A 115,343-nucleotide genomic window follows, 5' to 3' on the forward strand; every position below is an offset into this window, starting at 1 on the left:
CTCCGCGCGGATCGGCAGCTCCCGGGCCATCACCCAGTTGATCCTCAACCTGGTGGAAGGCACGCCGATCCGCCTGTTTGACGGCGGCGAGCAGAAACGTTGTTTCACCGACATCGCCGACGGCATCGAAGCCCTGGCGCGGATCATCGACAACCGCAATGGCGCCTGCACCGGCCAGATCATCAACATCGGCAACCCGGACAACGAGGCCAGCATCCGCCAACTGGGCGAGGAACTGCTGCGCCAGTTCGAGGCGCATCCACTGCGCGGCAATTTCCCGCCGTTCGCCGGTTTCCGCGAGGTCGAGAGCAAGGCGTTCTACGGCAACGGCTACCAGGACGTCGCGCACCGCAAGCCGAGCATCAACAATGCCAAGCGCCTGCTGGACTGGACCCCGACCGTGCACATGCGCGAAACCATCGGCAATACGCTGGACTTCTTTCTGCGTGAAGCCATGCTCGAAATCGCGGACCAGCGTTGATGCAGGCGGGCCTTCGAATCGATGTCGATACGTACCGGGGCACCCGCGAAGGCGTGCCTCGGTTGTTGGACATGCTCGATGAGGCGCAGGTCAAGGCGACGTTTTTCTTCAGCGTTGGCCCGGACAACATGGGGCGCCACCTGTGGCGCCTGATCCGCCCGCAGTTCCTCTGGAAAATGTTGCGCTCCAATGCCGCCGGCCTGTACGGCTGGGACATTCTGCTGGCGGGCACCGCCTGGCCTGGCAAGCCCATCGGCCGCGATCTCGGGCACTTGATGCGCCGGGCCGCGGCCGCCGGCCATGAAATCGGCCTGCATGCCTGGGACCACCACGGCTGGCAGGCCAACGCCGGGCGCTGGAGCGATGCGCAGCTGAGCGAACAGATCCGCCGAGGCGTCGACTGTCTCAGCGATATTCTCGGCCAAACCGTGGACTGTTCGGCCGCCGCCGGTTGGCGCGCCGATGAGCGGGTGATCGGCGCCAAGCAAGCTTTTGCTTTTCGCTACAACAGTGACTGCCGCGGGCACAGCCTGTTTCGTCCGCGCCTGGCCGACGGCAGTCTCGGTACCCCACAGATTCCGGTGGACTTGCCGACTTTCGACGAAGTGGTCGGCCCGCTGGTGGCCGCCGACGGGTTCAACCCATTCATTCTGGATCGATTCAGCCCCTCGCAGCTGAACGTCTACACCGTACACGCAGAGGTAGAAGGGATTCTGATGGCTGAGCATTTCCGTCAATTGCTGGTGCAGGCGCGCGCGCGCGACATCCGCTTCCAGCCCTTGGGCAACTTGCTTCCCGAGACGCTCGACAGCCTGCCTGCGGGCCGGGTCTTACGTGGCACGCTGGCCGGCCGTGAAGGTTGGCTGGGGGTGCAAGGCGCATGAGCAGACGCTGGATATTGCCTTTATTGCTGCTGGCCTTCGGTCTGTTCTACCTGCTGCCAATGACCTCCCACGGCCTGTGGATTCCCGATGAAACCCGCTACGCGCAGATCAGCCAGGAAATGCTCCTGACCGGAAACTGGGCCTCACCGCACTTCATGGGCATCCGCTATTTCGAAAAACCGGTGGCTGGCTACTGGATGATCGCCCTGGGCCAGGCGCTGTTTGGCGACAACCTGTTTGGTGTGCGCGTGGCCTCGGCCCTGAGCACCGGCCTGAGCATCGTGCTGACCTACCTGATTGCCCGGCGCCTGTGGAACGACTCGCGCAAGAGCCTGACCTGCGCCCTGCTCTACATGAGTTTCTGCGTGGTGGTCGGCCAGGGCGGCTATGCCAACCTCGATCCGCAATTCACCTTCTGGGTCAACCTGAGCCTGGTGGGGCTGTGGCTGGCCTTTGACAGCCAGACGCCACGTGCCCGCCTGGGCTACTGGGCGCTGACTGGACTGGCCTGCGGCATGGGTTTCATGACCAAGGGTTTCCTCGCCTGGTTGCTGCCGGTGCTGATCGCCCTGCCCTACATGGCCTGGCAAAAGCGCCTTCGCGAACTGCTGACCTACGGCGGCGTGGCCGTGCTGGTCGCGGTGCTGGTGAGCCTGCCCTGGGCACTGGCGGTACATGCCCAGGAGCCGGACTTCTGGAATTTCTTCTTCTGGCACGAACACATCCGCCGGTTTGCCGGTGCCGATGCACAACACGCGGAGCCCTGGTGGTACTACCTGCCGCTGCTGCTGGCGTTCAGCCTGCCATGGGTTGCGTTGTTGCCGGTCGCCATCCGCCAGGCCTGGCAAAATCGGCGCCAGGCCAGCATCGGCTTCCTGCTGTTGTGGCTGCTGCTACCACTGGCCTTCTTCAGTTTGGCCAAGGGCAAGTTGCCGAGCTACATCTTTCCCTGCCTGTTGCCGCTGGCGCTGTTGATGGGCCATGCCCTGGTGGATCGCCTGAGAAACCGCCAGACCCGGGTCATCCGTCTCAACGCTGCATTCAACCTGGCCCTGGGTGGCCTGGTCTTGCTGGCGCTGGTGTATTTCCAGATCAAGAAGCCGCTGTACAACAACGAACCCGAGCACCTGGTGCTGGTTAGCGTTGCCGTGATCGGTTGGTTGCTGTGCAACACCCTGCAGGCCCTGCGCCCTTTGCAACTGTGGGCCGCCCCCGTGCTCGGCAGTTGGCTGTTCATCGCCCTGCTGCCGGCCGGCCTGCCAAACTCGGTGGTATACAACAAGACCCCGGACCAGTTCATCAATGACCATCTGCAGGAGCTCAGCCAGAGCACCCGGCTGTTGAGCAACGACCTGGGCGCCGCCTCGGCCCTGGCCTGGCGCCTCAACCGCGCGGACGTGGCGCTGTACAACACCGTAGGCGAAGTGAAATATGGTCTGGCGTATCCTGACACCCTGCATCGCCGGGTGGACTTCCTCAAGGTCCCGCAATGGATGAGCGCAGCCCGCCAGCAAGGCCAGGTGGGCGTCGTCATGCGGATCAATGGCGAGGAGCATTACGAAATCGACATGTTGCCCCAGGACTTCAAGCGTTATGACCAAGGCAATCTGGTGATCCTGATTTTCCCCAAGAGTCAGCCATGAGCCTGATACTCGTAGGGCTCGCCTGCCTCCTGACGTGCCTGGGCCAGGTGGCGCAGAAGTACGCGGTGGAAAGCTGGCGCGAACGGCCTTCGGCGCTGCTCGACAAACTGCGCTCGCCCTGGCTGTGGCTGGCGCTGGCGAGCCTGGGCCTGGGCCTGCTGGTGTGGTTGCTGGTGCTGCAACGGCTCGATGTCGGGGTGGCTTACCCGATGCTGAGCCTGAACTTTGTGCTGATCACCCTGGTGGCCCGCTTCGTGTTCCATGAAACGATCGACCGCCGGCACTGGATCGGCGTCGCCCTGGTGATCGCCGGGGTGATTCTGCTCGGGAGGCAGCTATGAGCGTGGGTCGTGGAATCGCTTTTGGCATGGCCAGCGTGGTGCTGGTCAGCACGGCCCAGTTGGGCATGCGCTGGAGCATGAGCCATCTGCCGCTGCCAGCGCAGTGGTGGACGGCCCTGCAGGACGGCACGGTCGACCCCTTCGCGGTGGCGGTGGTACTCAGCGCCATCCTTGCCTACGGGCTGTCGATGCTCTGCTGGCTGCTGGCCTTGCGTGATTTGCCCCTGGGTCGCGCCTATTCGCTGCTGAGTATCAGCTACGCCCTGGTCTACCTGCTGGCGGCGAGCCTGCCGCTGTTCAACGAAGACTTCAGCCTGTCCCGCTCCCTGGGGGTGGCCCTGGTCATCCTCGGAGTCATCACCATCAATTCGCGCAGCAACAGTACTTCAGACCTCAGGAATGCCTCATGAAAATCAGTGTAATCGGGAGTGGCTACGTGGGCCTGGTGCAGGCTGCCGTGCTGGCCGAAGTGGGCCACGATGTGGTCTGCATGGACATCGATGAGCAAAAGATTGCGCTGCTGCAGCAGGGGCATGTGAGCATTTTTGAACCTGGGTTGGCCAGCCTGGTACGTGAAGGCCTGGAGTCTGGACGGCTGCATTTCAGCTGCGACGAAAAGCTCGCCATCGAGCACTGCCAGGTGCTGTTCATCGCCGTGGGCACGCCGTCCGACGACGACGGTGCGGCCGATCTGCGCCATGTGTTGTCAGTCGGCGATGCAGTGGCCCGCCACCGCCAGCAGCCGCTGATCCTCGCCGAGAAATCCACCGTGCCGGTGGGCACTGGCGACACCCTGCGCGCGCACATTGAGCGCCAGTTGTTGGCCGCCGGGCGCAGCTTGAAATTCGATATCGTCTCCAACCCCGAGTTTCTCAAGGAAGGCTCAGCGGTCGCTGACTGCCGGCGTCCCGACCGGATCATTGTCGGTTGCGACAGCGACGAAGTCCGCGAGGTGATGCGCGACCTGTATGCGCCGTTCAACCGCAACCACGACCGCATCCTGTTCATGGACCTGCGCAGCGCCGAACTGACCAAGTACGCCGCCAACTGCATGCTTGCGACCAAGATCAGCTTCATCAACCAGATCGCCGAATTGGCCGAACACCTGGGGGCCGACATCGAGTCGGTGCGCCTGGGCATCGGCGCCGACCAACGCATCGGCTATCACTTCATCTACCCCGGCTGTGGTTATGGCGGTTCATGTTTTCCCAAGGACATGCGGGCCTTGATTCACAGCGCCGAGCAAGCCAATTGCTCCAGCGACCTGCTGCAAGCCGTGGAAGCCATCAACGAACGGCAAAAACACAAGCTGTTCGAGCGGATCAAGGCGTTCTACAACGGCAACCTGGCCGGCAAGACCTTTGCCCTCTGGGGCCTGGCGTTCAAGCCCAATACCGACGACATGCGTGACGCCCCGAGTCGCGTCTTGATGGAAGCGTTGTGGGCCGCCGGCGCATCGGTCAGCGCATTCGACCCCGAAGCCATGCAGGAAACCCAGAAGCTGTACCCGAACGAGACCCGGCTGATGTTGATGGGCACGCCAGAGTCAGTCCTCAAGGACGCCGACGCGCTGATCATCTGCACCGAATGGCAGCAGTTCAAGGCCCCCGACTTCGAGTTGATCCAGCAGCGTCTCAAGGCGCCGGTGATTTTCGACGGACGCAACCTATACGACGCAGAACGCCTGGCTCGCAATGGCTTCAAGTACTTCCCCATGGGGCGCGGCGAGTCCTGCCATCTGCCAATCCCGCAGCAGCAGTGGCCCGCTGCTGCCATCGCCTAAGCAGTGGGCATGACCTGTGTCTTGCGTCGAGCCCGAGTCGAGGATGCCGACGCCCTACCCGACATCGAGCGCTCGGCGGCCCGCCTGTTTGCCCAGGACCCCGACCTGGCCTGGCTGGTCGACGCAGCGGTGATCTGTGGCCCAGAGCATCGCCAGCGCATCGCAACTTGCCCGGTGTGGGTGGTCGAGGCGGCGGATAGGTGCATCGTCGGTTTTCTCAGCGCCGCTGTGACGGGCGGCCAGTTGCATATCGAGGAACTGTCGGTTGATCGTGAAGCTCAGGGCCAGGGTTTGGGTCGGCAGTTGTTGCAGGCGGCGATCGAGCACGCCCGGGACCAGCGGCTGCTGGCAGTGACCCTGACCACCTTCTGTGAATTGCCTTGGAACGAGCTGTTTTATCGGCGCAGTGGTTTTGTCACCCTGGATGCACAGCAGATCGATCCCCGCCTGCAGCAACTGCTGGATGAGGAAGCGGCCCACGGCCTGCCCCGCCATCGGCGCTGTGCCATGCGCCTGGACTTGCGTCCTTAGCGACAAACCGGGGTGCAGGGCTGCGCGCGGGTCGATTTAACTTCAACATTAATGAACTTAAAGATCATTAATATGAATTTGTCAGGCTGCGAGTTGGCCGGCACACTGTGCCGGTTCCTCCCCCAAATGTTGGAACGCTTAAAGGGCTTGCTGGAGAACCAGCCAAGCCCTTCTTTTTGCCTGCCCTTTGCAATTGGACCGTCCTACCCATGTTCGCTCGCTGGATTCCCGCTGCCATCAACACCCGCCCTACCGAATGGAGCCGCGCTGCCATCGGCATGTCGCTGGGCACCCTGCTGAGTGTCTGGGCCTGTGCCCAGGTCTTCGGCATGCAGATTGCCCTGCACTTGATCGGCCCCCTGGGAGCGTCGGCAGTGCTGCTGTTTGCCGTGTCATCCGGTGCGCTGGCCCAGCCCTGGTCAATCATCGGTGGCTACCTGTGTGCCACCGTGATGGCGTTGCTGGTAGCTCACGTGCTGGGACGCACGCTGGCCAGTGCCTGCCTCGCGGCCGGCCTGGGCTTGATCCTGATGTGCTGGCTGCGTTGCCTGCACCCACCGGCAGGGGCCCTGGCGCTGCTAATGGTGCTGGCGGATCCGGCGACCATCGCCCTCGACTGGCAGGCACTGGCCCCGGTGATGCTGGGCGCATCGACCCTGCTGCTGAGCGCCCTGGGGTACAACAACCTGACGCGCATTCGTTACCCCAAGCGCCCTGCCGAACCGGTGCCAATGATCCCCGCCGACCACCCGCCCACCGACAGCCAGGCCATCAACGCCGAGGACCTGAAGGCGGCGCTGGCCGAACTGGAGGCCTTCTTCGACGTCACCCCCGAAGACCTCGAACAGTTGATCCACGCCAGCGAGCGTCACGCCAAGCGTCGCAGCATCGGCCAGGTACTGAGCGGCCAAGGCTGATACAGCCCAGCGCTTGAGCGCTGATGCGTTTGTAGGAGCGAGCGCCCGCCTGCGGCTCGCTCCATCACAGAGCTCACATACAGCCACCAAAACCTGTAGGAGCGAGCCTGCTCGCGAGAAACCCGAGAGCGCCGCGTTGAATCAGGAGAGACGCGTCATCGTTGACGTCCATCGCGAGCAAGGCTCGCTCCTACAGTGCTGGCGGGCGGCATTCCGGCGTTTGCCAAAGTGACCCGCCGTTGGGCGGATATACCCACAAACCCAGGATCAAAAGACCACAACCTCAAGACGACGTCTTGACCATCGCCAGTTCGGGGTGGCTGACCAGTTTGTCGATGTGCAACTCCGGGTCGTCAAACCAGACTTCGGTCAGGACCCGATAGTGCTCCATGTCGCGACAACGCATGCGCAGGCTGTAGTCGAAGGCGCCGCTGATCAGTTGGCATTCCAGCACTTGCGGGCACGCCCTGACCTTGGCTTCAAAGGCCTTTTGCGCGGCGCGCCCACTCTGGTTCGACAGTGCTACCAGCACCAGCAATGACAAGCCAGGGGTCAGCTTTTTCTCGTCGAGAATCGCCCCATAGCCACGAATCACCCCCAGTTGTTCGAGCTTGCGCACCCGTTCAAGGCAGGGCCTGGGTGTCAGGTGCACGAGCTCGGAAAGCTTTTGATAAGTGATGCGCCCATCGTGGCGCAGCACCTCGATAATGGCCTGGTCGATACGATCAAGCACAATCGACAGATCGCGGATATCCGCCATGTACGTCTTGCCTCACTTCAACGGCCCGAGAGAAATTACTGCAAACGCTCGCTCTGACCGGCCGGTCGGGACCAGTTGCTGTCCCCTGCTCCTCGAGCCCGTTCCACGTCAAAACGTTTATCCAGATTTTCAACGCTGAACTTGTACAGGAAACACCCCTGGCCGCGCACCCCTGTCGACCTGAAACCTCTGATGCAGACGGTTGCAAATCGATGAGCAGAATGCCCACAGACGTAACCTTCGAGGTGTCGTTCAGGGCTGCGCAAACAGCATGGTTATGCTGACGTCGGCCGATTCACAGCCGATTCTGTCGTGAATGCCCTATTCAGTTAAAAATATCGTCGACGGCAGTTTCGATATTGCAAAAATGCACACCGAACCTGCATTCATCCGGGTTGTACTTGGCAAATTTGCACTGTTACGATCGACGATCGCCCGCGCCTGGGCATTTCCATAAAGAACAATAAAAGCAGGGAGTTACCGATGACTGCTGAGGTTTTATCTACGCAGGTAAAGGCCATGGATGCCACGCGCAACGAAGTCCTGGCCGAGGTGCGCAACCATATTGGCCACCTGACCCTCAATCGCCCCGCCGGCCTCAATGCCCTGACCCTGGACATGGTCCGCACCCTGCACCGCCAACTCGAGGCCTGGGCCCGGGATTCGCAGGTGCATGCCGTGGTGCTGCGCGGCGCCGGGGAAAAAGCCTTCTGTGCTGGCGGCGACATCCGTTCGCTGTATGACAGCTACCAAGCCGGCGACACCCTGCACGAAGATTTTTTCGTTGAGGAGTACGCCCTCGACCTGGCTATTCACCAATACCGCAAACCGGTCCTGGCACTGATGGACGGTTTTGTCCTGGGCGGCGGCATGGGCCTGGTGCAAGGCGCCGACCTGCGCCTGGTCACCGAACACAGCCGCCTGGCGATGCCGGAAGTCGGTATCGGTTATTTCCCGGATGTCGGCGGCAGTTATTTCCTGCCGCGCATCCCGGGCGAGCTGGGGATCTACCTGGGGGTCAGCGGGGTACAGATTCGCGCCGCCGATGCACTGTATTGCGGCCTGGCCGACTGGTACCTGGCAAGTGAGCAACTGAGCGAGCTGGACCAGCGCCTGGATAACCTGCAGTGGCACGATACGCCGCTCAAGGACCTGCAAGGGCTGTTGGCCCAACTGGCAGTGCAGCACCTGCCCGCCCCCCCGCTGCAAGCCCTGCGCCCAGCCATTGACCACTTTTTCGACCTGCCGGACGTGCCAAGCATCATCGAACAACTGCGCAGCGTGACCGTCGCCGACAGCCATCAGTGGGCCGTGGACACCGCCAACCTGCTGCAGACCCGCTCCCCGCTGGCGATGGCCGTGACCCTGGAAATGCTCCGCCGCGGCCGCGAACTGAGCCTGGAACGCTGCTTTGCCCTGGAACTGCACCTGGACCGTCAATGGTTCGCCCGTGGCGACCTGATCGAGGGAGTACGCGCCTTGCTGATCGATAAAGACAAGAATCCACGCTGGAACCCTGCCACCGTCCAGGCCCTGGACGCCGAGCACGTGGCCAGTTTCTTCACAGGCTTTGAGCAGAGCGGGAGCTGATTCTCATGCACGATATCGAACTGAGCGAAGAACAAGTGATGATCCGCGACATGGCCCGGGACTTTGCCCGCGGCGAGATCGCACCCCATGCCCAGGCTTGGGAAAAGGCTGGCTGGATCGACGACGCCCTGGTGGCGAAGATGGGTGAGCTAGGCCTGCTGGGCATGGTGGTGCCTGAGGAATGGGGCGGCACTTATGTCGACTACGTTGCCTATGCCCTGGCAGTGGAAGAGATTTCCGCCGGCGACGGTGCAACCGGCGCCTTGATGAGCATCCACAACTCGGTGGGTTGCGGGCCGGTGTTGAACTACGGCACCGAGGCACAAAAACAGACCTGGCTGGCGGACCTGGCCAGCGGCCAGACCATCGGTTGCTTCTGCCTGACCGAACCCCAAGCCGGTTCCGAGGCGCATAACCTGCGTACCCGCGCCGAACTGCGCGATGGCCAGTGGGTGATCAACGGCGCCAAGCAGTTTGTCAGCAACGGCAAGCGGGCCAAGCTGGCGATCGTGTTTGCGGTGACCGACCCGCAGTTGGGCAAGAAAGGCCTGTCGGCGTTCCTGGTGCCCACCGACAACCCGGGCTTCATCGTTGACCGCAGCGAGCACAAGATGGGCATTCGGGCGTCCGACACCTGCGCGGTAACGCTCAACAACTGCGTCATCCCCGAAGCCAACCTGCTGGGTGAACGTGGCAAGGGCCTGGCGATTGCGCTGTCCAACCTCGAAGGTGGGCGCATCGGCATCGCTGCCCAGGCACTGGGCATTGCCCGCGCAGCCTTTGAAGCGGCCCTGGCCTACGCCCGCGACCGGGTGCAGTTCGACAAGCCGATCATCGAGCACCAGAGCATCGCCAACCTGTTGGCCGACATGCACACCCGGCTGAACGCCGCCCGCTTGTTGATCCTCCACGCCGCACGCCTGCGCAGCGCAGGCAAACCCTGCCTGTCGGAGGCCTCGCAAGCCAAGCTGTTTGCCTCGGAAATGGCCGAAAAGGTCTGCTCCTCGGCCATCCAGATTCACGGTGGTTATGGGTATCTGGAAGATTATCCGGTGGAGCGCTATTACCGTGATGCGCGGATCACCCAGATCTACGAAGGCTCGAGCGAGATTCAGCGGATGGTGATTGCGCGGGAATTGAAGAACTACCTGCTGTGAAACCCTGAACGCATCGCGGGCAAGCCCGCTCCCACAAGCTCTTTAATGCTTTGTGGGAGCGGGCTTGCCCGCGATGGTGACCGTCAGAACCCAGGATTACTTACCGACAAACTCCGGCGCACGCTTGGCGATAAACGCCGCCATGCCTTCTTTCTGGTCCTGGGTGGCGAACGCCGCGTGAAATACCCGGCGTTCAAAACGCACGCCTTCGGACAGGCTGACTTCGAAGGCGCGGTTCACGCTCTCCTTGGTCATCATGGCAATCGGCAGCGACTTGCTGGCGATCAGGGTCGCGACTTTCAACGCTTCATCCAGCAGCTCATCCGACGGCACGATGCGCGCCACGATGCCACAACGCTCGGCTTCCACCGCGTCGATCAGGCGACCGCTGAGGCACATTTCCATGGCCTTGGCCTTGCCCACCGCGCGGGTCAGGCGCTGGGTGCCACCCATGCCCGGCAGGACGCCGAGGTTGATTTCCGGCTGACCGAATTTGGCGTTGTCGCCAGCCAGGATGAAGTCGCACATCAACGCCAGCTCACAACCGCCACCCAGGGCAAAACCGTTGACGGCGGCGATGATCGGCTTGCGGCGGTTGGCCACCCGATCACTGTCGCTGAACAGGTCGTCCAGGTAGATCTGCGGGTAGGTCAGCTCGGCCATTTCCTTGATGTCGGCACCGGCGGCGAAGGCTTTCTTCGAACCGGTCAGGACGATGCAGCCGATCTGCGGGTTGGCTTCCAGGCCGTCCAGCGCATGGTTCAGTTCACTGACAATCTGCGCGTTGAGGGCGTTCAATGCCTGGGGGCGATTGAGGGTGATCAGGCCCACGCGGCCCTGGATTTCCAACAAAATCGTTTCGTAACTCATGCAAGGTTTCCTTGTTCAAAGATTGCGCGAAATGACCATGCGCTGGATATCGCTGGTGCCTTCGTAGATCTGGCACACCCGCACATCGCGGTAGATACGCTCCAGCGGGAAGTCGCTCAGATAACCGTAACCGCCGAGGGTTTGCAAGGCGGACGAACAGACCTTCTCGGCCATTTCCGAGGCAAACAGCTTGGCCATCGACGCTTCCACCAGTGCGGTCTTGCCGCTGTCACGCAGGGCGGCGGCGTAGTGCACCATCTGCCGGGCGACGGCGATCTGCGTGGCCATGTCGGCCAGGCGGAAGGCCACGGCCTGATGCTCGATGATCGGCTTGCCGAAGCTTTCGCGCTCGCGGGCGTAATCACGGGCAGCTTCGAACGCGGCGCGAGCCATGCCCACCGCCTGCGAGGCGATCCCGACCCGGCCGCCTTCGAGGTTGGCCAGGGCAATACGGTAGCCTTCACCCTCCTCCCCCAACCGATTGGCCACGGGCACCTTGACGTCTTCGAACAGGATCTGGCAGGTGTCGGAGGCGTGCTGGCCGAGCTTGTCCTCGACCCGGGCAACCTTGTAGCCAGGCGAATCGGTGGGCACGATAAAGGCACTGATCCCACGCTTTCCGGCGCTCGGATCGGTCACCGCAAACACAATCACCACCCCGGCGTTCTGCCCGGAGGTAATGAACTGTTTGCAGCCGTTGAGCACATAGTGGTCGCCATTGAGTCGGGCGCGGGTTTTCAGGCCACTGGCATCGGAGCCGGCCTGGGGTTCGGTCAAGGCAAAGGCGCCGAGCATCGCCCCGCTGGCCAGTGGCGTGAGGAAGCGCGCCTTCTGCTCGTCGGTGCCGTACTTGAGGATGGGCACACAGCCTACCGAGTTGTGCACGCTCATGATGGTCGAGCAGGAACCATCGCCGGCAGCGATTTCTTCCAGGGCCATGGCGTACGCCAGGTAACCGGTGTCGCAGCCGCCCCACTGTTCGGGAACCAGCATGCCGAAGAAACCCAGCTCAGCCATTTGCGCAATGGCTTCCTTGGGGAAACGGTGTTCGCGATCCCACTCGGCGGCGAACGGTTTCAAGCGTTCCTGGGCAAACTGCCGGGCCGCGTCGCTGATCTGTAGTTGTTCGTCATTGGGCAGCATAGGGAATCCTTAATCCAGGCATTCAACGGCCATGGCCGTGGCTTCGCCGCCGCCGATGCAGATGGCCGCCACCCCGCGTTTCAGGCCTTTGCGGCGCAGGGCCGAGAGCAGCGTGACCAGGATCCGCGCGCCCGAAGCACCGATTGGATGACCCAGGGCGCAGGCGCCGCCGTGCACGTTGACCTTGCTGTGGGGAATTTCCAGCTTGGTCATGGTGACCAGGCTGACCACCGCAAAGGCTTCGTTGATTTCGAACAGATCGACTTCATTCAGCGACCAGCCGGTTTTTTTCATCAGCTTCTTGATCGCGCCCACCGGAGCTACTGGGAACAATCCCGGAGTATCGGCAAACGCGGCGTGGCCATGAATCACCGCCAGTGGCTTGAGACCGCGTTTTTGCGCCTCGCTGCGACGCATCAGGACCAAGGCCGCGGCGCCATCGGAAATCGAGCTGGAGTTGGCAGCGGTCACTGTACCGCCGGCGCGGAACGCCGGTTTAAGGCTGGCGATCTTGTCCAGCTTGGCCTTGGGCGGTTGCTCGTCGTCGGTGATGGTCTTTTGCTCTTTGCCGACTGTGACCTGCAGCGGGACGATTTCGGCGGTGAAGCTGCCGTCCAAGATGGCCTGCTGGGCGCGGGTGGTCGACGCGATGGCAAAGGCGTCCTGGGCCTCGCGGCTGAAGCCGTGTTCCTGCGCGCAATCCTCGGCAAAGGTGCCCATCAGGCGGCCCTTGTCGTAGGCGTCTTCCAGGCCGTCGAGGAACATATGATCGATCACGCTGCCGTGGCCCATGCGGTAGCCGCTACGGGCGCGGTCCAGCAGGTACGGAGCGTTGGACATGCTTTCCATGCCGCCGGCCACCACCACCTCGGCACTGCCGGCCAACAACATGTCGTGGGCCAGGATCGCCGCCTCCATGCCCGAACCGCACATTTTGTTCAGGGTGGTGCAACGGGTCGACTTGTCCAGGCCGGCGCCCAATGCTGCCTGGCGTGCCGGTGCCTGGCCGAGACCGGCAGGCAGTACACAGCCAAACAACACTTCTTCCACGGCATCGCTGGCCAGGCCCGCGCGCTCGACCGCCGCACGAATGGCAGCGGCGCCCAGTTGTGGCGCCGTCAGGTTCTTGAGGTCACCCTGGAAACCGCCCATGGGGGTGCGGACGGCGCTGACAATGACAATCGGATCGTTGTGAGTGGTCATGTTCATGACTCCTTATTTAGCGGCCATGCGCAAGGCACCGTCGAGACGGATCACCTCACCGTTGAGCATGCTGTTTTCTATGATATGCCTGACCAGCGCCGCGTACTCGCAAGGTTTGCCCAGGCGTGGCGGGAATGGCACGCCGGCGGCCAGCGAGTCGCGAACTTCCTGGGTCATGCCGGCCATCATCGGGGTTTCGAAGATGCCCGGGGCAATGGTCATCACACGGATGCCGAAGCGTGCCAGCTCACGGGCGGCCGGCAAGGTCAGGCTGGCAATCGCGCCTTTGGATGCGGCATAGGCGGCCTGGCCGATCTGGCCGTCGAAGGCGGCCGCCGAAGCGGTGTTGATGATCACTCCCCGCTCGCCGTCCGCGTCCGGGGTGGCCTGGGCAATCGCCTCGGCTGCCAGGCGCAGCATGTTGAAGCTGCCGATCAGGTTGACGTTGATCACCTGGCTGAAACTGCTCAGGGCGTGCGGACCGTTTTTGCCAAGGATCTTTTCGCCCCGCACGATCCCGGCACAATTGACCAGGCCGTTGAGCCCGCCAAACGCCGCAACCGTGGCCTGTACCGCAGCCTGTGCGGCGTCTTCGTTGCTGATGTCGGCGACCACGCTGTGGGCCCCGAGGCGCTCGGCCTGCGCCGCGACCGCCGCGGCGTTCATGTCCACCAGCATCACCTTGGCGCCAGCGGCGACCAGCAGTTCAGCGGTGGCCGCACCCAGCCCCGACGCACCGCCGGTGACGATAAAAACCTTGTTTTCGATCTGCATCGTTGTTTCCTTGAATTCAAGCCTTGTTGACCGCGGCCTCTTGAGCCTTGGCGATTTCCTGGTTGCGCAAGATAAAGCGCTGCAATTTGCCGCTTGGGGTTTTCGGCAAGTCGCTGACAAATTCGATTTCACGGGGATAGGAGTGCGCGGCCAGGCGCTTGCGCACATGTTGGCGCAACTCTTCGGCCAGTTCCGGCGACGCCAGGTACTGGCTAGCGAGCACGACGAAGGCCTTGACCAGTTCGGTGCGCTCCGGGTCGGGTTTGCCGACCACCGCCGCTTCGATCACCGCCGGGTGCTCGATCAGCGCGCTTTCGACATCGAACGGACCGACCCGGTAACCCGAGGTGGTGATTACGTCATCACTGCGACCGACGAAGCTGATGCTGCCGTCCGGGTTCAGCTCGACCGTGTCGCCGCTCAGGTAGTAGTCGCCGACAAAGGCCTTGGTCGGCGCACCGTCGTAGCCGGGGAACCAGCACATCGGCGACTGGCTGCGATCGATCGCCAGGATCCCTGGCTGGCCGACGGACAATTCGTTGTAGTTGTCGTCCAGCACCACAATGCGGTGGCCGGGCGATGCAAAACCGGCAGCACCGACATGCACCGGATGCTCGAGGCCGTGGTGATTGCACAGGACCATGCCCAGTTCGGTCTGGCCATAATGGTCGTGGATCACTACGCCGAGGTTATCGGCAAACCAGCGGATCACTTCCGGGTTCAGCGGTTCGCCGGCGCTGCTGACGATACGCAGCTTGCCTTTGATGCTGCGGGCGAACTCGTCGCCGCCGGCAATCAGCAGGCGGTAGGCGGTAGGCGAGCCGGTGAGGTTGGTGATCCCGTACTTGTTGATCACCCGGCAAGTGCTTTCCAGGGTAAACGGGCCGTCGTAGAACGTGATCGGGTGCCCCATGCCCAATGGGCCGGCCACACCAAAGTAGATGCCATAGGCCCAACCGGGATCGGCGACGTTCCAGAAGGCGTCTTCCGGGCGCAGGTCCACGGCGTCGCGGGTGTAGCTCTGGAAGGCGACAAGGGCCTTGAGCGGCACGTACAAGGCTTTCGACGGGCCAGTGGTGCCCGAGGTGAACATCAGCAGGAACGGATCTTCACCGCTGAGCAACACCGGTTCGCACTGGTTGGAATGATTGGCCAGTTCCGCCCAGAAACTGAAGTCGCCGCGGACCAGGCCCTGGCCCTTGGCACCGGTGACCGTGACGATGGTCGGGCAGTCGGGCACTTCGCTGAGTTTGGGCCGGTTCGCCGCATCGGTCACCACCACGGCCGCGCCGGAAGTGCCCAGGCGATGTTCCAGGGCCTTGGGGCCGAAGGCGGTGAACAATGGCTGATAGACCGCGCCAATGCGCCAGGTGGCGAGCACTACGATCAAGAGTTCGACGTTGCGCGGCAACAGGCCAGCGACTTTGTCGCCCTGCTTCACGCCCTGGGACTTGAGGAAGTTGGCGAAACGCGCGGCCTTGTCCTGCAGGTCGCTGAAGGTGTAGGTCGCGCTGGCGCCGTCGCGCCCCTCCCAGAACAAGGCAATGCGCCCCGGCAAGGCATGCCGGTCGCAGCACTCGACACAGGCGTTGAGGGCCGTCAGCGAACCATGAAGTGCCGCATCGACCGTGTGCTGATAGTTGAACTGTGAAGTCGCAGACAGGTAATCGCGCATTGCCAGAATCCCTTGGTGTTTTTATTCGGTTGGGGGAACCTACAAAATCCTCGAAATACTCGCTCCACGGGCGGCGCGGGACAATGGTCAAAGCCATCAAGTTGCTTGACTGCTTTGGCCAAGGGGGCGTACCTGTGAGCCGACCCTAATGTTGGATTAGGCCGAGTGCATATCCATTTCTTCGGTAACGGCCTCCTATGGTTCCGCTTTTACAGCGGCTCACTTTTGGAGGAGCCCAAAAGTAAGCAAAAGGCTCTTGCCCCACCACTTGGCACCTCGCTTGGGCTCGGTGTGCCCTCACTCCGGCTTGAATCCGTGGGCCGCCGCCACGCGCCATCCATGGCGCGGGGCGGCTAACCCGGCGTCCTGCCGGGTTACCCACGGCTTCAAGCCTGCGTTCGGCCAGCGTGGTTAACGGGGCGCCCAGGATCAAAAGCCAGAGCCAGATCAAAAGATGGCTGACTTCGTCAGCGTATTAGGAAGTAGAAGCTACACCGCGCATGCCCCAACGATTAGGTCGGCTCGAAGGCCGCCTCGCTTTGTTTTTGATCCTGGGCGCCCCGTTAACCACGCTGGCCGTACTTCGATATTGATTTGGGGGGTAAACCGGCAGGACGCCGGTTTAGCCGCACTGGGCCAGGGAGGGCCCATTGCGGCGGCCCCCCAAATCAATGTCGGAGTACGGGCATGCCGAGCCTAAGCGAGGCACCGAGTGGTGGGGTATGAGCGTTTTGCTTACTTTTGCGCTGTTCAAAAGTGAGCCGCCGTCAGGCGGAACCATAGGAGGCCGTTACCGCAAAAATGGATATGTACTCGGTCTAAGCCAACACCCTGGTACAACGTCGCACCACAGTTGTGTAGATACCTATGCCGCGATAGCCATATCAGCTCGCGCGCTAAAACCGACTCAATCGGCGTCGCTGAGAATCAGGCTGCGGTAATGCCCCGGGTTGGACCCCGACCACTTGCGAAACGCCTTGTAGAACGAGCTGGTATCGGCAAACCCCAGGCGGGCGGCGATGTCGCTGAAGCTGATGGCCGGTTCGGCCAGCCAGACAATCGCCAGCTCCTTGCGCACGCTGTCCTTCAAACCCTGGTAGGTCTGCCCCTCTTCCGCCAGGCGCCGGCGCAGGGTCGAGGCCGACATGCACAGCTGTTGCGCCAGGCTTTCGGTCTCCGGCCAGGTGTGCGCCGGCAGATGCCGCAAGTCGTGTTTGATGCGGCTGGCCAGGCTTTGCGGGTCACGGTATTTGACCAGGATGTTGGCCGGGGCATGGGCCAGGAAGCGCTGCAGCTCTTGCACACTGCGCTTGAGCGGCAGGTCGAGGCAGTCGGCCGCGAAGATCATCCGGGTCCGTGGCCGGTCGAATCGCAGGTTCTCGGAAAACATCACCTTGTAGTCGTCGCAGAACGGCGGCTCGGCGCAACGCAGTTCAATGGCCAGGATCGGAATCCGTCGCCCCGCCAGCCAGCAGGCCACGCCGTGGACGATCATCCAATAAGTGAAGTAGGTGAAGGCGCGACGCGGTTGCGGGTCGTCTTCCAGCAGGACGATCTCCGCCAGGCTCTGCTGGTGCACCAGTTGCGCTGGCAGGCGCTCGAGCATCAGCGACAGAAAGCCCAAGCCGCTGTTCAGACCTGCCGCCAACGTCGGCTGGGCCATGGCGCACTGGCAGAGAAAGGCCAGGCTGCCTGATTTCAGCTGGCGCGGGTCCATGCCGAAGAACTCATCGTCGCGCCGCCGCGCCAGCAGCCGCCACAGCCGGGCGTAGGCGGTAGCCGGCACCCGGGCGTCCGCCACCTCCAGTAACCGCGGCTCGATACCGACCTTAAGCAGCACTTCATGACTGGCGGCACCCGGCTCGCAGCTTTGTAACAGCGCTTCGCGCACCAGGTGAATGGAGATGCTGTCTTTTTCCGACATAAAGCGTGGCGACCCGGTTTTTATTTGAGGGCCATCTTAACGTACCGGCTGGCCAGTTGGCCCTCGATCAACGGCAAGGCGCTGACTCAATCGCGAAAATGCCCCTGATCAGCGCAACGACCCTTCCTTGGAATTGGTTCAGCCTTCGTTCAGGTAAATGTCAATCAGCCTCGACTGACAATGAGTATCATTATGTTACAACTTAGCTTGCTATCTATCTCGACGGTGCTGAATGCTGGTTCCTTTTCTGATCATGCTGCGCGAAGGCATTGAAGCGGCGTTAATCGTCGGCATCATTGCCAGTTACCTCAAGCAAACCGGGCGCGGGCACTGGCTGCCGGCGGTGTGGATCGGCGTGTTTCTCGCCGCCGCACTGGCCCTGCTGGTGGGCGCTGGCCTGGAATTGATGAGCGCGCAGTTCCCGCAGAAACAACAGGAGTTGTTCGAGGCAGTGATCGGCCTCGTGGCCGTGGCCATCCTCAGTTCCATGGTGTTCTGGATGCGCAAGGTCGCCCGCTCCATCAAGCACTCGCTGCAGTTGTCCCTGGAGCAGGCCATGAGCAGCTCCCGGCATCAGGTCGGCGCCTTGATCGCCATGGTGTTTTTCGCTGTGGCCCGCGAAGGCCTGGAAACCGTGTTCTTCCTGTTAGCCGTGTTCCAGCAGAGTAGCGGCCCGGCAGCGCCGATGGGCGCCCTGCTCGGCCTGGGCCTGGCGATTATCGTTGGCTGGCTGATCTATAGCGGCAGCATGCGCCTGAACCTCGCGGCGTTCTTGCGCTGGACCGGGCTGTTCATTGTGTGGGTGGCCGCCGGGATTCTCGCCAACTCGGTGCAGGCCCTGCATGAAGCCGGGGTGTGGAATCACCTGCAACAGGTGGTTTTTGACCTCAGCGCCAGCCTGCCAATGGACGGCCCACTGGGCTCGGTGCTGGCCGGCATGCTCGGCTACCAGGACGCGCCCACCGTCAGCACCCTCGGTGCCTACGGGATTTATCTGCTGGTGGCCCTGGTGCTGTTGTGCCTGCCGGTCAGCGCACCCGCGAAACCGCCAGCCAGCCCCTCCTCTTCCGCTTCCGCTTCCGCTTCCGCTTCCAGTCAGTAAGGGCATACATGTCAAGCCAGGTCCCCCTTTCATCCTTGCCACCCCGTACCTTGCACTGGGCGCTGGCCGGTTCGGTGCTGGTGATGATCGCCGCCGGTGGATTGTTCTACTACGCCGCGCACATGGCCGCCGCCAAGCGTCAGGCGCACCAGGGTGAAATCACCGTGACCATCCACCCCCACAGTTGCGAACCCAACGCCCTGACCGTGCCGGCAGGCCCCACCAGCTTTCGCATCGTCAACCGCTCCGAGCGTGCCGTGGAATGGGAAATCCTCGATGGCGTGCTGGTGCTCGAGGAACGGGAAAACATCGCCCCGGGCCTGAGCCAGGTGATCAACGCCGACCTGTTGTCAGGCGACTACAGCATCACCTGCGGATTGCTCAGCAATCCCCGCGGCACCTTGCACGTGACCCCGACCGCCGCGTCCGAAGCCGCCGCCAAGGCCCGGCCTTCGATGCTGGCGTTTGTCGGCCCGTTGTCGGAATTCCGGGTTTACCTCAGCACCCAGGGCACCGAGTTGATCAAGGCGGCAAGCGCTTTGCAGCAAGCCATCGATGCGAGAGACCTGGAGCAGGCCCAAGCCCTGTACATGCCTGCCCGCATTGCTTATCAACGCCTGGCCCCGGCGGCGCAACGCCTGGCCGAACTGGATAACGCGATCAATGCCCGCGCCGACTACTTCGAGCAGCGTGAGCAGGACCCGCAGTTTGTCGGCTTCCACCGGATTGAATACAGCTTGTTCGAGCAGCGCAGCACCGCGGGCCTGGGACCAATCGCTGCACGCCTGTTGGCTGATGTCGGCCAACTCAAGCAACAACTGCTGGCGCAATCGCTGCCGCCCGGACAACTGGTGAGCAGTGTCACGCGCAACCTGCGCAGCATCGCCCAGGTGCGCGCCAGCAGCGGTGAAGAGGAGCGCTACAGCCACAGCGACCTCAACGGATTCATCGCCAACCTGGCGGTCAGCCGCAAAGTGCTCGACTTGCTGCGCCCCTTGCTGGTCAAGAGTGCCAGCCCGCTGTTGGCGCAGATTGATCGTGCAGCCAGCGACTTCGAAACCGAGCTCAATGACCTGAACGCCCAGGCTGGCGACCGTGGCTATGAGCGCCTCAACGCCGACCAGCGCCAGCGCATCGCCGATCGGGCCAAGGCCCTGGCTGACGCGCTCGATGGCATCGATCCCGCCCTTGGCCTTTCCGGCCTGTAAGCAGAAGACCAACGACAGATGAACCATTCAGATCCATTCAGTGCCCAGCGTCGCCGTGTGTTACTGGGCATGGGGGCCGCTGGCGTAGCGCTGGCGGGAAGCGCCCTGAGCTGCCCGGCCATGGCCGCCAGCCCAGCACAAGTCACCCAGGCCCCAAGCAGCGACAAGACCGAGGACCGCCAGCGTTTCCACGGTCAGCACCAGGCCGGCATCGTCACCCCACGCCCGGCCGCCGGCATGCTGGTAGCCTTTGATGTGCTGGCCAGCGACCGCGACGAACTCGAGCGCCTGTTCCGCACCCTCAACAGCCGGATCGCCTTCCTGATGGCCGGCGGCCCGGTGGCTGAGCTGGACGCCAAGCTGCCGCCGCTGGACTCGGGGATTCTTGGCCCGCAGGTAACGCCGGACAACCTGACCATCACCGTGTCGGTGGGCGAATCGCTGTTCGACGAACGTTTTGGCCTGGCGCCCGTCAAGCCCCACCGGCTGATCCGCATGCACGAGTTTTCCAACGATGCACTGCAGCCGGATCTTTGCCACGGCGACCTGAGCCTGCAGTTCTGCGCCAACAGCGCCGACACCAACATTCATGCCCTGCGCGACATCGTCAAGAACCTGCCGGACCTGCTGCTGGTGCGCTGGAAACAGGAAGGCAGCGTACCGCCGCAGGCACCGACCAAGCCCGGGGTCGCGGCGCAAAGTGCGCGTAATTACCTGGGTTTTCGCGACGGCTCGGCCAACCCCGACTCCAACGACCCCGGCAGCATGCGCCAAGTGGTCTGGGTCCAGCTCGGCAGCACGGAGCCGGCCTGGGCCGCCCATGGCAGCTATCAGGTGGTGCGGATCATCCGCAACCTGGTGGAGCGATGGGACCGCACGCCACTGCAGGAACAGCAAAGCATCATCGGCCGGGTCAAGACCACAGGCGCGCCCCTGGACGGTACCCATGAGAACCAAGTGCCGAACTACACCAGGGACCCCCACGGTCAATTGACCCGGCTGGATGCCCATATCCGCCTGGCCAACCCGCGCACCGCCGCGACCCAGGGCAATCTGATCCTGCGCCGGCCGTTCAATTACTCCAATGGCGTGAGCAAGAATGGCCAGCTGGAAATGGGCCTGTTGTTCATCTGCTACCAGGCCGACCTGCTCAAGGGCTTCATCACCGTGCAAAACCGCCTCAACGGCGAACCGTTGGAGGAGTACCTCAAGCCCATTGGCGGTGGGTACTTCTTCAGCTTGCCGGGCGTCACCGACGACCAGGACTTCATCGGTCGCTCACTGCTTGGCGCTGCACCGGCCATGACCAGGGCCTGATTGCACCTCAAACCCCACCCACGGAACCGTCCCATGAACAAATCGCCTCTCGTTTTGCTGGCAGCCCTTGGTTTGCTCCACGCCCCTATCCCGGCTTTCGCTGTCACGGCGCCGCTGGACCTGGTGGGGCCGATCTCCGACTACAAGATTTACGTCACTGAACAGCTGGATGAACTGGCCAGCCACACCCAGGCGTTCACCGCCGCAGTGAAGCGCGGCGACCTGGCCACCGCGCAACGACTCTATGCGCCAACCCGGGTGTACTACGAGTCGATCGAGCCGATCGCCGAACTGTTCAGTGACCTCGACGCGTCCATCGACTCCCGGGTCGACGACCATGAACAAGGGGTCAAGGCGCCTGACTTCACGGGCTTCCACCGCATCGAATATTCACTGTTCGCCGAGCACACCACCGAGGGTCTCGCGACCCTGGCGGACGGCCTCGACAAGGACATCAAGGACCTGCAGGACCGGGTGGCTGGCCTGACCTTCCCGCCGGAAAAAGTGGTGGGTGGCGCGGCGGCCTTGCTCGAAGAAGTGGCGGCGACCAAGGTTTCCGGCGAAGAAGATCGCTACAGCCACACTGACTTGTATGACTTTCAGGGCAACATCGACGGCGCGAAAAAAATCGTCGACCTGTTCCGTGGCCAACTGACCCAGCAGGACCAGGCGTTCGTGGCCAAGGTCGACAAAAACTTCGCCAGCGTCAACAGCATCCTCGCCAAGTACCGGACCGCCGACGGTGGCTTCCAGACCTACGACAAGGTCAAGGACCGCGACCGCAAGGCCCTGATCGGACCGGTCAATACCCTGGCCGAGGACCTCTCGACGCTGCGCGGCAAGCTGGGATTGAACTGAAGTACGACCCGCACGCTTCCTGGTGAGCGTATGCAAAATCTGCGAGCAGCAACAAAACACAGTGCGAGCGAGTTCGCTCGTTATGGGGCCGGCCCCATCGCTAGCAGGCTAGCCCACAAGGGAAATTCGTACACCAGGAAAAGCCAGGCCGCCTCGCCTAATGCCGATCAGTTAAGCGATGCTGTCAATTGTAGGAGCGGGCGCCCGCTTGCGGCTTGCTCGCGAAAAACGTCAACGATAACGCGTGTATTCAGTATAAACGCGGCGCCGTTGAGTTCTTCGCGAGCAAGCTCGCTCCTACAAAAGGGCTTAACTGATCAGCATTAGGCCGCCTCGCCCGCTTTTATCACTCAGGCCGACTGCCAGGACACCGGCCCATGGTTACTACATATATCGTTAGCCTGCTTCCTTTTATCCCAACCGCACGCCATGATGCCGGGTACCGCCCGCCCGCGAACGAGCTCCCATGTCTGCGCAGCAAACACCCCCCGTCAGTTCCATGGCGATCACCCTGCAGATCGTCTCCATCGTGTTCTACACCTTTATTGCCTTTATCTGTATCGGCCTGCCGATTGCGGTGCTGCCGGGTTATGTCCACGAACACCTGGGGTTCAGTGCGGTGGTGGCCGGGTTGACCATTGGCTCGCAGTACCTGGCCACCCTGCTCAGCCGGCCCATGGCCGGGCGCATGTGTGACAGCGTCGGCACCAAGCGTGCAATTGTCTATGGACTGCTGGGGATCCTGCTCAGCGGCGTGCTGACCCTGGCCTCGACCCTGCTGCAGAGTCTGCCGCTGCTGAGCCTGGGCATCCTGATCTGCGGCCGGTTGTTATTGGGTGTTGCCCAGGGCCTGATCGGCGTCGGCACCATCAGTTGGTGCATGGGCCAGGTCGGCGCCGAACACACGGCGCGCTCGATTTCCTGGAACGGAATTGCCTCCTATGGCGCCATCGCCATTGGCGCGCCACTGGGGGTGGTGATGATCGACGCCTGGGGCTTCGCCAGCCTGGGGATTGCCCTGGCCGTGCTGGCAGCGGCCGCCTTGCTGCTGATTCGCAACAAACCCTCGGTGCCGGTGATCCGTGGCGAGCGCCTGCCCTTCTGGTCGGTGTTCGGGCGTATCGCGCCCTTTGGCGCCAGCCTGAGCCTGGCCTCGATCGGCTATGGCACCCTGACCACCTTCATCGCCCTGTTTTATGTCAGCCGTGGCTGGACCGGCGCGGCCTACTGCCTGACGGTATTTGGCCTGTGCTTCATTCTCGCGCGGCTGCTGTTCATCTCCTGCATCAACCGCTTCGGCGGGTACAGCTCGGCCATCGCCTGCATGAGCATCGAGACCCTGGGGCTGGCACTGTTGTGGCTGGCCCCCTCGACGACCGTGGCCCTGATTGGTGCCGGGCTCGCAGGCTTTGGCCTGTCCCTGGTGTATCCAGCCCTCGGCGTGGAAGCCATCAAGCAAGTCCCGAGCAGCAGTCGCGGCGCCGGCTTGAGCGCTTATGCGGTGTTCTTCGATCTGGCACTGGCGATTGCTGGTCCCTTGATGGGAGCCGTGGCGTTGAACCTGGGGTATTCGTGGATTTTCTTTGGCGCAGCGCTGTTGTCGATCAGCGGCTTGGGCCTGACCTTGCTGCTCAAGCGCAGGAGCCTGCGGGGCTAGTCACTGCGTCAGGACCCATGTTCCTCGCTGACAGTCTGCAGCCCGGCACGGCTGGGTTTGCCCAAGGTGCGTGAGAAAAACGCGGCAGCTTCGGTGATCAGGTTGCGGTGAATGTCCTCGCGGTCGACACCATCGGCATCGGTGCACAGGGCCGCCATGGCCAGCCGTTGTTCAGCGCTGCACGGCGCCATGAACACAAAGTGCCCGGCCCCGGCCAGCAGCTTGAAGTCCGGCGCGGTCGGTAGCTTGCGCGCCAGGGCCGCCGCGTTCTTGTCCACTGCCACCAGCTTGTCGCCATCGCCACTGTAGAGCAGCACCGGCACATGCACCCCCGCCAGGGTTTGCCGGCCAAATTTCAAGCTCAGGGGCGCCATCAGCATCAAGGCGTGGACCCGTGGATCGGCGACCGGTTGCAGGTCGTCACGGTCGACGATCAGTTCGCCCTGAGTGTTGCAGGCGTCGCGATCCTCCGGGCGCTCCAGGCAGTAGCGGCGCAAGCGGTCGAGGTCGGGAGTGGCGCCGGACAGAATCAATGCAGTTTCACCACCGGCTGAATAACCGATGACCCCGACCTGCTCGGGATTGACGAATGGCGCCAGCAGCGGATCAGCCAGGGTCGCGGTGATGGCCTCGGAAATCTGGATCGGCCGCCCGTACAGGTTGCTCAAGGTGCCGAGGCGGCTGTGGTCCTTGGAGTTGTCGCCGGGGTGAATCACCGCCACCACCACAAAACCCTTGCGGGCCAGCGCCGTGGCGAGGTCGTGCAGGGCCAGGGGCGTACCGGTGTTGCCGTGGGACAACATCAGCAGCGGGAAACGGCCGATGGCGACCCGGGCATCTTGCGTTGCCTGGATCTGATAGCCCTCCAGCATGCTGGGGTGCTCGATGCCAGTCGACGGATAAAACGCGATGGCGGACATTGGTTGCAGGTCCAGCGGGTCGAGAAAGCTCAGGGAGTGGTAACCGACGCTCCAATGTGGCGTCAATCGAGGTGCGGCGTGCACTGAATTCAGGCTGCCCAGCAGGCAGATCAGTAACAGTGCCCACAGACGCGACATGGCATGCCCTACCTTGTTAACCGATTGGTAGAAATATCGAGCTCAGCGCGAAGCTGGCAAACCTAAATTGCAGAATCCTATTGCAGAACCCCACTGCATAACTCAAGCCACTCTCACTCTGCGCGAGCGGCTTTTTTCAAGCGGACACAAAAAAACTGCGCGCCTTGATCGTTTTACTCTCGATCAAAGCGCGCAGTCCAGTGGTTGACGCAAGCTTTACGCAGCGGCGAACAGTTGCTCGCTGATGTGCGCCTGGGCATCGCTCATGGCTTTGTTGCGAACCTCATCACCGTAGGCCAGGCCATGGGCGGTCAATAACACCAACTCGGATACCTGGTTTCGCGACCTACCCACAGACTTACCAGGACTGATTTTTCACGGAGCAGCCGTCGGTTTCAGGTATGAAATATTTCGTATGGCTTTTCAGAAATGCCCTACCGCGCACCTGAAAACATTGCAATAGGATGTTTGGCTGACTAAAAGGAGTGTCACGTATGGCTAATCACGGTTATATGACCATCACCGGCAAGGCTCAAGGACTGATTTCGGCGGGTTGTTCAACCCAAGATTCTATTGGCAACAAGTGTCAGTCCGGGCATACCGACGAAATTATGGTGCTGTCTTACACCCACAACATGGTTAACATCGGAAATATTAATAAGCCAACACACAGTCCAATCATTATCACTAAAAACGTTGATAAAGCCTCGCCGCTACTCGCTCAAGCACTCTCAACTAGAGAAGAAATAAACTGTACAATTAGTTTTTATCGAGTGTCGCCTTTTGGCATGCAAGAAAAATTCTATTCAGTCTCGATCAATGGCGGGATCATTGCTGATCTGACACTTGAAATGCCTCATTCCATTTTGCAGAGCGATGCCGAAACTCAAGAGCATGTTGCTATTCGTTACCGAGATATCACGTGGACTCACCACGCTGCCGGCACCAGCGGATATAGCACATGGGGAAATAACGAATGAAACCAACAAACGAAAGTTGCATGCCTGGCAGTTGTGATTATTGGATGGTTAGCCAAGCCGCCGCAAAGCTGGGTAGTCAAGCGAGCACATTAGGCGCTAGACATATTAAAGATGGAACGCTGCGCCTGCAATTCAACAGAGAGGTTTCTTATTATGCCAGAGGCATTGTTAATGACGTTTCTCAGGGCAATAAAAGCGCTGAGCAGGGATTAAAAGAGCTAAAGGATGAGCAAAACAGTCTACTCAGTCAGGCAAGAGACGTTGCCTTACGAGGAGCAAGCGTTATCTCCGGAGCGCTTCAGTTTGCTGCGGGTGCTGGGATTTGCTACGCCTCCGTGGGCACACTTTGCCTTTTCGCGGGTGCGCCCATGATGCTCAACGGTGCTAATAACACCTATGAGAGCGGGCGCAACCTTTTCGAGAATCGTTCCGATACCGTAGGCCCACTGAGAACGGGTTATCGCGCCGTTTCTGGAATGCTGGGGAAAGGTAATTGTGAAGCCGATGTGGCCTATGGAATGGTTGACTTGAGTTCGTCAGCCTACGGCATAGGCAGAATGGTATTGAAACCCGATGCTTGGCGTTTGTTTAGGTACGTGAATACGGACTATGTTAGAGGGTATCAACAAGCTGCGCGAGGAGGCTTTATCTTCGATAGATTGATGGACAGTACGACTGTAAAAACCATGTATAGCGCGTGCCACCCGTCTAATGAGTAACTTTATTTTTTACCCCGTCTTCGTGCTGATAGCGGCGCTTCTGTACTGGCCATCCTACTGGGCATACTTCGCGTTTTCAGGTCGGAATTTTTCCCCATTTAAGTTTTGGGGAGTTGGCATCTATAACGTACTGTTCGGCTCTATTCACGTTTTTTTTGTGCAAGACAGCACGCTACCTTTTATGGGTCACGTAGATAACTCCGTAATGGGCTGGCTATCCCTTGCCATGATATTTGTCTATGCGTTTACCCTTCCAGCTAATTGGGAACGAAAACGCTGGTTTTCACGAAAGTAAACTCACACCGAATCAATACCCATCCAGGAGGGTGTTTCAAAGACGCGTCCTGGTTATCCTAACAGGTCATCGTCTGGATTAAGCAGCGGCGACAGCCGAGCCAGATCCTCGTCCTGCACCAGGTAGCCGGGCACCGTGATGGCATTCAGACCGGAGAACTGGTCTGAAATCAGGTTCTAGTCACGGAGATAGTTCTGGCTCACCGAGGACAGCCGGTCACGGCGCAGCGCTTGGTGATCATTGCGAATCAGTGGCTTCAGGCCGGTGTTGCAGGCTCACCCTAGGAGCACGGCACACAGGCTTGTCACTAGATTTCCGGATCATCGGCTTCAATCTCGATGGTCAAGCGCGCCAGCACCGTCGCCCGTTGCAGGTTATTGATCATTGCTCCCACTTTGGCAGGCTGCAGGATGGCATGAAGCTTGGAGTAACGACTGGCCCGACGAATCTCATCGAGCGGTGCACGTGAGGTCACTACCTCAAACCGAGCCGAACGCCAGGCTCGATAGATTGCATCGGGGGCCCCATGCGGTGAGATCAGCGTACTGAACAGTATGTTGGTGTCATCCAAGAGCACGCTGTACAGCTACCTGCACACCAAAAACTGCGCGCCTTGATCGTTTTACTCTCGATCAAAGCGCGCAGTCCAGTGGTTGACGCAAGCTTTACGCAGCGGCGAACAGTTGCTCGCTGATGTGCACCTGAGCATCGCTCATGGCTTTGTTGCGAACCTCATCACCGTAGGCCAGGCCATGGGCACGGACAAACTCGATGTCGGTGATGCCCATGAAACCGAGCATGACTTTCAAATACTCTTCATGGCCAACACCGGTCGGTTGACCGGCATGCAGGCCGCCGGAGGTCGACACCAGCACCACTTTCTTGTTGCCGCACAGGCCTTCAGGGCCGGCCTCGGTGTAGCGGAACGTCTGGCCGGCGACGGCGATGCGGTCGAACCAGGCCTTGAGTTGGGTGGGGATGGTGAAGTTGTACATCGGCGCGGCAATCACCACCGCATCAGCGGCGAGGAATTCGGCCAGGGTCGAAGCACTCAGTTCGGCTTCGTGCTGCTGCGCGGCGTTGCGCAGTTCGGCGGTGGTGCCGGCCGCAACCAGGGTCGCGGCAGAAAAGTGGCTAATGGCATCGCTGGCCAGGTCGCGGTAGGTCACCTGGGTGGCCGGGTCGGCGGCTAACCAGGCCTGGACCACACCCTGGCTCAACTGACGGGAAGCGGAGTTGTCACCGAGGATGCTCGAATCGATATGCAGAAGTTTCATGTGGGATCTCCAAGTGAGGATCGCCACCGGGCGATCAAGTTGAGACAATCCTACAGGTGAATCCAATGGACGATTAGTCGGCAACAATGTGATAGTTCGTCCCACTGATAGGACAATCGAGTGCGCCATGCAAGATCTCAATGACCTCTACTATTTCGCCAAGGTGGTCGAAGCCGGCGGTTTCGCTGCGGCCGGGCGGTTGCTGGGGATTCCCAAGTCGCGGTTGTCACGACGCATCGCCGAGCTGGAAGAACGCCTGGGTGCGCGCCTGCTGCAACGGACGACCCGGCAACTGAAGCTGACCGCAGTGGGTGAACGTTATTTGCGCCACTGCCAGGCCATGCTGCTGGAGGCGGAGATGGCCGACGAAGCGGTGGCCAGCATGACCAGCGAACCGCGGGGACGCTTGCGGGTGTCATGCCCGGTGGGCCTGGCCCATGAGTTCCTGCCGAGCGTGATCAGCACGTTTCTCGAACGCTTCCCCTTGGTACAACTGGAGATGCAACTGCTCAACCGCCGGGTCGACCTGGTCACCGAAGGCATCGACGTGGCCTTGCGGGTCCGCGATTTGGGCGACGAGGACCCCTTCCTGGTGACCCGCCGCCTGCGCCAGGCGCAAACAGTGCTCGTCGCGACCCCGGCGTTCCTGCGCGAGCGCCAGATCGACCACCCCGACGACCTGAAAAATGTGCCGGTACTCGCGGCCCTGGAAGCCGATCGCCTGGTGCATTTGCGCATGCTCGACGCGCAGGGGCACAGTTGCGACTTGAGCCTGGAGGCGCGCCTGGGCATCGATGACTTTGTCGTGCGCAAGGCCTGCACCCTGGCCGGGCTGGGTTTCACCATTTTGCCGATGCTGTATTGCGAACAGGAACTGGCCGACGGCACGCTGGTGCAACTGCTGCCCCAGTGGTCGCTGCCCGGTGGCTGGTTGCAGGCCGTCTATCCCCATCGACGCGGCGTGTTGCCGGCGGTGCGGGCGTGGATAGACCATCTGACTGAATCGTTCAAAGGCTGTGGAGATCGACTGCTATGAAAGCCAAGGTGATGAGCGAACAACAGGTCGCCGACTTCTGCCTGGCCCTGCCCGGGGCCCGGGAAGATTACAAATGGGGGGGCGTGCGGGTGTTTTCGGTGGCGGGAAACAAGATGTTCGCCCTGCAGAATCTGCGGGGCGACTCATTGGCGTTCAAGGTGGACAAGGAGTTGTTCCTCGGCCACGTCGACCGCCCGGGGATAGGGCCGGCGCCTTATCTGGCGCGCGCCCAGTGGATCATCATGCAGCCCCCCTACCCGCTGGGGGCCGCTGAGCTGCAGGGCTTATTGCAACGTTCCCACCAACTGGTGGTGAGCAAGTTGCCCAAGCGGGTGCAGGTCGGCTTGCTCCTTTAAAACAGGCTGAACAAGCCGGCACCGAGGAATAACTGGTCGATCCAGAACACCTGATGCAGCAGCACGATGATCCAGAACACGACCTGGAACGACACCTTGCGGGTCTTGTGGCGGAACACTTGCTGGGCCAGCAACGCGCCCGGCCAACCGCCGGCCAGCTCCACTGCGTGCAGGACGTTTTCCGGGGTGCGCCAGCGCTCGGTACGGGCCTTGCGCTTGTCACTCCAGTACAGCAGGAATGCCAGGACGCTGACCACGCCGTAGGCCGCCAGCGCCAGCGGCGAGCCCCCGCGCAGCCACAACAGGCTGGAACCGATCAGCGGCAAGGCACACAGGCCCAGGAAGATCAGGCCCTTGAGACGCGGATGCTGGATGGCAACACCGTTGCGAGGGGCGTTCACGCCTTGGCCGCCGTCCAGTCGATCCAGCCGAACTGCCAGGTCGCCAGGATCAACAGGCCGAAAGCTATCCGGTACCAGGCAAACGCCGCGTAGCTGTGGCTGGCGATGAACTTGAGCAGGCCTTTGACCGCGATCATCGCAAAAATGAACGCGGTGACAAAACCCACGGCAAATACCGGCAGGTCCGAGGCCTGGAACAGGTCACGGTACTTGTAGCCCGAGTACACCGCGGCACCGACCATGGTCGGCATTGCCAGGAAGAACGAGAACTCGGTGGCCGCCTTGCGCGACAGGCCGAACAGCAGGCCGCCGATAATCGTCGAGCCGGAGCGCGAGGTTCCCGGGATCATCGCCAGGCACTGGGTGAAGCCGATTTTCAGTGCATCTTTCCAGGTAATGTCATCGACCGTCTCGGCGCGCACGCTGTGCTGGCGACGCTCAGCCCACAGCATGACGACCCCGCCCACCACCAGGGCCGTGGCCACGGTGATCGGGTTGAACAGGTAATGGTGGATCAGGTCGGCGAAAATCACCCCCAGTACCACCGCTGGCAGGAAGGCAATCAGCAGGTTAGCGGTAAAGCGTTGCGCATTGCGCTGGGTCGGCAAGCCGATGACCACGTCGAGGATCTTGCGGCGAAACTCCCAGACCACCGCGAGAATCGCCCCGAGCTGGATGATGATGTTGAATGCCATCGCCCGCTCGCCACCAAAATCGAGCAAGTCCGCCACGATAATCTGGTGCCCGGTACTGGAAATCGGCAAGAACTCGGTCAGCCCTTCTACAACCCCAAGAATCAACGCCTGTATGGCCGTCCAAAGATCCATCAATCCCCCATGAAGCGATGCCCCTGGCATGCCACGTTATCTAGTTTTTTTGGTGTTCACTGCGCTCAGCGTAGCTGAATGGCAAGGCGTACAGGATCTACCGGAACCGGTAAAAATCCTGTGAAAAATCAGCACGGATTCAGGTTTTCCCGTGCGCGGCCGAAATCCTATCAGACATGCCCGGCCAGCGCTGCGCCGTCATGGGACTTCAGTCGTATTGGCGTAGTGGCAAAAGTCTGCCCTTATGCTGGCGCTGGTTGATGACAAGAATAAGAACCTGGAGTGACGCACTATGAACAGCTTGCGCAGTATGTCGATCAGCCGGCGGTTGTGGCTCATCCTGGTAGTGGCTGTGCTGATGCTCTTGACCCTGGGTTTGCTGATGCTCAAGCAGATTCATGACGACCTGTATCAAGCCAAGGCAGAAAAGACCCGCCATGTGGTTGAGGCGGCCAGCGGCGTGCTGGATTACTACCGGCAACTGGAAACCGCCGGCACCCTGACCCGCGAAGTCGCGCAACAGCAGGCCCTGAGCGTGGTCCGTGGATTGCGTTATGAGCAGAGCGACTACTTCTGGATCAACGACCTGACCCCGGTGATGGTCATGCACCCCACCAATCCCAAGCTGGATGGCCAGAACCTGTCGGCGATCAAGGACCCGGACGGCTTTGCCCTGTTCAACGAGATGGTTGCCATCGCCAAGGCCAAGGGTGCCGGCATGGTCGACTATCGCTGGCCCAAGCCGGGCGCCAGTACACCGGTGCAGAAAACCTCCTACGTCAAATTGTTCGAACCCTGGGGCTGGGTGATTGGCTCGGGGGTCTATATCGACGACATGCAACTCGAGTTCCGGAGCCAGGTGCGGGAAGCCTCGCTAGTGGGCCTGGGCATTGCGCTACTGATGGCCCTGCTGGTGATGCTGATCGCGCGCAGCATTGTGCGGCCCCTGCAGGAAACCGTGGACGCCATGGCCAACATCGCCAGCGGCGAAAGCGACCTGACCCGCAGCCTCGACACCCACGGCCAGGACGAAGTGACCGAACTGGCCAGGCATTTCAATGCCTTCACCGCCAAATTGCGCGGAGTGATCAGCCAACTGCAGGTATCGGCCAGTGCCTTGGGACAATCCTCCACGGACTTGGGCGATAACGCCGCGCAAGCCCAGTCCCGCAGCCAGCAGCAGTCGCAACAGATGGAGCTGGTGGCAACCGCCATCAATGAAGTGACCTACGGCGTACAGGATGTCGCCAAGAATGCCGAGCACGCCGCCAGCGAAATGCGCGATGCCCAGGCGCAGGCGCACCAGGGCCAGGTCAACATTGACGGCAGCCTGCAGCAGATCGATCAGTTGTCCGCCACCATTGAACAGGCGGTGCAAGTGATTCGCACCCTGGCCAGCGAAAGCACCCAGATCGGTAGCGTACTGGAGGTGATTCGCTCCATCGCCGAACAGACCAACCTGTTGGCCCTCAACGCTGCTATCGAAGCGGCCCGGGCCGGCGAACAGGGCCGCGGTTTTGCCGTGGTGGCCGACGAGGTGCGCCTGCTCGCGCAACGCACGCAGAAATCCACCGCGCAGATCCAGACGATGATCGAACGCCTGCAAAACCATTCGGAGGCTGCCGTGCAGGTGATCGGCGACAGCAGCCGCGCCTCCCAGTTGACCATCGAGCAAGCCGGACTGGCCGGTGCCAGCCTGCATGCCATCGGCCAGGCGCTGCACAACCTCAACGGCCTCAATGCGTCCATCGCCAGCGCCACCCTGCAGCAGGCCCACGTGGTCGAAGACATCAACCAGAACGTGACCCAGGCGGCCGGCCTGTCACACAGCACCGCCCTGGCAGCGCAGCAATCGAGTGCGGCGAGCGTGCACTTGAAGGAACTCAGCGAACAGCTCAATGGACTGCTGAGGCAGTTCCGGGTTTAGTGCGAGCTTCTAGCGATGTTCGTCAACGATGACGCGTATTGACTGAATGCACGCGGGCGCCCGCTCCTACAGGACCGCGCGTAACCCTTGTGGGAGCTGGCTTGCCAGCGATGGTCGTTAACGATTGCGCGCCAAGCCTGGCTCAACGCAACGTACTCGAGGTCTTCGCAAGCAGACGGAGCGCCGCCCGGCTCGCATACAAGGCCCGCTGGCGTTCACGCATGTGTTGGCATGCCCTCGATTTGCGGCGCTGCTGTACAATCGGCGCCCTCTTCGACTTCCCCAAGGAACCGCCATGTCCGGGCTTGAACTGTTTGCCGCCACGCTCGGCGTGATCGCCGTCTGGCTGACGGTCAAACAGAATCCCTGGTGCTGGCCGATCGGCCTGGTCATGGTGCTGCTCTACAGCTGGATTTTTTTCGAGGTCAAACTCTACTCGGACATGTTGCTGCAGGTGGTCTACGCCGGCTTGCAGCTGTATGGCTGGAGGCAGTGGACGCGCGGTGGCGAAACCCGCCACGGCCGGCAAGTGACGCGCCTGGGCAACGCAAGCATGCTGCGCGACCTGTCCTTGGGCGCAGTCGGAAGTCTGTTGCTGGGCGCCGCCATGGCCCATTGGACCGATGCCGCGCAGCCCTGGCTGGATGCCGCATTGACCGGCTTTAGCCTGGTTGCCCAGTGGTGGATGGCACAAAAGCGGGTGCAATGCTGGCCGTTGTGGATCGCCGTGGATGTGATCTTCGTCGGGCTGTTCCTCTATAAGGGCCTGTACCTGACGGCATCGCTCTATGCGGTGTTTACCCTGCTGGCGGTCCAGGGCCTGCGCGAATGGCGGGCCGACCCGGCGCTGCGCACATGAAGGTGGTAGTCCTCACCGGCCCGGAATCCAGTGGTAAGAGCTGGCTGTCGGCCGAACTGCACCAGCATTTCGGCGGGCTGCTGGTGGGTGAATACGTGCGCTACTTCATCGAGCAGAACCCGCGCGATACCTGCCTGGCCGATATCCCGCAGATTGCCCGGGGCCAACTGGCCTGGGAGGACAGCGCCCGGGTGCAACAGCCGGCGTTGTTGATTCTCGATACCCACTTGCTGAGCAACATACTCTGGAGCCAGACCCTGTTTGGCGACTGCCCGCCCTGGATCGAAGAACAACTGCTCGCCCGCCACTACGACCTGCACCTGCTGCTGTCCCCGGAAGCGGTGGAATGGACCGACGACGGCCAACGTTGCCAACCACAATTGGAGCAACGCCTGGCGTTCTTCGATGCCACCCGTGGCTGGTTGCAGCAGCACGGGCGGCAACTGCAGATTATCGAGGGTGACTGGGCCCAGCGGCGGTGTCTGGCGTTCACTGCGGTAGAGCAATTGCTCCAGGTTTAACCCCTCAAAGCGGCCTTCGAGCCGCACTTTTGCCCCGGTTCCGGGGCCCAAGTGTCCATTCCTGAAACACCTACATGCAGCGAAACCGCCGATACAAGCGGGTTCACCGCGTTGTCACGCGCACTGTTACACCACTGATACAGCCCCGCCAGAACCCTTGTTCCAGAGCTTTACCTCGACTGCTGCCACGTGCTGGCGGCGTGCCCTGTCTCATGCTTGATACAGTGCCAGCCGGTGATTACCCGGTTGAATCGCCAAGTCGTTGAATTCATGTGAAAAACAAAAAGCGGCACAGCTTCTGCTCTCTCCCTGACAACGCTGACAGGGCCAGCGCATAAAAGAGAAGGAGCGCCGACATGGAGAATAACGATAAAGGCTTTACCCGCTTGCTGATGTTCGGATGCGCATTGAGCTCCGTGCTCAGTATGCCGGTCCAGGCTGAGGGTAATGGCGTCATCGTGCTTCAACGTGACGTCCAGCCCCGCTCCATCGGCAGACAACCTTTCGACAAAGATCCCTACCCCACGACCGTCAACGCCAACCCGTCCGCACGGGTCGTGCAAGCCACCAACAACGAACTGAGTGACGGCGACTTTGCCGGCATCAACAGTGGCTATCGGGTGATCAATCAAAACGTTGTACCCAACCCCAAAAGCGGCGCCGGGATCAACGTACTGACCAATCCCAATGGTCTGCCCGGTATGTCGGCCGGACACGGCGGCGGCAGTGGCAACGCGATCTCCGGAACCATCACTCGCACCATCAATATCGGCCTGTCGCCTTTGACCAACATGGGGAAATGAGATGAAGCGCACCCTGATCTTCATTGCCCTGCTGGGCAGCACCTGCGCGATGGCCGACTCCGCTGTCAACGTCGTGAACAACTCGACCCTGAGCAACTCCGGGGCCAACTACAAAGGCAACATGATGATGAACCAGGCTGCCGGCGACCAGCAACAACAGGTCAACAGCCGCGCCATTGCGATCGGTACCGAGGCTTCGGCCAGCGGCAACCTGCGCCAGTCCATCACCACGCCTGCCGATCGCTCGATGAACGCAACCAGTGCCATCACGGGCAACGCGTTCAGTAATGGCAACGGCGCACTGGGTGTCAACCAGTCGGCCGGCGCCAACAACCAGATGATCAATGCCATGCGGATCAGCGTCAGCGCCGTACCGCAAAGCATCGACGACAGCGTCCTGTCCCAACAGAACGTGGCGCTGTTACCAGACTCAGGAGCAACTGGCACTTCGCAAGGCAGCCGCCAGGTCGTTACCAGCGACCAGGCCTTCACCGGCAGCCGAGGAGTGATACAGGTGAACCAGAGTGCAGGGGTGGGGAACCGAATGGCTAACACCCTGAGCATCCGGGTCGCTGACTGACCCAAACCGCAGTGCGATTAGAAAGTACCAACACTTAACCAACTAATAAGCACGGAGAAACACCATGAAACCTACAACAGCTCTGAAACCACTGGTTTTCGCTCTGGCAGCGGTCATGGCAATTGCGGCTCAGGCCGATGGCGGCAAACGTCATCATCCGACTAAACCACAAGGTCCAACCCTGGATCAGATCCTGTCCATCACCGCCGGTGCTGGCGCCGCGATCCTCGACGAACAGGACAGCAGCGACAACAGCGTGCTCAACCAAGGCACCCACAACAACGCCAAGGCTGATAACTCGCTCAATGGTTCCAACGGCAACATGGGCGCCAACGTTGCAGCCGGTGCTGGCAACCAGCAAGACAACGCTGCGGCGATCGCCACCGCCGATGAAAAATTCATCTTCGGCAGCGCCGTTGCGCTCTCCAGCGCCACTCAAACCAACACCGATAACTATGTGAAAAACCGCTCCACCCAAAACAACGCTACGCTTAACAACTCAGCCAACAACGGCTCCGGCAACATTGGTGTCAACGTGGCTGCTGGCGACTTCAACCAACAGAAAAACAACCTCGCCATTGCTGTTTCGGCAGGTCGCGTAGCCACGGCAGCCGCTGCGGCCAACCAGACTTCTACTGGTCTTGAAGTGGAAAACAAAGCGGATCGCGTAACCAAAGTGGTTGACCTCAAAGGCAGCTTCAAAGCCCACGGCAGCTACAAAGGCACCGGCTACGGCACCATTGACGGTGGCAAAAAAGGTCACGACGACGACGACAGATATGGCGGTGGCAACAACAAAGATCAGAAATTCACCTTCAAAGAACAAGGAAGTATCGAACTGGCTGGCTACTGGACTCAGCAAGTGCTGACCAAAGATGGCTGGAAAAACCCAGTGGTCAACAATGCTTCGATGACCGGCTCCATGAATGGCTTCTCGGGTAACGGCGGTGCCAACGTTGCAGCAGGCGTGGGCAACCAACAAAGCAACTCGCTGTCCATCGCTGCAGGCTGCAAAGCTTGCCCTGGCGGCAACAGCTTCTAACTGCGAAGACCAAGGAAGCCCCGGCAACGGGGCTTTTCTTCAGACCCTACAAGGCGTATCGACCATGCGTGTTGCTGCCCTCTCACTGATGCTTTGTCTGACTGGCCTGACTCAGGCTGCACAGATGCCAGTGGCCGCCCTTCCCGGCGGCGTCATGGTGTACAAAGAAGTGCAAAGCTTGCGCGAGCGCAAATTCGCTGACCTGGTCCAACAGAAAACCGATTTCAGTTGTGGCGCCGCCGCGCTGGCAACGGTGTTACGCCAGGCCTACTGGCTGGATGTCGATGAAGAGCACGTCATCAAAGGCATGTTGGTCAACGCTGACCAGGACCTGGTACGTACCCAGGGTTTTTCCATGCTGGACATGAAGCGCTACATAGAAAGTATCGGCATGCGTGCCCGGGGCTACCGGATCCCTCCGGAAAAACTGGAAGCGGTAACGATTCCCGTAGTGGTTCTGATGGATATTCGTGGTTACAAGCACTTCGTGGTGCTACAGCGGGCACAAAAAGACTGGGTGTACATCGGTGATCCGGTCCTGGGCCACAAACGTTATTCCCACGAAGACTTTGTCAAAGGTTGGAACGGTATTGTGTTTGCCATCATCGGCCCCGGTTACGACAAGGCCAACGCCTTGCTCGATCCACCGGCACCGCTGACTGCCAAGAACAAGCTGGACAATTTCAACCCTGTCAAAGATGCCGAGTTGATGGAGTTTGGATTTATTCAGAGCGATTTCTTCTAGGCGCTCAATAAATATAAAGGAGCAGTTGGACGCTCCAGGAGCCGAAGATGAAAACTTCACATTGGGTGGTCGCCGCATGCTTGGCTGCGAGCTTTCCGTCGCTCACCTACGCAGGTTTTACCCCGATAGAGATCAAAGACTCGGAACTGGCTCAGTTGCGCGGTCGTTACGTCATGCCCGGGCGGATCATCAGCTTTGGTGTGGTCATGAGCAGTACCTGGCGCAATGCCAGTGGCGACATCATCGGTGCCTCCACTTCCATGCAGATTCAGTCCTCAACGGTCAAACCGCAGTTTTACGTGTCTACCGTGAATGAGGCCGGCAACGGCGGCCCCACTACGCCACACCAAGGCAGCGGCAACGTGATAGGCGGCAACGCCTTGAGCACGACCCAGGGCATCACCCAGACCGTGCGTGCCGCGGGCGATGGTAACAGTGCCTACAACGATGTCGGTATCAACGTTAAAGAAGCTTCCAGCGCTCCGGCGCCGATCACTCCGCCCGCGGGCAGTCAGATATTGACCGCTGGCAACACCATCAATGCCAGCAACGGCGCCGGCTCGATCGCCGTGACAGCCACCAGTGGCGGCATTCAGATGGCCATCTCCGCCAACAATAATCAGGGTAATGCCCTGCAGCAAGTCGCCCAGGGTGGACTGCTGCAAAACACCCGCCTGCTGGGCAACAGCAACGTGGTGAATAACCTGACTCAACTCAACGTGGTACTCAATAACAATGGCCCAAGCGCCGGCGCGTTGGATTGCAACCTGAGCCAACTCACAGGACTACGCAACATGGGATATTGAACTACGCTGACTTTCGACCATTGGGCTCAAAGGGACGGCTTATTTCATGTATCGATCGGTGTCATTACGCGCGGTTGTATGTCTGAGTACTCTATTCCCCGCTGCACTGCTGCAAGCAGCGACTGACCCGGACGTAGAGTCCCTGAAACAAGAACTTCTGGAGTTGAAACAACGCTACGAAGTCCAGCAAAAAGCCCTGGCGGTGCTCGAGCAGCGAGTCCGCCAGGTTGAAGATCAACCGGCCGAACCGCCGCCAAAACGGCTGGCCAAATCGCCCGCCGACATGCGCGGCAATAATCAGGTCGCCGGTACAGGCGCCGGGGCAGCATCAGGTGGGGCCGCTGGGGGCGGAGGCGCCAAGGGCAGTTCCTACGGCCAGTCGCTGGCCGACGACACCCAACCGGCACAGAGTGTGTCGAACCTCTATGACGAAGCCAGTGGCTTCTTCGGTGGCGGCAAGTTCAGCGTCGAGACCGGCCTGACCTACGCCCGCTACGATTCCCGGCAACTGGTCCTCAACGGTTTCCTGGCCCTGGACTCGATCTTCCTCGGCAACATCAACCTGGACCGGATCAAGTCTGACACCTGGACCATGGACGTCACCGGACGCTACAACCTCAACAACCGCTGGCAGTTCGACCTCAACGTCCCCCTGGTCTACCGCGAGTCGACCTATCAGTCCGGCGGTGCATCTGGCGGTTCGGCAAGCGTCACCACGGAGGAGACGGTGACCCAGGACCCAACCATCGGCGACGTCAACTTCGGTGTCGCCTACAAGTTCATGGACGAGTCGGTCACCGCCCCGGATGCGGTACTGACCCTGCGCGTCAAGGCGCCGACCGGCAAGGAGCCGTTCGGCATCAAGTTGCGCCAGGTCAGCGACAATACCAACCTTTTCGTACCGGATGACCTGCCAACCGGTAACGGTGTCTGGTCGGTTACCCCAGGGATTTCCCTGGTCAAAACCTTCGACCCGGCCGTGCTGTTCGGCTCCCTGTCCTATACCCACAACCTGGAGGAGTCGTTTGACGACATCAGCGCTGACGTCAACCAGAAGACGCCGGGCAAAGTGCGCCTGGGCGACAGTTTCCAGATCGGCGCGGGCGTCGCGTTCGCCTTGAACGAGAAAATGAGTATGTCGTTCTCGGTCTCCGACCTGGTGCAAAAAAAGAGCAAGCTCAAGCCTGATGGCGGCGACTGGCAATCGGTGACGTCCAGCGATGCCAACGCCGGCTACTTCAACGTCGGCATGACCGTGGCGGCCAGTGACAACCTGACCATCGTCCCCAACCTGTCGATCGGCCTGACCGACGATGCGCCGGACTTCACCTTCAGCCTGAAATTCCCTTACTACTTCTGACCCGTGTCACACAGCAAAAGGCCCGCTGCGAGGTGATCGCAGCGGGCCTTTCACTTTCACCGCGCCCTAGCGGATCTGGTGCTTGTGCAGCAAGCGGTAGAACGTTGGCCGGGAAACCCCCAGCACCCGGGCGGCGACACTGAGGTTGTCGCTGTGCCGGTTCAGAACATCACACAAGGCCTGGCGTTCGGCCCGGGTCTTGTAGTCTTCCAGGGTGCCCATGGGCGTGGCGATCGCCTGATGGCTGATCAAGCCGAGGTCACGGGCCTCGATCTGCCGGCCTTCGGCCAACACCAGGCCGCGGCGCACCCGGTTCGCCAGTTCACGGACATTGCCCGGCCAATCGTGTTTGCCCATGGCCACCAGGGCATCCTCGCTGAAACTGCGGGGCCGGCGTCCGGTTTCCTGGCTATAGAAGTGGGAGAAATGGTTGGCCAGCATCGACAAGTCGCCATGTCGCTCGCGCAAAGGCGCGGTAATCACTTGCAGAACATTGAGCCGGTAATACAGGTCTTCGCGAAAGCGCTTGGCCTCGATGGCCGACTCGAGGTCAACGTGCGTGGCGGCCAGTACCCGCACATCCACCGCAATTGGCTGGCTGCCGCCTACCCGCTCGATATGTTTTTCCTGCAGGAAGCGCAACAGGTTGGCTTGCAATTCCAGCGGCAGGTCGCCGATTTCGTCGAGAAACAGCGTGCCGCCATGCGCGGCCTCGATGCGGCCGATCTTGCGCTGGTGGGCGCCGGTGAAGGCACCCTTCTCATGGCCAAACAATTCGGACTGGATCAGGTGTTCGGGGATCGCCCCGCAGTTGATCGCCACAAAGGGCTTGCTGTGGCGTTGCGACTGGCGGTGCAGGGTCCTGGCCACCAGTTCCTTGCCGGTGCCGCTTTCGCCACGGATCAACACCGGGGACTCGGTCGGCGCCAGCTTGCTGAGCAGTTTGCGCAGTTCGCGGATCGGTTTGCTGACGCCCAGCAGTTCGTGCGCCGGCTGGTCGACATGGATCGTACCCTGGCCGCGCAAGCGCGCCATGCCAAAGGCCCGGCCCAGGGTGACCTGGACCCTGGAGACGTCGAACGGCAAGGTATGAAAGTCGAAGAACCATTCGCAGACAAAGTCGCCGACGTTCTGCAGGCGCAACACTTCCTGATTCAATACGGCAATCCATTCGGTGCCGCTGCGGCTGATGAGGTCCTTGACCGCTTCGGGCCGCTCCAGGTGAAAAGGTTGCAGGCGCAGCAGGCCGACGTCGCAACTGCGGTCGCCGGCATTTTCCAGGCTGCAGCTGTCGACATCCCAGCCGATGGCGCGCAGACCGGGCAACAATTGGTGGCAATCGTCACAGGGATCCACCACCAACAGACGGCGTAGTGCAGGGACTTCGAGCATGACTGTTCCTTGGCGCCAAATAATGGAAAAGTTATTAGAAACAGTCGTTTGGCAGACCTGGGTGTAACATTAGCAAGAACTTGACAGGGTCTTGTATCGTTTAACTATAAGGTTAATGGCGTTTTAGTTATAAGAAGCAAGTTACTTAGCAAGCTATCGACTCCCAAGCTTTCATTCAGCTTTCAAAGTGTCCGCTAATCCCAAGTCTATGAAAGAAAGTTTAAATTTCTTTAGAAGATGTGTGACCTACCCGGTGGTTGCGCGCATCAGTACAAGTAACCAGCCGAACGGTAAGCCCAACCGACGGCGGATCACTTGATTGGGCACTACGAGAGAAGACCCCATGAACGCCCCGCTCCGTCTCAACGAAGCTCTTTTGATTGCCGACCACGCATTTACTCCTTTCCAATGCGTGGCCTGGGCCCCACAAGATGGCACTGGCGAACTGACGCTGACCGTGATCGACCGTACCAGCACCCCGATTGAACGCAAGCAAGTGCCGTCCAGCATCTACACCGACCCGGTACAGCTCGAGAGCCTGCTCAAGCAGGCGCGTGCCGAACTGAGCGAAGAAGGTTACCAGTTGCAATCCTGGACTATGCCGCAATAAAACAGCGCGCGGGTCACTGATCCAGGTGGCCCGCCTGTTTATCGAGATAACTTCCTGGCATCCTCTGCCGCAATCTCGGTGAGCCTTGGTTAGTTAGCCAGGAAAACTCCGGTTAATTGACGACAAGCGGTCGCTTTTCATGGCTAATCCGAACTTCAGCTCGCAAAGACACTGTTCTGGCACACAACGCCGCACCGCCTGTAATTTCTGACAGTTGTGCATTATTTGAATCAGCGCTTGAATGTTTTCTTCATTAAGTCCTCCTCCTCGATACCGGATCAGGTCGACTCGCAAGGAGAAGCGGCATGTCCATCCACGCCATTCACAGCGCCCTGGCTTACTGTGCCCCCACAGATACGGCAGGACAACTTGACAGCAGTTTTGCCTGCGCCGGCAAAGCCTGGGTCGATTTCCCCGGCAGCCAGTGGAGCCTGGCCAATGACGTTACGGTCGACCGCCAGGGCCGATTGCTGGTCGCGGCCAAAGTCGGCCTGGATCACGGCTGCCATTTCGGCCTGGCCCGCCTGCACACGGACGGTTCGCCGGACCTGAGCTTTGGCACTCAGGGCTGCGTGCTCGGACAATTCGCGCCAGGCCTGGAGTCCTCTGGCGGCAAGGTGCTGGCCTTGGCCGACGGGCGCATCCTGGTATCGGGTCTGATATATGAAAGCCCATACCGCACCCTCCCTGCCCTCGCCTTGTTCGACTCTCAGGGTCGCCCGGACTTCTCGTTCGGTGATGGCGGCGTACAGGTGGTCCGCCTGCCGGGCAACCTATCCCAGGGCCTGCGTGACGCCTGGCTGCCTCCCGGCGTACCCGGCGCCGAAGCCTGCGACGCTCAGGTTCAGGCCGATGGGCGGATCCTGCTATTGGCCAATCACCATTTCGAATTTGCCGATCATGTCGGCATCCTGATTCGCCTGGAGCCGGACGGCAGCCTCGACACGTCGTTCAATGGCCGGGGGTTTGTCATGGTCCGCCATTTACTCCTCAACACCTGGCTGTCCAGCATCCTGGTGCAGCGCGATGGCGCAATTGTGGTCGGCGGCTCGATCGACCTGCCCCAGGAAGGTTTGCTGGCACGCTTCGACAAGGATGGCCGTCTGGATAGCAGTTTTGCCGAACACGGCTTCCTGAGTTTCCGCGCCCAGGAGCGCAGTGCCCAGGTCAGTCGGGTGGTGCAACACGTGGATGGGCACCTGCAGTGTTTTGGCAGCAGTCGCGACCCAATGCATTGCCTGTCCCTGAACGTACGTTGCGATGGTCGTCCAGACATGACTAACAACGCAGGCCATGCCCACCTCACACAGATCGCCAAGGTTCCCAGCCAATGGACGGCTGCAACTACCTGCCCGGATGGTCGGGTGCTCAGCGTGGGTGCCACTATCGGCGGGGTCGAGGCAGACTTCCTGATCGCCCGGCACCTGGCCGACGGCCGCCCGGACCTGGATTTCGGCGAGGGTAACGGCTGGGTTCGCACCCGCCTGGGGCATAGCCTGGACACCGCGACCTCACTGGTGGTGCAGGCGGACGAAGGCATCGTGGTCGGCGGCTACTCGCTGGACGGTCACTATCGGGCCGTGCTGGTTCGCTATCGGGCTTAACCCCGGTCGTTCATGAACAACAATAAAACTCAAGAACTTGATCTTGTCCGAGTGTTACGGCAAGTTGCGCGCTTCTTAATCAAAGGAGCAGCCGATGTCCGGTTCAATGGCCCAGGCGTTTGCGCATAATTTCCTCGGGCATTCGCCGCGCTGGTACAAGGCGAGCATTCTCGCTTTCCTGATACTCAACCCCTTGCTGCTGTGGACCGCGGGCCCGGTGGTGGCTGGCTGGTTGCTGGTGGCCGAGTTCATCTTCTGCCTGGCCATGGCCCTCAAGTGCTACCCCTTGATGCCGGGTGGCTTGCTGATGGTCGAGGCGCTGCTGCTGGGCATGACCACGCCCCAGGCGCTGTATGACGAGTTGCTACACAACTTCCCGGTGATCCTGCTGCTGATGTTCATGGTGGCCGGGATTTATTTCATGAAGGACCTGCTGCTGTTCCTGTTTTCCCGGTTGTTGCTGGGGGTTCGCTCCAAGGCCGTACTGGCGTTGCTGTTCTGCTTTCTCTCAGCCTTTCTTTCGGCGTTTCTCGACGCCTTGACTGTGACGGCAGTAATTATCAGCGCGGCGGTGGGGTTTTACTCGGTCTATCACCGCGTCGCCTCGGGCAACGATCCGCGCCAGGACAGCGCGTTCAATGACGACCACGACTTGCCGGTGTTGCACCACGAAGACCTCGAACAGTTCCGCGCCTTCCTGCGCAGCCTGTTGATGCACGGCGCGGTGGGGACCGCCCTGGGTGGCGTGTGCACCCTGGTGGGTGAGCCGCAGAACCTGCTGATCGGCCATGAGATGGGCTGGCATTTTGCAGAATTCTTCCTCAAGGTCGCGCCGGTCTCGCTGCCGGTACTGGCCGCCGGCCTGGTGACCTGTGTGCTGCTGGAGAAACTGCGCTGGTTCGGGTATGGCACGCTGCTCCCAGACTCCGTACGTACGGTGCTGGCCGACTACGCGGCGCAGGATAACGCCGAACGCACCAACCGCCAGCGCGCAGCCTTGTTGGTGCAAGGCGCAGCGGCGGTGATCCTGATCATCTGCCTGGCGCTGCACGTGGCTGAAGTGGGCCTGATCGGGCTGATGGTGATTGTGTTGATCACTTCGCTGACCGGGATTACCGATGAGCATCGCCTCGGGAACGCCTTCAAGGACGCCATGCCCTTTACCGCGCTGCTGGTAGCTTTTTTTGCCGTGGTGGCAGTCATTCACGATCAACAACTGTTCACCCCGTTGATCCAGTGGGTGCTGGTCCTGCCAGTCGAGCAGCAACCGGGCATGCTGTTCATTGCCAATGGCCTGTTATCGGCGATCAGTGACAATGTGTTCGTAGCGACTATCTACATCACCGAGGTCAAGCAGGCGTTCCTCTCCGGCCACATGAGCCGGGAGCACTTCGAGACCCTGGCGATTGCCATCAACACCGGTACTAACCTGCCCAGCGTTGCCACTCCCAACGGTCAGGCGGCATTCCTGTTCCTGCTGACCTCGGCGATCGCGCCGCTGATTCGCCTGTCGTACGGGCGCATGGTGTGGATGGCGTTGCCCTATACCGTGGTGATGGGCGTATTGGGTTGGTATGCGGTGAGCTACTGGTTGTAGTGGTGTGCGAGCGAGCGCGCGCTCCAGGCTGAACGCGTAACCTTGTGGGAGCGAGCTTGCTCGCGATGGTCTGGGGCGCGCCGCGTTTATTCTGGATTTACGCGTCGTTCTTGAGTTCTTCGCGAGCAAGCTCGCTCCTACAAGGGGTAGCGTTCACATTGTGGCGCCCGCTTGCGGCGCCCGCTTGCTCGCGATGGTCTGGGGCGCGCCGCGGCCGCCAACGATAACGCGTCGGCCTGGCGTCGGGGTCAGCCCAGGCTGTGCCACTTGCGGCCGTCGCGGGCCAGCAGTTCGTCGGCGGCGCTGGGGCCGTCGGTGCCGGCGGCATAGGCCTGGACGCTGGCGTCTTCCTGCCAGGCATCGAGGAAGGGTTGCACCGCACGCCAGCCGTTTTCGATGTTGTCGGCGCGCTGGAACAGGGTCTGATCGCCGGTCAGGCAATCGTAGATCAAGGTTTCGTAGCCCGTGGAGGGCTGCATTTCGAAGAAATCCTTGTAGGCAAACCCGAGTTCGATGTTGGCCATGTCCAGCGCCGGGCCCGGACGTTTGGCCAGCAGGTCGAACCACATACCTTCATTGGGCTGGATCTGAATTCTGAGGTAAGTCGGTTGTAGCTCATCGACTTCCGTATCGCGAAACTGCGCGTAGGGCGCAGGCTTGAAGCAGATGGCAATTTCCGTGTCGCGCACGCTCATGCGCTTGCCGGTGCGCAGGTAGAACGGCACGCCGACCCAGCGCCAGTTGTCGATCATCACTTTGAGCGCCACGAAGGTTTCCGTGGTGCTGTCAGGCGCCACTTTGGGCTCCTCGCGATAACCGGCCACCGGCTGGCCGCCGCTGTCTCCCGCGCTGTACTGGCCACGTACCGAGTTGGCACGCGCCTCAGCCGTTGACCAGGGGCGGATCGCCCCCACCACCTTGGCCTTTTCACCGCGGACCGCATCGGCGCCAAACGCCGCCGGCGGTTCCATGGCAACCATGGCCAACAGCTGGAACAGGTGGTTGGGCACCATGTCGCGCAGGGCGCCAGTGTGCTCGTAAAAACTGCCACGGGTCTCGACGCCGACGGTTTCCGCGGCGGTGATCTGGACGTGGTCGATGTAATGGTTGTTCCAGAACGCTTCGAACAGGCTGTTGGAAAACCGGCTGACCAGAATGTTCTGCACGGTTTCCTTGCCCAGGTAGTGGTCGATCCGGTAGATCTGCTTTTCCGTCATCACCTTGAGCAGACACGCGTTCAAGGCTTCGGCGGTATGCAGGTCGGAACCAAAGGGCTTTTCAATCACCACCCGGCGAAAAGCCTCGGGGCCGTCCTCCAGCAGCCCGGCCGAGCCGAGCTGGCGCACCACTTCGCTGAAGAAACGCGGTGCGGTGGCCAGGTAGAACACCGCATTGCCTGTGCCGCTATCGGCGATTTTCGCCGCCAGCGCCTGGTAGGTGCTAGCGTCGAGAAAGTCACCCTGGACGTAGCTGATGCCCTTGGCCAGCTTGGCCCAGAGCGCCGGGTCCAGGGAGTCATGGCCGTTACCGACCTTGTTCGCCGCCTCGTTGCGGATGAAGTCTTCGAGTTTTTTCGCGAAGTCGAGATCGCTGATGGCGTTGTGATCCACCCCGATGATCCGCAAGTTGTCCCCCAACAAACCATCGCGACTGAGGTTGTACAGCGCCGGCATCAGCAAGCGCTTGACCAGGTCGCCATGGGCACCGAACAGAAACAGTGTGGTAGCCGGTGCTGGTTGTGCCTTGGACTTCTTGCGGATCGAGGTCATTTTTTCGGAGTCTCGACGTGGCCACCAAAACCGAAGCGCTGGGCCGAAAGGATCTTGTCACCGTAGACACCTTGCTGGCGCGAGCGATAACGGGAGAACAGCGAGCTGGACAACACCGGCACCGGTACTGCCTGTTCCATGGCCGCCTCGATGGTCCAGCGCCCTTCACCGCTGTCAGCCACGGAGCCGGAGTAACCCTCAAGCTTCGGATCGCTGGCCAGCGCATCGGCGGTCAGGTCCAGCAACCAGGACGAAACCACGCTGCCACGACGCCAGACCTCTGCGATATCGGCGACGTTCAGGTTAAAACGCTGGTCTTCCGGCAGCATTTCCGAGGATTTGGTCTTGAGGATGTCGAAGCCTTCGGCAAACGCCTGCATCATCCCGTATTCGATACCGTTGTGAATCATCTTCACGAAGTGCCCGGAACCGGCAGGGCCGGCGTGGATATAGCCGCGCTCGGCACGGTCATCTTCCGACACCCGGTCCTTGGTCCGCGGGATATCGCCCATGCCCGGGGCCAGCGCCTCGAACAACGGGTCCAAACGCTTCACTTCGTCGCAGTCGCCGCCGATCATCATGCAATAACCACGCTCGAGGCCCCACACGCCGCCGGAAGTGCCGACGTCGATGTACTTCAGGCCTTTTTGCGCCAAGGTCTTGGCACGACGGATATCGTCTTTATAGAAGGTGTTGCCGCCGTCGATGATCACGTCACCGGCTTCCAGCAGCTCGCTCAGGGTTTCGATGGTGTCTTCGGTCGGTGCGCCAGCGGGCAACATGACCCATACCGCGCGCGGCTTGGCCAGGCCAGCCACCAGTGCTGGCAGGTCGGCAACGCCGGTCGCGCCTTCTTGAGCCAGGGTATCAACGAACGCGGTGTTGCGGTCGTAGACCACAGTGCTATGCCCGTTGAGCATCAGGCGCCGTGCAATGTTGCCGCCCATGCGGCCCAGTCCAATGATCCCTAATTGCATGTGCTGATGCTCCTTACTGCGAAAAAATAGTGTGCCAAAAGTCGATAGCGCCACGAACCAAGTCAAGCTTAGTCCAGAGCGTTGCTACATAGTTTCCGGGCATTTTGCCTGAACTATAGGGATAACGTCCCAAACAATGGCGAAGACACAGGGACAACGTAAAATAAAAAAGTTCCCTTCAACGGCAAAAGAAATCAAAATCGCCGTCGAAAGTGGCTGCGCACACGCTTCTGCGTGCCGGACCACCGTTGTCAGACGCCATTTGCGAGGTGAGCAATGGGCACAGTAGTAACCGCACTCCCAGTACAAACCCTGTACGTCACCGTTCGTCGTGATGAACTGCGCCAACTCAAGGCCGAACGCGAGCAGTTGCTCAACGAAGTCGCGCACCTGCGTCAGCAGCTACAGGCGCAGCGCGGTGAAGGGTTGACTGCGCGCATGCCGATACGCTCACTGGATTGATCACCCCCGCCTGAAAGGTTGCGCCTGCTTCCCCGGCAAGCGCAACGCACTGATCAGGACACCAGGGCATGCTATGCCGTCGGTGGAACGGCATCGAAAAAGTACTTTTTCGCGAACGCCGCCTTCATTCCCCCCGGGTACACCACTTTTCCCGCGTTGAGTTCGGGGTGTTGCACCTGATCCTTGACCGTGACGAACCGCAGGCGCGCCAGTTTCAGGTGGGCTTCGGTCAGGGTCAGGACCGATTTGGCCGTACAGTGAAAGTGTGCGTACCACAGTACCTTTCTACCAATGCGGCTGGCGCTGTCGACGATGTCGTATTCCAGCAAATAGCTTGTTTGATTGGCAGTAGACTTGTCGGTCCAGGACGGATTCTCGACGCGGACCTCCCGCTCCCCTAGCAGGTACTCGAAGCTTCCGGCATTCGGTGGCAGCTGTTTGGTAATCTCGACGCGCAGCTTTTTCCCTTCGCGGATCAATTGTTCTCGAGCGCTGTTGAGATCCTGATATATCTTGACTGCCCTCCCCCGATCCGCACCTGTAACACCTTGCATTCCATGTTGGATTTGCGTAGCCAGCTCCGAGAGTTTTTGAGCCTGAGACAAAAACCGGTCTTCCACACTGGCAGGCTCGCGGTACCGGGAGACATCTTTTTTATAGTTTGCGATCAGCGGGGTTATCCCTTCGACCAGTTTCCTGCCTTTGTCCAGCAGCGATTGGAGCGCCAGGGCCGGCTTCGGTGGAGCTGCCACAGGTACTTCAGGCTCCTCCTCCCGCTGCCGGTAAAGATCTTGCCCTTCATCCTTGTAGAAAATGATCTGCTTGTCCGTTGCCGCGTCCTGGACCACCACCGTTTCGCCGGTTTCATCTGAACTTTGCTCGCGGACATCGCCCACTCGAAAACCATCCGCCGTCTGGATCAGGCGCTCGTTGGGGCGCTTGATTCTCCTTCTGGCCTTTTTCACCCGTTCTTCGGCAGGTTGCGCACCCTCTTGCCCTGCGGTCTCTTCCTGCACGTCTTCACTGATCGATTCGCTGAGCTCTGCTTCCGCGATAGCGCGCACCCGCCTCAGCGCCTCAAGGAACTTCTCGAGAAACTGCTGCGGTACGTAGCTTTGTCGATCGCCAACCTTGCGCAGGTTGGCCGCCATCAGTTCCGCATCGTTGTAAACATTGACCGCGTCCTGCAGCAGCTCGACACGCTGCCTGGGCTCAAACCCCTGCGTCGCGCTCAAGCGCAACACGTTGTCCGTCACCGCGCCCAGTTTCGCCTTGCCCAACCCTTCCAGTCCCGCGACTTCCGCCAGGCTGGGCTCAACAAGCCCAGGGTCACCCGCCAATGCCCCGCGCAAACACAACAACTCGTGCACGATCAGCCAGTCGGTGGTTTTCACCCGCTTGTCCAGTATGTCCTTGAGATGTTGTGTCTGCGCCGACAGATAGCCGGTTCTTTGCAGATAGCCTTTTCGGACACTGCTATCCAACACCTCCAACTCTGTCATCAGGCTCTCGAGCCGGGAGCTGATCCTGATGCGCTCCGCAAACCCATTGATGATGCGTTTCCTGGCTTCCAGCAACACACTGTACGGCACATCGGTGACCGCGGTGCGCAGCTCAAAGGCCAGTGGAAAAAGGGTGCGCAATGAAAGCCCCGACTCCTCCCATACCGCCGACACCCGAATCAGGTTTTCGTCGACAACGCCATAGCTGGCGACGAGCGCCTGCAGATTCTCCACAATGGCGTCACGCTGGTAGTCCTTGTCTTTTGCAAGCAGGATCGCGATCTCCTCATACACCTTGATCAGGTCCAGATGACCGTCAATGAAGGTCCTGGCTTTCTTCTTGTAATCGAGGTCGGCGGCGTGCAATTTCTTTCTCAGCGCCACATGCTCTTCCTGCCGCCGGCTGCGCTCTGCACCGATAGCGGCGTCAATGGCCTTGGTCTTGTCGACGATCTCATTGGCGATCGCCGTCGCTCTCTCCAGCGCCCCCTGCCCAACCTCCTGGGCCTGGGTGACACTGGCGTGCAGGCCCGGCAGGCGATCCTTGAGTCTTTTGACTTTCAGCGCATAGTCGGCACGTCGCGCCCGCAGCTGCGAATCAGCGAAGACATCCGAAAGGTAGCGACTCATGCCCGGCCCCCCCCCGCGCACACGAAACTCCGGCGCCACCTCCCAGAGATCCTGGCCATTGTTCTTCAGTTCCAGTCCTTTTATCGGCCTCCCAAGATGATCGAGGATGACCACATTACCGCCCTCGGCGGGCTCTACATTGGCCCATCCGTACCCACGCAGGCGAGCTGGCACTTTTGCATACCAGCGCCCCCCGACCACTACGATGCCTTGGGGCGCTGGCGTTGTGACCACCTGCCCGCGTCCGGCCTGCTCGGTGCTCAGGAAACGCTCCAGCAATCGACGCGAGTCACCCGATACCGGTGTAGAGAAATCCAGCACGCTGTCACTGATGGCGCTGGCCGCACCCGGCCCGATGGGTGGTTTGATCACTGCGCTGACTACAAGAGCACCCGGCCGGGAGACGATCGCATGGTGCTCGAAGGGTTTTACCGCTGTACCGGCGCCCGGTGAAAGACGCTGGATCAGCAAGGCCACTGCCAGATTGATGAGCAGGTTGTAGGTGAAGTCCTTGGCCGGCTCGCTGTCGCCGCTCGCCAGTGGCTCAAGGGCCTCCAGAACTGCGGTTTCCACCACTAACAACCAGCCAACGGCAGCTGCAGGTCCGCTGACAAAGGGTAATACCGTGTTAAGCACGCTATTGAAGATGATCAAGCCCATCTCTTTCAGCGTATTCCAGCGGTACTCGGCATTGGACAGCGTCTGTTCGTCAGCCAACTGGGCCAGGACGTTGGCGTTGGCTTCATACAAATGAGCCAGCACCTTGTCGTCGAGCTGCTGCAGATCGAATCGGGCGGGAGCCGATGGCCATAGCTGCGTTTCGAATATGATTCCCACCGGGTGGGGTTCCAGAAAACCGCCATTGTCATAGATTTTCCGTGCATCGGGCGCCAACCAGTCGAGGATGCTTTGCTGCAACGATGGATTGGACTTGCTTTGCGCGACCGACACCAGCGCAGGTCGAGGGTCGTTGCTGACGATCTCAGCCATCAAGGCATCGAGCGAAGCAAACTCGATCAATGGTTCGGGGTACAGCGGCCGATACAGCACATGGGGCCCGGCCGTCACATCAGCGGGGCCAAACACAAACATATCGGCAACCACATGCGTGTGGTTCGATACGTCGGTCTTGAAGGCCAGGGTCCTGGCCAGCATCACTTGCCCGCTCACACGCCGAGCTTGCGGATCCGGCTCCATGTTGGCCGCCACACAGCGATACCCGGCATCAGTGAACCCTGAACGCTTCCTGATCCTGTTCTCCAGTGCCAGCATCGGTAATTGAATGCGCAATTGGTCGCTGAACAGCTTTTCGCGCTCGGCTCGCTGTACCGGATCATCGAGCAGTAGCCTTTTGACTTCATCGGGGTAGTTATTGCCGATATCGGCATCGCGAATCAGTTCCCTGACGGTGTCGAGGGTCATCCAGGCCGGTGCCGCCGAACCGTCCTTGCGCTTGAACTCAGAGACCAGGAATGGCACGCCGGCAAGGTTGTTCAACGCTCGATGAGTCAGGCTGAGGGTTTCACTGGTAAACCGTCCGGTTCCTGGCCCTACGATCACCAACAAACCGTCTTCATTGCGATACTGAGTGATGTCGATCTGGTCTGGATCCACCGCCTCGCCGTACGCGGCCATCCCGTCCTGCAGGACTTCCCGGGCGAATTGCTCAGCCGTACGAATCCCGTGGCTGTACTCCTGCCCCTTGCTCGCCAACTGGAGGGCGGCCAGGCGAAACATGTAGCGACTGTACTCCTGGGTCTCGGCGGGCGTGGCCAGTTCTATCCAGTCAGGCAACTGGCTGCCGACTTCGCTGTACAGTACTTGCTCATACGCACCGGGGTTCTGCTTGAGCAAATGGGGAGCCAGATCCGTCAGACTCGCATAGCGCTCCTCCAGCACTTTCAGGTCCTGGCCTTCGAATACCCCGAAGAAGCTCAAGCTTTCAAGTTGATTATTGAGTAGCGCCTGGGCCTGAGTCACAAAGACATCGCCGAACGACTCATAGGGTTGCAACTCAAGCACACTGAGTTCCTGCCTGCGTCCCCATTTGTCGCCCTCTGAATCAGCGAAGGCCTGCCATGTGTCGTAAGTCTCGATAACGCCGCTGGTGCTGAACCCCATCACAATGTCCCGCGTCGATACCGTGCGCACGGCTACCAGATCAAACGCCAGGTGAGCTTTGTGAGTACGTCCGGTCCGGGCGTGATAGTCGATGAGGAAAACCCGCGTGCAGTCTGGCCCGTAACGAGCCACTCGGTCCTCCTTGATGGGGCAACGAATGACTTGCAGGACGGTATCGACCTGCCCGGCATCCAGAAACGCACCGCTGCCCGAAGGCCCCATGCTGACCAGCAATGCGCTTCTGAGGACATCGCCGAGCCATTGCCAGCGGCTGGTGCCGTCAACCGCCGGCTCATTCCAGTAATCCGTCAGCGCCTGCTGCAATGCAGCAACCATGACCTTGGGCAGTCGTCGCAAGAGGTCTTCGACTTCGCGCATTTCGACGGCGAGCCGCCTGTTTTGCCCGTCGCTCAGAAAGTGATCATGGGTGAACGTCAATTCGGCCCTTGCAGTAATGGCGTGAATCATCACCTCGAACAGCGGTGTTGTGGTGTAACCGTCGATCCACGGACCCTCGAGCGCGACAAAGTGACTGCTGTCGCCCTCCCCCTCAAGTGCAGCCCGGTTTGCGCTGACCCAGTTGGGTGAGTTGAGCGAGGTCGTCAACACGTCGATATTCAGCCCGGGGTACCGATTATTCAGTGCCGCGCCGAACTGTTTCAGGGCCGCCGTGACCACTATCGGTCGCCCCTTGAACTCTTCATATACCGCCTGCGCCAAGGTGTCGGAAACGTCCTCGGGTGTTGCGCGACTGTCTGTCATTTCAGCATCCTGTTGTCATGGAATGAGCAGCAGGCACCCTGGCCTGCCTCAACCGGATGTAATGCGGTTTCACTGAAGAACGTGCGGTAACTAAGTATCCTCACCCATAGCTTCACAAAACTTTCACATGAACTTACAGATACTTGTAAACACTGTTGACGCTCGATTTTCGAGCGTTTTTTTTGTCACTGGCGCTCAACACTTTCAGTGGTTGAAGTCATTAATCAGCTGGAGCGCTGAATGGCGATGTTTAAACGCAGCAGTACGCCTGCAAAAGGGTTTGATTGGGCAGGCTTGGGCTGGCTGTTCCTGTTCTTCTGGTATTTTTCCGGCATCACCCAACTATTGATCCTGTTGACCGGAACCTCCGGGTTCACCGGTTTCCGCCAGGCCTTCGTGATGTCCGCCATCTGGCTCGCGCCGATGCTGCTGTTCCCGGCCCGTACGCGCCTGCTCGCGGCGGTGATTGGCGTGGTGCTCTGGGCCTGTTCGATGGCTAGCCTGGGTTACTTCTTCATCTACCAGCAGGAGTTCTCGCAGAGCGTCATCTTCATCATGTTCGAGTCGAACGTCTCGGAAGCCGGCGAGTACATGACGCAGTACTTTGCCTGGTGGATGGTGGCCGCATTCCTCGCGCACACCGCCGTGGCCCTGTTCCTCTGGAGCCGCCTGCGCCCGGTTTACCTGCCGCGCGGCAAGGCCTTGCTGGCAGCCACGGCAATCCTGGTCGCGGTCATTGGCTACCCGCTGGTCAAGCAGACCGCGCGCACCGGCAGCCTGGCCGCCGGCTACGAAAAATTCGAAACCCGCATCGAACCGGCAGTGCCATGGCAGATGCTGGTTGCCTATCGCCGCTACGGCGAAACCCTGGCCAGCATGCAAGGCATGCTCGACAACGCCAGCCAGGTCCCGCCGCTGCACAATTTCAAGGACTCGATGGCCGGCCAGCCCGCGACCCTGGTCCTGGTGATCGGTGAATCGACCAACCGCCAGCGCATGAGCCTGTACGGCTATCCACGGCAAACCACGCCGGAGCTGGACAAGCTCAAGGACCAACTGGCGGTGTTCGACAACGTCATCACCCCGCGCCCCTACACCATTGAAGCGCTGCAACAGGTACTGACCTTCGCCGACGAAGAGAACCCGGACCTGTACCTCAAGACCCCATCGTTGGTCAGCGTGATGAAGCAGGCCGGCTACAAGACCTACTGGATCACCAACCAGCAGACCATGACCAAGCGCAACACCATGCTCACCACGTTCTCCGAGCAGGCGGATGAGCAGGTCTACCTGAACAACAATCGCAACCAGAACGCCCGCCAGTACGATGGTGACGTGCTGGAGCCCTTCACCAAGGCCCTGGCCGACAGTGCGCCGCGTAAATTCATCGTGGTGCATCTGCTGGGCACCCACATGAGCTACCAGTACCGCTATCCTGCGACCTACGACACCTTCAAGGACCGTCAGGGCGTGCCGCCTGGGGTCAGCGACGACCAGTTGCCAACCTACAACAGTTACGACAACGCGGTGCGTTACAACGACTTCGTGGTCTCGAGCCTGATCAAGGACTACGCCAAGACCGATCCAAACGGCTTCTTGTTGTACCTCTCCGACCACGGCGAAGACGTGTTCGACTCGGCGGGTCACAACACCCTGGGCCGTAACGAGTCCAAACCCACTGCCCCCATGTACACCATTCCGTTCATGGCCTGGGCTTCGCCGAAATGGCGGGCAAACCACGCCTGGGATTTTGCCGGCGACTTGCAGCGGCCCTACAGCAGTTCGCACCTGATCCACACCTGGGCGGACCTGGCCGGCTTGAGCTTCGACGAACTGGACCACAGCAAGAGCCTGGTCAGCGACAGCTTCAAGGCGCGCCCGCTGTTGATTGGCAACCCCTACGAACGTGAGCAGAAAGCGCTGATCGACTTCAGCCTGATGAAGCCCAAGGCGCCTACCGCGGCCGTCGTTACCCAATAAGTGAACCCTGCGGGGGCCGGTTCCGGCCCCCCGTTTTTGCTGGCCATGAGCCTTCGCGAAAGCCCCTCGAATAAAATAGATTAATAATTATTCGCATTTAAGCTAAATTTTTTGATTCACCTTCGTCTTTGAGCAAACGGAAATTTTCCATCGAAGACAAGGAGTCGGCTGCGATGTTCGCGCCTATTACCCGTTCCATGACCTTGACCCTGGGCCTGTGCAGTCTCGCCCTGTGCCCTTCCGCCCATGCGGACACCAAGCCGGATAAACAGCAGGAGCCTGCCGCCAAGGCGCTCGAGCTGGATACCACCAACGTCAATGCAGTGGGTCTGGGTACCACCACTGAAAACACCGACTCCTACACCACCGGTGCAATGAGTACGGCGACACGGCTCAATCTTTCCATCAAGGAAACCCCGCAGTCGGTCTCGGTGGTCACTCGCCAGCAGATGGACGACTTCAAGCTCACCACCCTGTCCGAGGCCATGAGCCAGACCACCGGCGTGGTGGTCCAGCACAACGACTCCGACCGGGTCAGCTATTCCTCGCGCGGCTACTCGATCAACAACTTCCAGATCGATGGCATGCTCAACACCTTCGGGCGCATGAAGTCCGACTCGGACACCATCATCTACGACCGCATCGAAGTGGTCCGCGGCGCCACCGGCCTGACCACCGGTGCGGGCGACCCTTCGGCCACCATCAACATGGTGCGCAAGCGTCCGACCGCTCAATGGGAAGCCAAGACCGGCGTCAGCGGCGGCAGCTATGACGATTACTACAGCTACGTCGATGTTGGTGGCCCGCTGGCGTTCGACGGCCGCCTGCGTGGCCGCAGCGTGCTGGCCTACCGTGACAGCAAATCGTTCCGTGACCATTACCAACTGCAACGGGAAGTCGGCTACGGGATCCTCGAAGCGGACCTCACCGATGACACCGTGCTGGCGGTGGGTTACGACTATCAGGACAAACAGGTCCAGGGCACGTCCTGGGGCACGGTGCCGTACTGGAAATCCAACGGCGACAAGGCCAACCTGTCGCGTTCGACCAACATGGCGACCAAATGGAGCTCCTGGCCCCTGAAGGACAAGACCGCCTTCGCCAACCTTGACCAGAACCTGGGCAATGGCTGGCACATGAAGGGCGCCTATACCTACCGTGAGAGTGACACCGACGGCAAGGTCTACTACGGCGGTGGCGGTTACCCCAACGACGACCGCAGCGGCATGGTCGCCTACCGCAGCCACATGAAGGGCGAGCAGAAGATGGAAGTCTATGACTTCAACTTCGCCGGCCCCTATCAGTTGCTCGGACGCGAACACGAGCTGATGATCGGCTACGGCGAAGCCGAGCGCAGCGCGTCCAACCCGTACCTGGTGTCTGCGCCGACGCCAGCGGGCTACGACAACATTGCCGACTGGAAGTACATGGGCAACATCGCCAAGTTCCGCGACACCGACACCGGTATCGAAGGCTCGAACGACAGCACCAAGCAAAAAGCCGGTTACCTGGCCACCCGCCTGAGCCTGGCCGAGCAGTGGCATGCGGTCCTGGGCAGCCGTTATGGCAGCTGGAAAACCGACAGCAACTCCTACAGCTTCAACGACCAGAACCAGCGCACCGGCAACGACCACAGCAGCCAGACCCAAAACGACGTCTTCACCCCGTACGCCGGCTTGCTGTACGACATTACCCCTGAGTACACGGCGTATGTCAGCTACACCGACATCTTCAAGCCGCAGACCGAGCGTGATTCCAGCCGTAAGTACCTGGACCCGATTGTCGGCCAGAACTACGAACTGGGGCTCAAGGGTAGCTTGCTCGATGAGCGCCTGAACGTCGCCACGGCGGTGTTCTGGAGCAAACAGGACAACGTCGCTGAATTGGATGACTCGGTGCGACCGGACCCAACCACCGGTGAAGACTTCTACAAGTCCGGCGGCAAGGGCAACAAGGTCAACGGTTTCGAGGCTGAAGTATCGGGCGAGGTGATGCAGGACTGGAACATGACGGCCGGCTACACCTACACCCATTCGAAAAACGGTGAAGGTGAGCGCAACAACACCAACCAGCCATTGAACATGCTGCGCATCTCGACGGCGTATCGCCTGCCGGGTGAATGGAATGCGCTGACGGTGGGGGGTGCAGTGAACTGGCAGAGCGATATCTACGAATTCGCCAGCCGCCCCGTTGGACGTGACGCCGATGGTGACATCGTGACCAAGGAAACCCGGATCAACCAGAACAGCTATTCGGTGGTCAAGCTGATGTCGCGCTACGAGTTCGACAAGCACCTCACCGCATCGTTGAACGTCGACAACCTGTTCGACGAGAAGTACTACGACAACGTCGGCTTCTACAACGGCGTGTTCTGGGGTGACCCGCGCACCGTCACCTTGAGCCTGGACTACAAGCTCTAACCCTCACGTACTGCAGGAGCGCCGTCCGGCGCTCCTGCACGTTACAGCGGCTTGGTCCAGAACAGCATCCGCCCGTGGTCCGGATCGAACATGCCGGGGGCGAAGCCAAATTTGTCATACGCCGCCTGTGCAACGGCGTTGCCTTCCAGTACTTCCAGGGTGATCTTGCAGCAGCCACGCTGACGGGCAATCTCCTCGACCTTGAGCAACATCTTCTGACTCAGCCCCAGACCGCGAAACTTGCCGACCACCGCAACGTCATGGACGTTGACCAGCGGGCGACAGGCAAAGGTCGAAAACCCTTCGAAACAATTCACCAAGCCGGCCGGCTCACCATTGACGAAAGCCAGGACGCTGAACGCATGGGGACGCTTGGCCAATTCACCGGGTAATTGCTGCAATACGTCGGCGGGCAACGGTGCGCCACTGCCCATCGGGTCTTGCGCATAGTGGTCCAGCACTACGCCTATGGCTTCGGCGTGAGTTGGGTTGCTGTAGCTGGCCTGGAGTACCAGGATGTCTGCGGATTCCATTTCCTTCCTCGATCGAACAATAAGCGGGCATCCCTGCGGCTAGCGCCCGGGGCAATCGACATTACCCTGTGACGCGCGCCCGGACAACAGTGGCATCAGCCCTGGGCCTGGGCAAACCGCCGCAACTGCATCTCCTTCAAACGGCTCAAGGTGCGGCGAAAGGCAAACTCCAGGTAGCCCTCGGTATACAACTGATCCATCGGCACCTGCGCCTCCAGATACAACGGGACCTTGCGGTCGTAGCACTCATCGACCAAGGCAATGAAACGCCGCACGCTGTCATCGTGGACGGACAGTTGCGGCAACTCGCGATCACCGGCAGCGACACGGGCACTGCCATCTTCGGTACCGCGGGCAATCCGCCCAGGGCGTTGCCGGGCACTGAGATTAGGCACTTCGCTGATCAAAATAGCGCTGAAGCGATCACACAGCGCCATGAAATCCATGGCGGCCAACGGTTGCTCGCAGAGGTCGGCATAACGGCACCAGAGCACCGTGTCACTGGCCTGGACCACCGCCACCGTACGGTAACCGATAGTCACCGGCGCGCTGGACACCGGCTGGCCCGCGGTCAGCTCGGCAAAGACCTGACTCAGCCCCCCGGGCTCACCTGCTTCGCAGACCCAATAGCGCTGCAGATTCACCCCCGGATGCAAGCGGTGATCCTCACCGCCGTCCACCGCCACCACCTGCATATGCGCCTGGATCGCGGCAATCGCCGGCACAAAACGGTCACGGTTGAAGCCATCCGCATACAACTGCTCGGGCGGCTGGTTGGACGTGCAAACCAACACCACGCCTTCATCGAACATCACCTGGAACAACCGGCCGAGGATCAGCGCGTCACCAATATCATTGACGAACAGCTCGTCAAAACACAGCACCCGCACCTCCCGGCTCAACTCCCGGGCCAACGCCCGCAGCGGGTCGGCGGTGCCGGTCAGTTGAAACGAACGCTGATGCACCCAGGCCATGAAATGATGAAAATGCTGCCGGCGCGCCGTAACCCGCAGGGTCTGGTAGAACTGATCCATCAACCAGGTCTTGCCCCGCCCCACCGGCCCCCACAGATAAACCCCAGTGATCGGCGCCTGGCCTTGATGCAGGGCCTGGTGACACTCCTGCAACGCCAACACTGCGCGTTCCTGCGCAGCGTCGACAACAAAGCCCTGCTGACGGATGGCCGATTGATAAGCGCTGAGGGGTGAGTCGAAGGTCATGGCTGCCTGGGGTCAGTGCGCAAAAACCGGAGTATCGCATGCCCTCAGGGATAATCCGCCAGATGCCAGGTAGAGACCGGCCGTAAGGGCTGAACCCTAATCAGCCATCACCGCACCAACGGATATACCCACAAACTTCAACGCTTTAGTGCCTTGGCACTTCTGGCCGCCCCCCCTTTCTGGCATCCTGCGCCTCCATTTTCTGACCTGGCCTTAATGGCACTCTCCCCGTGACCTCATCTGACCACGCAAAAACTGCCCTGCGTTCCGACCTGATCTACGGCCTTTACGACCGCCCACACTTCACTGCGACCGTGTTTGCCGCGCTGCAGCACGTACTGGCAAGTTTCGTCGGGATCATCACCCCGACCCTGATCATGGGCAGCGCCCTGGGGCTGCAGAGCGAAATCCCCTACCTGATCAGCATGGCGCTGTTCGTTTCCGGCCTCGGCACTTTTGTCCAGGCACGCCGATTCGGCCCGGTCGGTTCCGGCCTGCTGTGCCTGCAAGGCACCAGCTTCTCGTTTATCAGCGTGATCCTCAGCGCCGGCTTCATGGTCAAGGCGCGGGGTGGCGGCACCGATGAAATCCTCTCGACGATTTTCGGCGTGTGTTTTTTTGCCGCGTTCATCGAGGTGGTGCTGAGCCAGTTCATCGGCAAGCTGCGCATGCTGATCACCCCGGTCGTCACCGGCACCATCATCACCCTGATGGGCCTGTCGCTGATCAAGGTCGCCATGACCGACATCGCCGGCGGCTTTGGCGCGACTGACCTGGGTGGCGCCCACCATTTACTGCTGGCCGCCCTGGTGCTGGGCACTATCGTGGTACTGAACCGGGTCGACGTGCCATTCCTGCGCCTGGGGGCCATCGTCATCGGCCTGACCCTGGGTTACCTGGTGGCCTGGTTGATGGGCGACGTCGACTTCGCCAACATGACCGCCGTGCCCCTGATGAGCGTGCCGGTGCCGTTCAAGTACGGGTTTAATTTCGACTGGGTGGCGTTCATTCCGATCGCGGTGATTTTTCTGGTCTCGCCCCTGGAGGCCGCGGGCGACCTGACAGCCAACTCGATGATCTCGCAACAACCGGTCAAGGGCCCGCTGTACATCCGCCGGATCAAGTCCGGGCTATTGGCCGACGGTCTCAACTCGGCGATGGCCGCGGTATTCAACAGCATGCCGATGGTGACCTTCGCCCAGAACAACGGGGTGATCCAGCTGACCGGCGTCGCCAGCCGCTATGTGGCGTTTTTCATCGCCGGTCTGCTGGTATTGCTGGGGCTGTTCCCGATGATTGGCGCAGTGTTGCAACTGATGCCCAAGCCGGTACTGGGCGGCGCTGAACTGGTGATGTTCGGCACGGTGGCCGTGGCCGGAATCAAGATCCTCGCCGAGGCCGGGCTGCACCGGCGCAACATGCTGATCGTGGCGATCTCCCTGGGCATGGGCCTGGGTGTCGCGGCAGTGCCGGAAGTGCTGCGTGAGTTGCCCAAGGCGTTGCACAACATCTTCGAGTCACCGATCACCGTCGGTGCGTTGTGCGCTATCGTGCTGAATATCTTTTTGCCCGAGGAGTTCATCGAGCTGGAAGAAGACGACTTCGACCCCGAGGCCTCGATTCTCCAGGTCATGGAAAACCCCGATGTCAGCCACCCGGGTGAACCGCTCAAGCCCGCGGCGGTCGCATCCTTGAAGCGCTAACCCGCTGGTGGGTCGAGCCGCTGGCGGTTCGACCCTTGTTGATGAGAACCCCTCTATGCGCCGATTCATCGTTGCCGGCCTTGCCCTGTTGCTGCTCAGCCTGAGTGGCTGCGCGCTGTTTCCCGATCGCGACCCGTTGAACGTCAACGTGGTCGGCCTCGAGCCGCTGCCAAGCCAGGGCCTGGAGGTGCGATTTGCGGTCAAGATCCGCCTGCAGAACCCCAACGACAATCCGATCGACTACAACGGCGTGGCCCTCAACCTTGAGGTCAACGGCCAACCACTGGCTAGCGGCGTCAGTGACCAGCAAGGCTCGATCCCCCGCTTCAGCGAGGCGCTGATCAGTGTGCCGGTGAGCATTTCGGCGTTCTCGGTGATGCGCCAGACCCTGGGGCTGAGCCAGACCCAGTCCCTGGACAACCTGCCCTACGTGCTGCGCGGAAAATTGGCGGGCGGCCTGTTCGGCACCCAGCGTTTTGTCGACAGCGGCCAATTGAGCCTGGCCGGCCCAACTGCCGGTGCCCGCTGACGTCGCGCGCCGATCACACCAAGGAGGTGGATTGCTACATGGCCCCATACCCCACGCTGTATACCAAGCGTTTGATTCTCAAGCCGCTGGAACTCGCCGATGCCCCGGCCATCCAGCAGCAGTTCGCCCACTGGGACGTGGTGCGCTACCTCAATGCCCTGGTGCCCTGGCCGTATCCAGCGGACGGTGCCTTGGTCTACCTGCGTGACATCGCCCTGCCGGCGATTGCCCGAGGCGATGAATGGCATTGGTCGATTCGCTTGAAGTCGGCCCCCGAGCAACTGATCGGCAACATCAGCCTGATGGACGAACAGGATAATAACCGTGGTTTCTGGCTGGGCACTGCGTGGCAGGGCCAGGGGCTGATGGCCGAAGCGTCGGCCGAGGTCACTCGCTACTGGTTCCAGGACCTTGGGCGCGAGCTGATGCGAGTGCCCAAGGCTTCGCCCAACCTGGCGTCACGCCGACTCTCGGAACGCAGCGGCATGCGCCTGATCCGGGTCGATGAAGGCAACTTCGTCGGCGGTCGCTACGCCACAGAAACCTGGGAAATCACCCGCGAGCAGTGGCAGCGCCTGTAGGAGCGAGTGCCCGCTTGCGGCTCGCTCGCGATGGACCCGAGAACACCGCGCTGCCAACCCGCAGCGTTTACTTGGCCGCCATCAGGCGATTGACTTCGCTGCGCACCATGTTGGCGTACTCCGGCGGCGACATGGCGTCCAGCTCCGCGCGGACCCATTCGGCCCATTTGCCTTTGCGCTTGGAGCGCTCACCGAACAGACGGGCCGCTTCACCCTTGGATTTGCCCAGGTTGCTCTGCCAGAGGTCGAACAGACGGGACTTTTCATCTTCAAGCGCGGCGCGCTCGGCAAGGGGCTTGTCGGCCAGATTGAAGCTCATGGGAGTTACCTGCTGCATAAAATAGGCGACATCTTACACTGTAGGTGGAAATCTCCGGCGACGGATTTACCCGGACCAAGGGCCATCGCAGAAAAAATCTGCAACTTTTACCTGCCGCCTACACTCCATTGTTCACTGTCCCTTTACCCTGCAAGGAGTTACCCGATGGCCCGAAAAACTGCCGCCCAGGCTCACGAAGAGCAAATCAAGGATCAGGCGTTCAGTGAGCTGCAAGCGCTGATCGAAGAGTCGGAAAAGCTCCTGAAAAGCAGCGCCGCCCTGGTCGGCGAGGAAGCCGAGACCCTGCGCGGGCAAATTGCCCTGAAACTGCAGCAGGCTCGCGACTCGGTCACCAGCGTGCGTGAACGCACCCAACCGGTGGTCGAGGCCACTGAAACCTACATCGGCGGGCATCCTTGGCAAACTGTGGCGATCTCCGCCGGGTTTGGCCTGGTGGTGGGGTTGTTGTTGGGGCGCCGTTGAGTCCCGCAAGACTTCGTTGATGGAGGTGTAGGAGCAAGGCTCGGCTTTGCGGTGATGCATCGCGAGCAAGCTTTGCTCCTACACGTATAGGGACCCTGTGGTTGATAGCCAGCCGGTTCCGGCAAATCAGCAGGTCAGTCCTCTGCCAGGCTGTGCAACTGCGCCAGGATTTCATCGTCCAGCACTATGCCGGCCGACTCAGCTTTACGCCGCTCGCGATGGCGACGGTCACCCGGCAGTCGGTGCAAACCGACTGCATGCATCTGCCGCACCAACTCCTGGCTTCTCTCGGCAAAGTTCTGCCCCGCTGCCTTGCTCGGGTCGATGACGATCAGCAACTGCCCGGTCCATGGGGTTTTGGCGCCAGGGTGGTTGGACCAGTCGAACTCGAACGAAAAATTGCCCCCCGTCAACGCCGCCGCCAGCAACTCGACCATCATCGACAGCGCCGAACCTTTATGACCGCCAAACGGTAACAACGCACCGCCCTCGAGTATCGCCTTCGGGTCGGTAGTCGGCTGGCCCAGGCTGTCCACCCCCATGCCAGGAGGCAAGCGCTCGCCCTTGCGTGCAGCGATTTGCACATCGCCGTGGGCGATGGCGCTGGTGGCCAGGTCGAAGACGATCGGCTCGGCATCCGCCCGTGGCGCGGCAAACGCAATCGGGTTGGTGCCAAACAGTGGGCGGTCGGCGCCATGGGGCACCACGCAGGTCATGCTATTGACCACGCTGAGCGCAACCAGCCCCTCATAGGCAAAGGGCTCGACGTCCGGCCAGAGCGCCGCAAAGTGATGGGAATTGCGGATCGCCATGACCGCGATCCCAGCGCTGCGGGCTTTCTCCACCAGTAATTCGCGGCCAGCAGCCAAAGCCGGCTGGGCGAAGCCGTTTTGCGCATCGACCCGCACGAACCCCGAGGCGACATCTTCCACCACGGGTACCGCCTGGCCATTGACCCAGCCGCTTTTAAGCGTCGAGACATATCCCGGAATGCGGAACACCCCATGGCTGTGGGCGCCATCACGCTCGGCCCCGGCACAGTTGTTGGCCAGCACCGCGGCGACTTCGGGACTGGTGCCATGGCGCAGAAAAATCCCTTGCAGAAGATTCACCAGTGCTGGGTACGACACCGCATGTGAGCCAGCTTGATCGTGTGACACAGACATCTGAAGCTCCAGATTTTTTATTGGAGGGGGCAACAGCGCGGGGGATCCTGAGGCGCTGATTAAACACCCCTTGACGCGCCCGCTGTCAACCGTCGAAAGGCGATCCGCAGCCCACTAACTATCTACCGCCCTGCGCCGTCTCGGCCAACTTAGCCTTGGACTTTCCCCCAGCGACTGAAAATCGTCGCGTCACACCGAGACCAACACCATGACTGACCAGCTCCTACCGCTGTTTTTCCCTGAAGCCCTGCAAGACATCAAAGTCCTCAGCCCAAGGTTACGGGCCCTGGATTTCACCCTCGCGGACCTGGCCTGGTTGCGCAGTGTAGAACTCGCCAGCCACACGATACGTGCGGCGCAGCCCGACCCCATGACCGTCGAGTCCATCGCGCTCAAGGTCAAGGACCGCGAGCCACAGCCCCTGGCCGGCAGCTTCATGCTGCACCCGACCCCGGTTGACCATAAGGCTGTGCTGTACACGCCCTACGGCGGGTTGCAGAAGTTCGACAACCCTCGTGCCGTGATTCAGGCACTACAAGAGTCGCTCAAGGCCCCCGGCAAGCGGCTGGAACTGTTGCGCTTCCTGCCCATCGCCTGGCGTGAAGCATGGCCCAAAGACAACAGCGTCAGCCTGAGCCATGCGGTCATCGACGACCTGGTGTTCGAGCACCAGTCGCGACAATTCGCGGCCAGCCAGGGCAACAACCTCAGCCTGATGCGCGAACAACTTGAACAATTGCCCACCTTGAGCCACTTGCTTGAACAATTGCTCGACCGTGAACTGGGTAGCGCGCTCCCCGGCCTGGATCAGCGCCAAAGCCGTGTCGATTTCTTCGCGCTTGGCACTGAAGGTCAACGAAGCAAGGTCGACAGCAAACCCTTGACCCAGGCTCTGCTTGATTTTTTCCTGCAGCGCGCATGGCCTGCGGGCCTTAGCCGGCAGTTTGCCAATCCGCGCCTGGCGCCAACTGCCGATGACCCTGCCCCCTGGGAAAAAGCAGTCAAGACCATCGCCCAAGGGCTGGCGCCCATGTTGGCCGAGCGATTACGCAGCTATTGGGCAGCGGACGCCGCGGTCGTCGGTACGCGCCAGGTTTTTTTTGCCCAGGCCATGCGTGACAAGGCGCGCCTCGACCTGCTGCGCAAGCGCCAGGATGCAATCCTTGACCCCGAACAGCATCAGGCCCTGGTGGCACTGCTCGAACGTGCGGACACCCCCGCCAACTACGACGCCGAACAGTTACAGGCAGAAACCGTGCGCCTGTGGGAGCACCCTGAGCACTTTGTGGAACCGGCCAGCACACTGATGCTGAGCAACCGCAGCAATGCGTACCTGTATAGCCAGCCCCTGGGCCTGCAAGTGCTGGGGAACTACGCCGAGCTGAAACAGACCGTGCAACGCATGGTCACCAGCAGCGGGCATGAAGATCAGGTCTACAGCCTGTTGAGCCTGCCGGAGCGCAACCTGCTGCTGCGCCTGGAGCAGCCCCAAGTGTCTGGCGAACCGCTGTTCGGCAGCCTGTTCCAGCGCCTGGTAGCGGACATCATCAGCAAGCAACAGCAGAGCATCAGCCACGCATTGGATGTATTTCGCAACAGCGAAGGGGCGATCGACCTGCCGGCATTGTTCGATCAGTCACTGGATGTGCGCGTCATGCTCGACAGCGCGTTGCTGGAGTCGGCTGATCAGCAGCGCTGGAGTCTGCGGCCGTTGATCAGCGGTGAGCATCACCCCTCCATCGTGGTGACGGACAGGGCCAAGCTGCACCTCAAGTCCCTGCGCAGCGTACTCGACTCCCTGACTGCAAAATTCGCCACGTTCCCCGCGGACAACCTGGCACTCCAGCAAACCTTCCTCGAAGGTCTCAAGCCCGACCTCGGCCACGCCCTGGCGGTCGGTATTCGCGGCGAAGCCGCTCTGCGCCAACTGCTCAGTACGTTCAGTGCGTACGACAAGGCCATCGTCGACACTGCGCTCAATCCCGATGCCGCAACCAGACGACAACGCCACGCATTACGCGGCTTCCGGCCCGATGCCTGGTCGTTGACCCTGCACTGCACGGGCGAGCCTGACCTGATGCCGCTGGCCAATTGTTTGCTGCTGACCGAACGGGGTGGCATGGACCCATCACACTCGGGACGGGCCATCCTCTGGACGCCGGCACAAGGGCTGGAGGCCTTCGCTTCCATTACCCACGCCCAGCTCGAACTGGGCCAGCGCTTGCTCGATGAAGGTGCGCGCCAGGGGCTGCTTGAAAACCTGACGCGTGACCTCTATCGCCCTCATCGTCACTACACCCTGGGACCATTGCGCCTGATTGAAGGCCATGTACTGCAGGAGCGTCAGCAATCGGCGATCAACCACTTCATCGCCGCACGCCGGCATACCCGCGCACTCGGACTGTCGGATGCCAGCGTACGCGCGGATTTCGTACGGCATAAATTGTCGCCCACGCCGCTCAATCTCGAACATGCCATGCAGATTGCCCAGGCAATCATCACCCGTGGCTCATTACCCGCTTGGCTCGGCGCTGCCTCTCTCGGACAACTGCAGCAGCATGCCGAATTGCTGGAGCAGTTTCGTCTCAGCCTTGACCCCGGAAGCGATTACCTGGATGACCTGCAACCCTTTTCAGCCTACGTCTGCGAGCGCCTCAAGCAACTGCTTGGCGCGCGATTCCCTGGAGTCGAGCTTGACCCCGATCAGTTGCAGGTGACGCCTACACTGGCCTTGACCGGCCCGGTACAGACCCTGAGTGAATTCGCACTCAACCCCACCCATGTGCTGCATGACGCCGGTTTCGCGATCACTTCGAGCAGTGCCCTGGCGCTCCCCGCGCAGGTAACTGCCAGTGAAATCAGAAAGCTGTTGCTACAACTGGACATCAAGACCGCCTACCGTGAACGACTGAACCAACACTTGAGCGGCAACACCAACGCGGTCCTCAAGCGCCAGCAATGTTTCGTCCGGCAGTTACCCTGGCAATTGCTGCTGCACGCCCACGCCCTGAACCTGCAGGGCACACTCTCCGAGCAAGGCTTGGCCCTGGTCGAGCAAGTGCTGGACATGCCGGATGCATTGGCGCGCGCCAGCGTCAGCGAGGCCAAGGCGATCGTCCGGCCCCTTGAACTGATCGCTACCGAAGGTGCCTCTGCCGTCAAGGCGTTGGGGTTGTACCTGATCGGCGAACCCGAGAGCGGCCCGCAGATTCTCTATGCGCCCTATGACAAACACCTGGGCTTGAGCGAGTTTGAAAACGCTGCGAGCGTGGTGGCTGCGATCAACCACCCGGGGCCGCTGCAGGATTTGCTGCTGCGCCGCTTACCCGACCCGCACAAGGCGACCTACCAGAACCTGCTGGCTAGCGGCCCCGACAGCGATATCCAGCTCGCCTGCCAGCCGATCCAGGGCAACCTGCTGCATCGCTTGTTCAGCGACAACAGCGTTCTGCTGTCACACCTGCTGGGCAGTCAGGGCGAACGTGGCGCGCTGGCCGATTGGGACGCGCTCAAGGCTCTGTTCGCCAAGGGTTTGAAATACGGCGGTAGTTTTTTGCCGGGCAAACTGGCGATTCCCCTAGCGCTCTGGCAAAGCTACACATCCTTCAAGGAGTCGGCCGAGGCCTTGCAGGATCATCACTGGAGGAGCGTGCTGCCGAGTTTTATCAACGGTGTTGCGCAACTGGTGAGGCTCGGCAAGTTGTTGCATGTCCCCGAAGGGGTGCGCCGCGAGACCCAGGCCATCGACCTCTGCGCGCCCGTGCGGACCCGGCTGCAGCCGTTCGAAGCCACGCAGATGACCCTCTCCGGCAAGCGCGCTGCCGATGGCAGCTACCCCTTGGCTGTCGGGAAGCACTATGCCCCGGTGGAGGGCAAGGTCTACCAAATCAGCAAGCAAGCCATCGCTCCGCGCATCATCGAGGCCACGCACCAGGGACCCTATGTCCTGAACCAGGGTAGCCAATGGCTGCTGGACCCTGATGTGCATAGCATTCACTACGGCAAGGCGCTGTCGAAACTGCACAGCAAACTGGTAACCCGGCACCAGGTACGCAGTCTCATCAATATCCAAGCCCGGGGCATGGAATCGATCCGCCAACTGTTCCCGGAAAAAGCCAGGCAGATCGTGCAAGCACTCGACCTTGCTCGGTTCTACGCCTTCAACAGCCTGCACAACCTGGCCCAGCTCAAGAGCACCCAGCGCGGGGCACGCCTGGAGGTCTTCTTCAAGGAAATGTTTGACGTCGACAGCGTCGATGAAAACCTGCTGCGCAAAATCAAAGAGGCAATTGTGCCCCTGTGCAAAGCCCTGGTGGATCCGAGCCTGGACCAACTCGACCACAATCGATTTGTGGTTGGCTCCAACCTGAATCCCTCGGAGGGTGTGATCGCTTTTGTGGTCAGTGAGGACGCGCAGCGCGCGGTGCATTTCACCGAGCACTTCTTCAACCAGCAACTGGACATGTATGAGGGGGCCTTGACCGAAGCGTTCGATATCACCGCCCACGCCCAGGCCGTCACCCTGATCCACGAGTTTTCGCACTTGTTTTCCAATACCTATGACTTGGCCACATTGGAAGCCCGCAGACCCTTCAGCGACCTGGTCTCGACCCTCACCCACGCTCACCGCCTGCTCAAGGCCGCACATGAGGAGTTCCAGCGTAACGCGCTGTCCCTGCGCACGCCGGCGGAGGAACTGTTCGCCTACTGGAACCACGCAGAAAGTGAATGGGAAAGTTTTGACGACGCCCCGGAAGCTAGCCTATTGCGCGCGGCGGTCAGGTCCGCCACCGGCACCAATAATATGCGTGAGGCGCGTATTGCCTTCCTCAACCCGGACTCAGCCGATCGACGCATCGACACCATCCTGCGCAATGCCGATTCGGTGGCACGCCTGGTATCTGAAATGGGCCGGCGCCTGGACCCGGTCCCGTAAATTGACGAAAAAGCCGCTCATTGATGCTCAATCGCCATGACGGCTGTTCTCGCCGGCTGGTGGTGAAGGTTAGAATGCGCGAAACCAGGAAGCATCAATGAGCCAAACCCCACTCACTCCAGCAGACGACGACGCCGTCACTGACGCCGCAGCGCATTGGTGCATGCGCTTGCATGCCCAGGACTGCAGCGCAGCCGAGCGCCAGGCATTTGTGCAATGGCGCGACGCCCATCCCCTGCATGCGTTGGAGTATGAAGCGATGCTGGAGATCTGGGAGGTCAGTGACCATCTGCCCCGCCCGGGACACTTGGCCGTCGCTCCCAGCCCTGTGGTCCGCCCGGGCTGGCAGCGGCTGGCAATGGCGGCGGCGGTCTGTGCCCTGGCCTTGCCGCTGGCCGCATTCAGTGGCTGGCAGCTGGGTTGGTTGCCGGACTCCTACGAGCGCTTCGAGGCCCAAGGTGCACTGCGCCAGGTGACGTTGAGCGACGGCAGCCAGGTTGAACTGAACCTGGGCACGGTGCTGACCTACAGCAATTACAAGGACCAGCGCCGGGTCACCCTGAAACAGGGCGAAGCCTTCTTTCGAGTCAGCCATGACGCCAGCCACCCGTTCGTGGTCAAGGCGGCTGACGGCCAGATTCGCGTCACTGGCACCCAGTTCAACGTCTGGAAATACCAGGACCAGGTCCGGGTGACCTTGCTCGAAGGCTCGGTCCTGGTGACCAGCAACGATGCCCAGCGCGGCGATGGCTTTCGCCTGGGTCCTGGCATGCAGGCGCGCTACAAGGGCGGCGACTACCAACCGCAGATCAATCAGACCTACGCCAACGACACGTCCCTCAGTTGGCGCGATGGCCGCCTGGTGCTCGACAACCTGACGCTCAACGAAGCCCTGCCGCTGATCAATCGTTACCTGCAGGAGCCGGTGCTGCTGGCCGACACTGACACCGGGATGATCCGCATCGGCGGGGTCTACAACATCAGCCAGCTACACAGCCTGGTGCCTTCGCTGCCCAAGGTGTTGCCGGTGTACCTGACGCACAACGCCGACGGCCGGACCGTGCTCAACTCCCGGCCGAAGTAACCCCGGGGCCGGCCCCACAATGGCAAAAACGTTTTTTGCCTTGCCATCGATACGAATCGGCGGAAAATAATTGACAGGCCATTGGCCCGAAATATCGGCGTCTCACCCTTCGCTGACGTACTTTCGACAAAATTTCTACATTCAGAGCTTCATGATTTGCCCCGCTCATTCGTCTTAATGACAGAGAGCACAAATCACATTTTCCTGATCAGGCTCTGAAAAGGAGTTTTCTGCATGTACAACTCGCAATTGCCAACGGATGGTAAACCCGCGCCGAAAGGTGTTTCCCTGGGTCAGGATGTCACTGTGTTCGGCAAACCGGTCGAGCGCCACGGTAACGACCGGATCCGCCAACTGCTCAAGAGCTTTGGCCTGCGCACCAGCCTGATACGCTTGAAAGTGATCGATGCACTGCTCAGCGCCGCGGAAAACGACCACCCGCTGGGCGTGCGTGGGGTGCACAGCCACTTGCTGGAACTGGACATCCCGCTGTCTTTTCTCAGCGTGCGTGAAGTCTTGAAGCGCCTGTGCAGCGAAGGCGTGATCGTGCTCAACCCGGATAAAAGCTACAGCCTGCATCCACAGGCTGCTGCCGTGCTCCAGCGCCTCGACTGACGCTGGCCCACCTCGCTCAGGGCTTGACCTTGCGCCGCATCACGCCGTTGATCACCACCACCGACACGGCCACGCCAATGGCGATGTACTGGAACAGCGTTTCGCTGATGATCCCGGCATTCTGCAGATATGACAGCCCAAGCATGATCGCCAGGACCACCAGGGAAATCAGAATAGAGTATTTCAAACGTTGCGACTGGGTCATTGCGGGTTCCTGAACCTGTGAATGTGTGAGTCCTGCAGCGGGCCGGCCCCATCCCTGTTCGGGGGCGCCAGCAGCGCGCGGGCCACATGGTACACCCAAGATGTTTCGCCGGGCGCGCCACGCAGCTGACAAATCGGTAATCCGCGCCTCAGTTTACTGACAGCGCGGGCCGTTTAAGGTCCTGCCAAACCTGAAGCTTCAGGATTGACGGGACTTTTTTATGCCTTCAACACCCTCGCGACGCTCTTTGCTCAAAAGCCTGGCCGCCGGTACTGTCCTGGCGGGCACCGGCCTGTGGCGCCCCACCAGTTGGGCCGTGACCGCAGACACAGCCTCCTCGACCCTGACCGGTAGCCGCTTCGACCTGTGGATCGGCGAATCGCCAGTCAACTTCAGTGGCAGCCCACGCACCGCCATGACCATCAACGGCGGTATTCCCGGCCCCTTACTGCGCTGGCGTGAGGGCGACACGGTGACCTTGCGCGTGCACAACCGACTCAAGCAGGACACCTCGATCCACTGGCACGGGATTATCCTGCCGGCCAACATGGACGGCGTGCCCGGCCTGAGCTTCCACGGCATCGCCCCCGATGGCCTGTACGAATACCAATTCACCCTGAAGCAGAACGGCACCTACTGGTACCACAGCCATTCCGGCCTGCAGGAACAGGCCGGCGTCTATGGCCCGCTGGTGATCGACGCCCGCGACCCCGAACCCTTCGCCTACGACCGGGACTACGTGGTGATGCTCAGCGACTGGAGCGACCAGGCCCCGGAACACCTGATGCGTACCCTGAAAAAGCAGTCCGACTACTACAACCGGCACCAGCGCACGGTCGGCGACTTCATAACCGACGTCAGCCGCGACGGCTGGGCGGCGACAGTGGCGGACCGCACCATGTGGGCCCAAATGAACATGAGCCCCACCGACCTTGCAGACGTCAGCGGCGAAACCTACCACTACTTGCTGAACGGCCAGACGCCACAAACCAACTGGACCGCCCTGTTTCAGCCGGGGGAAAAGCTGCGCCTGCGACTGATCAACGGCTCGGCCATGAGTTACTTCGACTTTCGCATTCCCGGCCTGCAGATGACCGTGGTCGCGGCCGATGGCCAGTACGTGCAGCCGGTCACCGTCGACGAGTTGCGCATCGCCGTTGCCGAGACCTACGACGTCATCGTCCAGCCCACCGGCGCCCGCGCCTACACCCTGTTCGCCCAGTCGATGGACCGCAGTGGTTATGCCCGCGGCACGCTCGCCACCAGCCAGGGGCTCAGCGCCGAGGTCCCGCAGCCTGACCCGCGGCCGTTAATCAGCATGGCCGACATGGGCATGGACCACGGCAGCATGGCGGGCATGGACCATAGCCAGATGGCCGGCATGGATCACAGCAACATGCCCGGCATGGCCGCCCCGCTGCAAAGCCATCCGGCTTCGGAAACCGCCAATCCGCTGGTGGACATGCAGACCATGCGCCCCAGCGCCAAGCTCGCCGACCCGGGCATCGGCCTGCGCGACAATGGCCGCCGAGTGTTGACCTACGCCGACCTCAAGAGCACCTTCGCCGACCCCGACGGGCGAGAGCCCTCGCGCACGCTCGAGTTGCACCTGACCGGGCACATGGAGCGCTTCGCCTGGTCATTCGACGGCATCAAGTTCAGCGACGCCCAACCCCTGCGCCTGACCTACGGCGAGCGCCTGCGCATCACCCTGGTCAACGACACGATGATGACCCACCCGATTCACCTGCACGGCCTGTGGAGTGATCTTGAGGACGAGCACGGGCGCTTCCAGGTGCGCAAGCACACCATCGACATGCCGCCCGGCACCCGCCGCAGTTATCGGGTAACCGCCGATGCCCTGGGCCGCTGGGCCTATCACTGCCACCTGCTGCTGCACATGGAGATGGGCATGTTCCGCGAAGTGCGCGTCGATGAACCGGGGAGCCCGACATGAACATTCGCCTGCTGCTGGCCGCACTGTGCGGCGTTTACCTGAGCCCGACCCAGTCGGCCGAAAGCATCGACCACGCGGCCATGGGCCACGGCGCGATGCCTGCCATGGACCACAGCCAGATGCCCACGCTGCAGAGCCGCACGCCGATTCCCGTGCCCAGCGACGCGGACCGCCGGGCAGCCTTCCCGGCGGTCAATGGGCATAGGGTTCACGACAAGGCGCTCAATGGCTTCTGGCTGATCGACCAACTGGAGTACCAGGATGCCGACGACGGCAGCGCCCTGGCCTGGGACATGAGTGGTTGGGTGGGCGGCGATATCGACCGGCTGTGGCTGCGCACCGAAGGTGAACGCAACAATGGCCACACCGAAAAAGCCGAAGTGCAGGCGTTGTGGGGACATGCCATCGGACCCTGGTGGGACCTGGTCGCCGGCCTGCGCCAGGACTTCCAGCCAGGCTCGCCGCAGACCTGGGCCGCGTTCGGGGTGCAAGGCCTGGCCCTGTATAACTTTGAAACACAAGCCACGCTCTTCGTCGGCGAAAAGGGGCAAAATGCCCTCCGCCTGGAAGGCGAGTACGACATTCTGCTGAGCAACCGGCTGATCCTGCAGCCCAGCGCCGAGCTCAACCTGTACAGCCGCAACGACCCCGAACGGCGGATCGGCGCGGGGTTGGCCAACACCGAAGCCGGTGTGCGCCTGCGATATGAAATCGTCCCCGAATTTGCCCCGTACATTGGCGTGACCTGGAGCAGCACCTACGGCAACACCGCCGACTACACTGGCGAGGATGACGAACAGCGCAACCAAACGCGCTTCGTCGCCGGCGTGCGGCTCTGGTTCTGAGCCCATCAACGCAACGATCGACAAAGAGATTCCCCATGCACACCACAGCACTTCGCCTGGCCGCCCTGGGCGCCCTGTTCATCAGCACCCAGGCCCTGGCGGCCGAACTGATCCCGATCGACGTCCATCGCGACGCCAACTGCGGTTGCTGCAAAGCCTGGATCAGCCACCTGCAGGACAACGGCTTCAAAGTCACCGACCACGTCGAACCCAACATGAGCGAAGTCAAGCAACGCCTGGGGGTGGCGCCGCGCCTGGCGTCCTGCCATACCGCGCTGATCAACGGCAAGTTTGTCGAAGGCCACGTCCCGGCCGAACAGGTGCTGGCCCTGGCCAAGCGTGACGACTTGCTGGGCATGGCCGTACCGGGCATGGTCACCGGTTCGCCTGGCATGGAAATGGGCGATACCGTCGACCCGTACCAGGTAATCGGCGTGTCCAGGGATGGCAGTCAAACGGTGATCGCCGACTACCCGGCCAAGTAGTGCTGCTGGCGTACCTCGGGCTGTTTGCGGCGGCATTCGGTGCCGCCACACTACTGCCCTTGCAGTCCGAGGCAGTGCTGGTGGGATTGCTGCTCAATGGCCAGTACTGGTTGTGGCTGCTACTGGCCGTCGCGACCCTGGGCAATGTCCTCGGGTCGCTGGTCAACTGGTGGCTGGGCCGCGGCATTGAGCGCTTCAAGGATCGCCGCTGGTTCCCCGTCAGCCCAACCAACCTGGAAAGGGCCCGCCGGCATTATCAGCGTTACGGCCACTGGTCGTTGCTGCTCAGCTGGTTGCCGGTGATCGGCGATCCATTGACCCTGGTGGCCGGCGTAATGCGCGAGCCGCTTGGGCGTTTCCTGCTGATCGTCACCCTGGCCAAAGGCGCCCGGTACGGCGTGCTAGCCCTGGCCACGCTCGGCTGGCAGGGCTGACCTTTTCCCCGGACACAACAAACCCTGTGGGAGCCGGCTTGCCGGCGATGGTCTTCAACGATGATGGGTATTTCCCAGGCCAACCCCCTCCAAGTCGCGCACTTATTTGGTGCGGCCACCTGCAACCCTCCGCTCCACAGGCACCCATCCCCTGCCTCTTTTTAACCGACCACCACTGAAAACCTGCCCTTCGTCGGTGCAATTGTCACAATTTTCCAGTTGTCTTCTCCTGATCCAAACCGATTGTCGAACAATCCGAAAACCCGCCTACCCCGCTCTAGGTTCTGGCCTAGACTGGATTTCGCGGGGCCAGACCGTCGGGTCATATAACGGAGAAAAACTCGAAACTTTCCGCTATAGCGACGGGTCAGGTGATTAGAGGGGTCACGGCCGCTGGTGCAATCCTTGCAATGTTCACAACAGCCTTGGGAGCTTCAACGCATCGGGCCGCGCTTGCGCCACGACGCGTGGCGCATTTGCGCCTGGCCACAGGAAACGGCCGCTTGATGCACGGGTGAGATGCCTAAAGCAGATCAATAAAACGGGAGAAACACATGAACAGTGCCTCTTTAGAAATCCAGGGAGATCGTACTCAGCAGGCCATCGGCGAGGCGACATCGATGGCGATCCTGGCCCCCGGTGCAAAGACGGTACTGCCCACTCCACGTCAGAATCCGAACAAAAAGAAAGTCCTGTTCGTGACGTCGGAAATCGCTGACCTGGTGAAGACCGGCGGCTTGGGTGACGTCTCTGCCGCACTGCCTCGGGCCATGGCCCACCTGCACGACGTCCGGGTGCTGATCCCGGGTTACCCGCAAGTCATGCACAGCGATAACCCGATCCACATCATTGGCGAACTCGGCGGCCACGCGGCCCTGCCACCGTGCAAGATCGGACGCATGGACATGCCCGACGGGCTGGTGATCTACGTCTTGATCTGCCCCGAACTGTACGAGCGCGAAGGTTCGCCCTACGGTGCCAACAATGGCCGTGACTGGCCCGACAACCATATCCGATTTGCCCGCCTGGGCCTGGCTGCCGCCGACATCGCCGCCAACCTGGCGCAAATCCACTGGTGCCCGGACCTGGTGCACGCCCATGACTGGCCCGCCGGCCTGGCCCCGGCCTACATGCACTGGCGTGGGCAGCGCACCCCGACCCTGTTTACCATCCACAACCTGGCCTACCAGGGCGTGGTCAGCCTGGCTTCGTGCCCGGAGCTGGGAATTCCCGAACACGCCCTGCAGCAAGAAGGCATGGAGTTCTACGGCAAACTGTCCTTTCTCAAGGCCGGTATGGCCTATTCCAGCCACATCACCACGGTCAGCGCGACCTACGCCCAGGAAATCACCACCCCGGCGTTTGGCTGCGGCCTCGATGGTTTTCTGGCCAGCAAGACCCAACAGGGCCTGCTCAGTGGCATCCCCAACGGCATCGATGAAAGCTGGGACGCGGCCACCGACCCGCACCTGTCCTGCCCCTTCACCATCGGTGACTGGGACGGCAAGGCCGCCAATGCCGCCCAGGTCCGCGAGTTGTTCGGCCTGCAGGACAGCGAGGGCCCGCTGTTTGCCGTGGTCTCGCGCCTGGTCTACCAGAAAGGCCTGGACCTGACCGAAGGGGTGGCCGAGTACATCGTCAAATCCGGCGGGCAGATCGCAATCATCGGCCGTGGTGAACCGGAGGAAGAACAAGCCATGCGCAACCTGGCCCTGCGCTTCCCAGGGCAGATCGGCGTGCGCATCGGCTTCAATGAAACCGATGCTCGGCGCATGTTCGCCGGCAGTGACTTCCTGCTGATGCCCTCGCGCTACGAGCCCTGCGGCCTGAGCCAGATGTACGCCCAGCGTTTTGGCTCCTTGCCGGTCGCGCGTAATACCGGGGGCCTGGCCGACACCATCGAAAATGGCGTCACCGGTTTTCTGTTCGACGAGTCCACCGTGCCCAGCTACGAAGAGGCGCTGAGCCGGGCCTTCAAGGTCTTTGCCTTCCCTGCCCTGCTCAATGCCATGCGCTGCCGGGCCATGGCCGCACCCTTCAATTGGTGCAAGGCCGTCGAACCCTACGCTGAACTCTACGAACAACTGGTGGCCAAGGCGCTGGGGAAATCGGTCAAGTTATAAGAGGGAACTGTGCATGCCGTTACGGACTATGGAAACCTGGCCCCACGGCGCTGTCATGCTGGATGCGCAACACACCCGGTTTGCGCTGTGGGCACCCGATGCATTTTATGTGAGTGTCGAGTTGGACGAGGGGCCGTCGCTGCCCATGCTGCCCCAGGCCAATGGCTGGTTTGTCCTCAAGACCCCCTGCCCGGCCGGAACCCGCTACCGCTTTAACATCGATGGTGAACACGACGTTCCCGACCCCGCCTCCCGCGCCCAGGAGACGGGGCCGGAGTCGGCCAGCATCGTGGTCGACCCGCTCGCCTACCGCTGGCAACACTCGTCCTGGCAGGGCCGGCCCTGGCACGAGGCGGTGATCTACGAGCTACACGTCGGCCTGCTCGGCGGGTTCGCCGCAGTCCAGCAGCAGTTGCCGCGCCTGGTGGACCTGGGCATCACGGCAATCGAGTTGATGCCTCTGGCGCAGTTTCCCGGCGAGCGCAACTGGGGTTATGACGGCGTGCTGCCCTACGCCCCGCAATCGTCCTATGGCTCGCCCGAAGCGCTCAAGCAACTGATCGACTGCGCCCACGGCCTGGGCCTGGCGGTGATCATAGACGTGGTCTACAACCATTTCGGGCCAGACGGCAATTACCTGCACCATTACGCCAAGAGCTTCTTTCGCGAAGACCGGCACACGCCGTGGGGCGCCGCCATTGATTTCCGGCGCCGCGAAGTGCGTGATTTCTTTATCGACAACGCCTTGATGTGGTTACTCGAGTACCGCTTCGATGGCCTACGCCTGGACGCCGTGCACGCCATCGACGACCCGGACTTTCTCCAGGATCTGGCAAACCGGGTCCATCAGCAGATCGATCCGGCACGGCATGTGTGGCTCACCGTGGAAAACGAGCACAACCAGGCCAGCTTGCTGGAGCAGCGGTTCGACGCCCAGTGGAACGACGACGGGCACAATGCCCTGCATGTCCTGCTGACCGGGGAAACCGATGCCTACTACGCCGACTTCGCCCACAACCCCACCGAGCAACTGGCCCGCTGCCTGAGCCAGGGGTTTGTCTACCAGGGCCACACCAACCGCCATGGCCAGACCCGTGGAGAGCCTAGCGGTCACCTGCCCCCCAGCGCGTTTGTGCTGTTCCTGCAGAATCATGACCAGATCGGCAATCGCGCCTTTGGCGAACGCCTGCACCAGTTGTGCCCGCCCCAAGCCCTGCACGCTGCCACGGTGCTGTTGTTATTGTCGCCGATGATTCCCCTGCTGTTCATGGGCGACGAAGTGGCCGCCGATCAACCCTTCCTGTTTTTTACCAGCCATCACGGCGACCTCGCGCAACTGGTGCGCGAAGGCCGGCGCAATGAGTTCGCCTGCTTCAAAGCCTTTGCCGACCCCCACAGTCGCGAGCGCATACCCGACCCCAATGCCCCACAGACCTTCGAAGACTCGCGGCCCAACCTCACCCCCGGGAACTACGGCATACGCCACAGCACCCAGGCCCTGTACCGGCAGTTGCTGCTGATTCGCCACCGCGAAATCATCCCACGCCTGCCCGGCGCCCACGCCCTGGGTGTTTCGGTGCTCGGCGAAGGGGCGATCAGCGCGCGTTGGCAACTGGGGGACGGCAGCATGCTGCACATTGAGTTGAACCTCAGCGCCAACGCTGTTGCCCATATACCGCAAGCCCAGGCCCAACTGCTGTTCGAGTACCCGCCACAGGCGTGCACCCGATTACAGCAAGGTACCCTGGCTCCCTATTGCGCGCTGGTCAGCCTGACGGCAGCGGCATCCATGCTACCCCCCGCAGGAGAGCGCCAATGAGCGATGCGCAACTGGAAATTCTCGCCAGCCGGGCCGGCCTGGCCGTGGATTGGATCGACGCCAATGGGCGTGCGCAAAAAGTTGCCCCGGCAGTCCTGCGCGCGGTCCTCAACGGCCTCGGCCACCCGGCCGGCAGCGCCCAGGAAATCGACGCCAGCCTGTTGCAGGTACAGCAGAGCCAGGCGCGCAGCCAGTTGCCACCGCTGTTGACCGTGGATGTCGGTGCCGGGCTTGACCTGGCCCGCTACTTCGAACCGCACACGCCCTGCGAGATTCATCTGGAAGACGGCGCCATCCTCAATCTGAAACTCGACGACGAGGCGCGATTGCCGGGGCTGATCCCGGTGGGTTACCAGGAAGTCAGCATTGCCGGTCGCTACTTCACCCTGGCCGTGGCGCCCCTGCACTGCCACAGCGTCGCCTCGGCCGTGGACAGCGACACCCCGCGGGCCTGGGGCCTGAGCGTGCAGCTGTACGCCTTGCGCCGCCCGGGCGACGGCGGTTTTGGTGACACCCTGGCCCTTGAAGAGCTGGCCCGGGTTGCCGGTGAACGCGGCGCCGAAGCGCTAGCGATCAGCCCGATGCACGCAATGTTCAGCTGCGACACCCAGCGTTTCAGTCCCTATTCACCGTCCAGCCGGCTGTTCCTCAATAGCCTGTACGCCGCTCCCGGCGAGATCCTTGGCGAACGCGCCCTGCGCATGGCCATCGACGCCACGGAGTTGGCCGACGAACTCGCCCAGCTGGAAAACCAGCCCTTGGTGGACTGGCCCGCTGCCGCCCAGGCCAAACAGAAACTCTACCAGGCCCTGTATGAAGGGTTTACCCGAGGCGATCACCCGTTGCACGCCGACTTCAGCAGCTTTCGCCACAGCGGTGGCGAAGCCCTGGAAAACCACTGCCGTTTCGAAGCCCTGCAAGAAGCCTGCGCTGCCCGTGGCGAAAGCCTGGACTGGCGCCACTGGCCCGAGCCCTGGCGCAATCCGCGCAGCCCGGAGCTGGCCGCGTTTGCCGAGCAGCATGCCGCACGCATCGGTTTCTACGCGTTTTGCCAATGGCTGATCGCCCGCTGCCTGCAGCGTGCGCAAAACGTCGCTCGCAGTAGCGGCATGGGCATCGGCCTGATTGCTGACCTGGCGGTCGGAGCGGACGGCGGGGGCAGCCAGGCCTGGAGTCGCCAGGACGAACTGCTGGCTTCGCTCACCGTCGGCGCGCCCCCAGACATTCTCAACCGCGCCGGCCAGGGCTGGGGCATCTCCGCGTTTTCACCCGAAGGCCTGGTGCGCAACGGTTTTCGCGCCTTCATCGAAATGCTCCGGGCCAACTTTGCCCACGCCGGCGGTTTGCGCATCGACCACGTGATGGGCCTGCAACGGCTGTGGGTCATCCCCCTCGGCGCGCCGCCCTGTGACGGCGCCTACTTGTATTACCCGGTAGACGACCTGCTGCGCCTGCTGACGCTGGAGTCGCACCGGCACCAGGCGATCGTCCTCGGCGAAGACCTCGGCACCGTGCCCGATGGCCTGCGCGACAAACTCATCGCCCGCTCGATTCTGGGCATGCGCGTATTGCTGTTCGAACAGGATCACAGCACACGCTTTCGGCCGATTCTCGACTGGCCCGATAACGCGCTGGCCACCACCAGCACCCACGACCTGCCCACGCTCAACGGCTGGTGGCACGGCCGTGATATCGAATGGAACGCTCGCCTGGGGCTTGTGACCAGCGACGACGAAAGCCATTGGCGCGCCCACCGCCAGCGCGAGCGTGACAGCCTGCGCAGCGCCCTGAGCCAGGACCCGCAGAACTTTCGCGAAGAGCAGCACGAGACCGACCAGGTGCTCGATGCCAGCGTGCGTTTTCTCGGGCATACCCGGGCGCCACTGGTGTTGCTGCCGCTGGAAGATGCCCTGGGCCTGGACGAACAGGCCAATCTGCCGGGCACCGTCGACACCCACCCAAACTGGCGCCGGCGCTTGCCTGGCGAGAGCAGACAACTGCTGGACGATGCCGACGCCGCGCGACGCCTGGAAATGCTCGCCTGCGCACGCCTGCAAGCCAGCGAGCGTGATCGATGAGCAGTCTGCGGGCCACCGTCAGGCTGCAGTTTCATCAAGGTTTCACCCTGGATGATGCGGTGCCGCTGGTGCCCTATTTCGCTCGCCTTGGCATCAGTCACCTGTATGCCTCGCCGCTGCTCAGTGCCCGCAACGGTTCGATGCACGGCTATGATGTGGTCGACCCCACCCAGGTCAACCCGCAACTGGGTGGTGAGGCGGCGCTGCGGCGCCTGGTCAAGGCCCTGCGCGCCCACGGCATGGGCCTGATTCTCGACGTCGTGTCCAATCACATGGCCGTCGGTGGCGCCGATAATCCCTGGTGGCTGGATCTGCTGGAGTGGGGGCGACTCAGCCCCTATGGCGAATTCTTCGATATCCAGTGGCACTCGCCCGACCCGCTGCTCGAAGGCCAGCTGCTCCTGCCATTCCTGGGCTGCGACTATGGCAGCGCCTTGCAGGACGGCAGCCTGGCGCTGCGTTTTGACTCGGCGCGGGGGCGGTTTTATGCCGAGCACTACGAGCACCATTTCCCGATTTGTCCCAGTGACTATGCAGCATTGCTGATGCCGGACGAGCATCTGGACGCCGAACAGCGCGCCGCCCTGAAAACCCTCGCCGAGGGTTTTACCCGCCTGCATGACCAGACCGCCGCCCATACGCTCGCCGGCCCCTTGCAACAGGACTTGGCGCAGTTGGCCAGGGAGCCCGCGCTGGCCCGTTGCATCGAACACAACCTGGCCCTGCATGACGCTCGCCAGCCCGAGGGTTTCACCCGCCTGCACAACCTGCTGGAGCGCCAGAGTTATCGCCTGGCCAGTTGGCGCACGGCGGCGGACGACATCAATTGGCGGCGCTTCTTCGACGTCAATGAACTGGGCGGCCTGCGGGTCGAACGCCCGGCCGTGTTCGAAGCCACCCACGGCAAGATCTTCGAGTTGCTTGCCGCAGGCCTGGTGGACGGCTTGCGCATCGACCACATCGACGGACTCGCCGACCCGCGGGGCTACTGCCGCAAACTGCGGCGCAGGGTCGACGCCCTGGTCCCGTCTCGGCACATCCCGATCTACGTGGAAAAAATCCTCGGTCCCGGGGAAACCCTGCGTCGCGACTGGCGGGTCGATGGCACCACCGGCTATGAATTCATGAACCAACTGTCGTTGCTGCAGCACGACCCGCAAGGTGCGTTGGCCCTGGGCGAGCTGTGGGTACGCCATAGCGAACGTCCGTCGGCCTTCATCGAAGAAGCGCGCCTGTCCCGCCAGCAGATTCTCAACGGCTCGCTGGCCGGCGATTTTGAGAGTGTCGCCCAGGCCCTGTTGCAAGTGGCCCGCGATGATGTGATGAGCCGCGACCTGACCCTCGGCGCGATCCGCAGGGCACTGCAGGAACTGATCGTGCATTTCCCGGTTTACCGCACCTACATCAGCCCGCGCGGACGCTCCGTCGAGGACCAGGTTTTTTTCCAGCAAGCCATGGACGGTGCCCGCCAGACCCTGGGCGAAGCCGACTGGCCGGTGCTCGACAGCATCGCCCTGTGGCTGGGCGGCCAGCCTTGGCGCGAGCGTCCGGTGGGGCGCCAACGCAAGATCCTCAAGCACGCCTGTGTGCGGTTCCAGCAACTGACGTCACCGGCGGCGGCCAAGGCCGTAGAAGACACCGCGCTGTATCGTTCGGGCGTGCTTTTGTCACGCAACGATGTCGGTTTTGATACAGAGCGCTTCAGTGCGCCCTTGGACGATTTCCATGCCGCCTGCATCCAGCGTCTTGCGACCTTCCCGGACAATCTGCTGGCCAGCGCCACCCACGACCACAAGCGCGGTGAAGACAGCCGAGCGCGGTTGGCCGTGCTCAGCGAGCGCAGCACCTGGTATGCGCAACAAGTCGACACCTGGCGCACCGAGGCCACGAGTCTACGGGACGACAGCGAGGCGCCGGCAGCCGGTGACGAACTGATCCTCTACCAGGCGCTGCTCGGCAGTTGGCCACTGGGCTTGCGTTGCGACGACCTGCCGGCCCTGACTCATTACTGTGAACGCCTGTGGCAGTGGCAACAAAAAGCCCTGCGCGAAGCCAAGCTGCACAGCAGTTGGAGTGCCGCCAACGACGCTTACGAGCAGAGCGCCCGCACGTTTACCGAGCGCCTGCTGCTCGCCCCTGAGGGCCTGGCGTTGCGCAGCCGTATCGCCGACGCCGTAGCGGTCATTGCCTGCGGCGGTGCCCTCAACGGATTGGCGCAAACCTTGCTGCGCATGACAGTGCCGGGGGTTCCAGACCTGTACCAGGGCAATGAGTTCTGGGATTTCAGCCTGGTGGACCCGGACAACCGGCGGCCGGTGAATTTCCAGGTACGGATCCAGGCACTGGAGCGCCAGCAGAGTCCGGCCCAATTGCTCGACACCTGGCAGGACGGGCGCATCAAGCAGGCCTTGATCACCCGCACCCTGGCAGTGCGCGCCGCGCATGCCGAACTGTTCCGCGCCGGGCGCTACCTGCCCTTGACGGTGCAAGGCAGCCAAGCGCAGCGCGTGCTGGCGTTTGCCCGCGAGCACCAGGGCCAGTGGGCGATCGTGCTGGTGCCGGTGCGGGTTGTCGCGCTGCTGGAAAGCAGTGCCACCCCGCTGGTGCCTGCCCTGCAGTGGGGCGATACCCGAGTCACCCTACCGTTCACCCCTCGCGAGGGAAAACTGAAGGGACTTTTTTCCACAGTGGAAGTCACACACCACACAGAGCTGCTGATCAGCGCCGCGCTGGGGGACTTCCCGGTCAATCTGTTTATCCAGACTTGAGTTCAACTCAGGAGCATTGCGATGAGTACCGATGACAAACGCGTTCGTGAATTTGCCTATCAGATCTGGGAGTCCGAGGGTAAACCCGAAGGACAGGAAGCCCGCCATTGGGAGATGGCCCGCAAGCTGGCGGAAGCCGAAGCCCTGGCCCCGGCCAAGCCGGTAAAGGCGACAAAAGCCAAGGCCGCACCCGCGACGAAGGCCAAGGCTGGTGCCGCCCAGGTCGTTACCCCACCAGGGGAAAAAAGCGCCGCCACGAAAAAGCCCCGCGCCCCACGCAAACCGGCCAGTTGACCCACAACCGCCCCGCGGCCCGTGCCAACTGCCGACCTGTGCAAACGACCCGTAGCAGCTGCTACGACGTCCACGTCGACAACCTCAGGCCGATGCCGGTAATGCGCTACAGGAGTTTTTATGACCACGCCCGATAACACCGCAACACAAGCCCAAGGCGCGCAAGCCTCGCGGATCCGTGAAGGCCTGCCCTTCCCGCTGGGTGCGACCTGGGATGGTCTGGGGGTCAACTTCGCGATCTTCTCGGCAAACGCGACCAAGGTCGAGCTGTGCATTTTCGACGATGCCGGGGAAGTCGAACTGGAACGCATCGAACTGCCCGAGTACACCGACGAGATCTTTCACGGTTACCTGCCCGATGCCCATCCGGGGCTGATCTATGGCTATCGCGTGTATGGCCCGTACGACCCGCAGAACGGTCATCGCTTCAACCATCACAAACTGTTGATCGACCCCTACGCCAAGCAACTGGTCGGCGAGCTGAAATGGTCCGAAGCGCTGTTTGGCTACACCATCGGCCACCCGGACGCCGACCTCAGTTTCGACGAACGCGACAGTGCACCATTCGTGCCCAAGTGCAAGGTGATCGACCCGGCGCACACCTGGGGCCACGACCACCGGGTCAGTGTGCCCTGGGACAAAACGATCATTTATGAGACTCACGTGCGCGGCATCAGCATGCGCCACCCAGCGGTTCCGGAGGCGGTGCGCGGCACCTTCGCCGGACTGATGGTCGATGACCTGCTGGACCATATCCGCAAGCTCGGGGTGTCGTCGGTGGAGCTGCTGCCGATCCATGCCTTCGTCAACGACCAGCACCTGCTGCATAAAGGCATGACCAACTACTGGGGCTATAACAGCATTGCCTTTTTTGCTCCCGACCCACGCTACCTGGCCAGCGGCAAGATCGCCAAGTTCAAGGAGATGGTCGCGCACCTGCACGAAGCCAATCTGGAGGTGATTCTCGACGTGGTCTACAACCACACCGCAGAAGGTAACGAACAGGGACCGACCCTCTCCATGCGCGGCATCGACAACGCCTCCTACTACCGCCTGATGCCGGACGACAAACGTTTCTACATCAACGATTCAGGGACCGGCAACACCCTCGACCTGAGCCACCCTTGCGTGCTGCAGATGGTCACCGACTCCCTGCGCTACTGGGCCACGGAGATGCACGTCGACGGTTTCCGCTTCGACCTGGCAACCATCCTCGGCCGTTACCACGATGGTTTCGACGAGCGCCACAGCTTCCTCGTGGCCTGCCGCCAGGACCCGGTGCTGCGCCAGGTCAAGCTGATCGCCGAACCCTGGGACTGCGGCCCCGGGGGTTATCAAGTCGGTGGCTTCCCACCAGGCTGGGTGGAATGGAACGATCGTTTTCGCGACACCGTCCGTGCGTTCTGGAAAGGTGACGACGGCCAATTGGCCGACTTCGCCGGACGCATGACCGCCTCCGGCGAAATGTTCAACCAGCGCGGGCGCCGGCCGTACGCCTCGGTGAACTTCATCACCGCCCACGACGGTTTCACCCTTAACGACCTGGTGTCCTACAACGACAAACACAACGAGGCCAACGACGAAGACAACCAGGACGGCAGCAACAACAACCTGTCATGGAACCATGGCGTCGAAGGCCCGAGCGACGATCCCGAGATCAACGAACTGCGCCAACGGCAGATGCGCAATTTCTTCGCCACCCTGTTGTTGGCCCAGGGCACACCGATGCTGGTGGCCGGCGACGAATTCGCCCGGACCCAGCACGGCAACAACAACGCCTACTGCCAGGACAGCGAGATCGGCTGGATCAACTGGGACCTGAGTGAAGACGGCAAGGCCTTGCTCAAGTTCGTCAAGCGCCTGATCAAACTGCGCCTGGCCTACCCAATCCTGCGCCGCGGGCGATTCCTGGTGGGCAGCTACAACGAAGATATCGGGGTCAAGGACGTCACCTGGCTAGCCCCGGATGGCAGCGAGATGAGCACCGAACAGTGGGAAGACGGACATGGCCGCTGCCTGGGCATGTTGCTCGACGGTCGCGCCCAGGAAACCGGAATCCGCCGCAAGGGCGCCGATGCGACCTTGCTGCTGGTGGTCAACGCGCACCATGACATCGTCAATTTCTGCCTGCCGGCGGTGCCGGACGGTGGCTTCTGGACCTGCATGATCGACACCAACCAACCCTCGATCCGCGGCCAGGAGCGCTTCGAATTCGAGCACCAGTATTCAGTCACCGGCCGCTCGCTGCTGTTGTTCGAATTGCAGCATCAAGATGAGGACTGAGCGGGTCCAGGACACTCAGCCTGTCGGTCAGGCGTCTGGAGACGACCGACAGCTCACCCGTACAAGGACGTATCAATATGAAAAGTACCTCGATCCTCGACGGCCACCTGCCCGCGCAAATCTGGAACGGCGCCCGCCAACTGGACAACCTGCCGGTCATCAACACTCAGTCGATCATCCCGGCCGGCGCCCGAGCCGTGGTGATCGCACCCCACCCAGGTGATGAAGTGGTGACCTGCGGCGGCCTGCTGCAATTGTTCGCCCGCCTGGGGCATCCCCTGCAACTGATCTCCGTCACCGACGGCAGCGCCAGCTACCCGGGTTCGCAACTGTGGCCGGAGAAACGCCTGAGCGTGTTTCGCCCCCAGGAAAGTGTCGATGCCCTGCGCAGGCTTGGGCTGCCCATGCACAGCCTGAAGTGGATTCGTGGCGGTTTCGCCGACACGGCACTGGCCGAGCGCGAGACGCAGTTGGCACATTTCATTGCCCGCTACCTGCGCCCTGAGGATGTGCTGTTCAGCACCTGGCGCGAAGACGGCGACGTCGACCATGACACCGTCGGGCGCGCCAGTGCCAAGGCCGCCCAGATGGTCGGTGCCCGCCTGTGCGAACTGCCTTTCTGGGCCTGGCATTGGCCGGTGCGCGACCAAGGGCAGATCCCCTGGCACCGCGCACACAAGGTGCGTCTGGACAGCTGGACGATCGCGCGCAAGCGCCATGCCATCCACGCCTATGCCAGCCAACTGGATGGCGACCCGCAAATGGGCATCGCACCGCTGTTGCCCAAGGTGGTCCTGGAGCGTTTGCGCCAACCCTATGAGATTGTTTTTGTGTAAGGCCGCCCCGCGCAGATGTCGACGATCGGCGGCGAAACACTGAACTGCCGGCCGCAACATCAGTCGCATGGATAACCCGTCGCGACTTTCCAGGAGTGCATGTGAACCCCGACCCAGAACGTCAACCCGGCTCCGTCCCCCCGCAGGACGCACCCCAGGCCGTACATCGGCTCAGGGTGCTGACCGTCAACACCCACAAAGGTTTTACCGCTCTCAACCGGCGTTTCATCCTGCCCGAGTTGCGCGAGGCCGTGCGCAGTACATCGGCCGACCTGGTGTTTCTCCAGGAGGTATTGGGCGAGCATGATCGCCACGCCTCGCGCCACAGTAACTGGCCGTCGATGTCACAGTACGAGTTCCTCGCCGACAGCATGTGGAGCGACTTCGCCTACGGGCGCAATGCGGTGTACCCCGACGGCCACCACGGCAACGCGCTGCTGTCCAAGTACCCAATTCGCCACCACCGCAATCTGGACGTATCGATCACCGGCCCCGAACGCCGGGGTTTGCTGCACTGCGTGCTGGATGTACCGGGCCATGCCGAGGTCCACGCTATCTGCGTGCACCTGAGCCTGCTGGAAAGCCATCGTCAACTGCAACTGGCGCTGCTCTGCCAGTTGATCGAGTCGCTGCCCGAAGACGCTCCGGTGATCATCGCCGGCGACTTCAATGACTGGCAGTTGCAGGGCAACCTGACCCTCGCTCGGCGCGATGACTTGCATGAGGCCTTCGAACGCCATCACGGCCGCCCGGCCAAAACCTATCCGGCACGTTTCCCGCTGTTGCGCCTGGACCGCGTATACCTGCGCAACGCCAGCAGCCACGCCCCAAGAATCCTCGGCAACAAACCCTGGAGCCATCTTTCCGACCACTTGCCGCTAGCGGTTGAGGTGCATCTGTGATCCGGCGAAAAGCGTAACGCAGAGCCGTCCCCGGATGATTTTCCAGTGAAACAACAGCTTAGAGACTCGTCAATTTTCAGTCAGTTGCGACGCCTAAATTAGCCATACCGCTCATCGTTCAATTTCTTGACGCAGGGCTCTGGGTCTTCTTAGCTAATCCTTACTACCCCCGGAAGTAACTCCTGGGGCAGGCCGCAAGCTCCCGTTCCAGCGGGCCGCCAAGGCTTGCCCCAACGAAATCGGTCGCCCCTCATTCGGGGTAGGAGAGACGCCAAGACCAGATATGGCATGCGTATGCAGCAAGGTAGACCTCCATGAACACCTCCCTTATCCAGCACGAGATAACCGTTACCCTGTACACCCTGTCGACTTCGCTGCTGCTGTGTACGTCCATGGAGGTTGTGGCATCGTCTGCCGAAGAGGAGGCGATCCCCTGGTTTCGCCAGGACGTACCGACCTTCGCCTTCCCTGCCCCGTCCATCCCTGAGTCCGGCCAGTTCATGCGCCAGCCCGGGCTCGACAACCATCTGTTGAGCATCGAACAGGCCGCCCCTTCGGCATGGCAACAGGTCTACGGCCACGCCGCCACCCAGGCCGAGCAGGATGTCCTCAACTCACAGTTCTCCACGATAGGTACGGCGCTAGCCAAGGGGCCGGCACTGGTGACCGTGCACGGCAATGGCGGCAGCACCCAACGGGTGGGCCTGCTGGGAGGGAGCAACCAGATCCAGGGGAACAGCAATGGCATGCTGGTCGGTCCGGCCCTGGGCAACCTCGGCACCGACAGCCTGAACGTCCAGGGCGACAGTCTCGGTGCGTACTGGAGCTTGACCGGTGCCAACGGCTGGCACGTCGACTTGAGTGCCAGTGGCGGCCGGGTCAGCGGTTTCAGCCGTAACGCCCAGGGCGAACGCCAAGCCACCGAAGGCAGCGCGGTGACCCTGTCGGTGGAAGGGGGCTTTCCCATCGGCATCAGCAAGAACTGGGTGATCGAACCCCAGGCGCAGTTGATCAACCAGCGCATCTCCCTGGACACGCCCTACGCCAACGGCAACGCCCAAGCCAATGAACTGAACAGCTGGAGTGGCCGTGTCGGGGCGCGCTTGAAAGGGAGCTACGACATCAATGGCCTGCCGGTCGAACCCTATGTACGCACTAACCTGTGGCACCGGATCAACACCAGCGACACGGTGACCCTGGACCAGGTCGACAAGATCAGCAGCAGCCGCTACTCCTCCACCGTCGAACTGGGCCTGGGCCTCGTCGCCAGGGTCAGCCCCAGCGTCAGCCTCTACGTCAGTGCCGACTACAGCAGCGACGTCGACGACAACGACCTCAACGGCCTGATCGGCAGCCTTGGCGTGCGGATGCGCTGGTGAGTTGCCCGCGATAGCGGTGGGTCCGCCGCCATCCAGGTTGGATGTGCCGGCCCCATCGCGGCATAGGTATCTACACAACTGTGGTGCGACGTTGCACCTGTGGGCCTCTGGGGTGTTGGATTAGACCGAGTACATATCCATTCTTGCGGTAACGGCCTCCTATGGTTCCGCCTGACGGCGGCTCACTTTTGAACAGCGCAAAAGTAAGCAAAACGCTCTTACCCCACCACTCGGTGCCTCGCTTAGGCTCGGCATGCCCGTACTCCGACATTGATTTGGGGGGGCGCCGCAATGGGCCCTCCCTGGCCCAGTGCGGCTAAACCGGCGTCCTGCCGGTTTACCCCCCAAATCAATATCGAAGTACGGCCAGCGTGGTTAACGGGGCGCCCAGGATCAAAAACAAAGCGAGGCGGCCTAAAAGCCGACCTGATCGTTGGAGCATGCGCGGTATAGCTTCTACTTCCCAAGACGCTGACGAAGTCAGCCATCTTTTGATCTGGCTCTGGCTTTTGATCCTGGGCGCCCCGTTAACCACGCTGGCCGAACGCAGGCTTGAAGCCGTGGGTAACCCGGCAGGACGCCGGGTTAGCCGCCCCGCGCCATGGATGGCGCGTGGCGGCGGCCCACGGATTCAAGCCGGAGTGAGGGAACACCGAGCCTAAGCGAGGTGCCGAGTGGTGGGGCAAGAGCCTTTTGCTTACTTTTGGGCTCCTCCAAAAGTGAGCCGCTGTAAAAGCGGAACCATAGGAGGCCGTTACCGCAAGAATGGATATGTACTCGGTCTAATCCAACCCCCCAGAGGCCGCCACGGTAGCAAGCCCCCTCGCCACAGACCGCTACAAAGTTGTGTAGATACCTATGCCCATCGCGGGCAAGCCCGCTCCCACATGGGAAATCCAGCCCCCCGTACAAACAGGCCGGCCGCCAGGCACCAGCGATGTATCAGGCCGGCTCTACCCAAGCGGACGCAACATCAGTACCGCCAACGGCGGCAGATTCAGCACCAGTGACAGCGGCTGGCCATGGCTGCCCTCTTCCTCGGTCTGCGCGCCACCGTCGTTACCATAATTGGACCCCGCATAAATACCCGCGTCGCTGTTGATCAACTCGCTCCAGCGTCCGGCGAACGGTACGCCCACCCGGTAGGCCGGACGCGGCACAGGGGTGAAGTTGGCCACCACCAGCACCGGTCGGCCGTCCTTGCTCCAGCGCAGCCAGGCGTAAACACTGTTGATCGCATCATCGCCAATCAACCACTGGAAACCTTGCGGCACATCGTCCTGGTCGTGCAGTGCCGGCTCTTCGCGGTACAGCTGGTTGAGGTCGCTGACCAGCTTTTGCACGCCCCGGTGTTCCGGGTACTGCAGCAAGTACCAATCGAGTTGCTGGTCATGGTTCCACTCGCGCCACTGGCCGAACTCACACCCCATGAACAGCAGCTTCTTGCCCGGGTGCGCCCACATGAAACTCAGGTAGGCCCGCAGGTTGGCAAATTTCTGCCAGCGATCACCGGGCATCTTGTCGATCAGCGAATGTTTGCCGTGCACCACTTCGTCGTGGGAAATCGGCAGGATAAAACGTTCGGACCAGGCGTACACCAGGCCAAAGCTCAGCTCATTGTGATGGTGGGCGCGGTACACCGGATCCTGCTGGATGTAGTGCAGGGAATCGTGCATCCAGCCCATGTTCCACTTGTAGTCGAAGCCCAGCCCGCCTTGTTGGGTGCTCTGGCTGACGCCCGGCCAGGCGGTAGACTCCTCGGCGATCACCAGGGCGCCCGGCGCCTCGAGGTCGACCACGTCATTGAGATGGCGGACAAAATCGATGGCTTCCAGATTCTCCCGCCCGCCATGGCGGTTGGGCACCCATTCACCGGCCTTGCGCGAATAGTCGCGATAGAGCATCGAGGCCACGGCATCCACCCGCAGCCCGTCGATATGGAAATGCTTGAGCCAGTGCAACGCCGAAGCCAGCATGAAACCGTGGACTTCGGTGCGCCCCAGGTTGTAGATCAGGGTGTCCCAGTCCTGGTGAAAACCTTCCAGCGGGTTGCCGTACTCGTACAGCGCGGTGCCATCGAATTGCGCCAGGCCATGGGTGTCGGTGGGAAAATGCGCCGGCACCCAATCGAGGATCACTCCAATCCCGGCCAGATGGCAGGCATTGACGAACGCAGCAAAGTCACTGGGCGAACCGTAGCGCGCACTGGGAGCAAACTGTGAGAGCGGCTGGTAACCCCAGGAACCGCCGAACGGATGCTCCATGATCGGCATCAGTTCGATATGGGTAAAACCCAGGTTCTGCACGTAGGGAATCAAGCGCTCGCCCAGTTCGGCCCAGCTGTATTGACGCGCCACTTCCCCGACATCGTCGACCTCGCACTGCCAGGAGCCGGCATGCAACTCATAGATCGACAACGGCGCACTCGGCCGGTGACGCTCGCCGCGGGACTGCATCCACGCCTGGTCCTGCCAGTCGATGCTCAAGGGGCCCGCGACTTTCGACGCGGTGTCCGGCGGCAACTGAGTGGCCAGGGCCATGGGATCGGCCTTGAGCGGCAGGATCCCGTGGGCTCCCAGAATCTCGTACTTGTACGCTTCACCCGCCTGCAGGCGCGGGATGAACAACTCCCAGACCCCGGAGGGATGACGCAGGCGCATCGGGTGGCGGCGGCCGTCCCAGATATTGAAATCACCCACCACCGAGACCCGGCGGGCATTCGGCGCCCACACGGCAAAGCGCACCCCGTCCACGCCGTCGACATTGTGCAACTGGGCGCCCAGGCAGGCACTGAGGTCACGGTGGTTGCCCTCGGCGAACAGATACAGGTCCATCTCACCCAGCAACTGCCCGAAGCTGTAGGGATCTTCGGCAGTCTGCTCGCCACCGGCCCACTGGGTGCGCAGCACGTACGCCTGGGCCTGGGGAAAATGGCCGACGAACAACCCTGGTACCTCGCTGGCCGTCAGGCTGCCCAGGACGGCGCCGCTGTCGCGGGCCAGCACCTGGACGCTCAAGGCGTCCGGCAGATAGGCCCGAATGAACTGGCCACCGGCGGCGTCGCCGTGGGGCCCGAGAATCGCAAACGGATCCGGATGTTCGGCACGCACCAGCGCCTCGATGTCGCGCGCTGCCGGCAGCAGCGCCTCTTTGAGTCCCCGTTCCTTCATCACTGCTCTCCACCTATCTCGGAAAAGGGTTCAAGTCCACTTAACAACCCATAGAGCCCGTGCAACGGCACGGGTAGCCAGGCGGGACGATTTTCGGCTTCATACAGCACTTCATACGCGGCCTTCTCCAGGCTGAACAAGGCCAGCGCAGCGTCTTGCGCTCCAGGAATCTGCCAGGCATGAGCAAGACTAGCTGTCGCCAGCCGATATGCCTGGACAAAGGCCGCTTGCGCCTCACGCAAATAACGTTCGGTGACCCGCGCGCGCGCAACATCCGCTTGCCCGGTACTGTCGACGCCCTGTCCGTTGCGCGCCATGGCCGCCGCGTAATCGAACGAACGCAGGACCCCGCTGACATCCTTGTACGGACTGTGCTTGCCCCGGCGTTCATGCAATGCCCGCGCCGGTTCGCCCTCGAAGTCGATCAGGTAGGCATCGCCCTTGATCACCAGCACCTGGCCCAGGTGCAAGTCGCCGTGGACCCGCATGCGCAGACCGCCGGTGGCCTGTTCGGCCAACCCTTGCACATGCTTGAGAATGACCTTGCGGTGTTCCAGCAAACGGGCTACCCGCTGTTGATCGCCAGCCCCCAGTTGCCCCTGGTGCTGCTTGAGCAACAGCAAGGCGCGCTCCAGTTGCGCGGCGATCGACTTGTACAGCACCTGCTGGTCCTTGGCCGTGGTCACTTCGCTGCCGAACGCCGGATCCTTGCCGGGTGCTGCCAGCAACAGGTGCATTTCCCCCAGGCGCTGGCCGAGCATAGCGGCGAAATCCTGCAGTTCGCCGAGGGCGTTGTAGTGCTGGTCCTGTTCCGACATAGCATCGGCCAGCTCGTCACGAATCGCCCGTTCAAGATTGTTCTGGGTCCACTCCCAGGCATCGCCCTGGTTGCTCAGGTAGCCCTGGGCAATCATCAGCAAGTGGTCTTCACCCTGTGCGTCGCGCCGCACCACCGAGCCGAGCAGTGGCGAAATATGTTCGAAGCCCGCCGCTGTCAGGTACGCGCCCATCTCCAACTCAGGGTGCACGCCACCGGCCACTTTGCGGATCAGCTTGAGCACCAGGCTGGTGCCGATCACCACTGAACTGTTGGACTGTTCGGCGGACAGGTAGCGCACTTCGGACTCGGGCCCAAGCCCCAACTGCGCCAGTTGGGCAGTGGGTTCGAATCGAATCTCGCCGTCGCTGGATGTAAGCACCGTCTGCGCCTGGATCGCCTGCAACACCGCCCGCACGAAACTGTCGAGGCTGAACGCATCGGTGACCAGACCGACCTGCGGCCCACGCCGGACCCGCGACAAGGCCAGTTGCTGGGGCAACGCCGCGCCCATCTGGTCCTCGCCCAGAAAACCGAAGGGCAATTGATAGCGGCTGGTCTGACCCTGGCTGCTGACCTCGATTTCGCTCAGCAGCACCGGATGCTGGGCATCGCCAAAACGCACCCCATAGGCGATGTGCACCGATTCGATGCTGGCGTCCTTGCCGGCGAACCAGCGGCGGTTGAGCAGCCAGCTGGGCAACACGTTTTGCTCCAAAAGGGTGCGCGACGGTGCTTCAAGCAACTCTTCCATGCGCTTTTTCAGGACCAGGGTGGTGAAGTCCGGCAAGCTCTGCGCCGGCTCCACGTGCCAGCTCGGCATCTGGTTCTCCGCCGCCAGCACGAACCAGTAGAAACCATAGGGCGCCAGGGTCAGCAGAAAGCTCAGTTGGCCGATGGGCGGGAAGGCATTGCCCCCCAGCATCTCCACCGGGACCATGCCGACGTAGGCCGAAAGATCCAGCTCGGCGGCTTGCGCACTGCGCGAGACGTTGGCCACGCAGAGGATGGTTTCGTGGCGGCCATCGGCGCCGGTGAACTCACGGGTATAGGCGAGGATTCGGCGATTGCTCGGTGACAGCATTTTCAGTGTGCCGCGGCCGAACGCCTTGGATTGCTTGCGCACAGCCAGCATGCGCCGGGTCCAGTTGAGCAACGAGTGGGGATCGCCCGCCTGGGTTTCGACGTTGACCGACAGGTAACCGTACTGCGGGTCCATGATCGGTGGCAGCACCAGGCTGGCGGGGTCGGCGCGGGAGAAGCCGCCGTTGCGATCGATCGACCACTGCATGGGCGTGCGCACACCGTCCCGGTCGCCCAGGTAGATGTTGTCACCCATGCCGATTTCGTCGCCGTAATACAGGGTCGGTGTGCCAGGCATCGACAACAGCAGGCTGTTGAGCAGCTCGATCCGGCGCCGGTCACGTTCCATCAAGGGCGCCAGGCGTCGACGGATGCCCAGGTTGATCCGCGCCCGACGGTCGGCGGCGTAGTAGTTCCACAGGTAATCGCGCTCCCTGTCGGTGACCATCTCCAGTGTCAGCTCATCGTGGTTACGCAGGAAAATCGCCCATTGGCAGTTGGCCGGGATCTCCGGGGTCTGGCGCAGGATATCGGTGATCGGGAAGCGGTCTTCCTGGGCCAGGGCCATGTACATGCGGGGCATCAGCGGAAAGTGGAACGCCATGTGGCACTCGTCGCCGTTGTCGCCGTGGGTATCGCCGCTCTTTTTATTACCAAAATACAGCTGAGTGTCCTCCGGCCACTGGTTGGCTTCGGCCAGCAGCATGCGGTCCGGGTAATTGGCGTCGATCTCGGCCCGGATCTGCTTGAGCACGTCATGGGTCTCGGGCAGGTTTTCGTTGTTGGTGCCGTCGCGCTCGATCAGGTAAGGAATGGCGTCCAGGCGCAAGCCATCAATGCCCATGTCCAACCAATAGCGCATCACCGACAGCACCGCCTTCAGGACCTGCGGGTTGTCGAAATTGAGGTCCGGCTGGTGGGAATAGAACCGGTGCCAGAAATACTGACCGGCGACCGGGTCCCAGGTCCAGTTGGACTTCTCGGTATCGAGGAAGATGATCCGCGTGCCGTCGTATTTCTGGTCGTCGTCGGACCACACGTAGAAGTCTCGCGCCGCCGATCCGGGCTTGGCCTTGCGTGCCCGCTGGAACCAGGGGTGCTGGTCGGAGGTGTGGTTGATCACCAGCTCGGTGATTACCCGCAACCCGCGCTTGTGGGCCTCGGCAATGAAGCGCTTGGCATCGGCCATGGTCCCGTAATCGCTGTGCACGCCACGGTACTCGGCAATGTCGTAGCCATCGTCACGCCGTGGCGAGGGATAGAACGGCAACAGCCAGATGGTGTTGACGCCCAGGTCGGCGATGTAGTCGAGCTTGGCGATCAGCCCGGGAAAATCGCCGATCCCGTCGTTGTTGGAGTCGAAGTAGGATTTGACGTGAACTTGGTAAATCACCGCATCCTTGTACCAGAGCGGGTCATCGCTGAAGGTGGCTGACCTGGGTTTCTTCGCCATTACAATCTCCTGTTCAATGGGGGGTGGCAGGTACCGGTCGCGCGGGTTTTGTCACCGCGCCCTACAGCGATATCCGCCAGATGCCGAACGGTTGATGCCAGGGCTCGATGCGCATCCATTGAGTCTTGCCGTACCACGTCCAGCGATGGCCATTCATCAAGTCTTCGCCCTGGGTCACCGCGTCGTCCGCCAGGCCCAGTTCCCACAGCGGCAGTTCGAAATGCGCCTCCTGGGCGTTGAACGGATCCAGGCTGACGGCCACCAGAATGAAGTTGCTGCCATCGGCGCTGCGTTTGCCGAAGTACAGGATGTTGTCGTTCCAGGCGTTGTACAGCTGCAAGCCGAGATGACTGTGCAAGGCCGGGTTCTGCCGGCGGATGCGATTGAGCTGGGCGATCTCGGCGATGATGTTGCCGGGGGCATTGAAGTCGCGGACGCGGATCTGGTACTTCTCCGAATCCAGGTACTCCTCCTTGCCCGGCACCGGTGCCGACTCGCACAGCTCGAACCCTGAGTACATGCCCCACAGTCCCGACCCCATGGTCGCCAGCGCCGCGCGAATGAGAAACCCGGCGCGCCCCGACTGGTGCAGGAAGCCCGGGTTGATGTCCGGGGTATTGACGAAAAAGTTCGGCCGGTAGCATTCGCGCCAGGGCGACTGGTTCAGTTCGCTGAAGTAACTCGCCAGCTCCTGCTTGGTATTGCGCCAGGTGAAGTAGGTGTAGCTCTGGGAGTAGCCGACCTTGCCCAGGCGCGCCATCATCGCCGGCGTGGTAAAGGCTTCGGCGAGGAAGATCACCTCGGGGTACAGCGCCCGCACATCGGCGATCAGCCATTGCCAGAACGGCAGCGGCTTGGTGTGCGGGTTGTCGACGCGAAAGATCTTCACCCCCTCCTCGACCCAACCGACCACGATATCGCGCAGCTCCAGCCACAGGCTGGGAATCGCCTCGCTGCTATAGAAGTCGACGTTGACGATGTCCTGGTACTTCTTCGGCGGGTTTTCCGCGTATTTGATGGTGCCGTCCGGCCGCCAGTTGAACCACCCCGGGTGTTGCTGCAGCCAAGGGTGGTCCTGGGAACACTGGATGGCGAAGTCGAGGGCTATTTCCAAACCGTGGTCTGCGGCAGCCGCCACCAGCCGACGGAAGTCTTCGCGGCTGCCCAGTTGCGAATGAATCGCCTCATGGCCACCCTCCTCGCTACCGATCGCATAGGGGCTGCCTGGATCGTCCGGGCCGGCCGTCAGGGAGTTGTTCGGCCCCTTGCGGTAACTGCGCCCGATCGGGTGGATCGGCGGGAAGTACAGCACATCGAAGCCCATGTCCTGAATCATCGGCAGGCGCGCATGCACGTCATTGAAGGTGCCATGGCGCGTGGGGTCGTCGGTGATTGACCGCGGAAACAGCTCATACCAACTGGCGAACTGCGCCAGCTCACGCTCGACGTCGACCGGGTACTGCGAGCTCAAGCTCAGGTAGGCACGCTGATCGGCCTGGCTCATCAGTTCGGCGCTATGGGGGTGCAGGAACAACGCGACCTGCTCGGTTTCGAGCAAACCGGACAATTGCTGGTGCAACGCCGTCAGTTGCTCCTTGAGTGGCCCTTCGGCGCGCTCGGCGGCTTGCTGGACGTGCAGTCGGCCTTCTTGCAGTTCCAGGCTGACGGGGACGCTCGCCAGGTGCTTCTTGTCCAGTTCGTAGCAAAAACTGGCGAAGTGGTCGATCCAGGCTTCGATGCAAAACACATGACGGCCCTGGACCGGCACACGGAAGCGGCCCTGCCACCCATTGTTGCCCAGGTCGCTCATCACCTCGCTCTGCCACACCGCATCGCCCTCGCCACGCCAACGCAGGCGCACCGCGAGCTTGTCGTGACCGTCGGCAAACACTTTGCTGGTCACCTCGACGTCCTGGCCGACCACGGCCTTGACGGCAAATTGCCCGCCTTCGAGGATCGGCATGCAGTCTTCAATCACGATACGCGGCAGCAACAGCGCCTGGGACAGTGGCATGTGCGGGTTGTAGCTCAACTCATCAGGTTTCTCAGCCGTCATCGAGCATCTCTCCTTTACGCCCCAAGGACGCTCTTGTGTCTGGGTGTCGTCGGCAAGGGAGTCCCGCGCCGAATGAGCTCACTTAGGTTCCGAGCGACAGGCACCGGCAAAAGTTCATAGGGAATTGGCTGGACGCCAATCCGCGGCGCAACGATCAACCTACTTAAGCACGACTCAGGCCAGATGCCAGTGGTGGTTTGGACAAGGCCTCATCCATTCCCGTCCGCACCACTTGATATCGGCAATCGGGCTTTACCGCCAACGATCACCTTGATGCTGGGACTGGCGCTGCAGTAAAGGAAAATACGCTTACAAACCGCCAGTAGCCTGAGTATGGAATAGCCACCATGACAACCCCGTGAAACACATACCGTTCGTCGATTTTTTTGGCAAGTTAGCTCAAATAAAAATACGCGACCTACGTACGTTAAAGAAACGCACTACAAACGTCCTAAGAAGTTTCAGTGCCTTCAAAAAAATTATTCGAATCGGCCATCCATTAACAACCAATCAAATCAGCGCTTACCGCAGGGAAAGACATTTTCCGCTCTTGTTTACATCAAAAACAAAAAAAACAGAAACCAACATCAAACCCGCAAGAAAATTCTAAAAACCGCGAAAGAAACCGCCTACAACAAAAAAACCGAAAACTTGCAACACGCGACTCACAAGACTAAAAGTTTAGAGCCACTTGATAGAACGTGAATTTCAGCCGGCCAGGAGCAAAAAATTGAAACACCGACACAGGGACAGTCATGAGACTAAGCATAGAAAACTACAAACTGCTCAACTTCAAAAACGACAACATCACCACTTCACCTGAGCCTGCATCCCGAGCAACACCTCAAACTCTATTAGAAACAATCAAAAAACTGCACCACCGAACAAACATTTCAAAGGATGATCTGTCGAACTTACTAAATGAATATAACCTTGATTACGAAGACGCCTGCCGATCGCTCGAAACCTCAGTGGATCTAGAGTCCGACAAATCCCTACTTTCTTGAGCAGGTCATAGCGGCCCATGATTTGGAGACCGTAAACCTCATGATTCCTTTTCCTTAATAGAGAAATCCCATGCTTAGAAAAATAGTGTTTCGCACCATAAGGATCAGTACAATCTTCATAAAAGAACAACTAAAAGAACCCACCGCTTTTTTCTGGACAATACTCTCGCCAACGGCACTATTTTATCTATTAAATTACTCCAAAGGAATGACTCCGCCCTACCAAGCGAACTACATGGAAGCAACATCCTGGTTTTATGCTTATATCTCTTCAAGCGTCGCTTTTTTTGGTTTCTCTTTTTACATCATTGGACGCAGAGAAAGCGGATTTACACGATCTTTTATCTACACACTTGAAGCAAGAACCATTTTCTTACTGGGTCAATTCCTGGCCTACTCATTAATATCGGTATTTTACTGCCTGGCATTTTATGTACTTACTCGCCCGGCATTCAGCGCATACTCCATCAGTGAAGCAACGTTCATCGCCGGTCGCTTTTACCTTTGCTTTCTCCTTTTCAGCATACCCGGCCTCTTACTTACACTCCCTCCCCTGACGTTTCAAAACGCTAACACCACCTTCTCAATCATCTCATTCTCAATGCCCACTCTCGGTATTTACAGCGCTAACATCACGCCATCAACCTCGTATTCTCTATACAGCATCAACCCGCTAGCAATGGCTCACAACATCGTGATGAACGGAGTACAGAGCAACCTGACATATTTAATAATCATACTGACGTTATTCCCCACCACCTTTCTACTCACCCTACGCTTCTTAAGAATCAATCCGATATGGAGCCGATACTAATGAAATCACTTTCCGTCAACAATATTTGCTTCAGTCATCCTAACAAGCCGATCTTCGTCAATGCTTCAATGTCTATCGAAGCCGGTTCAATCGTAGGCTTACTAGGCCCAAACGGCAGCGGCAAAACCACATTTTTCGACATGATATGCGGATTACTAAACGACAAAAATCTGCAGGTAAACAGCACATTCAAATATCCACTTTACCTCACTCAATCATTAACAACCCCACACACACTGCGCATGTTTGATATTTTCAAACTGACTACATTACTCTGCTCTTCAGAAGCCATTAGCCAAAAGTGCGCGATTGAGAAACTGCGGATATGGAGCCCTGAAATCATTGATCGATATAAGGCCTTGTGGAATAAAAAATCCACTCTCTGCAGTTACGGTGAAAAGCGTTGGTTCTTCACATTGACCTTGCTGACGTTAAGTGCGGACCTGGTCATACTGGACGAACCCAGCGCCGGGGTTGACCCGGAGTTTCGTCACTATATCTGGAAGTGTTTAAAGGGGGCAGCTCGGGAGGGGGTAGCCATTTTAGTCTCTTCTCATAACATTGAAGAAATCTCCGCTAACTGCGATCGCTTTTATATGATTAGTGAATGTACTTTCAAGCCATTTCAATCCGGAGCTGAATTTATCCGCCACTACGACACCGACAGCCTTGACGAGGCATTCATCCGGGCAGCAACGCCCCCTCCCCGCTAACCATTGCGCTCGATATCTGGGCAATTGCCTGGAATCAAATCCACACGCGGGAGGTCAACCCACGTAAGCAGGACCCACGCCACGTACCACTGGAGGTTAGACCGATGACCAATCCTTTCCCTGGAGAAACCCCGGATCCGAACATCGATCATCCGGTGATCCCCGACACCGATCCGCAACCCGTTCCCGAGCAGGACCCGCCAGGCACCAACCCGCCACCGCGCGAAGAGCCACCGACGCCGATGCCGCCGGTCATTGTCGGCCCGGCATAGGAATCCATCCCTAGGGCTGTTTGTCCTTTTCAAACAGGTTGACGATCCACGGCATGACGCTGAACACCGCCAGTGCCAGCAGCGTACTGAGCACCGCCGTCGACTCGCGGCCCATGCCGGCGGCGACGCCAATGGCGGCGGTCATCCACAGGCCGGCGGCGGTGGTCAGGCCTTTGACGTGGCTTTCGTCACCGTCCTTGCCCTTGAGAATGGTCCCGGCCCCGAGAAAGCCGATGCCGGCGATCACCCCCTGCACCACTCGGCTCATGGCATCGGCCTGGGCCCCGGACATCTGTGGCACCAGCACAAACAGCGCGGCGCCCATGGCGACCAGCATGTGGGTGCGCACCCCGGCGGCCTTGCCTTTCTGCTCACGCTCAAAGCCGAGGATCGCCCCCAGCAACGCGGCGATCAGCAAGCGCACGGTAATGCGCGTCAACTGCGATGCGTCGCCGATGTCGGCGAACTCCGCTTGCAGGGTGATCCAGACTTCATGCCACCAGGCGTCCATGAGGCAGTCCTGAAAAGAAGGTTGATAAGGCATGGACCGCGCCGACCGCTAATCGGTTGCAGCGAACGATGGACGGCCCCTGGACCCTAACGTGAAAGCCCCGTAAACAGTGGAGAGCCCCATGACCGTGCGCATCGAAAACCAGACCTGCTTTTTCACCACCGAAAGCGGCGAAGAGATCCGCCTGGCCGCTGACGTGACCATCCTCACCGACGGTGACAAGTCGATGTCGGCAGTGGACCTCGACGGACAGCGCGTGTACATCACCGAAGCAGAAGCCGACGCATTGACCGTAGCAGGTGCGGTCGATGGCCGGCGGCACCTGAAGGTCACTGACAGTGATTCGGTGATTTGACTGATCTCCATCAAGCCCCCCCGCCAGACGCCTGGGATAGGCATGCGCGCCACGCCCGGCGGGGTGCATCAAGTTGTCGCAGGGGCGGTGCAGAAGCTCATCTGATCCGCTTTTTAATCCAATACCTGAGTCTGTTATGCAAACAGTTGCCCGCGCATAGTTCATTGGCCTGATGGAGGCTGATGAGCGAAAGACCATGAGCGATAAAATCCCCGTCCGATTAGTAGAAACATTCGAGCCTTCGCGTTCAAAGATGAAGGCCAAATCCAGCGACAACCAGATCCACACCCGTAGCTTCAGCGGTTTGTTCCGTACCCTGCGCATCAGCGGTGCGGGTTTTCTGTTCCTGGCGTTTTTTGGCACCGTGTGGCTGAACTGGGGTGGCCGCCAGGCCGTGCTCTGGGACCTGGCGCAGAGCAAGTTCCACATCTTCGGTGCAACCTTCTGGCCGCAGGATTTCATCCTGCTCTCGGCGCTGTTGATCATCTGCGCCTTCGGCCTGTTCGCAATCACCGTGTTTGCCGGGCGCGTCTGGTGTGGCTACACCTGCCCGCAGAGCTCGTTCACCTGGTTGTTCATGTGGTGTGAAAAAGTCACCGAGGGTGAGCGCAACCAGCGGATCAAGCTGCAAGCCGCGCCCTGGACCCTGGAAAAACTGCTGCGCCGCTCGGCCAAACACACGATGTGGCTGGCGATCAGCGTGCTCACCGGCCTGACCTTTGTCGGTTACTTCACGCCGATCCGGCCGCTGGCCGAAGAACTGCTGACCTGGCAAATGGGCGGCGTCAGCCTGTTCTGGGTACTGTTTTTCACCGCAGCCACCTACATCAACGCCGGCTGGCTGCGCGAAGCGGTGTGCATGCACATGTGCCCCTACGCACGGTTCCAGAGCGTGATGTTCGACAAGGACACCCTGACCATCTCCTACGACACCGCCCGTGGCGAACACCGCGGTCCGCGCAAGCGCGAGGTCAAGCCGGCCGAGGTGGGCCTGGGCGACTGCATCGACTGCCAGTTGTGCGTGCAGGTCTGCCCCACCGGGATCGACATCCGCGACGGCTTGCAGATGGAGTGCATTGGCTGCGCCGCCTGCATCGACGCCTGTGATTCGATCATGGACAAGATGGGCTACGCCCGGGGCCTGATCAGCTATACGTCCGAGCACCAGTTGCAAGGTGGCAAGACCCACTTGCTGCGCCCGCGCCTGATCGGCTACACCGCGGTGCTACTGGTGATGATCGGCGCCCTGGTGCTGGCGTTGATGGAGCGGCCGATGGTGTCCCTGGACGTGAGCAAGGACCGCGGCCTGTTCCGCGAAAACAGCCAGGGCCAGATCGAGAACATCTACAGCCTCAAGATCATCAACAAGACCCAACAGCGCCAGGACTATCGCCTGTCACTGGTCGATGGCGAGGGTTTCCAGTTGCAGGGCAAGACCGAGCTGAGCCTGGCACCCGGGGAGATTCTCGATGTGCCGGTGTCGGTCGCCATGACCACCGACAAGCCCGCCAGCAGCTCGCAGACCCTGAGCTTCAAGGTCAGCGACAGCGACGAGCCGCAGATCAACAGCGTGGCGAAAAGCCGCTTTGTTGCACCGATGAACCGCTGAGCCTTTACACTGCGGTGCTGTCATTGCCAGCAGGCTCGCTCCTCCATACCAGTGGCAGCGAGCCTGCTGGCGAAACAGTCACCTCGATTTTTCTGAATGACATCTATCGGGCTTTCGATGAAACGCTACGAAAAATTCGCTGACGACATTGCCGAGCTGATCCGCTCAGGCGTCCTGGGGCCCGGCCAGCGGGTGCCCTCGGTGCGGTATGCCAGCCAGACGTATGGGGTCAGCCCGTCCACGGTGTTCCAGGCCTACTACCTGCTGGAGCGCCGAGGCCTGATTCGCGCCCGGCCGCGCTCCGGCTACTTCGTCAACACCCACGCCCCCAGCCCGTTTTCCGAGCCGGTGATCAGCAGCCAGGTCAACGAGTCCACCGAAGTCGACGTCAGCGAACTGGTGTTCTCGGTGCTGGACTCGATCAAGGACCCGCACACCGTGCCGTTCGGCTCGGCGTTCCCCAGCCCGACCCTGTTTCCGCTGCAACGCCTGGCGCGTTCGCTGGCCAGCGCCAGCCGTGAAATGGACCCGCGCATGGTGGTCACCGACATGTCGCCGGGCAACCCGCAACTGCGCCGGCAAATCGCCCTGCGCTACATGGTCGGCGGGCTGATGCTGCCCATGGAAGAACTGCTGATCACCAACGGCGCGCTGGAAGCCCTCAACCTGTGCCTGCAAGCCGTCACCGAACCCGGCGACCTGGTGGCCATCGAGGCCCCGGCCTTCTATGCCAGCCTGCAAGTGCTCGAACGGCTCAAGCTCAAGGCCGTGGAGATTCCCGTGCACCCGCGCGATGGCATCGACCTTGGGGTGCTCGCGCAAACCCTCGAACGCCACCCGATCAAGGCCTGCTGGTGTATGACCAGCTTCCAGAACCCGATGGGCGCGACCATGCCCGAGGCCAAGAAACAGGAACTGGTGGAGTTGCTGCGCCGTCATCAGGTGCCGCTGATCGAAGATGACGTCTACGCCGAGCTGTATTACGGCCAGCAAGCACCGAAACCGGCCAAGGCCTTCGACACCGAGGGCCTGGTGATGCACTGCGGTTCGTTCGCCAAGAGCCTGGCGCCCGGTTACCGCATTGGTTGGGTGGCCGCCGGGCGCTATGCGCAGAAGATCGAACGACTGAAGTTGATGACCTCGCTGTGTGCCTCGATGCCGGCCCAGGCAGCGATTGCCGATTACCTGCAACACGGCGGCTATGACCGCCACTTGCGTAAGTTGCGCTATGCCCTGGAAGAACAGCAAAGCGCCATGCTGGCGGCCATCGCCCGCTACTTCCCGGCACAGACCCGCGTCAGCCAGCCGGCCGGCGGCTACTTCCTGTGGCTGGAGCTGCCGGAGCAGATGGACTCGTTGAAGTTGTTCCAGATGGCCCTGGCCCAGGGCATCAGCATCGCGCCGGGACCGATCTTTTCTCCGACCCGACGTTTTCGCAACTGCATCCGCCTGAACTACGGCAGCCCCTGGACCGAGGACACGGAAAAGGCCATGGAGACCCTGGGCCGTATCGTGCGCTCGTTCTAGCGCCCGCCCGCCACGTCAATGAAAGTCCCGACCGCATAGGACGCCTTGTCCGAGAGCAGCCAGATGATTGCCTCGGCGACTTCGTCGGGACGCCCGCCACGGGCCATGGGAATTCCCGACTCGAGTTTGCTGACCCGGTCCGGGTCGCCGCTCAGGGCATGGAAGTCGGTGTAGATGTAGCCCGGCCGCACCGCGTTGACCCGGATGCCTTCGCCGGCGACTTCCTTGGACAGGCCGATGGTGAAGGAGTCCAGTGCCCCCTTGGAGGCGGCGTAGTCGACGTACTCCCCGGGCGATCCAAGGCGCGAGGCGACCGACGAGACGTTGACGATGCTGCCACCCTGCCCGCCATGTTTGGGCGACATCCGCAGCAGTGCGTGCTTGGCGCAGAGAATCGGCGCCAGGACGTTGGTCTTCATGATTTTCAGGATGCGAAACTCGGACATGTCCTCGACGCGAGACTTCTGCCCGACCGTGCCGGCGTTGTTGACCAGCGCGGTGACCCGCCCCAGTTCTTGGTCGACGCGCTGGAACAGGCTGATCACTTCGTCTTCGATGCTGACATCGGCACGCACCGCGATTGCCTGGGCCCCCAGGGCACGGACTTGGGCCAGGACCCGATGGGCCGCCTCTTCGTCCGCCTGGTAGTTGATGCAGATGCGATACCCCTGCTCTGCGGCCAGTAACGCCGTGGCCGCGCCAATACCGCGACTGCCACCGGTGATGACGATGACTTTATCCATGCTTGCTTGCTCCCCTATCCAGACGTGTAACCTCGCGTGGCAAGGATACCCGCCACAGCCGGGTTTTGCATGGGGACGAACAGCCGGGGGGTTATCCGCAGGCCGAATTGCCGATAAAAAGCTCCCCAGGGCGCTCGACCCAGGCCTACACCCGGCCGAGCAAATGGCTCATCGCGGTCTTGAGCTTCATCGGCCGCACCGGCTTGTGCATCAGGGTATGGCCCAGCTCGCGGATCTGCTGCTTGAGCTCGTTGCTGTAGTTGGCGGTGATCATCATCGCCGGAATCGCGCAGGCGCGCCGGGCGTTGATCCGGGCCACGGCGTCGACACCATTCTGCTCGTCGTCCAGATGATAGTCGGCGATCAGCAAGTCGGCTTCGGCGTGGTAGTTGTCCACCTGGCGTGCCAGGTCCTGCTCGGACAACGCGGTTACCACCCGGCAGCCCCAGCCTTCAAGCAAGGTGCGCATGCCGGCGCAGATCGCCGCGTCGTTATCCAGTACCCACACCCGCGCGCCCCGCAGGCGCTCCAACATCGGCTCGCTGATCACCAGGCTTGGCAGGGCCTTGGGCGCAGTGGCGCTGAGCGGCACTTCCACGGAAAATACCGAGCCGCGCCCCGGCCAGGAACGCACGTGGATCCGGTGGCCGAGGATCCCGGCGATCTTCTCGACGATCGCCAACCCCAGGCCCAGCCCTCGATCCTGATGGGGGCGCTGCACGTCGCCGCGTTTGAACTCCTGGAAAATTTCCTCCAGGCGATCTTCGGCGATGCCCATGCCGCTGTCCCAGACCTCGATCGACAGCCGCTGGTGCTGGCGCCGACACCCCAACACCACGCGGCCGCTGTAGGTGTAGCGGATGGCATTACTCAGCAGATTGCGCAGGATCCGCGCCAGCAACTGGATGTCACTGCGCACCAAGGCCGAACAGGCCACGAAGTGCAGTTCCAGGCCCTCGCTGCGAGCCACCTGGGTGTACTCCGCGGCGAGGTTTTCGAGCAACTCGCTCAAGGCGAACGGCGCGATATCGGCAGTGATCACCCCGGCATCCAGCTTGGAAATATCGACCAGGGTGCCCAGCAGGTTTTCCACGTCCTCCAGCGAATTGCTGACATTGCGCACCAGCACTTCATTGGCCTGGGGCTCGCGGCGTTCGAGCAAGGCCCCGGTAAACAACCGCGCGGCGTTCAGCGGTTGCAGCAGGTCATGGCTGACCGCGGCGAGAAACTTGGTCTTCGACAGGTTGGCCCGCTCGGCCTCCAGCTTGGCCTCGCGCAGCCGCGATTCGACGCGCCGGCGCTCGTCGATCTCGCTGCGCAGTTGAGTGTTGAGGGTGGTCAGCTCCGTGGTGCGTTCGCGCACCCGCAGCTCGAGGTTCTGATAGGCCTGATGCAGTGCCTCGGCGGTCCGTCGGCGCTCGGTGATGTCGCGAATCAGCACAAAGATCCCCACCACTTCGCCGCTGGCCAGGCGATTGGGCACGTAGGAGCGCAGCATGTAGCGCTCCTGATTGTTGATGTTGGTCTCGGCAAACTCGAAGGTCACGCTCTCGCCCGCCAGCGCCCGCGCCACATAGGCTTCCAGGCGTTGATAGTGCTGCTCGCTATGGACCTCGCGCAGGCTCTGGCCGAGCATCACCCCGCGTGGCCAGCAGTACCACTCTTCGTAGACCTTGTTGGTGAATTCGTAGACCAGGTCGGCGTTGAGGTAGGCGATCAGGGCCGGCACGTGGTCGGTGATCAGGCGGATCCAGCGCTCGCTTTCACTCAGCGCTTCGGCGTGCTGGTAGCGCTCGGTGATGTCGGTGAAGGTGTTGACGAAACCGCCGGTGGGCAATGGATGGGTGCGGATCTCCAGGACCCGGCCATCGTACAGGCGCTGTTCGCACTCCTGCACGGGGCGGCCGTTGGCGTCGCGACTGGCGGGGGTCAGCAGTTGCAGTTCGCTGTCGCCGATGACCTCGCTGAACGGTCGATGGGCGGCCACCGGAGCCAGTCCGCTGAGTTCGAGAAAACGCCGGTTCCACAGTTCCAGCACGCCCTCGGCGTTGACCATCGCCACCCCTTGGGACAGGTTGTCCACCGCCCGTTGCAACAAATGGGATTTCTGCGCCACTGCCTGCTCACGGCGCACGGTCTCGCTTTGCTTGACCTCGGTGATATCGGTGAACAGGATCACCCGCCCGCCTTCCTGGGTCGGCCGCTCGCTGACCTGCAACCAGCGCCCGTTCTGCAGGCGATACAGCAGGCTTTCGTCGGCACTGCCCCGGGGTTCCTCGGTAAACAGCCCGGTCCCGGCCATCAGGCGCTTGACCTCGCCCAGGCGCATGCCGGCGATGATCCGCACCCGGCTGTTGCTCCAGAACGCCTTGAAGCGGCTATTGAACAGGACGATGCGCTGGTCGGCGTCGAACAGCACAAAGGCGTCGGAAATGCTCTCGATGGCATCGATCAGGTGCTGGTGCGCCGTCTCGGCCCGCAGCCGCGCGTCACTGAGCAGGTGATTGCCGGCCTTGAGCTCGGCCATCGCCTGGTTCAGCGCATCGGTACGCTCACGCACCTGTTCGGCCAGCACCACCGAGTGCTGGAACGCCGCATAGGGGTCGTTGCCCCGGGTGACGCCGGATTCGATGCGCTCGATCAGGGCACTGTTGATGCGCGCCAGTTTGTGGTTGTCGCGCTGCAGGCAGGCGATCTGCGCCTGCAGCTCAGCGTTTTGCTGGGGATCGGCCACGGGCAATGGCAACCCCGGTAAAGGTCTGGTTGATGTGCATGCCATTGAACTGTTCTCCGTAGGTGTTGAAACCCATCACCCGCTGGTCCCGCAAAAACCCGCCGATCTGCTCCAGCTTGCCGCTGTCTTCCAGTTCCAGGCGCCGCAGGAAGCAGTCGCAACCGATGGTCAGCAGCAGCTCGCCGAGGCGCTCCTGCAAGCCCGCGAACAGCTGCTCCAGGTTCGGCAGCATCGGCCCCGGCGTCATGGCGGTGAGGACAATGCCGTTTTCCACCGCGCAGTAGAAACTCAGGCTCAGGTCCGGGTGCACTTGCTGGATCGCCCGCACGTAGTACTGCTGGTTGATCCGCACGGCCAAGGGGTGGGCGGCAAAAATCCGGTGGTCGAGCTCGGCCACCGGCACCCCAATGTGCCGGGCGTACTCTTCGGCGGCTGGCTCGGCGTTGAGTTCGAACACCCGCCTGGAAGGACTGTCGGCACCGGTCACCACCAGTTTTTCCGCACGCGGCAGGATGTGGTGGGTGGTGAACACTTCAAAGTCGAGCCAGGTATTGACCAGCACCACCACCGCCGCGCCGCTGTGAAACGCACCGTCGAAGTACACATGGGTGTGAGTCAGGTAATTGTCGTCGCCGGCCGAACCACCGAAATGGGGGATGTCGCCCAAGGCGGCACTGAGGGCGGCAAGCACCATCTCCTCGCGACTGGACAGCCCGTCAAGCAGGGTCAGGGCAAAGCTGTTGCCCTTGATCGGGGCCAGGGTGTTGCTGCGACAGCCACTGACCAGGCGCTCGACCATCTGCTGGGCGTCGATCAGGCTGAAGTGCTCCATCTCGTCGATCAGCGCGGTAGAGATAGAGAAGTGCCGGTGATCGAAACCCACCGCCGTTACGCAGTTGCGGCCGTAGCCCTGGGGGGTGATTTCCCCGGCACTGGTGCAGCCCACCAGGCGGATCCCGCCGAACCCCTGCGCCAGGGCCTCGCCCAGCGCCTGGAGGTCGTACTCGGCGGAGCAGAAAAACAGCACGAATCCCAGGTGCGGATGCAACAACTGCCGCGCCAGCTCCTGGGCTACCTGTTGCGCGTCACTGGCCTGGGACATGGCACTGACGATCCCTTCACTCTGGACCTGCTGCATCGTCGCCTCCGGCAGGTGCGCATGGTTGAGGCTTGAGTGTACGAAGGCCACGGACCGCGACCTATGCTACTTGGGTAGCGGTCTGGCACTTCGATGGGATGAGAGGGGTGCGACGCCGGCCGTGATGCGCACAGCCAGCGCCACACCGGGGGGTTACCAGGTCAGCACCGCACCCACGGCAAAGGTATCGGTGTCTTCGTTCTGCGCGTCGCTATCGTGGCCGTTGAGTTCGAACTGGTTGTACTCGGCCACCAGCTTGAGGTTGTCGTTGACGTCGTGGAACAGGGCGATGCCCCGGGTCTCGTAATCCGCGCCGCTGCCGACCACGCCGTTGCCATCGTCTTTGGTCTTGCCGTAGGACAAGGCCAGGCGGTTCTTGCCCAACTTGTAGGAGCCCTGCAGCAGGTAGCCGTCGCTGTCGACGTTGCGCAGCGTGGGTTCGCCGGCGTTGTTGGTATAGAACGGGTTGATGCCCTTGGCCTGGAAGCCGGACCCGGTCAGCGACAGCCCGCCCATCTTGGCCTGCACGCCGTAACCGACGCCTTTGGAGGTAATGGTATCGACGCTCGAATCGGTGTTGTCGGAGGTCTGGTAGCTGCCGTTGACCCAGCTGTAGATCTTCGCCCCGGCGAGGTCGAACTGGTAGGTGATCTCGCTCTCGGTCCGCGGGTTTTCCTGGTAGGCCTTGCCGGTCGGGCTGCTGTCGTTGGTGTCGACCGGGTCCATGATCCCCACGGCCACCCGCAACCCGTCCAGCACCGGCGTGCGGTAGGTGATTTGCGAAGTCGGGAATGGGTACGGGTAGCCGGTGCCGATGTTGCCGAACGACACTCCACCGCCATCCACCAGGCCCAGGGTGTCGCTGACCTGGCCATAACCGGCCAGCAGTTCGTCGAGCAGGATGTTGGAACGGGCAAACAACCCGAAATCCTTGCCGATCAGCACCTCGCCCCACTCGGGGTTGGCTACCGTGCCGTAGAACTGGCGCACGTCGATGGCGGTGTCGGTGCCGTTGGTTTCGCTGTCGTTGATGGTCACCCAGAACGAAGCCCGGGCGCCGAGTTTCAGATCATCGACTTGCTTGCCCATGTTGAAGCCCAGGTAGTTGGGCAAAAAACCCATCTTCACCCGCGACTGCCGCCGATCGTACTGATCACCCGTGCGGTCGACGTCGCTGTTGACGTAGAACGCGTTGATGTAGCCGTCGGTGGAGAATGTGGTCTGGTCCTTGTCGTAGAGCATGATATCGGCCTGGGCGAACGAGCTGAGGCCGAGGGTCGACAGACTGGCGATGAAGGCTGGCAAGAAACGGTGCTGGAAGTTCTTATTGTTGTGCATGGCGCGCTCCGCAACGGGGACTTGATGTCGGAGGCGATTATCGAAAGCCGAACGGAGGCGTCATACGCTGCCTTGGAGGCGGTTGCCAGGTGCTTTGGGTTGGCGGGTGATGCTCAGCTACTACGGTGTAAGACCGGCCCCGGCCAAGGGCCCGCCACTTTCGGCGTACGCCTCTTTACCGTGGGAGCGAGCCTGCTCGCGATGGCCGACACAGCCAACATGGATAGCACCTGACCCACCGCTATCGCGAGCAGGCTCGCTCCCACAGGGATTTGCGGTGCTCGTGGGTTTTGCATTGAGCCCGCGAATTTGTGGAGTTGGGTTCTGGTCGTCAGGCCTGGGCCTTTACCAGCATGTACAGCGCAACCACCACGCACACGCTGGCAAAGCCGACCTGCAACGCGCGAGCCGGGACATGGGCGCAGAGTCTGCGACCGAGCAGCATGCCGAGGATACTGGCGACAATGAACGCCACACCCAAGCGATCGATACGTACGCCGGCATGGAAGGCACCGATCACGCCAATCAGCGAAATCAGGCTGATCACCATCAACGATGTGGCGACGATTCCACGCATCTGCACGTCGGTCAGTTGCTTGAACGCCGGGACAATCAGGAACCCACCGCCCACCCCGAGCAACCCCGACACCACCCCGGTCACCGCGCCGAGTGCGGCCAGGGTTGCGGTGCACTTGGCGGTCCAGGAAAAGCGCCCGGTCTGCTGGTCGAGCATGCAGTTCTTCTGCCCCCAGTTGGCGTGACCGTGATCGCTCGGCCCGGCGTCCTGGCGTTCACGGCGCAGCATGCGCACGGCCACCATGACCATCAGCAGGCTGAACAGCAGCATGAGGATTTTTTCCGGTAACTGATGGGCGAAATAAATACCCAGAGGGGAAAACACCGCGCCCAACAACGCAATCAACAGCGCCGCGCGGTAGCGCACCAGGCCGTGGCGCAAACCATCGATGGCACCCACCGCCGCCGCGCTGCCCACCGCGAACAGAGCCACCGGGGCCGCCTGGGTCATGCTCCAGCCCAGACCGAGCACCAACGCCGGGACCGCTAGAATGCCACCCCCTGCCCCCGTCAAGCCCAGCACCAGCCCCATCACCACGCCAAAAAAACTCGCCAGCAACATAAAACACTCACGGTCCGCGAAAAAAAGCCGGGAACGCCCGGTATCGATGCCTGACAGGATAGAGCGCGCGCGGCTTTTTTCATGTATTGATTTGTCCCGGGGCTGGTCAAGCCAGGGAAGATGCCACTACCCTCAAGGCTTGTCCCGACAGAAACGGCCACCATGCCCGCCTTGATTGAAGCCTTCCTCGACCCCGCCTCGTCGACCTACAGCTACGTGATCTACGAAGCCGATGGCGGCGCCTGCGCGATCGTCGACCCAGTGCTCGACTACGCTGCAGCCTCCGGACAAACCTCGACGGTCCAGGCCCAGCGGATTATCCACTTCGTGCGCGAACACCGACTGCAGGTGCAATGGCTGCTGGAAACCCACGCCCACGCCGATCACCTGTCCGCCGCGCCCTACCTGCGCGGCGAACTGGGCGGCAAGATCGCCATCGGCCAGGCCATCAGCCAGGTACAGGCGGTGTTCAAGGGCCTGTTCAACCTGGAAACGGGATTTGCTGTCGACGGTTCGCAGTTCGATCATCTATTTGCGCCGGACGAGGTTTTTGCCATCGGCAACCTGTCGGCCAAAGCCCTGCATGTGCCTGGGCACACCCCGGCAGACATGGCGTACCTGATCGACGAGCAACTGATCCTGGTGGGCGACACCCTGTTCCTGCCAGACGTCGGCACGGCCCGCTGCGACTTCCCCGGCGGCAACGCCGCGCAGATGTACGCCTCGATCCAGCGCCTGCTGGCCTACCCCGCCACCACCCGCCTCTACGTCTGCCACGACTACCCGCCACCCGCCCGCCCGCCACAGTGCCAGAGCACCGTCGGCGAACAGCGCGCGCACAACATCCATGTACACGACGGCATCGACGCCGCCACATTCATCACCATGCGCACCGAACGTGATGCCGGACTGGACATGCCAACCCTGCTGTTGCCAGCGATCCAGGTCAACGTCCGAGCAGGCCGCCTGCCGCCGCCGGAAAACAATGGCGTGGTGTACCTGAAAATCCCGATCAACCAGCTCTGAAGCCGAGACGCGTCAACCCCCCAACGTCAACCCATTCGCCGGCAAAGGCAACGCCGTCTTATACCGCACCTGCTTAAGGGCAAAACTGGAGCGAATATTGGCCACCCCCGGCACCTTGGTCAGAAAATCCATCATGAAGCGCTCCAGCGACTGAATGGTCGGCACCAGCACCCGGATCAGATAGTCCGGATCCCCGGCCATCAGATAACACTCCATCACCTCCGGACGATCGGCAATCGCCTCCTCGAAATGCTGCAGCGCCTCCTCCACCTGCTTCTCCAGGCTGACGTGAATGAACACATTGACATGCAGCCCCAGCAGATCAGCATCCAGCAGCGTCACCTGCTCGCGAATCAGCCCCAGCTCCTCCATGGCCTTGACCCGATTGAAACAGGGCGTGGGCGACAGATTCACCGAGCGGGCAAGGTCGGCATTGGTGATGCGCGCGTTCTCCTGAAGGCTGTTGAGAATGCCGATATCGGTACGGTCCAGTTTGCGCATGAGACAAAACCACCTGTTTTTTATGTTTATGCAGATTTTTTATCCTCAAATGATCTCAAGTGCAACGAAACAGAGATAAATATTCTTCTGCGCCGGGCCTATGATTGTTGTAGGACAAGATTCCTTCGACCCGAAGGATGAACGTCAGCTCACTACAAGAAATTCACAAGATCGAGCGTAGAAGCCATGAAAGAAGCGTATGAACCGCTGCGCCTGCACGTGCCTGAACCATCGGGCCGTCCTGGATGCAAAACCGACTTCTCCTACCTGCATCTGACCGATGCGGGCACTGTGCGCAAACCCCCAATCGACGTAGAACCGGCCGACACCGCCGACCTGGCCCGTGGCCTGATTCGCGTGCTCGACGACCAGGGCAATGCCCTGGGCCCGTGGGCCGAAGGCGTGTCGGTGGAGATCCTGCGCAAAGGCATGCGAGCCATGCTCAAGACGCGGATCTATGACAACCGCATGGTGGTCGCCCAGCGTCAGAAAAAAATGTCGTTCTACATGCAGAGCCTCGGTGAAGAAGCCATCGGCAGTGCCCAGGCCCTGGCCCTGAACATCGACGACATGTGCTTCCCCACCTACCGCCAGCAAAGCATCCTGATGGCCCGTGAAGTGCCATTGGTCGACCTGATCTGCCAACTGCTGTCCAACGAGCGCGATCCGCTCAAGGGCCGGCAATTGCCAATCATGTACTCGGTCAGGGACGCTGGGTTCTTCACCATCTCGGGCAACCTGGCGACCCAGTTCATCCAGGGCGTGGGCTGGGGCATGGCCTCGGCGATCAAGGGCGACACCAAAATCGCCTCGGCCTGGATCGGTGACGGCGCTACCGCCGAGTCGGACTTCCACACCGCCCTGACCTTCGCCCACGTGTACCGCGCGCCGGTGATCCTCAACGTGGTCAACAACCAGTGGGCGATCTCCACCTTCCAGGCCATTGCCGGCGGTGAAGCCACCACCTTCGCCGGTCGTGGCGTGGGCTGCGGCATCGCATCGCTGCGGGTCGACGGCAACGACTTCATCGCGGTCTACGCCGCGTCCGCCTGGGCTGCCGAGCGTGCGCGCCGCAACCTGGGCCCGACCATGATCGAATGGGTCACCTACCGCGCCGGCCCGCACTCGACTTCCGATGATCCGTCCAAGTACCGCCCTGCCGACGACTGGAGCCACTTCCCCTTGGGTGACCCGATCGCCCGCCTGAAGCAGCACATGGTGAAAAATGGCCACTGGTCCGACGAGGAACACACGGCCCTGAGCGCCGAGCTGGAAGCCGAAGTGATTGCCGCGCAAAAAGAAGCCGAGCAGTACGGCACCCTGGCCGGTGGCCAGATCCCGAGCGCCGCGACCATGTTCGAGGACGTCTATAAAGAGATGCCGGAGCACTTGAAGCGCCAGCGCCAGGAGTTGGGGATCTGACATGAACGATCACAACCATAAAATCGAGTTGGAAACCGCCATGACCACGACCACCATGACCATGATCCAGGCCCTGCGCTCGGCCATGGACGTGATGCTTGAGCGCGACGACAACGTAGTGGTGTTCGGCCAGGACGTCGGCTACTTCGGTGGCGTGTTCCGTTGCACCGAAGGCCTGCAGAACAAGTACGGCACCTCGCGGGTGTTCGATGCACCGATCTCGGAAAGCGGGATCGTCGGCGTCGCCGTCGGCATGGGTGCCTATGGCCTGCGCCCGGTGGCCGAGATCCAGTTTGCCGACTACGTCTACCCGGCATCCGACCAGATCATTTCCGAAGCCGCCCGCCTGCGTTATCGCTCGGCCGGCGAGTTCACCGCGCCGATGACCCTGCGCATGCCGTGCGGCGGTGGCATCTACGGTGGCCAGACCCACAGCCAGAGCATCGAAGCGATGTTCACCCAGGTCTGCGGCCTGCGCACCGTCATGCCGTCCAACCCCTACGACGCCAAGGGCCTGCTGATCGCCTCCATCGAAAACGATGACCCGGTGATCTTCCTCGAGCCGAAACGCCTGTACAACGGCCCGTTCGACGGCCACCACGACCGCCCGGTGACCCCTTGGTCGAAACACCCGGCCGCGCAGGTACCGGACGGCTACTACACCGTGCCACTGGACGTCGCGGCAATCACCCGTCCGGGCAAGGACGTGACCATCCTTACCTACGGCACCACCGTCTATGTCTCCCAGGTGGCGGCTGAAGAAAGTGGGATCGATGCCGAAGTCATCGACCTGCGCAGCCTGTGGCCGCTGGACCTGGAAACCATCGTCAACTCGGTGAAGAAGACCGGCCGTTGCGTGGTCGTCCACGAAGCCACCCGCACCTGCGGTTTTGGCGCCGAGCTGGTGTCGCTGGTACAGGAACACTGCTTCCACTACCTGGAAGCGCCGATCGAACGTGTGACCGGTTGGGACACCCCCTACCCGCACGCGCAAGAGTGGGCGTATTTCCCAGGGCCGTCCCGTGTGGGCGCGGCGTTGAAACGGGTCATGGAGGTCTGAATGGGCACGCACGTTATTAAAATGCCGGACATTGGCGAAGGCA

At 61.3% G+C, this 115,343-nt stretch carries 93 protein-coding genes and 3 pseudogenes (2 of these 96 cut by a window edge); 63 read left to right on the plus strand and 33 right to left on the minus strand.

Going from position 1 to position 115,343, the window contains the following annotated elements; genetic code table 11:
- From arnA to PspS04_RS14620, 8 genes are all read left to right on the plus strand, one after another.
- On the plus strand, positions 1–481 hold the 3' portion of the coding sequence (arnA, locus tag PspS04_RS14585) for a bifunctional UDP-4-amino-4-deoxy-L-arabinose formyltransferase/UDP-glucuronic acid oxidase ArnA (RefSeq protein ID WP_159996139.1). It extends 1,511 nt beyond the left edge of the window; the window shows 481 of its 1,992 coding nt (coding positions 1,512–1,992); the start codon falls outside the window, past its left edge; its stop codon occupies positions 479–481.
- Positions 481–1,365 (plus strand): 4-deoxy-4-formamido-L-arabinose-phosphoundecaprenol deformylase, encoded by an 885-nt coding sequence (gene arnD / locus PspS04_RS14590; protein WP_095171496.1) that lies wholly within the window; start codon positions 481–483, stop codon positions 1,363–1,365. Before arnA ends, arnD begins: the two co-directional genes overlap by 1 nt.
- Complete coding sequence (arnT, locus tag PspS04_RS14595; protein WP_159996141.1) at positions 1,362–3,008, plus strand: lipid IV(A) 4-amino-4-deoxy-L-arabinosyltransferase; 1,647 nt, start codon at positions 1,362–1,364, stop codon at positions 3,006–3,008. The genes arnD and arnT overlap by 4 nt, the downstream gene beginning before the upstream one ends.
- Positions 3,005–3,349, plus strand: coding sequence for a 4-amino-4-deoxy-L-arabinose-phosphoundecaprenol flippase subunit ArnE (gene arnE / locus PspS04_RS14600; protein ID WP_095171493.1), 345 nt, complete (start codon positions 3,005–3,007; stop codon positions 3,347–3,349). The genes arnT and arnE overlap by 4 nt, the downstream gene beginning before the upstream one ends.
- Positions 3,346–3,759 (plus strand): 4-amino-4-deoxy-L-arabinose-phosphoundecaprenol flippase subunit ArnF, encoded by a 414-nt coding sequence (arnF, locus tag PspS04_RS14605; protein ID WP_159996143.1) that lies wholly within the window; start codon positions 3,346–3,348, stop codon positions 3,757–3,759. Before arnE ends, arnF begins: the two co-directional genes overlap by 4 nt.
- Positions 3,756–5,132 (plus strand): UDP-glucose dehydrogenase family protein, encoded by a 1,377-nt coding sequence (locus PspS04_RS14610; protein WP_159996145.1) that lies wholly within the window; start codon positions 3,756–3,758, stop codon positions 5,130–5,132. The genes arnF and PspS04_RS14610 overlap by 4 nt, the downstream gene beginning before the upstream one ends.
- Before the next feature lie 9 nt (positions 5,133–5,141).
- The gene (locus PspS04_RS14615) at positions 5,142–5,663 is read left to right on the plus strand and encodes a GNAT family N-acetyltransferase (RefSeq protein WP_159996147.1); all 522 of its coding nucleotides are present in this window, start codon (positions 5,142–5,144) and stop codon (positions 5,661–5,663) included.
- A 209-nt stretch (positions 5,664–5,872) separates the two neighbouring features.
- Complete coding sequence (locus PspS04_RS14620; protein ID WP_095171486.1) at positions 5,873–6,580, plus strand: HPP family protein; 708 nt, start codon at positions 5,873–5,875, stop codon at positions 6,578–6,580.
- A gap of 283 nt (positions 6,581–6,863) precedes the next feature.
- On the opposite strand, the gene PspS04_RS14625 is transcribed toward PspS04_RS14620, so the two are convergent.
- On the minus strand, positions 6,864–7,340 hold the full coding sequence (locus tag PspS04_RS14625) for an Lrp/AsnC family transcriptional regulator (RefSeq protein WP_095171484.1): 477 nt from the start codon (positions 7,338–7,340) through the stop codon (positions 6,864–6,866).
- A gap of 483 nt (positions 7,341–7,823) precedes the next feature.
- Between PspS04_RS14625 and PspS04_RS14630 the strand changes: the two genes are divergently transcribed.
- Together PspS04_RS14630 and PspS04_RS14635 are read left to right on the plus strand one after the other, a co-directional pair.
- Positions 7,824–8,930: an enoyl-CoA hydratase/isomerase family protein gene (locus PspS04_RS14630; protein WP_159996149.1), complete on the plus strand. Its 1,107-nt coding sequence runs from the start codon at positions 7,824–7,826 to the stop codon at positions 8,928–8,930.
- Between the two features lie 5 nt (positions 8,931–8,935).
- Positions 8,936–10,087: an acyl-CoA dehydrogenase family protein gene (locus PspS04_RS14635; RefSeq protein ID WP_095171480.1), complete on the plus strand. Its 1,152-nt coding sequence runs from the start codon at positions 8,936–8,938 to the stop codon at positions 10,085–10,087.
- 96 nt (positions 10,088–10,183) lie between these two features.
- Here the strand turns inward: PspS04_RS14635 and PspS04_RS14640 are convergent, their stop codons facing one another.
- The 6 genes from PspS04_RS14640 to PspS04_RS14665 form a co-directional block, all read right to left on the minus strand.
- Positions 10,184–10,957 carry an enoyl-CoA hydratase gene (locus PspS04_RS14640; protein ID WP_159996151.1) on the minus strand — a complete coding sequence of 258 codons (774 nt, stop codon included), beginning with the start codon at positions 10,955–10,957 and terminating at the stop codon, positions 10,184–10,186.
- 15 nt (positions 10,958–10,972) lie between these two features.
- On the minus strand, positions 10,973–12,100 hold the full coding sequence (locus PspS04_RS14645) for an acyl-CoA dehydrogenase (RefSeq protein ID WP_159996153.1): 1,128 nt from the start codon (positions 12,098–12,100) through the stop codon (positions 10,973–10,975).
- 9 nt (positions 12,101–12,109) lie between these two features.
- Positions 12,110–13,303 (minus strand): acetyl-CoA C-acyltransferase, encoded by a 1,194-nt coding sequence (locus tag PspS04_RS14650; RefSeq protein WP_159996155.1) that lies wholly within the window; start codon positions 13,301–13,303, stop codon positions 12,110–12,112.
- 12 nt (positions 13,304–13,315) lie between these two features.
- Entirely contained in the window at positions 13,316–14,077 is a 762-nt protein-coding gene (locus tag PspS04_RS14655) for an SDR family NAD(P)-dependent oxidoreductase (RefSeq protein ID WP_095171473.1), read from the minus strand.
- 16 nt (positions 14,078–14,093) lie between these two features.
- Positions 14,094–15,752, minus strand: a complete 1,659-nt coding sequence (locus PspS04_RS14660) for an AMP-binding protein (RefSeq protein ID WP_159996157.1) — start codon at positions 15,750–15,752, stop codon at positions 14,094–14,096.
- Positions 15,753–16,659: 907 nt separating this feature from the next.
- Entirely contained in the window at positions 16,660–17,676 is a 1,017-nt protein-coding gene (locus PspS04_RS14665) for an AraC family transcriptional regulator (RefSeq protein WP_095170426.1), read from the minus strand.
- 232 nt (positions 17,677–17,908) lie between these two features.
- On the opposite strand from PspS04_RS14665, the gene efeU reads away from it, so the two are divergent.
- From efeU to PspS04_RS14690, 5 genes are all read left to right on the plus strand, one after another.
- Positions 17,909–18,778, plus strand: coding sequence for an iron uptake transporter permease EfeU (gene efeU, locus PspS04_RS14670; RefSeq protein WP_159996159.1), 870 nt, complete (start codon positions 17,909–17,911; stop codon positions 18,776–18,778).
- A gap of 8 nt (positions 18,779–18,786) precedes the next feature.
- The gene (gene efeO / locus PspS04_RS14675) at positions 18,787–19,986 is read left to right on the plus strand and encodes an iron uptake system protein EfeO (protein ID WP_159996161.1); all 1,200 of its coding nucleotides are present in this window, start codon (positions 18,787–18,789) and stop codon (positions 19,984–19,986) included.
- Between the two features lie 18 nt (positions 19,987–20,004).
- Positions 20,005–21,303 (plus strand): iron uptake transporter deferrochelatase/peroxidase subunit, encoded by a 1,299-nt coding sequence (efeB, locus tag PspS04_RS14680; protein ID WP_159996163.1) that lies wholly within the window; start codon positions 20,005–20,007, stop codon positions 21,301–21,303.
- Between the two features lie 33 nt (positions 21,304–21,336).
- Positions 21,337–22,161, plus strand: a complete 825-nt coding sequence (gene efeO / locus PspS04_RS14685) for an iron uptake system protein EfeO (protein ID WP_159996165.1) — start codon at positions 21,337–21,339, stop codon at positions 22,159–22,161.
- Between the two features lie 466 nt (positions 22,162–22,627).
- Entirely contained in the window at positions 22,628–23,818 is a 1,191-nt protein-coding gene (locus PspS04_RS14690) for an MFS transporter (RefSeq protein ID WP_159996167.1), read from the plus strand.
- Between the two features lie 8 nt (positions 23,819–23,826).
- Here the strand turns inward: PspS04_RS14690 and PspS04_RS14695 are convergent, their stop codons facing one another.
- Both PspS04_RS14695 and PspS04_RS27810 read right to left on the minus strand, forming a co-directional pair.
- The gene (locus PspS04_RS14695; RefSeq protein ID WP_095170432.1) at positions 23,827–24,876 is read right to left on the minus strand and encodes an alpha/beta hydrolase family protein; all 1,050 of its coding nucleotides are present in this window, start codon (positions 24,874–24,876) and stop codon (positions 23,827–23,829) included.
- Between the two features lie 216 nt (positions 24,877–25,092).
- Positions 25,093–25,185, minus strand: a pseudogene (locus tag PspS04_RS27810) (FMN-dependent NADH-azoreductase); the annotation flags it as partial.
- A gap of 185 nt (positions 25,186–25,370) precedes the next feature.
- On the opposite strand from PspS04_RS27810, the gene PspS04_RS14700 reads away from it, so the two are divergent.
- Both PspS04_RS14700 and PspS04_RS14705 read left to right on the plus strand, forming a co-directional pair.
- Positions 25,371–25,856 (plus strand): Hcp family type VI secretion system effector, encoded by a 486-nt coding sequence (locus PspS04_RS14700; protein WP_159996169.1) that lies wholly within the window; start codon positions 25,371–25,373, stop codon positions 25,854–25,856.
- On the plus strand, positions 25,853–26,575 hold the full coding sequence (locus PspS04_RS14705) for a DUF4225 domain-containing protein (RefSeq protein WP_237234919.1): 723 nt from the start codon (positions 25,853–25,855) through the stop codon (positions 26,573–26,575). The genes PspS04_RS14700 and PspS04_RS14705 overlap by 4 nt, the downstream gene beginning before the upstream one ends.
- 474 nt (positions 26,576–27,049) lie before the next feature.
- On the opposite strand, the pseudogene PspS04_RS27815 reads toward PspS04_RS14705, so the two are convergent.
- The 3 genes and pseudogenes from PspS04_RS27815 to PspS04_RS14720 all read right to left on the minus strand — a co-directional run.
- A pseudogene (locus tag PspS04_RS27815) lies at positions 27,050–27,190 on the minus strand (Tn3 family transposase); the annotation flags it as partial.
- Positions 27,184–27,447: pseudogene (locus PspS04_RS14715) on the minus strand (PIN domain-containing protein); the annotation flags it as partial. The pseudogenes PspS04_RS27815 and PspS04_RS14715, both read right to left, overlap by 7 nt.
- 88 nt (positions 27,448–27,535) lie before the next feature.
- The gene (locus tag PspS04_RS14720; protein WP_095170433.1) at positions 27,536–28,147 is read right to left on the minus strand and encodes an FMN-dependent NADH-azoreductase; all 612 of its coding nucleotides are present in this window, start codon (positions 28,145–28,147) and stop codon (positions 27,536–27,538) included.
- Between the two features lie 127 nt (positions 28,148–28,274).
- On the opposite strand from PspS04_RS14720, the gene PspS04_RS14725 reads away from it, so the two are divergent.
- On the plus strand, positions 28,275–29,183 hold the full coding sequence (locus PspS04_RS14725; RefSeq protein ID WP_159996171.1) for a LysR substrate-binding domain-containing protein: 909 nt from the start codon (positions 28,275–28,277) through the stop codon (positions 29,181–29,183).
- 11 nt (positions 29,184–29,194) lie between these two features.
- Positions 29,195–29,539, plus strand: coding sequence for an MmcQ/YjbR family DNA-binding protein (locus PspS04_RS14730; protein ID WP_174244618.1), 345 nt, complete (start codon positions 29,195–29,197; stop codon positions 29,537–29,539).
- Here the strand turns inward: PspS04_RS14730 and PspS04_RS14735 are convergent.
- Positions 29,536–29,940, minus strand: a complete 405-nt coding sequence (locus PspS04_RS14735; RefSeq protein WP_095170435.1) for a DUF1294 domain-containing protein — start codon at positions 29,938–29,940, stop codon at positions 29,536–29,538. The genes PspS04_RS14730 and PspS04_RS14735 overlap by 4 nt on opposite strands.
- Entirely contained in the window at positions 29,937–30,767 is an 831-nt protein-coding gene (locus tag PspS04_RS14740; RefSeq protein WP_095170436.1) for an undecaprenyl-diphosphate phosphatase, read from the minus strand. Before PspS04_RS14740 ends, PspS04_RS14735 begins: the two co-directional genes overlap by 4 nt.
- Before the next feature lie 292 nt (positions 30,768–31,059).
- On the opposite strand from PspS04_RS14740, the gene PspS04_RS14745 reads away from it, so the two are divergent.
- From PspS04_RS14745 to PspS04_RS14785, 9 genes are all read left to right on the plus strand, one after another.
- A complete protein-coding gene (locus tag PspS04_RS14745; protein ID WP_159996175.1) occupies positions 31,060–32,694 on the plus strand; it encodes a methyl-accepting chemotaxis protein in 1,635 nt (544 codons plus the stop codon).
- A gap of 295 nt (positions 32,695–32,989) precedes the next feature.
- A complete protein-coding gene (pnuC, locus tag PspS04_RS14750; protein ID WP_159996177.1) occupies positions 32,990–33,553 on the plus strand; it encodes a nicotinamide riboside transporter PnuC in 564 nt (187 codons plus the stop codon).
- On the plus strand, positions 33,550–34,074 hold the full coding sequence (locus PspS04_RS14755; RefSeq protein ID WP_159996179.1) for an AAA family ATPase: 525 nt from the start codon (positions 33,550–33,552) through the stop codon (positions 34,072–34,074). Before pnuC ends, PspS04_RS14755 begins: the two co-directional genes overlap by 4 nt.
- 356 nt (positions 34,075–34,430) lie before the next feature.
- On the plus strand, positions 34,431–34,877 hold the full coding sequence (locus PspS04_RS14760; protein WP_095170440.1) for a hypothetical protein: 447 nt from the start codon (positions 34,431–34,433) through the stop codon (positions 34,875–34,877).
- A gap of 1 nt (position 34,878) precedes the next feature.
- Positions 34,879–35,457 (plus strand): adhesin, encoded by a 579-nt coding sequence (locus PspS04_RS14765; RefSeq protein ID WP_095170441.1) that lies wholly within the window; start codon positions 34,879–34,881, stop codon positions 35,455–35,457.
- Positions 35,458–35,521: 64 nt separating this feature from the next.
- The gene (locus tag PspS04_RS14770; protein WP_159996181.1) at positions 35,522–36,499 is read left to right on the plus strand and encodes a heme utilization protein; all 978 of its coding nucleotides are present in this window, start codon (positions 35,522–35,524) and stop codon (positions 36,497–36,499) included.
- A 64-nt stretch (positions 36,500–36,563) separates the two neighbouring features.
- A complete protein-coding gene (locus tag PspS04_RS14775) occupies positions 36,564–37,244 on the plus strand; it encodes a C39 family peptidase (protein WP_095170443.1) in 681 nt (226 codons plus the stop codon).
- Between the two features lie 47 nt (positions 37,245–37,291).
- On the plus strand, positions 37,292–38,050 hold the full coding sequence (locus tag PspS04_RS14780; protein ID WP_159996183.1) for a hypothetical protein: 759 nt from the start codon (positions 37,292–37,294) through the stop codon (positions 38,048–38,050).
- A gap of 46 nt (positions 38,051–38,096) precedes the next feature.
- A complete protein-coding gene (locus PspS04_RS14785; RefSeq protein ID WP_095170445.1) occupies positions 38,097–39,410 on the plus strand; it encodes a transporter in 1,314 nt (437 codons plus the stop codon).
- Positions 39,411–39,476: 66 nt separating this feature from the next.
- Here the strand turns inward: PspS04_RS14785 and PspS04_RS14790 are convergent, their stop codons facing one another.
- Positions 39,477–40,802, minus strand: a complete 1,326-nt coding sequence (locus tag PspS04_RS14790; RefSeq protein WP_159996185.1) for a sigma-54 dependent transcriptional regulator — start codon at positions 40,800–40,802, stop codon at positions 39,477–39,479.
- A gap of 343 nt (positions 40,803–41,145) precedes the next feature.
- On the opposite strand from PspS04_RS14790, the gene PspS04_RS14795 reads away from it, so the two are divergent.
- From PspS04_RS14795 to nhaB, 3 genes are all read left to right on the plus strand, one after another.
- Positions 41,146–41,412: a hypothetical protein gene (locus tag PspS04_RS14795; protein ID WP_095170447.1), complete on the plus strand. Its 267-nt coding sequence runs from the start codon at positions 41,146–41,148 to the stop codon at positions 41,410–41,412.
- A 305-nt stretch (positions 41,413–41,717) separates the two neighbouring features.
- Entirely contained in the window at positions 41,718–43,016 is a 1,299-nt protein-coding gene (locus PspS04_RS14800; protein ID WP_159996187.1) for a hypothetical protein, read from the plus strand.
- Positions 43,017–43,110: 94 nt separating this feature from the next.
- Positions 43,111–44,613, plus strand: a complete 1,503-nt coding sequence (gene nhaB / locus PspS04_RS14805) for a sodium/proton antiporter NhaB (RefSeq protein ID WP_159996189.1) — start codon at positions 43,111–43,113, stop codon at positions 44,611–44,613.
- A 248-nt stretch (positions 44,614–44,861) separates the two neighbouring features.
- Here the strand turns inward: nhaB and zwf are convergent, their stop codons facing one another.
- Both zwf and gnd read right to left on the minus strand, forming a co-directional pair.
- Complete coding sequence (gene zwf, locus PspS04_RS14810; RefSeq protein ID WP_159996191.1) at positions 44,862–46,382, minus strand: glucose-6-phosphate dehydrogenase; 1,521 nt, start codon at positions 46,380–46,382, stop codon at positions 44,862–44,864.
- On the minus strand, positions 46,379–47,413 hold the full coding sequence (gene gnd, locus PspS04_RS14815; RefSeq protein ID WP_335929850.1) for a phosphogluconate dehydrogenase (NAD(+)-dependent, decarboxylating): 1,035 nt from the start codon (positions 47,411–47,413) through the stop codon (positions 46,379–46,381). The genes zwf and gnd overlap by 4 nt, the downstream gene beginning before the upstream one ends.
- A gap of 222 nt (positions 47,414–47,635) precedes the next feature.
- On the opposite strand from gnd, the gene PspS04_RS14820 reads away from it, so the two are divergent.
- A complete protein-coding gene (locus PspS04_RS14820) occupies positions 47,636–47,821 on the plus strand; it encodes a DUF6026 family protein (RefSeq protein ID WP_095170455.1) in 186 nt (61 codons plus the stop codon).
- Positions 47,822–47,892: 71 nt separating this feature from the next.
- On the opposite strand, the gene PspS04_RS14825 is transcribed toward PspS04_RS14820, so the two are convergent.
- Complete coding sequence (locus tag PspS04_RS14825; RefSeq protein ID WP_159996193.1) at positions 47,893–52,836, minus strand: dermonecrotic toxin domain-containing protein; 4,944 nt, start codon at positions 52,834–52,836, stop codon at positions 47,893–47,895.
- 240 nt (positions 52,837–53,076) lie between these two features.
- Between PspS04_RS14825 and PspS04_RS14830 the strand changes: the two genes are divergently transcribed.
- Together PspS04_RS14830 and PspS04_RS14835 are read left to right on the plus strand one after the other, a co-directional pair.
- Positions 53,077–54,816, plus strand: a complete 1,740-nt coding sequence (locus PspS04_RS14830; RefSeq protein WP_095170459.1) for a phosphoethanolamine transferase CptA — start codon at positions 53,077–53,079, stop codon at positions 54,814–54,816.
- Positions 54,817–54,989: 173 nt separating this feature from the next.
- A complete protein-coding gene (locus PspS04_RS14835) occupies positions 54,990–57,236 on the plus strand; it encodes a TonB-dependent siderophore receptor (protein WP_159996195.1) in 2,247 nt (748 codons plus the stop codon).
- A gap of 41 nt (positions 57,237–57,277) precedes the next feature.
- Here PspS04_RS14835 and PspS04_RS14840 read toward each other — a convergent pair whose 3' ends face one another.
- Both PspS04_RS14840 and zapE read right to left on the minus strand, forming a co-directional pair.
- Entirely contained in the window at positions 57,278–57,769 is a 492-nt protein-coding gene (locus tag PspS04_RS14840) for a GNAT family N-acetyltransferase (protein ID WP_095170463.1), read from the minus strand.
- Between the two features lie 95 nt (positions 57,770–57,864).
- Positions 57,865–58,989, minus strand: a complete 1,125-nt coding sequence (gene zapE, locus PspS04_RS14845) for a cell division protein ZapE (RefSeq protein ID WP_159996197.1) — start codon at positions 58,987–58,989, stop codon at positions 57,865–57,867.
- Between the two features lie 230 nt (positions 58,990–59,219).
- Here zapE and PspS04_RS14850 point away from each other — a divergent pair, with 230 nt between their 5' ends.
- The 3 genes from PspS04_RS14850 to PspS04_RS14860 are packed head-to-tail and all read left to right on the plus strand — an operon-like array spanning position 59,220 to position 61,802.
- Complete coding sequence (locus PspS04_RS14850; RefSeq protein WP_095170467.1) at positions 59,220–60,692, plus strand: nucleobase:cation symporter-2 family protein; 1,473 nt, start codon at positions 59,220–59,222, stop codon at positions 60,690–60,692.
- A gap of 55 nt (positions 60,693–60,747) precedes the next feature.
- The gene (locus PspS04_RS14855; RefSeq protein WP_095170469.1) at positions 60,748–61,221 is read left to right on the plus strand and encodes an LEA type 2 family protein; all 474 of its coding nucleotides are present in this window, start codon (positions 60,748–60,750) and stop codon (positions 61,219–61,221) included.
- Positions 61,222–61,259: 38 nt separating this feature from the next.
- The gene (locus tag PspS04_RS14860) at positions 61,260–61,802 is read left to right on the plus strand and encodes a GNAT family N-acetyltransferase (RefSeq protein ID WP_159996199.1); all 543 of its coding nucleotides are present in this window, start codon (positions 61,260–61,262) and stop codon (positions 61,800–61,802) included.
- 67 nt (positions 61,803–61,869) lie between these two features.
- Here the strand turns inward: PspS04_RS14860 and PspS04_RS14865 are convergent, their stop codons facing one another.
- Complete coding sequence (locus tag PspS04_RS14865) at positions 61,870–62,121, minus strand: hypothetical protein (protein WP_095170472.1); 252 nt, start codon at positions 62,119–62,121, stop codon at positions 61,870–61,872.
- A gap of 165 nt (positions 62,122–62,286) precedes the next feature.
- Here PspS04_RS14865 and PspS04_RS14870 point away from each other — a divergent pair, with 165 nt between their 5' ends.
- Positions 62,287–62,604: a DUF883 family protein gene (locus PspS04_RS14870; protein WP_095170474.1), complete on the plus strand. Its 318-nt coding sequence runs from the start codon at positions 62,287–62,289 to the stop codon at positions 62,602–62,604.
- Between the two features lie 134 nt (positions 62,605–62,738).
- On the opposite strand, the gene PspS04_RS14875 is transcribed toward PspS04_RS14870, so the two are convergent.
- Positions 62,739–63,770, minus strand: coding sequence for an Ldh family oxidoreductase (locus PspS04_RS14875; RefSeq protein WP_159996201.1), 1,032 nt, complete (start codon positions 63,768–63,770; stop codon positions 62,739–62,741).
- Positions 63,771–63,978: 208 nt separating this feature from the next.
- Between PspS04_RS14875 and PspS04_RS14880 the strand changes: the two genes are divergently transcribed.
- The 3 genes from PspS04_RS14880 to PspS04_RS14890 all read left to right on the plus strand — a co-directional run bounded on the left by PspS04_RS14880 (position 63,979) and on the right by PspS04_RS14890 (position 70,405).
- Positions 63,979–68,706, plus strand: a complete 4,728-nt coding sequence (locus PspS04_RS14880; protein WP_159996203.1) for a dermonecrotic toxin domain-containing protein — start codon at positions 63,979–63,981, stop codon at positions 68,704–68,706.
- Between the two features lie 97 nt (positions 68,707–68,803).
- On the plus strand, positions 68,804–69,790 hold the full coding sequence (locus tag PspS04_RS14885; protein WP_095170480.1) for a FecR family protein: 987 nt from the start codon (positions 68,804–68,806) through the stop codon (positions 69,788–69,790).
- Between the two features lie 234 nt (positions 69,791–70,024).
- On the plus strand, positions 70,025–70,405 hold the full coding sequence (locus PspS04_RS14890) for a fe2+ zn2+ uptake regulation protein (protein ID WP_159996205.1): 381 nt from the start codon (positions 70,025–70,027) through the stop codon (positions 70,403–70,405).
- 16 nt (positions 70,406–70,421) lie between these two features.
- Here the strand turns inward: PspS04_RS14890 and PspS04_RS14895 are convergent, their stop codons facing one another.
- Positions 70,422–70,610 (minus strand): hypothetical protein, encoded by a 189-nt coding sequence (locus PspS04_RS14895; RefSeq protein ID WP_095170484.1) that lies wholly within the window; start codon positions 70,608–70,610, stop codon positions 70,422–70,424.
- Positions 70,611–70,830: 220 nt separating this feature from the next.
- Between PspS04_RS14895 and PspS04_RS14900 the strand changes: the two genes are divergently transcribed.
- From PspS04_RS14900 to PspS04_RS14960, 13 genes are all read left to right on the plus strand, one after another.
- Positions 70,831–72,567 carry a copper resistance system multicopper oxidase gene (locus PspS04_RS14900; RefSeq protein ID WP_159996207.1) on the plus strand — a complete coding sequence of 579 codons (1,737 nt, stop codon included), beginning with the start codon at positions 70,831–70,833 and terminating at the stop codon, positions 72,565–72,567.
- Positions 72,564–73,412 carry a copper resistance protein B gene (locus PspS04_RS14905; protein ID WP_237234920.1) on the plus strand — a complete coding sequence of 283 codons (849 nt, stop codon included), beginning with the start codon at positions 72,564–72,566 and terminating at the stop codon, positions 73,410–73,412. Before PspS04_RS14900 ends, PspS04_RS14905 begins: the two co-directional genes overlap by 4 nt.
- Positions 73,413–73,447: 35 nt before the next feature.
- Positions 73,448–73,897 (plus strand): DUF411 domain-containing protein, encoded by a 450-nt coding sequence (locus tag PspS04_RS14910; protein WP_159996209.1) that lies wholly within the window; start codon positions 73,448–73,450, stop codon positions 73,895–73,897.
- Entirely contained in the window at positions 73,897–74,331 is a 435-nt protein-coding gene (locus tag PspS04_RS14915; protein WP_095170492.1) for a YqaA family protein, read from the plus strand. The genes PspS04_RS14910 and PspS04_RS14915 overlap by 1 nt, the downstream gene beginning before the upstream one ends.
- Positions 74,332–74,885: 554 nt before the next feature.
- Complete coding sequence (gene glgA / locus PspS04_RS14920) at positions 74,886–76,454, plus strand: glycogen synthase GlgA (protein WP_159996211.1); 1,569 nt, start codon at positions 74,886–74,888, stop codon at positions 76,452–76,454.
- 13 nt (positions 76,455–76,467) lie between these two features.
- Complete coding sequence (gene treZ / locus PspS04_RS14925; RefSeq protein WP_159996213.1) at positions 76,468–78,273, plus strand: malto-oligosyltrehalose trehalohydrolase; 1,806 nt, start codon at positions 76,468–76,470, stop codon at positions 78,271–78,273.
- The gene (malQ, locus tag PspS04_RS14930) at positions 78,270–80,351 is read left to right on the plus strand and encodes a 4-alpha-glucanotransferase (protein WP_095170498.1); all 2,082 of its coding nucleotides are present in this window, start codon (positions 78,270–78,272) and stop codon (positions 80,349–80,351) included. The genes treZ and malQ overlap by 4 nt, the downstream gene beginning before the upstream one ends.
- Complete coding sequence (locus tag PspS04_RS14935) at positions 80,348–83,119, plus strand: malto-oligosyltrehalose synthase (RefSeq protein WP_159996215.1); 2,772 nt, start codon at positions 80,348–80,350, stop codon at positions 83,117–83,119. Before malQ ends, PspS04_RS14935 begins: the two co-directional genes overlap by 4 nt.
- A gap of 21 nt (positions 83,120–83,140) precedes the next feature.
- Positions 83,141–83,413 (plus strand): DUF2934 domain-containing protein, encoded by a 273-nt coding sequence (locus PspS04_RS14940; protein WP_095170502.1) that lies wholly within the window; start codon positions 83,141–83,143, stop codon positions 83,411–83,413.
- Between the two features lie 120 nt (positions 83,414–83,533).
- Positions 83,534–85,696 (plus strand): glycogen debranching protein GlgX, encoded by a 2,163-nt coding sequence (glgX, locus tag PspS04_RS14945; RefSeq protein WP_159996217.1) that lies wholly within the window; start codon positions 83,534–83,536, stop codon positions 85,694–85,696.
- A 77-nt stretch (positions 85,697–85,773) separates the two neighbouring features.
- Positions 85,774–86,532, plus strand: a complete 759-nt coding sequence (locus PspS04_RS14950; RefSeq protein WP_159996219.1) for a PIG-L deacetylase family protein — start codon at positions 85,774–85,776, stop codon at positions 86,530–86,532.
- A 101-nt stretch (positions 86,533–86,633) separates the two neighbouring features.
- A complete protein-coding gene (locus PspS04_RS14955; protein WP_095170507.1) occupies positions 86,634–87,434 on the plus strand; it encodes an endonuclease/exonuclease/phosphatase family protein in 801 nt (266 codons plus the stop codon).
- Positions 87,435–87,748: 314 nt separating this feature from the next.
- Positions 87,749–88,813: an autotransporter domain-containing protein gene (locus tag PspS04_RS14960; protein ID WP_159996220.1), complete on the plus strand. Its 1,065-nt coding sequence runs from the start codon at positions 87,749–87,751 to the stop codon at positions 88,811–88,813.
- A 953-nt stretch (positions 88,814–89,766) separates the two neighbouring features.
- Here the strand turns inward: PspS04_RS14960 and glgB are convergent.
- The 3 genes from glgB to PspS04_RS14975 all read right to left on the minus strand — a co-directional run bounded on the left by glgB (position 89,767) and on the right by PspS04_RS14975 (position 97,392).
- Positions 89,767–91,983 carry a 1,4-alpha-glucan branching protein GlgB gene (glgB, locus tag PspS04_RS14965; protein ID WP_159996221.1) on the minus strand — a complete coding sequence of 739 codons (2,217 nt, stop codon included), beginning with the start codon at positions 91,981–91,983 and terminating at the stop codon, positions 89,767–89,769.
- Positions 91,983–95,336, minus strand: coding sequence for a maltose alpha-D-glucosyltransferase (gene treS, locus PspS04_RS14970; RefSeq protein WP_159996222.1), 3,354 nt, complete (start codon positions 95,334–95,336; stop codon positions 91,983–91,985). Before treS ends, glgB begins: the two co-directional genes overlap by 1 nt.
- A 61-nt stretch (positions 95,337–95,397) precedes the next feature.
- The gene (locus PspS04_RS14975) at positions 95,398–97,392 is read right to left on the minus strand and encodes an alpha-1,4-glucan--maltose-1-phosphate maltosyltransferase (protein ID WP_159996223.1); all 1,995 of its coding nucleotides are present in this window, start codon (positions 97,390–97,392) and stop codon (positions 95,398–95,400) included.
- A gap of 1,820 nt (positions 97,393–99,212) precedes the next feature.
- On the opposite strand from PspS04_RS14975, the gene PspS04_RS14980 reads away from it, so the two are divergent.
- Positions 99,213–99,926 (plus strand): AAA family ATPase, encoded by a 714-nt coding sequence (locus PspS04_RS14980; RefSeq protein WP_159996224.1) that lies wholly within the window; start codon positions 99,213–99,215, stop codon positions 99,924–99,926.
- Between the two features lie 104 nt (positions 99,927–100,030).
- Positions 100,031–100,198, plus strand: coding sequence for a hypothetical protein (locus PspS04_RS27520; protein ID WP_174244579.1), 168 nt, complete (start codon positions 100,031–100,033; stop codon positions 100,196–100,198).
- 10 nt (positions 100,199–100,208) lie between these two features.
- Here PspS04_RS27520 and PspS04_RS14985 read toward each other — a convergent pair whose 3' ends face one another.
- Positions 100,209–100,709: an MgtC/SapB family protein gene (locus PspS04_RS14985; RefSeq protein WP_159996225.1), complete on the minus strand. Its 501-nt coding sequence runs from the start codon at positions 100,707–100,709 to the stop codon at positions 100,209–100,211.
- A 121-nt stretch (positions 100,710–100,830) separates the two neighbouring features.
- Between PspS04_RS14985 and PspS04_RS14990 the strand changes: the two genes are divergently transcribed.
- The 3 genes from PspS04_RS14990 (at position 100,831) to mapR (ending at position 104,200) form a co-directional block, all read left to right on the plus strand.
- Positions 100,831–101,064 carry a DUF3203 family protein gene (locus PspS04_RS14990; protein ID WP_095168752.1) on the plus strand — a complete coding sequence of 78 codons (234 nt, stop codon included), beginning with the start codon at positions 100,831–100,833 and terminating at the stop codon, positions 101,062–101,064.
- A gap of 196 nt (positions 101,065–101,260) precedes the next feature.
- Positions 101,261–102,673, plus strand: a complete 1,413-nt coding sequence (gene ccoG, locus PspS04_RS14995) for a cytochrome c oxidase accessory protein CcoG (protein ID WP_159996226.1) — start codon at positions 101,261–101,263, stop codon at positions 102,671–102,673.
- A 117-nt stretch (positions 102,674–102,790) separates the two neighbouring features.
- On the plus strand, positions 102,791–104,200 hold the full coding sequence (gene mapR, locus PspS04_RS15000) for a GntR family transcriptional regulator MpaR (protein ID WP_095168749.1): 1,410 nt from the start codon (positions 102,791–102,793) through the stop codon (positions 104,198–104,200).
- Here the strand turns inward: mapR and PspS04_RS15005 are convergent.
- The 5 genes from PspS04_RS15005 to PspS04_RS15025 all read right to left on the minus strand — a co-directional run bounded on the left by PspS04_RS15005 (position 104,197) and on the right by PspS04_RS15025 (position 111,291).
- Entirely contained in the window at positions 104,197–104,943 is a 747-nt protein-coding gene (locus PspS04_RS15005) for an SDR family oxidoreductase (RefSeq protein WP_159996227.1), read from the minus strand. The genes mapR and PspS04_RS15005 overlap by 4 nt on opposite strands.
- A 145-nt stretch (positions 104,944–105,088) precedes the next feature.
- The gene (nahK, locus tag PspS04_RS15010) at positions 105,089–107,722 is read right to left on the minus strand and encodes a hybrid sensor histidine kinase/response regulator NahK/ErcS' (protein ID WP_159996228.1); all 2,634 of its coding nucleotides are present in this window, start codon (positions 107,720–107,722) and stop codon (positions 105,089–105,091) included.
- Positions 107,652–108,815 carry a nitric oxide-sensing protein NosP gene (nosP, locus tag PspS04_RS15015; RefSeq protein ID WP_159998838.1) on the minus strand — a complete coding sequence of 388 codons (1,164 nt, stop codon included), beginning with the start codon at positions 108,813–108,815 and terminating at the stop codon, positions 107,652–107,654. Before nosP ends, nahK begins: the two co-directional genes overlap by 71 nt.
- 153 nt (positions 108,816–108,968) lie before the next feature.
- Positions 108,969–110,153, minus strand: coding sequence for a porin (locus PspS04_RS15020; RefSeq protein ID WP_095168745.1), 1,185 nt, complete (start codon positions 110,151–110,153; stop codon positions 108,969–108,971).
- A 331-nt stretch (positions 110,154–110,484) separates the two neighbouring features.
- Positions 110,485–111,291, minus strand: a complete 807-nt coding sequence (locus PspS04_RS15025) for a sulfite exporter TauE/SafE family protein (protein ID WP_159996229.1) — start codon at positions 111,289–111,291, stop codon at positions 110,485–110,487.
- 162 nt (positions 111,292–111,453) lie between these two features.
- Here PspS04_RS15025 and PspS04_RS15030 point away from each other — a divergent pair, with 162 nt between their 5' ends.
- The gene (locus PspS04_RS15030) at positions 111,454–112,317 is read left to right on the plus strand and encodes an MBL fold metallo-hydrolase (protein WP_159996231.1); all 864 of its coding nucleotides are present in this window, start codon (positions 111,454–111,456) and stop codon (positions 112,315–112,317) included.
- A gap of 12 nt (positions 112,318–112,329) precedes the next feature.
- On the opposite strand, the gene bkdR is transcribed toward PspS04_RS15030, so the two are convergent.
- Positions 112,330–112,818, minus strand: coding sequence for a Bkd operon transcriptional regulator BkdR (bkdR, locus tag PspS04_RS15035; RefSeq protein ID WP_095168741.1), 489 nt, complete (start codon positions 112,816–112,818; stop codon positions 112,330–112,332).
- 186 nt (positions 112,819–113,004) lie between these two features.
- Between bkdR and PspS04_RS15040 the strand changes: the two genes are divergently transcribed.
- The 3 genes in view from PspS04_RS15040 to PspS04_RS15050 are tightly spaced (at most 1 nt apart) and all read left to right on the plus strand, a layout consistent with a single transcriptional unit that may run on beyond the window.
- Positions 113,005–114,240 (plus strand): 3-methyl-2-oxobutanoate dehydrogenase (2-methylpropanoyl-transferring) subunit alpha, encoded by a 1,236-nt coding sequence (locus PspS04_RS15040; RefSeq protein ID WP_095168740.1) that lies wholly within the window; start codon positions 113,005–113,007, stop codon positions 114,238–114,240.
- Between the two features lies 1 nt (position 114,241).
- Positions 114,242–115,300 carry an alpha-ketoacid dehydrogenase subunit beta gene (locus PspS04_RS15045; protein WP_159996233.1) on the plus strand — a complete coding sequence of 353 codons (1,059 nt, stop codon included), beginning with the start codon at positions 114,242–114,244 and terminating at the stop codon, positions 115,298–115,300.
- Positions 115,301–115,343: the beginning of a dihydrolipoamide acetyltransferase family protein gene (locus PspS04_RS15050; RefSeq protein WP_159996235.1), read on the plus strand. Its footprint extends 1,241 nt past the window's final position; the window shows 43 of its 1,284 coding nt (coding positions 1–43); the start codon lies at positions 115,301–115,303; its stop codon lies off the right edge, out of view.

The sequence above is a fragment of the Pseudomonas sp. S04 genome, from assembly GCF_009834545.1.
GTDB lineage: Bacteria > Pseudomonadota > Gammaproteobacteria > Pseudomonadales > Pseudomonadaceae > Aquipseudomonas.

Coding starts and splice junctions, on each gene's coding strand:
- PspS04_RS14635 (WP_095171480.1), top strand. CDS start 8,936: ATGCACGATATCGAACTGAGCGAAGAACAAGTGATGATCCGCGACATG.
- PspS04_RS14700 (WP_159996169.1), top strand. CDS start 25,371: ATGGCTAATCACGGTTATATGACCATCACCGGCAAGGCTCAAGGACTG.
- PspS04_RS14645 (WP_159996153.1), bottom strand. CDS start 12,100: ATGCTGCCCAATGACGAACAACTACAGATCAGCGACGCGGCCCGGCAG.
- PspS04_RS14855 (WP_095170469.1), top strand. CDS start 60,748: ATGCGCCGATTCATCGTTGCCGGCCTTGCCCTGTTGCTGCTCAGCCTG.
- nahK (WP_159996228.1), bottom strand. CDS start 107,722: ATGGCATGCACATCAACCAGACCTTTACCGGGGTTGCCATTGCCCGTG.
- PspS04_RS14705 (WP_237234919.1), top strand. CDS start 25,853: ATGAAACCAACAAACGAAAGTTGCATGCCTGGCAGTTGTGATTATTGG.
- treS (WP_159996222.1), bottom strand. CDS start 95,336: ATGGCGAAGAAACCCAGGTCAGCCACCTTCAGCGATGACCCGCTCTGG.
- PspS04_RS14615 (WP_159996147.1), top strand. CDS start 5,142: ATGACCTGTGTCTTGCGTCGAGCCCGAGTCGAGGATGCCGACGCCCTA.
- PspS04_RS14730 (WP_174244618.1), top strand. CDS start 29,195: ATGAGCGAACAACAGGTCGCCGACTTCTGCCTGGCCCTGCCCGGGGCC.
- efeU (WP_159996159.1), top strand. CDS start 17,909: ATGCTGGTTCCTTTTCTGATCATGCTGCGCGAAGGCATTGAAGCGGCG.
- PspS04_RS14935 (WP_159996215.1), top strand. CDS start 80,348: ATGAGCAGTCTGCGGGCCACCGTCAGGCTGCAGTTTCATCAAGGTTTC.
- arnT (WP_159996141.1), top strand. CDS start 1,362: ATGAGCAGACGCTGGATATTGCCTTTATTGCTGCTGGCCTTCGGTCTG.
- PspS04_RS14895 (WP_095170484.1), bottom strand. CDS start 70,610: ATGACCCAGTCGCAACGTTTGAAATACTCTATTCTGATTTCCCTGGTG.
- PspS04_RS14780 (WP_159996183.1), top strand. CDS start 37,292: ATGAAAACTTCACATTGGGTGGTCGCCGCATGCTTGGCTGCGAGCTTT.
- PspS04_RS14875 (WP_159996201.1), bottom strand. CDS start 63,770: ATGTCTGTGTCACACGATCAAGCTGGCTCACATGCGGTGTCGTACCCA.
- PspS04_RS14725 (WP_159996171.1), top strand. CDS start 28,275: ATGCAAGATCTCAATGACCTCTACTATTTCGCCAAGGTGGTCGAAGCC.
- PspS04_RS14790 (WP_159996185.1), bottom strand. CDS start 40,802: ATGCTCGAAGTCCCTGCACTACGCCGTCTGTTGGTGGTGGATCCCTGT.
- PspS04_RS14610 (WP_159996145.1), top strand. CDS start 3,756: ATGAAAATCAGTGTAATCGGGAGTGGCTACGTGGGCCTGGTGCAGGCT.
- zapE (WP_159996197.1), bottom strand. CDS start 58,989: ATGACCTTCGACTCACCCCTCAGCGCTTATCAATCGGCCATCCGTCAG.
- PspS04_RS14775 (WP_095170443.1), top strand. CDS start 36,564: ATGCGTGTTGCTGCCCTCTCACTGATGCTTTGTCTGACTGGCCTGACT.
- malQ (WP_095170498.1), top strand. CDS start 78,270: ATGAGCGATGCGCAACTGGAAATTCTCGCCAGCCGGGCCGGCCTGGCC.
- PspS04_RS14785 (WP_095170445.1), top strand. CDS start 38,097: ATGTATCGATCGGTGTCATTACGCGCGGTTGTATGTCTGAGTACTCTA.
- PspS04_RS14830 (WP_095170459.1), top strand. CDS start 53,077: ATGGCGATGTTTAAACGCAGCAGTACGCCTGCAAAAGGGTTTGATTGG.
- arnD (WP_095171496.1), top strand. CDS start 481: ATGCAGGCGGGCCTTCGAATCGATGTCGATACGTACCGGGGCACCCGC.
- PspS04_RS15025 (WP_159996229.1), bottom strand. CDS start 111,291: ATGTTGCTGGCGAGTTTTTTTGGCGTGGTGATGGGGCTGGTGCTGGGC.
- mapR (WP_095168749.1), top strand. CDS start 102,791: ATGAAACGCTACGAAAAATTCGCTGACGACATTGCCGAGCTGATCCGC.
- PspS04_RS14940 (WP_095170502.1), top strand. CDS start 83,141: ATGAGTACCGATGACAAACGCGTTCGTGAATTTGCCTATCAGATCTGG.
- PspS04_RS14870 (WP_095170474.1), top strand. CDS start 62,287: ATGGCCCGAAAAACTGCCGCCCAGGCTCACGAAGAGCAAATCAAGGAT.
- PspS04_RS15020 (WP_095168745.1), bottom strand. CDS start 110,153: ATGCACAACAATAAGAACTTCCAGCACCGTTTCTTGCCAGCCTTCATC.
- PspS04_RS14980 (WP_159996224.1), top strand. CDS start 99,213: ATGAAATCACTTTCCGTCAACAATATTTGCTTCAGTCATCCTAACAAG.
- PspS04_RS14620 (WP_095171486.1), top strand. CDS start 5,873: ATGTTCGCTCGCTGGATTCCCGCTGCCATCAACACCCGCCCTACCGAA.
- PspS04_RS14650 (WP_159996155.1), bottom strand. CDS start 13,303: ATGACCACTCACAACGATCCGATTGTCATTGTCAGCGCCGTCCGCACC.
- PspS04_RS14900 (WP_159996207.1), top strand. CDS start 70,831: ATGCCTTCAACACCCTCGCGACGCTCTTTGCTCAAAAGCCTGGCCGCC.
- PspS04_RS14975 (WP_159996223.1), bottom strand. CDS start 97,392: ATGACGGCTGAGAAACCTGATGAGTTGAGCTACAACCCGCACATGCCA.
- PspS04_RS14950 (WP_159996219.1), top strand. CDS start 85,774: ATGAAAAGTACCTCGATCCTCGACGGCCACCTGCCCGCGCAAATCTGG.
- zwf (WP_159996191.1), bottom strand. CDS start 46,382: ATGACCTCGATCCGCAAGAAGTCCAAGGCACAACCAGCACCGGCTACC.
- glgA (WP_159996211.1), top strand. CDS start 74,886: ATGAACAGTGCCTCTTTAGAAATCCAGGGAGATCGTACTCAGCAGGCC.
- PspS04_RS14760 (WP_095170440.1), top strand. CDS start 34,431: ATGGAGAATAACGATAAAGGCTTTACCCGCTTGCTGATGTTCGGATGC.
- PspS04_RS27520 (WP_174244579.1), top strand. CDS start 100,031: ATGACCAATCCTTTCCCTGGAGAAACCCCGGATCCGAACATCGATCAT.
- arnE (WP_095171493.1), top strand. CDS start 3,005: ATGAGCCTGATACTCGTAGGGCTCGCCTGCCTCCTGACGTGCCTGGGC.
- PspS04_RS14890 (WP_159996205.1), top strand. CDS start 70,025: ATGTACAACTCGCAATTGCCAACGGATGGTAAACCCGCGCCGAAAGGT.
- efeO (WP_159996161.1), top strand. CDS start 18,787: ATGTCAAGCCAGGTCCCCCTTTCATCCTTGCCACCCCGTACCTTGCAC.
- bkdR (WP_095168741.1), bottom strand. CDS start 112,818: ATGCGCAAACTGGACCGTACCGATATCGGCATTCTCAACAGCCTTCAG.
- efeB (WP_159996163.1), top strand. CDS start 20,005: ATGAACCATTCAGATCCATTCAGTGCCCAGCGTCGCCGTGTGTTACTG.
- PspS04_RS14695 (WP_095170432.1), bottom strand. CDS start 24,876: ATGTCGCGTCTGTGGGCACTGTTACTGATCTGCCTGCTGGGCAGCCTG.
- PspS04_RS14990 (WP_095168752.1), top strand. CDS start 100,831: ATGACCGTGCGCATCGAAAACCAGACCTGCTTTTTCACCACCGAAAGC.
- glgB (WP_159996221.1), bottom strand. CDS start 91,983: ATGAAGGAACGGGGACTCAAAGAGGCGCTGCTGCCGGCAGCGCGCGAC.
- PspS04_RS14755 (WP_159996179.1), top strand. CDS start 33,550: ATGAAGGTGGTAGTCCTCACCGGCCCGGAATCCAGTGGTAAGAGCTGG.
- PspS04_RS14640 (WP_159996151.1), bottom strand. CDS start 10,957: ATGAGTTACGAAACGATTTTGTTGGAAATCCAGGGCCGCGTGGGCCTG.
- PspS04_RS14720 (WP_095170433.1), bottom strand. CDS start 28,147: ATGAAACTTCTGCATATCGATTCGAGCATCCTCGGTGACAACTCCGCT.
- PspS04_RS14840 (WP_095170463.1), bottom strand. CDS start 57,769: ATGGAATCCGCAGACATCCTGGTACTCCAGGCCAGCTACAGCAACCCA.
- PspS04_RS14740 (WP_095170436.1), bottom strand. CDS start 30,767: ATGGATCTTTGGACGGCCATACAGGCGTTGATTCTTGGGGTTGTAGAA.
- PspS04_RS15030 (WP_159996231.1), top strand. CDS start 111,454: ATGCCCGCCTTGATTGAAGCCTTCCTCGACCCCGCCTCGTCGACCTAC.
- nhaB (WP_159996189.1), top strand. CDS start 43,111: ATGTCCGGTTCAATGGCCCAGGCGTTTGCGCATAATTTCCTCGGGCAT.
- PspS04_RS14985 (WP_159996225.1), bottom strand. CDS start 100,709: ATGGACGCCTGGTGGCATGAAGTCTGGATCACCCTGCAAGCGGAGTTC.
- PspS04_RS14660 (WP_159996157.1), bottom strand. CDS start 15,752: ATGCGCGATTACCTGTCTGCGACTTCACAGTTCAACTATCAGCACACG.
- PspS04_RS14800 (WP_159996187.1), top strand. CDS start 41,718: ATGTCCATCCACGCCATTCACAGCGCCCTGGCTTACTGTGCCCCCACA.
- PspS04_RS14795 (WP_095170447.1), top strand. CDS start 41,146: ATGAACGCCCCGCTCCGTCTCAACGAAGCTCTTTTGATTGCCGACCAC.
- treZ (WP_159996213.1), top strand. CDS start 76,468: ATGCCGTTACGGACTATGGAAACCTGGCCCCACGGCGCTGTCATGCTG.
- PspS04_RS15040 (WP_095168740.1), top strand. CDS start 113,005: ATGAAAGAAGCGTATGAACCGCTGCGCCTGCACGTGCCTGAACCATCG.
- PspS04_RS14690 (WP_159996167.1), top strand. CDS start 22,628: ATGTCTGCGCAGCAAACACCCCCCGTCAGTTCCATGGCGATCACCCTG.
- pnuC (WP_159996177.1), top strand. CDS start 32,990: ATGTCCGGGCTTGAACTGTTTGCCGCCACGCTCGGCGTGATCGCCGTC.
- PspS04_RS14835 (WP_159996195.1), top strand. CDS start 54,990: ATGTTCGCGCCTATTACCCGTTCCATGACCTTGACCCTGGGCCTGTGC.
- PspS04_RS15005 (WP_159996227.1), bottom strand. CDS start 104,943: ATGGATAAAGTCATCGTCATCACCGGTGGCAGTCGCGGTATTGGCGCG.
- PspS04_RS14820 (WP_095170455.1), top strand. CDS start 47,636: ATGGGCACAGTAGTAACCGCACTCCCAGTACAAACCCTGTACGTCACC.
- efeO (WP_159996165.1), top strand. CDS start 21,337: ATGAACAAATCGCCTCTCGTTTTGCTGGCAGCCCTTGGTTTGCTCCAC.
- PspS04_RS14765 (WP_095170441.1), top strand. CDS start 34,879: ATGAAGCGCACCCTGATCTTCATTGCCCTGCTGGGCAGCACCTGCGCG.
- PspS04_RS14770 (WP_159996181.1), top strand. CDS start 35,522: ATGAAACCTACAACAGCTCTGAAACCACTGGTTTTCGCTCTGGCAGCG.
- nosP (WP_159998838.1), bottom strand. CDS start 108,815: ATGCAGCAGGTCCAGAGTGAAGGGATCGTCAGTGCCATGTCCCAGGCC.
- glgX (WP_159996217.1), top strand. CDS start 83,534: ATGACCACGCCCGATAACACCGCAACACAAGCCCAAGGCGCGCAAGCC.
- PspS04_RS14880 (WP_159996203.1), top strand. CDS start 63,979: ATGACTGACCAGCTCCTACCGCTGTTTTTCCCTGAAGCCCTGCAAGAC.
- PspS04_RS15045 (WP_159996233.1), top strand. CDS start 114,242: ATGAACGATCACAACCATAAAATCGAGTTGGAAACCGCCATGACCACG.
- PspS04_RS14960 (WP_159996220.1), top strand. CDS start 87,749: ATGAACACCTCCCTTATCCAGCACGAGATAACCGTTACCCTGTACACC.
- PspS04_RS14630 (WP_159996149.1), top strand. CDS start 7,824: ATGACTGCTGAGGTTTTATCTACGCAGGTAAAGGCCATGGATGCCACG.
- PspS04_RS14865 (WP_095170472.1), bottom strand. CDS start 62,121: ATGAGCTTCAATCTGGCCGACAAGCCCCTTGCCGAGCGCGCCGCGCTT.
- PspS04_RS14825 (WP_159996193.1), bottom strand. CDS start 52,836: ATGACAGACAGTCGCGCAACACCCGAGGACGTTTCCGACACCTTGGCG.
- ccoG (WP_159996226.1), top strand. CDS start 101,261: ATGAGCGATAAAATCCCCGTCCGATTAGTAGAAACATTCGAGCCTTCG.
- PspS04_RS14655 (WP_095171473.1), bottom strand. CDS start 14,077: ATGCAGATCGAAAACAAGGTTTTTATCGTCACCGGCGGTGCGTCGGGG.
- PspS04_RS14860 (WP_159996199.1), top strand. CDS start 61,260: ATGGCCCCATACCCCACGCTGTATACCAAGCGTTTGATTCTCAAGCCG.
- PspS04_RS14885 (WP_095170480.1), top strand. CDS start 68,804: ATGAGCCAAACCCCACTCACTCCAGCAGACGACGACGCCGTCACTGAC.
- PspS04_RS14665 (WP_095170426.1), bottom strand. CDS start 17,676: ATGTCGGAAAAAGACAGCATCTCCATTCACCTGGTGCGCGAAGCGCTG.
- PspS04_RS14625 (WP_095171484.1), bottom strand. CDS start 7,340: ATGGCGGATATCCGCGATCTGTCGATTGTGCTTGATCGTATCGACCAG.
- PspS04_RS14910 (WP_159996209.1), top strand. CDS start 73,448: ATGCACACCACAGCACTTCGCCTGGCCGCCCTGGGCGCCCTGTTCATC.
- arnF (WP_159996143.1), top strand. CDS start 3,346: ATGAGCGTGGGTCGTGGAATCGCTTTTGGCATGGCCAGCGTGGTGCTG.
- PspS04_RS14905 (WP_237234920.1), top strand. CDS start 72,564: ATGAACATTCGCCTGCTGCTGGCCGCACTGTGCGGCGTTTACCTGAGC.
- PspS04_RS14745 (WP_159996175.1), top strand. CDS start 31,060: ATGAACAGCTTGCGCAGTATGTCGATCAGCCGGCGGTTGTGGCTCATC.